The following is an 88,829-nucleotide window of genomic DNA, read 5'->3' as shown; positions in this document are numbered from 1 at the left end:
TCCCCAAATGGAGGAGAAGCATGGATAGCAGGAAGTCAACAACAAATACGATGGAATAGTTCTAACGTTACATATATTAAGATAGAATACACAACAGACAATGGTAAAACATGGATAACAATCATAAATAATTTTATAGCAAATACTGGTAAGTATGATTGGGTAGTTCCCTATGTAACATCAACTGAATGCAAGGTAAGAATAAGTGATACAAATGATTCTGCAGTTTTTGATATAAGTAACTACACTTTCTCTGTTTTTATCTATCCTATAATTAATCAAATAAATACCGTCATTAGTTTTTCAAATTCAAAAAGTGAAAAGGATTATAAAATATTTGGTATACCTGGGAATTCAAGTATATCATTGTCTTCACTTTTCAAAAATTTGAATTATGGCACCGATTGGAAAGCATTCTGGGACAATGGAGAAGATTTGGAGTATCCAAATTATTTGATTGAGTTTGACAACACATCTAAATTCTTACTTGAACCAGGCAAAGCCTTTTGGGTAGTATCCAAGTATAGTATACAATTAGATATTGAAACAAAACCTGTTAGTTTAGATAATACCCATTCTTACTCTATAAAATTACACCCCGGTTGGAATTTAATATCAAACCCATTCGAAAAAGTTATTTTATGGGATTCAGTAAAAAAAGCTAACAATATTACTCAGCCATTATGGGCTTATAATGGAAATTACTATCAATCAAATGAATTAGAACCTTTAACAGGGTATTATTACTTAAATAATACGGATTTAAGTTCTTTAAAAATACCCTATTTTTCAACAAATCAACACAACATAAGTAAAACAAACTATATGAATAGAAATTTAATATCAATCATTTATCTTCTTGATGATTTATCTTATAGAGATTCCTTGTTATTCTTTATAAATAATAATGCTCAACATAAAATGGATATTTTTGATGTTTATGCCCCCGGTATTAATATTGAAGAGGACATTGTTGTTATCGATTCAATCTCTTCCCCAAGATTAAAATATTTAAAAGAAATTCATGAACCTGAATTCAATAATAAGATATTTAACTTAAGAATTTTTAATAGTAACAAAAAGACACTATTTATTAAAGCAAAAAATCTATCTAATTTCAAATTATACCTTGTTAATGAAAATCAAGAATTACCTTATGAATTAGAAGGAAATTTTAAATTGCCATTAACATCCGGGATTTTAAATTACAAGATTTTATTTACAAGAGATATTAAATCTGCATTGAATAGTATAATTAGCAATTTTTCATTACAACAAAATTATCCTAATCCTTTTAATGCAATTACTATAATAAAATTCTCTGTACCTAAATCAAGTTTTGTTAATGTTACTGTTTATGACATACTTGGAAGAGAAGTATCTGTTCTAATCAACGAAGAAAAATCACCTGGAATTTACGAAGTTGAATTTAATGCTTCTAATTTACCAAGTGGTATTTACTTTTATAGAATGCAAGCAGGCAATTTCTCTGAAACGAAAAAGATGATTTTATTAAAATAGTTACAATTGACACTTCAGGAAATAGTAAGTTTTAAATGATTTTCAATAAAATATTAGATCGGAGGTAAAGATGAAAAAAATTAATTTTTTATTATTAGTGATAATTATACTAACTGGTTGTGCCGGGGCAGAATTTATTAATGTAAAAAGAGTAAGTAAAAGCGAAACACAAACTGTTAAAAAAGATATTACAAAAATATTACAGTTAACTAATCCAAGATTTCTCGATAAAGTATTATCCACTATGACATTACCGGATAATCTCTTTAATAATATTACGCCTGACGATAAGATTATTATTCAAAGTGTTGATCGAAACTATGTATCTGATGAAGATTTACAATTAGTTGTATATCGTGCACTCATTGATAAGCTTTTAAAAAAACATATTACAATTTTAGATCGGGATGAAAATATCTTATCTGCGTCATTTGCCGAGTCAGATAATCATTTCGAAAAAAGCTGGCTTGTATATAAACAAAAGTATGCAGATTCTCTGGTTTCTTTTAGTAATGAAAAGTTTTTAAAAGCTACAAAAATATTAGGCTATAGAATACTTGAATTTGGCCAAACATTTGTCCCTATTGATACAGTCATTCTTCAAAGAATAGGAATTGTTGAATTAGAAATCCGTCTCGTAGATGCAAATACTACTCAAATTTTATATTTGGATCGAATATATAACACTTATCACGATCACATACCACTGAAAGACTATCAAATAATAGCAGATTTACATTTCGGTTTTATTTCAGATGCACTACCTCTTGTGAAAAATGTACAAACCAAAAATATACTTAATTTACCAGTAGAAGAAAAAGTAACTACACTACCTGATGTAATTGAAATAACTTTTCTTAGAGGAACCCGTGAAAGCGATGTAGAAATTATACATCGTCAACTCAATAAAATAATTGCAAGATTTCAAGTTCCAAGGAAAGAGTTTAATAATATAGAGTATGTTTACTCACTAAATTTAGTTGATGATAAAAATATTCCACTACCTCCTGGTGATTATAGCATATTTATAGATAATATTTTAGTTCATACATTCACTTACAAAGAACAATAGTTAAAAATGGTCTAAAAAGAATTGATTATTTAACCTCAAAAGTAACTTTTTTGTATAGAATATTTGCTTAAAAGAAATTTTAATAAAGAGTATTTTGGATGTTATATGGAAACCTATAATCACAGCATATAATATTTTATTAATTATCATAGAGCAAACATTATATACGATTGATTGGAAAATATTTTTCAATTATTATTAACTTTATCGAAGAAAATAGATACGAATATAAAATATAAATTTAATACTGTGAATGGCTATATGACTGTTGATTATTTTATTATTGCTTAAGGACAAATTATTTAGTGCTTTTTTAGCACGATAAAATATCCATACAATTAGTAAACTAATTGAATTTATTAATTAATAATCACATTAATCTGGGAAAAAATAACTTATTAAAACTGATAAATAATTTCTCGAATTGTGTATATTAAATAATTTTTTCTATTATATTCTTCTTCAGCAACTCTTCGAACGATATGTTTATAAATTTAGTATCTCTGGATATTGATTTGTAGCTTAATTCGAGTGATTCTTTCTTTTTGGGATTTATGGCTATTACTTCCGTTCCATTCTGAATGTGCTTTTTGAATAATGCAATTATATGTAAATCTGCATCGGACATTGAATATCCAATAAAAATAATTCTTTTTGTAGAACGAATTTCTCGTGATGCTTCAACCAATAATTGTGATATTACTGGATGATGCAAAGTTTTTAAATATGATGGCGGCATAATTAAGGTTTCAAAATCAGTTCCATCTATTGGGCATCGAAATTCATACTCTTCTTTATCGGGATATGTGTAACCAAGAAACTTTCCTTTATTTAAATCTATTTTTCGATCCCATGGTGTAAGTAAAGTCAAATTACAGCAGTTACAATATTTCCAGTTCAAACTACCATGAAGTTTAATAATTTTTATTGGAATAGGATTAACATTTTCATTCACAAGTACTGGCTCACGTGGATTGATCCAGAAATTAAAACTCTTTAATTGTGGAATTCTTTCATAATTCATTAATTGAATACAATAATCAAGATAATAATTTTGTTTAAATAAAAACTCAAATGATTGCTCAAGAAGTGTATCATAATTCAATGTTATAATCGATGAATTCGGAACATGCTCTGATAATAATTTCCAGAATAAGTGATAATAATGACTATTTTTATCTGTATTCAAATTAACAATGTAATGAACAAGTTTTATTAAATATTCTTTAATCTCTCTTATGCGAGAATTTGTGTATTTAGAATTAAGACTTTCATTATGCTGAATAAAATAATCAAGAAAACCAAATACTGCTTCGAGTCGAGGATATAAATTTAATTTTTTATTGAAATCAAAATTATCTGTAATAAATTCAAGTACAATTTTTCCTATTTCAGAATTTTTTATTTCTTCATTTTCATCAGATAATATTTGTGGAAGTATATCTCTCTGAAGTGGAACACCATCTGGATGAGATGCACCTGCACCAAGAACAAAAACTACATCTCGTTGCTGAGGATATTTAATAAATTTTTCAATCTTCATTATTAACTATTATTAAAAACAAAATAAAACTTTTGTTTTGTTATCTAAATAATCACATCTAATCGGTATTATACGGAATCAACCTTAATTTAATTGTGAAGTAACAATTTGAATTTTTTCGAACAAGTAATTTTATTTGGTTGATATGTATAAACAAATATTGATGTATCAATTCAAATAAATAAAATTACTTTAATAAACTAATTAACAATTTATTTATTAATCTCAAAGAGGATTAATTTTTTTCCTTTTTCGTTGCGAGTGTTAGTTGGTTTGTAGGCAAGTTCAAATATTGTTGATTTCTTTATGTAAGCTTTGTATTTAAGTTCTGCAGCATTAAATTCATCATTTAAATCGCCCCCCTTTATAGAAGCTATAAACGATTTTTCTTTCAATAAAGGAAGTGCATAACTAAAAAGAATAATAAGTGGAACTGTTGCACGACTTATTACAAGATCAAAAGCCTGTGAATATTTTTGTCTGAACTCTTCACTTTCTACTCTACAATTTTCTGTTGTTACATTATTCAATTTAAGTTTTGAAATAAACTCTTTTACAGCATCAATTTTTTTTGCAGTAGAATCAACAAGAACACCTTTTAAATGTGGACGAGTTATTGCAAGAGGAATTCCAGGGAATCCACCACCTGTTCCAACATCTAAAAAGTTATTTATTTTTTGAGGAATAAATTCAGAAACAAAAGAGGAAATGAAAACGTGGTTCTCGATAATTTTTGAGATATCTTTGCGAGAGATTAAATTAACTTTAGAGTTTTTTTGTGTTACAAGAACAGCAAAATTAGCTAATCTTTCAAGTTGATACTCATCTGGGTTAATATTGTTTTCCCAGAAGAGCATTTTTAGTTCACGTAAATACTGCTCATAGGAATTCAAAGAAAAACCTCAAAATTAGCTTTTCAAATATACTAATAAAACTGAAATATCTGAAGGAGTAACACCAGAGATTCTTGAAGCCTGACCAATTGACCTTGGTCTTACTTTACTTAATTTTTCTCTCCCTTCCGCAGAAATAGCTTTCAAATTAGAATAGTCAAAATTTAATGGAATTAGAACATTTTCTAATTTTTCCATTTTTTCAATTAATTCCATCTGCCTTTGAATATATCCATCATACTTAAATTCAATTTCAATCTGTTCAATAGCTTTTTTATCATTTAATAAATCTACGATTTCGCCATTTTTGTTTTTAATAAATTCCAATAAATCTATCAAATTAATTTCTGGTCTTTTAACAAGTTTATCTACTGTTTCAGCATTATCAATTGGAGTTGTATTCTTTTGTATTAAAAATGGATTAATATCAGTAGGCAGAATTTTTGTTTTACTTAATAATTCTTTTGATTTTGTAATTAATACTTCTCTTTCTTTAAGTTCATCATAAAGTTCTTTAGGAATTAAGCCAAATTCATAGCCATATTTCAAAAGTCGCCTATCAGCATTATCCTGCCTTAGAATCAATCTATGTTCAGCTCTTGAAGTAAACATACGATAAGGTTCATCAGTTGATTTTCCAACCAGATCATCAATTAAAACACCAATATATGCTTCACTTCTTTTTAGAACAAATTCTGGTCTTTTTTGAATTTTCAATGCAGCATTTATACCTGCAACAATTCCCTGTGCCGCTGCTTCTTCGTAGCCAGAAGTACCATTAATTTGACCGGCGAAATAAAGTCCTTCTATTAGTTTTGTTTCTAACGTTAAATCAACTTGATGAGGTGGGAAAAAATCATATTCTACTGCATAGCCTGGACGAACCATTTCAACATTTTCGAGACCTTTAATTTTTCTTAGTGCTTCATATTGTACTTCTTCTGGAAGTGAGCTTGAAAATCCATTAATATAAATCAAATCGGAATCCAATCCTTCTGGTTCAAGAAAAAGTTGGTGACGTTCTTTATCTGAAAAACGATAAATTTTATCTTCAATAGATGGACAATATCTTGGTCCTCTCCCTTTAATTTTTCCAGTAAACAAAGGAGATCTATCAAAACCTGTTTCTAAAATTTGATGGACAGTTTTATTTGTATAAGTAATATAACAGCTAAGTTGAGGAAGATAAGGGAATTCATTTTTAGGTGTTCGAAGTGAAAATGGTTGAGGTGGATCATCCCCTTTTTGTTCTTCGAGAACATCCCAATTTATTGAATCTTTTTTAAGTCTTGGTGGAGTTCCAGTTTTAAGTCTACCAGCTTCAAAACCTAATTTAATTAAAGATTCAGTTAATCCAACGGCTGGGGGTTCACCAAAACGTCCCCCACGAAAGATTTTTTCTCCGGTATACATTAAACCATTAAGAAAAGTCCCGGTCGATACAATTAACGCTTTACATTTAATTTCCTGGCCTTTTTGAGTTTTTACACCATAAATTTTTTTATCTTCGACTAATACTTCAATTACAGAGTCTTCAATTATATCAAGATTCTGAACAGAAAGAACTGCTTTCAAAGCTTCAATTGAATATAATTTTCGGTCATTCTGGCTTCTTCCTGCCCAGACAGCAGGACCTTTGGATTTATTCAATGTTCTAAATTGAATTCCAGATCTATCTGCGATTAATCCTATCATACCACCGAGAGCATCAATTTCGTGCACAAGATGGCCTTTAGCACTTCCACCAACTGCTGGATTGCAGGACATTCTCCCCATTGCATTTTTATCCATTGTAATCATAGCAACAGAACATCCCATCCTGGCAGGAGCTGTTGCTGCTTCGATGCCTGCGTGTCCACCACCAACAACTATTACATCATATTCTTTCATAATTCCCTTTCCGTTTCACGTGAAACTTTTTCGATTTTAATTTTATCTTATTCTTAAAATTTGCTTATATCTTTCAACTACAAACTCTTCCTGGTTTCACGTGAAACTTATTTACCTATACAGAATTTTGAAAATATATTATTTAAAATATCATCTGTTGTAATTTTACCTATTATTTCGCTCAAAGAATTTTCTGCATTTCTTAAATCAACGGCTATGAATTCACCTGTTAATTTTTCTTTAATAGAATTCTTTGCATTTATTAAATGCTCTTTTGCCTTTTTAAGTGCATTATAGTGACGAATATTTGAAACTATGGCTGTTTTTTCAGTATATATGTTTGAACCAATAGCTTTATCTTTTAACTTATTGAATAATTTATCGATACCTTCACCAGTTTTAGCAGAAATTCCTACATCAAAACGGGAATCGTTATTTGCTTTAATATCAATTTTATTTACTACTTTTAAAACTCTTTCTTCTGAACTTAGTTCAAGAATTTCATTATATAAATCTTCATCAAAACCTTTTTCTACATCATTTAAGAACAATACAATATCTGCTTCTTCAATTACTTTTCTGCTTCTTAATACTCCTTCTTTTTCAATAATGTTCTCAGTCGTTCTTATTCCTGCTGTATCATAGAGTTTAAAAAGTATTCCATCAATAAATAATTCTTCTCTTATAATATCTCTCGTTGTTCCCGGGATATCACTAACAATTGCTCTGGCTTCTTTCAATAAATAATTTAATAATGAAGATTTTCCGACATTTGGTTTCCCTACAAGAGCTACATTAACACCATCTCTAATTACTTTACCAAATGAAAAAGTTTTTAATAATTTTTCAATTTCTTCTTCTATTTCTGATATATTTTTTAAAATTTGTTCGACAGGTAAAAGTTCAATATCTTCTTCTGCAAAATCAAGTTCAAGTTCAATTAATGAAGAAGTATTTATCAACTTTTCTCTTAACAAATCAACTTTTTTAGAAAGAATTCCATCAAGTTGATTTCTGGCTCCTTTTAAGGAAGCTTCTGTTCTTGCATTTATTAAATCGGCAACAGCTTCTGCCTGTGCAAGATCAAGTTTTCCATTTAAAAAAGCTCTTTTAGTAAATTCACCTGGTTCAGCAAGTCGAATTCCCTGTTCAACAAGAAGAGAAATTATTTTTTCTGTAATTAACTGACTTCCATGAGTACTTATTTCAACTGAATCTTCACCAGTATAAGAATGTGGTGCTCTAAAGATTGAAATGAGAACATCATCTATAATTTCATTATTCTTATCAATTATTTTACCATAATGAATTGTGTGAGTCTCGCATTCAGAAATTTTCTTTTTACCAGAAAAAATTAAATCGACTTTTTTAAAAGTTTCAGGACCACTAACTCTTACAACAGAAATTGCACCAATACCGGGTGGAGTAGCAAGTGCAACAATTGTATCTTCGTTTTGTGATAAAACATGTGACATAAAAATTCTTTCAAGTTGAGTTACAAAATTAAAATAAATGGCAAGCAGTAACAAGGCAAAGAGTATTATTATATAATAATAAATAAAATATTACGAGTTAGTATTATTATGATTAGTATTTTTTTATTTAATATGAAACTTTATTAAATTAATTTTGTATTAGCAGAAAAAAATAGGTGACGATATGGCTTTTAACTTCAATAAATTCACAGTTAAAGCTCAAGAAACTGTTCAGGAAGCTGTAGAAATAGCACAAAATTATAATAATCAAATTGTTGAACCGGAACATATACTTGCTGCATTACTTCAGGATTCAACTGGAGTTGCAGTCTCTACCATTCAGAAAGCTGGTGGTAATATTAATCATATGAAAATAAAAGTAGGAGAATTACTTGAAAGATTACCAAAAGTAATAGGAGCTGGAATTGGCAGCCAACAACTTTCGATGAATACTGCTCGTTTGTTTGATCAATCTGCTGAAGAAGCAAAAGCATTAAAAGATGAATACATTTCTACAGAACATATACTTTTAGCATTGAGTGAAGATGGTGGTGCTGCTGGAAAGTTATTAAGAGATAATGGAATAAATAAAAATGTAATTTTAGCTGCATTAAAAGATATTCGTGGAACACAAAGAGTTACATCTCAAAATCCAGAAGATACTTATCAAGCTCTTAAAAAATATGGACGTGATTTGAATGAACTTGCTCGTTCTAATAAACTCGATCCAGTAATTGGTAGAGACGAAGAAATAAGAAGAGTTCTTCAAGTACTTTCCAGAAGAACAAAAAATAATCCTGTTTTAATAGGTGAACCTGGAGTAGGTAAAACCGCAATCGCAGAAGGTATTGCACATCGTATAGTTTCGGGTGATGTTCCGGAAACTCTTAAGACAAAAAGAATTGTTGCTCTCGACATGGGTGCATTAGTTGCAGGAACTCAATATCGAGGACAGTTTGAAGAAAGAGTAAAAGCAGTGGTTAAAGAAGTTCAGGAGTCAGATGGTGAAATAATTTTATTTATTGACGAACTTCATTTACTCGTTGGAGCGGGTCGTGCAGAAGGTTCAATGGATGCAGCTAACATTTTAAAACCAGCATTAGCTCGAGGCGAACTTCATGCAATTGGTGCAACTACTCTAGATGAATATCGTAAATACATTGAAAAAGATGCTGCACTCGAAAGAAGATTTCAACCGGTTTATGTAGCAGAACCAAGTGAAGAAGATTCAATTTCAATTTTACGAGGATTAAAAGAAAGATATGAAGTTCATCATGGAGTTCGAATTACTGATGGAGCTATTGTAGCTGCTGTTCAACTTTCGAATCGATATATAACAGATAGATTTTTGCCAGATAAAGCAATTGATCTTATTGACGAAGCAGCTTCAAAATTGAGAATTGAAATTGATTCGATGCCTGAAGAACTGGATGCTATCGAAAGAAAAGTTAAACAGCTCGAAATTGAACGTGAGGCTTTGAAAAGAGAACAGGATTCTGATTCTGCTTCCAGACTCGAAGAACTTCAAAAAGAATTAAGTCAACTCGAAGAAGAAAGAAATAGATTGAGAAGCCACTGGCTACTGGAAAAAGAAAAGATTCAGAAAATCCGATCGATGAAAAGTGAAATTGAAAAAGCAAAAGCTGATGCAGATAGATACGAACGTGAAGGTAATCTTGGTAAAGTTGCAGAATTGCGTTATGGTGTAATCAATGAACTTGAAAGAAAACTTAAGAAAGAAACAGAAGAATTAGCAGAAATTCAAAAACACAATAAAATGCTTAAAGAAGAAGTTGATGCCGAAGATGTTGCTGAAGTTGTTGCAAAATGGACTGGCATTCCAGTAAGTAGAATGCTTGAGAGTGAAAGAACAAAATTGTTAAGACTCGAAGAAGAACTTCATAAACGAGTAGTTGGTCAGGACGATGCAGTAGCAGCTGTTGCAAATGCAATTAGAAGATCTCGTGCTGGTCTACAGGATGCAAATCGTCCAATTGGTTCTTTTATTTTCATTGGAACAACTGGTGTTGGTAAAACAGAACTTGCCCGTGCACTTGCTGAGTTTTTATTTAATGACGAGCATGCAATGGTTAGAATTGATATGAGTGAATATATGGAAAAATTCTCTGTATCTCGTTTGATTGGTGCACCTCCAGGATATGTTGGCTATGAAGAAGGTGGACAACTTACCGAAGCTGTTCGTCGTAGACCTTATTCTGTAGTTTTATTAGATGAAATCGAAAAAGCTCATCCAGATGTTTTTAATATTTTACTTCAAGTACTTGATGATGGACGATTAACAGATAATCAGGGAAGGACAGTCGATTTCAAAAATACAATAATTATTATGACTTCCAATCTTGGCTCTCACTTAATACAGGAAAAATTAAGTTCGATTGATGAAAATAACTTTGAATATGTAATGGGCGAATTACGAATTGCTTTAACAGAATTATTACGTCAAACAATTAGACCTGAGTTTCTAAACAGAATTGATGAAATCGTTTTATTCAAACCACTTCTTAAAAATGAAATTAAAAAGATTATCGATATACAATTGCAAAGAGTTGGAAGTATGCTTGCAGAAAAAGGTTTATCACTCGAAGTTGAAGAAGATGTTAAAGATTTCCTTATGCAACATGGATACGATGTAACTTATGGTGCTCGTCCCCTTAAACGAACAATTCAAAAATATTTGATTAATCCTTTATCTACAGAACTATTAATGAATAAATATGAAAGTGGTGATACAATTGTAGTTCGTTATCCTGGTGCTGGAAGACTCGTATTTGAAAAGAAGTAATTAATAAACCAAACTTATATGATATAAATACTGGCTTTAGCTCTTTCTAATTGACTAAAGCCAGTACAATTTATCAAAAAGTTAATTGATGTAAATTAAACTCATCAAATTTCTTCAATATCATCATCTTCTATTTCAACATTTGGAATTTGTGTAAATGCAATTCTCATTGGTGCTGAATTAACTGCGAAGTGTGAACCAGCAAAATATGCAGCTCCATATCCAAACTTTTTGTTTAATAAATCGATAGCATTGTTTAAGGATTTGAATTTATTATCATCTTCAAACAACGAAAGTGTATTATAATTTTCGAGCATAAGATTATAGAGAGTAACAGCAACAGCAATTGGTTTTTCTTTAATTGGAGGATAATCTTTCCACATTTCCTCGAAAGCTTTTATTAATGCAATTGTATTTTGAGTATGATTAAATGAAATTTCATTTCTCCATTTTTTCCCGCTTAAAAATTTTACTTTTATAGACATTGTACCGCATACAAATCCCATATATCTCAATCTCATTGCAGCTTTTTGTAATAGTCTATGCAAAACTGAATAAGCACCTTCTTTCGAACGGAGATCTGGCGGCATAACATGAGAATGACCTATTGTTGTTCGATGTGTGGGAGGACGTTTAACAATTTCTCCTCGTAATTGCATGTACATTCTTTCACCTTCAATTCCTCCCCACACTTTTCTTAACATAGATTTACTGGCATTACAGAGTTTTTCAACTGTATCAATTCCAAATTTTCGAAGACGTGGTTCCATTCTTCTTCCAATACCAACAAGATCACTCAATTTTAGAGAATACAAAATATGCGGTAAATCTTTTTCTTCAATTACAACAAGTCCATCAGGTTTTTGCATATCTGTTGCTGTTTTAGCAAGGTATTGATTTGGAGCAATTCCTATTGAACATTTTAAACATTCACCAACCTGTTTGTAAATTGTTTCTTTAATTTTTTTTGCAAGAGCTATTGCATTCTCTCTTTCCTGTTGTTTGCCAATCAATGTACACGACATTTCATCTATCGAATAAACTGCATCGACTGGAATACATGTTTCAATTGCCTGTATAAGTTTATGATGATATTCTATATAAACTCTATGTCTTGCCTGAACTATGTGTAATTCAGGACAAACTTTTTTTGCGTCTGCTACAAGTGTACCTGTTTTAATTCCATATTTTTTTGCCTCATAACTGGCTGCTATACAACATGTCGTATCAGCTTTAACTGGAACAACAGCTACTGGTTTCCCTCTTAGATGAGGAAATTGTTGCTGTTCACACGAGGCAAAAAATGAATTAAAATCAATAAATAAATTTCTTAGAGGCATTTTAAAAATTATTTTACTACTGAAATTATAACTATAATTTCTGAATTATAAAATGTAAAATGGAATTCAATCAATCTAGAGCTAAAATATTTATTCTTATTTGTGACTTGTAATAAACCATATTAGTCATATCCCGCAAAGCTATATATATCAAAATAGTTCTGAAAAAGAGATTATTCACTTCGTTCAGAATGACATAATAATATTCTGTGGCAATTAAAAGTAATTTTTAAAAAGCATCTTATTATTACTTTTCTTTTGAATTAACAACTTTAATTTTATACGAATTATGAATTCTCTTCTTTAAATCGAGAAAAAAATGGTAGATGGAAATTTATCATCAAATACTCAAAACAAATTATTAAGAACTAAACTTTAATATTAATTCTAACATCAACAACATAATAATTATCTTCTTTATCAATAATTAATGGATTTATATCAAATTCCAGTATTTCTGGATTTTCAATCATCATAAGTGCACAATTTTTTATAATATTTTTTAAATCATCAATGTTAACAGCTTTTTCTCCTCTTACGCCTTTAAGTATTTTTCCTATCTTTGTTGATACTATCATTTCATCAATATCTTCGCCTTTTAGATAGCATGATTTAATTACTATGTCATCATACACTTCTACATATTTACCTCCAAGACCAAACATAATTATAGGACCGAAAGAGTTATCTCTATATCCTCCAATTAATATTTCATATTTTGGATTTACATATTGTTGAATTAAAAATGCTTCCACTTCATATCCTTTGTGTCTAAAGTTAACTTTAATTTCTTCCGATGCTTTTAAAAGTTCATCTTCATTTTTGATATTCAGCATTACTGCATTCACTTCTGTTTTATGAATTACATTCTTATTTATCCCTTTTAATACAAGAGGGAAAAAATCCTTTTCAATATTTTTGATTTCTTCTGGCAGAAGCAACTTGCTTTTAACAAGGGGAATGTTATAATGTTTACAAAGTTTTTCAATTTCGTTATGGTCTAATATTCCACTTTTTGATGTTATACGATAACCACCAACCTTATGTCGATTCAAAAACTCAGACTTTCTAATAACTTTATTTTTATTTGAATACAGAAGCATATTTGAAATAATTTCTGCAGGATCTTCTGGATTTCTAAAAACTGGCTTTTTGTATTTTGAATTTAATTTATAGTATTGCCAGAATTCTGGAAGTGGCATTGCTACCTGAAAAATTGGCTTATTGCTTTCAATCGAATTTATCGATTCAATCACATCAAATGCTGAAACCATTACTGGTTCAACAAAAATTGAAATTATGGCATCAACATTTTCATCTTTAACTAATGTTTTTATTACATTAGTAAATGTTTGAGCATCACCATTAGGCAATAGATCAACTGGATTTTCTGCACTTCCTTCTGGATGAATTAATTTTTTTACTGTCTCTTTTGTTTCATTTGATAATGTCGATAAAATTAATCCTTCTTTTTCTAATTTATCCACACAGAGAATAGCAGGACCACCAGCATTGGTTACAACTGCAACTTTATTTCCTTTCGGTAATGGAAAATTTTCAAACCCCTTAGCTGTATTAAAAAGTTCATTCAAATTTTCTGCTCGAATAATTCCAAATTGCTTAAGTATTGAATCTACAACTCTATCCTGTGTACTCATTGCACCTGTATGAGAAATTGCTGCTTTCATTCCACTTAGAGTTCTTCCAGCTTTTAATATTATTATAGGTTTATGAAATTTCCCATCTAAAATATTTTTTATAAATCTCTCACCATCAGAAAAACTTTCGAGATATAATACAATGGTTCTAATATTATCATCATTCTGCCAGAACTCAACAATATCATTTTCGTTTACATCTGCTTTATTACCTACACTTATAAAATGTGCAAACTTAATATCTGTTTCTCTAAGTGAATTTAATACTGCAGCCCCGAGTGCACCACTTTGTGATAAAAATCCTGTTGAACCTTTTTCTGGTTTTTCAGCTACAAATGTTGCATTAAGTCGTACATCATCGAGAGCATTTATAACACCCATACAATTTGGACCTACTAATTTAGCCCCAGCATTTTTAGTAATTTCAAGAATTCTTCTTTCGAGTTCTTCACCTTCTTTACCCACTTCCTTAAATCCAGCTGTAACAAGAATTACCGATTTTACATTTTTCTTCATCAATGAGATTATTGAATCTTCTACTATTTGTTTTGGAACAACCACAATTCCCAGATCAATCTTCTCAGGAATTTCTTCAATTGAATGAAAGCACTTATACGATAAGATTTCATCTGCACGAGGATTTACAGGAAATATTTTCCCTTTATATCCATACTCTTTAATGTTCTTTAAAATTTCATATCCTATACTTTTTTCTTTACTTGATGCCCCAACGATGCATATTGATTCTGGATAGAAAAAGTTTTTTATAGAATCCATTTTATTTCTCACAAAATAAAAGAATACAAGAGCTATTATTTACAAATTGTTTACTAAATTAAAACATTTTATTCTTACTTAGTATTTAAAAATGATGTTTAACAGTGTTTGAGTTTTTTATTTTTTACTATTAACTTGTTTTATGTATAAAATTAAATAGAGATTTATGGAAATTAAAAAAGAAAACAAAAGTCAAAAGGTTAATTTGACTGAAGCTGATAAAGAAGAATATTCTACAAAAGTTAATTGTCCCAATTGTAATTCAAATAACACAATAATTATAGATCACAAAAAAATTACCAGTAAAAACCAGGAATGGATTTGTTTAACATGTGGATTTATATTTAACCAGAAAAATGCAATTTGAGTTATCACTATTACTTAATTCATAAATTAACATTTATTTTTCTAACAATAATAGAATAATTCAAAATTTTATTTGCTAAGAAATTTTCTACAACTATAAATAAATGGATTATGATAAGTAAAATAACAAACCAACTTTTTAATATTCAGATACTCTTGCTTCTGTTCTTATTTATAAACTCAAAATCTTTAATCAGCCAGACAAAAAAATGGGTTGGCACATGGGCTACTGCACCCCAACTTGTTGAACCCAATAATATGCCACCATCTCCAGGTTTAACAAATAATTCACTAAGACAGGTTGTAAGAGTTTCGATTGGAGGAGACACAATAAGACTTAAATTCTCAAATGAATTTAGCAACGAAGCTGTTACAATGAAATCAGTTCAAATTGCTGTATCAACTGGAGGAAGTTCAATTGACATAAGTACAAATAAAGAACTTACTTTTAATGGTAAACCAGAAATAACAATGAATCCAGGTACTGCTGTTGTATCCGATCCAATTGCATTTAATTTAAAACCAAGAATGGATGTTGCAATAACAATATATTATGGTCAAACATCATCAACAGTTACAGGACATCCTGGTTCTCGCACCACTTCATATTTATTGCCAGGAAATGATCCTTCGGTAAAAGATTTTAGTAATGCAATCAAAACAGATCACTGGTATAACATAAATGCAATTGAAGTTCTTGTCCCATCAAATTATGCAAGTGTAGCAATACTTGGTAATTCAATTACAGATGGAAGAGGTTCAACAACAAATATGCAAAATAGATGGACTGACATATTTTCAGAAAAACTTCTCAAAGATCCAAGAACACAACACATTGGTGTTTTAAATTTAGGAATTGGGGGGAATTGCGTTTTATCTGGTGGATTAGGTCCAACTGCAATTAGTCGTTTTGATAGAGACATCCTTTCTCAATCTTCCGTTCGATGGATTATTGTTTTCATTGGTGTGAATGATATTGGAAAAGTAACAACCGAAGAATCTGCTAAAACAACAGCTAATAATTTAATTGATGCATACAAACAGATGATAGCAAAAGCACATGCAAAAAATATTAGAATTTACGGTGCAACAATTACACCTTTCAAAGGGAATCAATATTATAATCAGTATAGTGAAATGTGTAGAAGTGTTGTTAATCAATGGATTCGTACAAAAGGAAATTTTGATGCCTGCATTGATTTCGATAAAATAATGCGAGATCCAGCCGATACATTAAAACTAATCTCTTCTTTTCAGAACGATGGATTACATCCAGATGCGGATGGATATAAAAAAATGGGGGAATCAATTGATCTGAATTTATTTACTGGAGAAGATACAGTATTTCAACAGGGCAAACTTGAGTATTTCTGGTTTGAAGCAGAAAAATTTGTTAAAAGCGGAAGTAATTTTAATGTAATATCAGATATTGCTGCATCGAATGGGAAATATATTACAGTAAAACCTGGTGTACAATCACTTAACTCTCCACCATCAAAAGAAGATCTGATTGAAATTCCTGTTTCAATTCTTTATGATACAACTTATAACATATTTGGTCGTATTAATTGTCCATCATACAATGATGATTCATTCTGGATAACAGTTGACAATGAACTATTTTATAATGCAAATGGATTAAAAACAAATGGATGGGAATGGTTTAAACTCAATAGTTATTCTTTAAAAAAAGGAAATCACATTCTAAAAATTGGTTACAGAGAAGATGGTGCTTGTCTTGATAAAATTTGCATTACCAATGATTTATTTGCTCCTGTTGGTATGGGCGGAATAGATTCAACATTATCTACTGTAAAATTAGAAACATTGCCAAAAGGATTTTTGCTTGAACAAAATTTTCCAAATCCTTTCAATCCAAATACAAATATCAGTTTCACAATTCCAGTAGATACATTTGTATCACTCAAAATATATGATACTTTAGGGAAAGAAATAACTTCTCTTGTATCCGAAAAACTTTTAGCAGGTAAATATTCAAAACAATGGAATGCCGAAGGTCTATCAAGTGGAGTATATTTTTATAGAATTAATGCTGGTAATTTTACTCAAACAAAAAAACTTGTTTTATTAAGATAAATCATAAAATAATTTATTCTACTAAAATTTTTTCATAACAAATTGAAACTTATCTCGTCTCAATAGATGAATTATGATAATTCTTTATTAAAAATAAAGAGTAAAAAATGAAAAGTTATCTCAACGAATTTAAAATGAATGAAATGATTGATGTACTGGATGAATTACCATTCTGGTCAGCTCCATTTGGTTTTAAGCTACTGGATTTTATCAATTACAAAAAAAATATAACTGCTTTAGATATTGGCTCTGGCACAGGTTTTCCTTTAATTGAAATAGCAATGCGATTAGGAAATAGTTCTAAAGTTTATGGAATTGATCCATGGAAAGAAGTTTTAGAACGCATTAGAAAAAAAATTAATTATTATGAAATCAACAATGTTACACTAATTGAAAGCTCTGCAGAAGTAATTCCACTTGATGATGAATCTATTGATCTTATTACAAGCAATAATGGAATCAATAATGTTACTGATATAGACAAAGTAATTTCTGAGTGCTCAAGAATCATGAAAAAGGATGGTCAATTTGTTTTTACAATGAATACAGAATTAACGATGATTGAATTTTATACACAATTAGAAAGTATTTTAAATGAGATGAAAATGGAATCAGAAGTAAAATTAATGCATCAACATATTTTAAATAAACGTCCACCAATAAAAAATATATTATCATTACTCAATAAATATGGATTTCAAATAAAAGATTTAGAACAGGCTCAATTTAACTACAGATTTGCAGATGGCACTTCAATGTTCAATCATTATTTTATTCGTCTTGCATTTATAAGTTCTTGGATAAAGTTATTACCAGAAGATAAAGTTGAAGAGATTTTTGATAAAATTGAAACTCGCTTTAATGAACAATCAATAAAATATGGAGAGATTAAACTCAGTGTTCCTTATGCTGTATTTAATACAATAAAAATGTAATCAATACAGGATGTTTTAAAGAAAGGATTTAATATGAATAAATCATCATTAATAAAAACATTAAAGAATTTAATGTTGTTTTTTATATCACTTACAATAATTTCATGTACCGAAAATGAGGAACCGACACCGCCCGATATTCCAATAAACCAATTACTTTCAGCACCCGATACAATAAGTATTGATTCAAGAAAAATATATTTATCAACTTATATGTGGCGTGATTTTCAACCAATCAGTCCACCCGATGGTAAACCTTTAACAGCATTAATTTATATTACAGCAAAAGACACGCTTAATATAAAAAACTTAATAACAGCAGATGCTTTGTGGATAGTTTACAATAATCAGGTATGGAAAACATGGTTATCAGATGAGATTGTTCCAGAAAATGAATTGATGCCAAATCGTATTGTGAAAATAGCACGCAATGGACCAAAGTGGGGACCAAATGTTACCGTCGATGTTATAGTACGAATCTTCAATAACAAAGGAAATTCATATTTATTAAAAGCATCTAATCAAAGAATTAATCGTACGGATTAGTACAACTAATTCCCAAATAAAATTACTTCTAATAATATCAACAGATTTAAATTAATCATAGCTCAATATCATAAACAATGGGAATTATTTATGCAAATAATCTATAAATATGATATTATTCCTGAAGTTGAACAAATAATCGAAGTTTTTAATAGTTCTGGTATAAAAAGACCAACAAATGATAAAGAAAGAATAAATAAAATGTTTTTTTATTCAAATCTTGTAGTTACTGCATGGGATGGAGAAAATCTTATTGGTATTGCTCGAGCTTTAACAGATTATTGTTATTGTTGTTATTTATCAGACCTTGCAGTAAAAAAAGAATATCAAAATAAAGGAATTGGTAAAAAGTTAATTGAACTTATTAGAGAAAAAATTGGAGAACAAAGCATGCTTCTTTTACTTTCGGCTCCAAATGCTATGGAATATTATCCAAAAATTGGATTTGAAAAAGCTGAGAATGCTTTTATAATCAAAAGAACCAAGTAAAGTGTTAATATATAATTATAAAATTTATTAACAACATAATAAAAAATTCTAAATCTGTTTTTTAATTTTAATTAATAATTCTTGGTAAAATCTAAAAATCTTTTATTATAAAACTTGTATTCTTCATAAATAATAAATCAAATCTTCAACTCATTAATTATACCCTAAAATTCTATGTTATGCATGTTCAGATTATTTCAAAAGTAGTTTTATTGATACAACAAATAATATTTTTAAGCGACTCACCATATTAGCAAGTCGCTTATTATATAACTTTAATAATTTTCTAATATGAAAATATTTTTATGATACAATTTCGATTAGCTGAATATTAAAATTCAAATCCTCACCTGCCAATTCATGATTTGCGTCAATCATTACACCATCAGGAAGAACTTCCACAACTTTTAATGCAATTATTTGATGATCTGCTGTTTCCATGTGAAGTTTCATTCCAACTTCAGGATTTAAATCTGGTGGAAGATTAGCATTGCTAATCTTAATTATCAGATCATCTCTTCTTGGACCATAAGCTTCATCTGATGGTATTGTAATATTAATTGATTCACCTGGTTGTAGTCCAATTACTGCCTCTTCAAATTTTTCAAGAATTGTTCCGTCGCCAATTGTAAATTCTAAAGGTTCACCTCCTAATGACGAGTCAAATTGTTGACCATTATTTAGTGTCCCGGTATAATGAACCCTTACAGTATCTCCGCTTTTTGCTATTGCCATATTTAATTACCTCCAACGACTATAGTCGTTTTTTAATTTGATTTGTTATTTTTTTTATTTAATTGGTTTCCTATTGTTAACAGATTTGTCAACTAGCAGGTTGCAACAAGAAGGAACAATGAGTGAAAGAGAAGCAACCACTCCAAATATAAACAATTATATATTTATCCAAAAATTAGAAGTCCATTAAATATATTTTTAAAGCAAAAAACTAATAGTTCTTATTTAAGTAGAAAAAAATTATTAACTATTTTTGCCAAAAACATTTTTAATAAAATGCCAAGAAGAAAACACATAAAAATTGCTGAAGTTAGAACATTTGAGAATGTGTTCGATTATAAACAGGAAAATGTAGAACAACATATTATAAATTATCTTGGTTCTGATAAACCTGTAACATTAGAACTTGGATGTGGTCAAGCCGATTATTCTATTAACCTTGCAAAACTTTATCCTCATAGAAATTTTATTGGTGTTGATCGTAAAGCAGCACGTTTATGGAATGCATCAAAAAATGCAAATAGCGAAAAATTAAAAAATGTAGCTTTCTTAATTGCTTATATTGAAAAACTAAATGAAATTTTTCAACGAATAAAAGCTGAAGAAATCTGGATTACATTTCCAGATCCATACCCAAGAAGAAGTAGCATCAAGAAACGTCTTGTACATCCAAGATTTCTTGAAGTTTATAAAAACATTTTACTACCAGAAGGGAAAATTTTTCTTAAGACTGACGATGATACTCTTTATGCTTATACACTAAAAGTAATTGAAGAAGAAAAACTCATTTTACATAAATCAACAGATGATCTTTATAAATCAGATTTACTTTCAGAAGAAGAAAAAATTCAAACGAAATATGAAAAGCAACATTTAGCCGAAGGAAAGAAAATTAAACTTGTTTGTTTTTCTTTTAATGATATTGCATAGCTTTTATAATCAGTTCTACTTTGTAATCTGTCTTTATAATTTCCTTCCCGAATTCGGGATAGGGCATTAAAGAATTCAATTTTATAAAATAATTATAAACAATCACCGATTTCGGTTCTAAGTATGTATGAAGATATTCATGAGTAACATCATTATCTTTTTTAAATTTGAGTTTAACTTCTCCATCTCCAGCCCAAATACACATTACATTAATTGGACAGCGGGAATCTGAAACAACATCCTCAAAATAAATTTCTAACTTGTTATCGATCAAAACTTTTTGATTATAATTTAGAACAACTATTATTGAATCAACTTGATTGAGTGAATAATTAATAATTTCAGGAGTTATAATTCCCTCTTGTTCAAAACAAGAATTAAATATTAAAGTCATAATAACCAATAATGCAAGAGCACCTTTTTTCATCCCAACCCTCCTTACAATTACAAAATAAAAATAAGAAATTTATTTAAATAACTGTATCTCCTTTGTGGTCAAAAATCTAAATTTTCCTTTAGGAAGATTTCCTAATTTAATTTCTCCAATCGATATTCTTATCAACCTCAAAACATCAACACCAAAAAATGAAAGCATTCTTCTTATGTGCCTATTTTTTCCTTCATCAAGAATTATTTCGAGCCAGCTATTCTTTTTGCCTGCTCTTATAACTTTAGCATCTTTTACTTTTAAGAACTCATTATCAATCAAACATCCTTTAATTAAATTATTAATCAAATCTTCATCAGCAATTTTATTTATCTGAACATGATATTTTTTTTCAATGTGAGATTCAGGTGAAATTATTTTATTTGCCCACTCAGTATCATTTGTGAATAACAACAATCCTTCACTTGCTTTATCAAGTCTACCAACAGGAAAAATATATGGTAAATCATAATTCTCAAAACACTTAAAAACTGTGTCTCTATTTTTTTCGTCTGACAATGTTGTTACTAAACCTCGCGGTTTATTTAAAGCGATATAAATCCCGATAGTCTGATTAATTGTTTTATCTTCCACCTGAATTTTGTCGCTGTCAATATCTACTCTCTTTTTAATATCCTTAACTACTTTTCCATTAACCAGAACTTTTCCTTCGATTATCAAACTTTCAGCTTTTTTTCTCGAACAAAAGCCAAGTTTAGATAGTGCACGTGGTAGACTTACAATTTTCATAAATTCTAACAAATTGAAATATATTTTCCTAACAAAACCATTAAAAAATATTTTTAATTCTTCGATTATAGAACGTGTATATTAAATTACGAGTATTGCTTGAAAAACTTAATACTAAAAATATTCAGAAAAAAACATCATCAAAAAATAAATTTATGCGAAGAAAAATATAACCATATTTTAAAAAGCCTTAATGCTATTTCCTACCAGATCAACATTCAAAATCCAAATTTTATTTATATGGAAGGTTGTGTTGAAGAATTGACAGGATACAAACCAGAAGATTTCATAACAGGGAAACAATTCTGGTTTCATATAATCCATGAAGACGATTTAAAAAATGTAATTAAAGAATCAAATAAATTAATTACAAATAATAATTACATAGCTGATAATGAATACAGAATAATTAATAAAAATGGTGAAATAAAATGGGTTAGAGACATCGCAAATTCTAAAGTTGTGAATGGGAAAAAATTTATTATGGGTTTACTTTATGACATTACAAAGCAAAAAGAAAAAGATGAAGAGTTATTATTTATAAAACAATCAATAGAAAATGCAAGACTTCCTATTTTCTGGATTAATGCCAAAGGTGAAATACTATACGTAAATAAATCAGCCTGTGAAAAATTAGAATACAAGAAAGACGAACTCCTTAAGATGACGGTTTTTGATATTGATAAAAGCATTAAAAAAGATAAATGGGAAACTCACTGGCAAAAAACTCTCGATAAAAATTCTTATACATTTCAAACTATTCATACAACAAAATCGGGAAAAGAAATTCCTGTAGAAGTTTTTGTAGACACATATAAATTTAAAGACAAATTTATTCATACAGATTTTGTTCTCGATATATCTGAAAGAATTGCACATGAAAAAGAATTGCTGGATGCAAAAGAAAAAGCTGAAATTTCTGATAGATTAAAATCTGCATTCCTTTCACAAATGTCTCACGAAATCCGAACGCCACTTCAAAAAATCTTAGGTTTTGTTTCACTTATAAGAGATTATCTTGAATCATCATTAAATTATGTTGATAAAGAAATAGAAGATTATTTTACTTCGATTAATCTCTCAAGCAAAAGACTGATAAGAACAATTGATACAATTTTAAATATGTCCGAAATGCAATTAAATTCTTATACACCAGTCTTTATTGAAAGAGATTTGTATCCCCTGATACTCGATTTATATAATGATTTCAAACACGAAGCAGAATTAAAAAAACTAAAATTTGATCTCGTTGCTCTAACTGAATTTACAAAAGTTAAAATTGATGAGTACAGTACCATTCAGATTTTTGAAAACCTGATTGACAATGCAATCAAATATACAGATGCTGGTGAAGTCAAAATTATAGTTGGTCGAAATAACAATAATACTCTTTTTGTAGAAATAAGTGACACTGGCATTGGGATGAGTGAAAAATATATAGAAAGATTATTTCAACCTTTCAATCAAGAAGAGATAGGATACACAAGAAGATACGAAGGACTTGGTTTAGGTCTTGCACTCGTAAAAAAATATTGTGATTTAAATAATGCAACAATTGATGTTAGCAGTAAGAAGGGAGAAGGTACAAGCATAAGAATTATATTTCCTTCCTCTATCCCTGGTATTAATTACTCAAACGATTCTTTGCGTCGAGTTGAACTAAATAGATTTTAGTATCGGTGTTTTTAATAACATTTTTTTCTATCAAATATTCTGTGGCTTCTGTAACAATAAATTGATAAGTCCACATTAACCATTCTTTAAACGAAGTTTCTTCTTTATAATGAGAGTTTAAATAATATTTAACAAGAAGTGGCTTTTGTTTATTAAGATTTTCAATTAAATCTTTTGTTATTATTGATGCCATTTCTTCAAATAGTTTTTCGTTCCAATCATTATTTAAAAGCATATAATTTTGCTCTGAAGTAATTCCAGCAAGAGCTTTATTGTTCTTGAACTTAAAATCTCGAGTGTAAGTAAATATAATCTGATTTTTTTCTTTATAAATTCTGTTTAAGAAGATATTATCCAGATTATTATTTATTTGAAATAGTGCTGCAAAATAATTCTTATCTCCCCGCTGTGGAATATTCGCTCTTATAAATTTTTCCTGAATATTTTTTAATTGCCAGTTATTCAACATTACATTACTTAATATGAACAACGAAGCATCATCGAAAGAAGATTTATTTAATGCTGCTTTTTTTCTATTCGTAAAAAATTCTGAATAAGCTTCCTTGACTAATGGGAGTCTATCAATTACAATTTCTGCTGCCATTTTACCAATTGGTTTTGCAATTTTTTTCAATTCTTTTTGACCTTCAGAATCAATAATCATACAGGCAGGAACAAATTTACCATTATCTTTTTTCTTGATTAAACCATTACCAAAAAGTTGATTTATTTTTTCATCGTATTGAATATCAGTCAAGTTTAGATGTTCTTTAATTTCATCTTCTGAAAAATTATTATGAAGTAAAACTAATATCTTTATTAATTGATCCTGATTAAATTCATTTTCTATTGAATCGATCTGGGGAATAGTTAAAAATGTAAATTTACTTTTCAATATCTCTTCGGCATTTTTTTCTGGCTTACACGAAGAAATAATTACTAATAAACTTAAAAATAAAATTCTCTTCATAGTTTTAATCTTTATAACCAATTAATAAAGAAAAGCCAAAGCCAGTATCTTTTCTTTCCATTTTTTTAATTCCAGCATCATTCAACCATTCTCTCATTTCAGTTTCTGTATAAGTATCACCATTCTTTGTTCCAACGAGCATATTAATAGCAAATATAGCACCACCTTCGGGTTTAATTCTATCTTCGTCCATTATCCAATCTTTAATAACAATCTGTCCATTTTCATTGAGTGAATCATAACATTTTTTTATCAACAATTTATTCTCTTCATAACTATTGATATGAACAATTGCAGAAAGAAAAATTAAGTCATATTGATTACCAAAATTATCTATGAGATAATTCCCTTCAATAAATGAAATATTTTCTTTCAAAGAAAAATTTTCCACATATAATTTTGTTAAAGGAATCACTTCGGGTAAATCAAAAATTACAGCTTTAATTTCAGGATTTGCTTCTATAAATTTCATTGAAAAAGCTCCTGAGCCACCACCAACATCGAGCATTTTTTTTACTCTTTTAAGATCAATCATATATGAAACAACCGTTGCTTCTTTTAAAGCACGGTAATGCATTGCAGCAATAAAAGATTTAGTCCATTTCGAATTCTCAAGATCTCTTTTATAAACTGAATGACCTTTTCTAACTGCTTCTGTTAAAGTACTCCACGATTTCCATAGTTCGTTGGTATGAAACAATCCTCCCATAAAATCTGGTTTATTTTCTACAAGGAATTGAGAAGCACTTTCAGTATTATAAAATTTGCCATTAATTTTTTTTAATAATCCCATAGCACATAAAGCATTCATTAGTCGATCTGTTGCTCGCCAATCTGTATTTATTTTTTCTGCAACTTCTTTTGACGTGAGCAAATGTTTATCAAGGACAGTAAAAATTTTCAGTTCAACTGCAGTTAATAAAATTCTACTTTGTTGAAATGAACTGGCTAATGCCCTTAAATCTTCTGATGTAAAAAATTCTTTTTCCATAAAAATGTTTTATATTAAATTCTTCTTCTAAATCCCTCTCCAAGTACTTCGTGAACATTATAAATAATCACAAAAGCTGAAGGGTCAATAGCCTTTACAACATCAACCAGTTTAGATACTTCTCTTAAAGGAACAACAGTGAGTAGCATTTCTCGTTCAATATTTCTGAATGTTCCACGTGTTTTAACTGCAGTGCAACCTCGTCCCATCTCTTTTAAGATTGATTCAATTAATTCCTCATATTTATCAGAAATTATATATGCTGCTCTTGCATAATCGAATCCATCAAGAATCATATCAATTAATCGAGATGATACAAAAAGTAAAAATATAGCATAAAAGGTAAGAGTTAATGCTGGTCTTTCTGGCGATAGATTTTTTGCATCAATAATAAAACCTGCGAGAGCTATAACAAAGAAATCAATCAGCATTATTGCCTGTCCTGGTTTTATTCCAAAACGTTTATGAAGTATCGAAGCAACAATATCAGAACCAGCAGTTGTACCTTTGAATTTGAAAATTATTCCTAATCCAATTCCAAGCAATACAGAACCAATAATAATCATAAACAAAAAATCATTTTTATAGAGATCTAAAACAGCTTGAGATTTATGCAATTGAATTGAATGCAATCCAGGAATATCACCTCTAAATAAATCAATAAAAAATGAATTAAGAGAAAATCCAACAAAAGTTCGCATCCCAAATTTTTTGCCTAATTCTTTCAAGCCCCAGATAAATAAAGGAATATTAAGAATCCAGACAAGAGTACCAACAGAAATTTTATTGCCAGATAGATAATAAATTGCCATTGCAAGTCCACTTACTCCACCAGGAACTACTCTTGCATCAACAAGAAAGACTCCAATTCCCAGAGACATAATTGCAGCACCAATTACAATAGCAGTATAATCTATGATTGGATATTTTTTGATTATCTTTTTCAACATATTAAAATCATTTATTGAATTACGAAAAAATAGTAAGACATTAATTGGAAAAAAAATTACAACTCGCCTTTTTTGTACATTAATTGAGTTTTTATTCTTAAAAGTTGTCGTTCAATTATTAAATCTGCTAACTTTTCTGGAATATTAGTTTTATCTTTTGAATGTAATATTTTATGCACCTTATTTTCATCCACATCAATTCTATATAGATTAATTATAAAACGATCAAAGTTTTGCGACATCATTTCTTTAATTTTTTCAATCAAATATTTTCTGATATGCTCTTGCTCGGCATTTACGGGAAGAGATTCCTCTGGCAAGGATAAATCTTTACTTAATTTCTGAATTAATAACGAATTAATCTCTTTATCTGCCATAATAAATTTTATTTAATTAATTTACTTTATATAAACCATTACTCTTGTTTCCGAAAAATTCTCTGCTACTAATTTATAAAAATAAATACCAGATGATAGAGAGAACTTTTCCGCATTAAATTTTATTTGATAATTGCCAGCTGATTTATAATCATCAACCAGAGTTGTTATTTCGTTGCCGAGCAGATCATAGACTTTTAATTTTATAAATGAAGGATATGATATAGAATATGAAATTGTTGTTTCGCTATTAAATGGATTTGGATAGTTCTGATTAAGATGAAAAGTAAATCGATTATTAAGCTCATCAATATTTGTTGTACCAGTAAATTTGAATATTGCATAAACAGGTAAATGATCCGAAGCAGAAATTAAAGAATCTGCCAGCACTCTTTGATAAGGATTGAGACCATAATTAATTGATTTACCAAAATGCTTTCCATCATTTCCAACAACTGTATATGAGTTTTCTACATATTCAATTCCGCCAGGATCTTTCACAGCCTGAGAAATAAGTATCATATCAAATCTTACTGTTAAATTTTCTGCATACATTGTGTGAGTAAAAGCATAATCTGGATTATCTCCCCATTCACCAATAGCATCAAGTGGATCGAGCACGTATCCTTTATAACTTTTATCTATTAATTTTTGAATTGCAGGTTCAGAACCTAAGAGTGTATTAAAATCTCCAAGTATAATAAAATTCTTATTCGAAGGAAGTTGTGAAGTCCTTTTACGTATTGAATCTGCTGCAACGCCTCTTCTCCGAATATTCTCGGAATTATCACTTGTTATACTATTTGCTTTAAGGTGAACAGAAAAAATAATTAATGTATCATTTGTAGTTCTATGAACAACAGGAAATTCATTAAATGGGCGTGTTTCTGCTGGATGAATAAAATTTCCAAGAGAAATAAATTTATCCTCTTTATAAAAAAGAACACTATTCATATTTTCTGATTCAACGAAATCTGCAACTGCATAATTATTATCCAGAACATAATTCATAAGTTGATTAACAGATGCTAAATCTCTTACTTCCTGACAAACAAGTATATCAGGTTTAACATAATTAATTACATACTTTAATGCTGGATTATCCCAATCCAATCTTGTTGGATTGTCGGGAGTAGGATTATATGGTGTATAATCATGAATATTATAAGTCATTATCTTAATATACTGTTGAGAATAAAAGTACTGATTTAATAGCAATAAAATTAGAATAAGAATTTTCTTCATAAATAAACCTGTTTAATAAAATTATGTTACCTATTTAAACTCTCTAAAAGAAAAATAAAAAATAAAGTGATTATCTAAAATGAAACTACATTAAATAATATTAAAAAGTATAAGTGAAATCTTATTGTTCCTAACCAATTATAAAAAGAAAGTATTCTGGTATTGAAATTTTAGTAAAGAAATTTGTATTAATAAATCAAAATACAAGAAGATTGAATTCACTGCATAATACAAATATAAAATACCTGTTTAAATTACATTTTCATTAATTGAATGAATTTTTATCCTGCAAAACAAATAACATGAGACCAATTCAGAAAAGATTACATAAAGAAAAAACAATTATGCAGAACTTATAACTAAGTTTTTAATCCGATACATGATTACCAAAATGTATCAATGAATTTTGCAGAACTTAATTTATCCAATTAAGAATTTATAATCAGTATTAAATCAACCATTGATTAAGAAAGCTAATATAATTCCAGGTGATTCAACTACTTCAGATAAACATAAAAAATTTTTTATATTCATATTATAGAATTCAGTTATTTGATAAAATTGTAGATTTACAATATTAAAGACAGTAAAAAGAAGAAATTGCAAGTAACATAAATCATTTATAGAATCAATTAAATAAACAAATGAGTTCATTTTCCTGTCAATTTTTAGATACAGAAAAGAGTTACTGCATACGACTTAAAAAAGACTGCATACCTGGTCGTAATGGATGTGTATTAAAAGGAAGATATGTCTTTGCAATACCTGCTGAGAAAAGGATTAATAACGAAACAACGAAAAAGCAGAGTGATACAAAAAAGAAATAGAATAAAGGGGCTGTAGCTCAGCTGGGAGAGCAGCACGTTCGCAACGTGCACGTCGAGGGTTCGAATCCCTTCAGCTCCACAAGTTAATAAACTACTGGTGATTTTATACATACATCAGTAAACAAATATATATAGATATTTTTCTACCTCCATTTTGAAAATTAAACTTACTTAAAAAGTCTTTGCATTATCAAAATAATTTAATATTATAATTTATTGAAAAGAATTATTTTAATACTGAAATGTTTAGAAAATAGTAAAAATCCCCTAATGTTTCTGTTAATGATTTATTATAATAAAATTAACATTAAGAGTACGATTGAAAATTTATAAGCCTTATTGTTAAATATGAAGGCTTGATTAAAATAAATTGACATCAATTATTAAATATGATATTAGTCATTAATTTTACAATCGAGATATTAAGACTCCAATGTGGATTCCTGAATTTAAACAACAATTTATGCCGAGCAGTTATAAAAAGTGTAAAATTTATAAACAGAGATTCTTACAGGAATTGAATAATTTAGAAACAAAGAAGTAGTAAACACAAGTATTGAATTGATATTTAACTTAATCATATTAGGAGATAATCCAAATTTAGTTGTAAATATAAATGACAACAACAAGCTTTAGTTTGTAGAAAAAATTTTGAAGCTGTAGTAAATCGATTTAAATAAAAAATGGAATTAATTAACAACACATAACATACAACACAGAAAATGGGGGCTTAAGTGGATTCTGATTTTGTATTCTACACTCAAACTTTTTATTATCGTAGAAAGGGACTCTGCACGAATACACTTACTTTTCTTATAACTGATCTATTGCAGAAAAAATTTTACAAAAAGTTATAGATATAAAGTTATTCAACAAGAAATGATGTATAAAAAAAGATATTGATAAAAGAGTAATATAAAATTTTTGGAATTACATTTAGTTATAAAGAAAACTAATATTGAGGCTATCTTTATGAATCCATACGGAGACGAATAACATGGCTGATAATAATAAAAAATATGTAGAACTCCTATGGCACCAGAAATATGATAAGATAGAATTAGGAAAAAAGATGCCGATTGAAAAGCCAAATTTACCCTTCCAGGTTGTTGAAACAATAAATAAACCAAGAATGAAAGACCTTGAAGAAGGATTTTTTGACTCATCACAATATTATCCTGAAAATGAATATCCGGAGAATTATCCAAAAGACTGGAAAAATCTTTTAATCTGGGGCGATAATAAACTCGTTATGTCATCACTTATAAAGCAAGGCTGGGCTGGAAAGATAAATCTCATTTACATTGACCCGCCTTTTTTCACAGGTGCAGATTTTACTGTCAGAACGAAGATAGTATCGAGTAATGAAGAGCAAGGGGAAAGGGAAGAAATACAGATAGAAAAAGAACCTTCTATCATAGAAGAACGTGCTTATAAAGATACATGGAGTGGTGGAATTGCTTCTTATTTAAAATATATGTATGAACGATTGGTTTTAATGAGAGAGTTGCTGGCAGAAAACGGCTCAATTTATGTGCATCTTGACTGGCACGTTGGACATTATGTAAAAGTGATGATGGATGAAATTTTTGGGTATGAGAATTTTAGGAATGAAATAGTAGTTAAAAGAATTAAAAAAAATGTTAATGAGTACGAATTAGTTAGGTCTCTTAATACCGATCAAGATATAATTTTGTTCTATTCAAAATCTTCAGAGACAAAGCTATTACCCCCAACAAGAAAACATGGTAAGGAACCAAGATGGCACTCATTTGAAGCATCAGGTTATAGAAGTGGAATGGATTATGAATTATTTGGTTTCAAACCAAATCCTGGAAACCATTGGAGATGGAGTAAAGAGAGAGCTAAAGAAGCTATTAAGCAAGGGATAATTAGGCAAAATCCCAGAACAGGAAAACCTGAATATTTGGTAATAAAAGAAGAGGAAGTCATTGGCACAATATGGAACGATATTCCTGCATACTCATTTAACTATCAATTTAATACTGAAAAGAATGAACTACTCTTAAAACGGATTCTCGAAATGTCTTCCAACTCTGGCGACATAGTTGCAGATTTTTTTTGTGGTTCTGGTACAACCCTTGCTGTTGCAGAAAAACTTGGTAGACGTTGGATAGGTTCGGATTTATCTAAATTTGCTATTCAGATCACAAGAAAAAGATTACTTGACATTCATAATTCAAAAGATTTAAGGGGTGAGGAAAATTGAAAATAGAGAATAAAATAAAAGATAGTATTGAAAATATTCTCTGTCAAAATGGATATACTCTGGATAGCATCTTTCTTTTCGGCTCAAGAGCAAGAGGAGATTTTGAAAAAGAGAGCGACTATGATATTCTGATTATTATAAAGGATAATATAGATATAAAACAAAAAAGAGAGATCTGGCTAAAAGTATTTCATCAACTCCACGAAAATTTCCCATTAACTCCTTTTGATGTGATTATTAAAACTGTTACGGATTTTGAGTACGAGAAAGATATTGTAAATACAATTTCAAATGAGGTATATCTGGAAGGTATTAAATTATGAAAACACTACCATCTGAAAAGAAAAGAGAAATAATCTTAAGATGGTTCAAAAAAGCAGAAAGTGATTTAAAGGTAGTTCAACATCTTATAAGCACTGACGAACCACCCACAGATGCTTTATGTTTTCATTGTCAGCAAGCAATTGAAAAATATTTGAAAGCATTTCTCACTTTTCATGATATAAGAGTGCAAAAAACACATGACATGAAATCTCTCATCAATTTATGTGTTAATCAAGATAAGGACTTTGAAAATCTGAATGAGGAAAAAATATCTCATCTTAGTTTTTTTTCAGTTGAAATTAGATACCCCGAAGAGTTTTATATTCCTGCACTTGATGAAACTAAAGAATATTTTGCACTTGCTTTGAAGGTTAAGGAGTTTGTAGCTAAGAAATTAAAAATAAAAGAAGAGGAATTAAAATAATGCCAGATAAAAAATACAATAAGCCAGCAAGACCTTTTGAACTCTGGAATATTGGAAACTACGAAACAGTTTACTGGCAGGAAAAACAAGATGAATACCTTGCATTTATGTTAAAACTTTATCAGGCACAACCTTTAACTGGCTTTAGATATTTACATGGCAGAAAGAGTGAAAGAGCCGTTCATATTGGACCTCTGAATGCACCTGTAACAATGGAAGAAGTAGAAAAAGTAGTAATAGAATGCAGAGCCAACAATTTCAATAAAGCAGATGTTCTTGGCTGGGAGTGGAGTTACGAAGTTAATGAACTCGCTAAACAACTTGCAAAGAAAAACGGAGTGGATTTAAGACTTGTACAGATACCATCGGTCAACGAAATTAAATCATCACTTGTAGGATTTGATTTACAGTTATTAAAAGTACCTGACCAGGTAGTAGAAAAAGAATTAACAAAATATATAAAATTCCCTGAGGTAGCTTATCTTGAAATAGAAATAAAAACGAATAGAAACGAAGTTATACTAAAAATTACTGATTTTCAGCTTGCACCAACAGCCGAACTTGCAGAGATTGCCAGCAAAGTTAAGGACTCAAGAGAACTCATAGATTACTGGGCGGTTGATTGGGATTATAAAGGCGATACTTTTCATAACCAGTGGCAGAGTTTTAGAACAAAGAAAAATCCAAGGGTAGATTATGAAGCAGAGCACAAATACGAAGTAGGCGGGGAATATCAGATAATGGTCAAGGTGGTAGACGTGTTTGGTAATGATACTAATAAGGTTCTGAAGGTGGAGGTGAAATGAGTGTAAATTCCAATGAAAAACCATTTATTGCTGAACTACACGATATAGGGAAACTTGTAGATAGAGATTCCCTCAAACGTTCAGGCATTAAAATCAGAGGTCATACTTTCCATGATTTTGATTTCTCGCAAATTGGCATTTCACAACCTTCATCTCCAAGTTGGTATGCTCAATTAACTGATGAGGTTAGATCACTTAGTTCAACAAAAGTACCTAAAGATAATCTGCCGGATGTTTTGTTAACAAGAATTGCGGATGAACTGGCATCAGCAATATCAAGAACATGGGGGGGTTCAGAGGACTTTCAAAATAGAAAGAAAAGGGGAGAATTCACAGTAGAGGGAATTTATGTTGTATGGAATCCAAACTATTATCAAAGGGAGAAAGTGAAAGCTAAAAAATGGGCTGCTTTTGACACACCTTCCAGTCTTAAAAATATGTTTGAATTTATTGAGAACTGTGGAAACTCCAATGAAATTTTTGAACGATTTGGAAATAATCTAAAACTCACTCCTGAAGATAAATCTGTTCCTTTTAATATTGTGAGCCTTTATACCCATTTGGAATTAACAGGGAAAATTTATCGTATCCTTAAAAGACATAGCCGAATAGTAGAAAAGAATGGCAATTTATATTTAGAATATTTAGGTGACCAAATCCAAACAATAATTGAAGCTACTGGGGGAAAGATAGATGAGCCTAGGCAGAGGGGTAAATGGATATACCGACTTGTATTTTTTTATATTAGCTTTCCTCAGTCTCTTTCTCGCCTTCAGGATCTTAACATTTTCAAAAAAAGAAGTGATTTGATCAAAGCCTTTTCAGAAGATGAGAACAAGAAAGATTATGTTTTATTCTTCACAGATGATTTTATGTGTCTTCTTATGCCAAAAGAAGATGTAGTACAAATACAAGAATTATTGAAGCCATTCCTTGAAGCGGGATTTACTATTGCTTACAGAGAAATGGAAGCTGAATTAAATCTTCTAACCTCATCTATGGAAAGGGCGTATGAAAAATTTCCTCGTGGATCCTCGAATAGGTATCTAAAACTCTATGAAAAAAGCGTAACTCCAGATTCCCCGACACAAATCCAACCTCCGCTATGTGATTCCTGCCAAATGAGACAAGGCAAAGAAAGAGTTAAGGATAATATCCATGAATATTTATGTGATACCTGTTACGATATTCGTGAGATGGGGGAACCTGCTTATGAATATGCAAACTGGGAAGAAGAAGGATTACGAGCAGCATGGATGAAGATTACACTCAATCAAGAACATTTGTTAAATGCAATTCAAAAACTGTATGAAGATTATGTTGACACCCACCCGGCACTGCAAAGTATAAGCAGCAAAGATAAAATGGCATTAAAAGAGTCATTTAGGCCGCTCGCCGTTCAGATGGATTTTATAAAAGATTATAAATTATTATTGAGTGCGTTTAATGAACAGATATACCGAATTAAAGATACTGAGGGAAAACCACTTTTCACAAAGGAAAGCTTTCTAACACCAATTGATGATTATTATGAATTTGGGATATTCAAAGTTTATTCTGGTAAAGAAATCTTAGCAGTCATTGACCTGTTTTATAGTCTTATGGAGAGTTATTTCCCTAATTGCTTGCAAGATTCTCCTATTAAATTATCGCTAAGTATTGCACAAGTAAAATATCCTTATCAGGAACACTGGAGGTTCTTATCTAAACCAGAGAACTCCATTAATCTCCGTAGCCCCGGAAGTGCAAAACTTAGTTTAGACTTGGTTAGATATAAATTACTAAGAGAGACTATTGGTGGAGAAGATTCTAAATTGAGCCATTTCTTACACCGTCTGGCAGATATTGAAAGGGAGACAAGAAGCCACATTACTGTAGAGTTAGAACTACTAAATAATCGCAAAAAATTTCCTGCCATATGGGAGTTGACTCAGAAGGGTATATCTGTTCAACAAATCCTTAATTTTTACAAATTAATTAAAAAGGAGGCACCCTATGAACGACCTAAATGAAATCACATTCATTCATTTAGAATTGACCACTCCGGCCATTGCAATTGGGGAGCGTATTAAAGGGGGTACGTTTCGACCTTGCATAGAAACCATCCCTACTTCGACTTTGAAAGGCTCTTTTAGGAGTTATTTTGGTTTAACAGATGCTTTAGGGATAGGTTTTTTCAGGAAAGAAACATACGAGAGAGATATTTTTACCTATGCGCCTTTTGATGCATTTTTAGGAACTGCAAAACTGCCAATCTCATTAGAATATCTCAGATCCGCAAGTAGCAAAGAAGCTGTGGAAGCGGATATCTTTATAGTGAAAAATGATGCCACAGAACAACTTATTAGAAGTTTACCAACTGAAATTTCTCTTGGCGCCTTAAAGAGCAGAGGGTTTGGCAGATGTAAATTGAGATACATAGGTGAAGTTAAATCAAAGAATAAAGTTGGGTATTTGAAAGGGCGTTTGCTTGAGGAAGAATTTAGGGATTTTGGAATAACCAAGATCATTAAAAGACGTCAGGGATATCTCTTTTATCCAATATCAGAAGTGAGTGGTGTGTATAAAAAAGCATTATTTGAAGGAAGCATTATTGAAGGCCCTGAGATTCTTATCAAGGAGGAATATAGATATGACCACTAAGACTCTGGATGATGTGATGAGACGGGTGATGAATGATTCTGATGTGTTCTACATCAGTTATACCATTTTTGATGAGCGAGAGTGGAAGAATCTTGGGAAAGAATATGCAGAGAATAAATTAGATAAGGTAACTCAGAGGATTGAGCAGAAGGTAGCGGAGCTAAGAAGTTATTACGACTCGAAAAAGGATGACACACAAAAGAAAAATCTCCAGTATTCAATAGAATTAACCAACGCATTAAAGAGCGCTATTAACAATAAACCACACTTTCTTAAGCAGATGTTTTTAACTTTAGATAAATTCGGTATTGTAAGATGCAATCTCCCCAACATGGAAGACTATGGAAAGGTCATAGAAAATCACAGCTTCCCCATTGTGGAACAGTTCTTCCTATACAAAATAGAAAAAGCAAAAAAATTTGAGAAGAAGGCACTTGGAAAAACACTAGAATATCTAAAGGAGTTATATGCAATGAATCTTGATATACTTGAGATTGCATTCTTTATCAGAAAACTAAATTCACTAACAGAATTTATGGAGGTGATAAAAGATGAATAACATAGAAAAAATGGAAAGTCTGCCGAAAAAGAGTACGCAAGGAGTTCTGTCAGTGCTTCAGATACCACTGAAGATAACCGTTCAGGAAGGTTCCTTCCTCCATATTGGAGGCAGTCCTTCGCCACTTACGGAAAAGAAGGCTCCAGTCTTTTCTGTGGACGGAAAGCCAGCGATACCTGCATCTAGCTTTAAAGGAGCTTTTAGATATCAAGTAGAGCAGTTACTGCTCAAACAAAAGAACTCTCTCAAAGAAAAATTCAAAATATCTGACGACAATTTACTCAAGCCTTGCATACCTGCACCACGCCCCTCACATGCGGAAAAGAAGCTCTTCAAATCTGGATATCGCAGCCATTGTGAGATAAAGGTTGATGAGGATAGAATTGAGATACCAAAAGAAAAAGAAAATGACACGCCAATTGGAGTTTGCCCTGTTTGCTATTTCTTTGGTGCCACAGGTTTAATGGGTTTCCTTCGGATACCTAATTTCTGGCCTGAAGAAGGGGAGTTCAGAATAGACCAAACAAGTATCAGGATAGACCGAGAGAGCGGCACAGCAGCAACTGGAGCAATTGTTACTGCTGAGCAGGTTAAGCCTGGAACCATATTTAAGGGCGCTATGGAGATAATTTTGCAACAAAATACCCTTCAGTTTGGTAAGGCAAGAGAGATTGGAGAAACAAAAGTCGACCTCTGGTTGGATGGAATCGCCTCAAAACCTTTAGAAGAATCTCAACTCTTGTTAATCAATGAGATTTTGATTCCTGCTTTAAACAATGTAACTATTCTCGGTGGCCAAAAGAGTAAAGGTGCAGGGAAAATATTGATAGAATTAGACACTCAAAAAGGGTAGGTGATTAAAAGTGAGACCGATTGAACTTTTACATCCTGAGCAAAGACAACCAAGCAAAGCATATCTGGTTAATGAACTTCGCAAAGCAGTTTATACCTGGCGAGAACAAGGTTATCCTAACACGACTGACACGACAAAGCGGTTACTTCAATATTGGTTCAATGAAGATCATATTGTAAATGGGGAGCCATTCCAGTTCTGGTTCTGTCAGAGAGAAGGAATTGAAACCCTAATTTATGTCTATGAAGTAATGAAAAAACGAAATTTCATAGACATGGCAAGGGATTTTGGTGCTGGACCAATTCAAGGCTACGATCCTTCTTATGATCAGTATCCACTTTATGCTTTTAAAATGGCGACAGGTTCAGGCAAAACCTATGTTATGGCGTTGAGTATTGTATGGCAGTATTTTAATCATAAGAAAGAGAACAAGAATGATTACACTTCAAAATTTCTGCTTATTGCAGGAGAAAAAAACGTAATTTATGACAGACTAACAAGGGATTTCAAGGATGGCAAAATATTCCGTGTATTGACGCTTATTCCTCCAGAGTGGCAGGAAGAATTTGATCTGAAAGTGATTCTTAAAGAAGACCCGATTCACATAATTCCAGAAGCTGTGTTGTTTTTGACCAATATTCAGCAGTTAGAAGAAAAGCAAAGCAGGAAAAAAGAAGTTGAGGAGTATGTAGATAAAGTAATGGAATTACCTGCTGTTTATAATGTTTCCAATATCTATCAAGAAAACAGAATAAAAGAAGTTCTTACTTCCTGCTCTAATATAATGATCTTGAAGGATGAAGCTCACCACATTTACAGTTTTGAAAAAGCTTGGAAAAAAATTCTTTTAGAACTTAATAAAAATTTGACATCCCGGCATGGAAAAGGTATCAACATGGAACTTGACTTTACCGCCACACCAAAAACCGAAACCGGTGCTTTATTTCCATGGATCATTGTTGACTTTTCATTAAAAGAAGCCATCGAAATGAACATCGTGAAATTACCACTAAAAGGATTTGTAAAGGGTGCTGAGGAAATTGCATCTAAGAAGACAGTCGAAAGATACAGAGCCTGGATTGATGCGGGAATAAGAAGATGGCGTGAATATAAAGAAAAACTTAAACCCTTGAATAAAAAACCCGTATTATTTCTTCAATGTCCAGAAAATGAAGAGGCAGACGAGATATTTAATTATGTTAATTCCGTGCCCGACCTCAAGAATAAAGTATTATTAATCCATACAGACAGCACAGGTGAAATTAAAAAAGCAGATTTACCTAAAGCAAGAGAATTTGCAAAAACCATTGACGACCCCGCTCCAGAGAAAAATCCTTACGAAGCAATAGTTAGTACTCTGATGCTAAACGAGGGCTGGGATGTCAGAAACGTTAATGTAATTGTGGGATTACGTTCTTATACATCAAAAAGAAAAGTGCTTCCAGAACAAGTTATTGGTAGAGGTTTAAGAAAAATGTTTCCTGAAGAAGATGCAAATGTTGATAAATCAATAAATACACTTGAAGTTATTGGACCACCTGGCTTGATTGATATTCTTGAAGAATTAGAAGCGCAAGAGGGCATCAAGTTTACTGAATTTGATACTGAAAAATCACTCAATTTAACAACGATATTTGTTGATGAAAACAAGCTGGACAAGAATATTGAGATTCCCATTCTCTCTCCAAGAATTTTTATAAGGGAATTTCACTTAGAAGAAGTTGAAGTTTATAAACTTCCATCTCTTTCACTACCGTTAGAAAACAAAATATTAGAAATGGAATATGTGGCAGTTGATGTGCTCAAAGGAATGGAAGTTATTAAAAGAAAATGGGATTTACCCGTTCCTCAGGATCCAAAAAGTGTTATTGCCTATTATACTGACCAGATCCTTAAACAATTGAAAATCGGGGGAGCCTTCGCTATTTTCTATCCTCTTGTGAAGAAATATGTTGTAGAAAAATTATTCAATGAGAATGTTGATATTGATGATCCAAGAGTCCTTTATAAGCTGAGTTCTCCAGAGGTTCAGGAGAGTTTAATAAAATTATTTGTAGAAACATTCAAAGACCTTACTTTCATAGAAAGAGAACCAGAAAAAGGTGATGTTATTAAACTTTCAGATATAAGACCTTTTATTTGGTCAAAAATGGTTTACCCTGCAAATCGATGCATCTTCAACTATGTTCCCTGCGAAAATGATTTTGAAGTAGATTTTGCCAGATTTTTAGATAAAGCCGAAGATGTTGTGTCCTTTTCCAAAATCGTTCCAAAGATAGGATTCTTTGTCGAATACAGGGATTCAGAAGGAAATCTCAGACACTACTATCCTGACTTCGTAGTAGTATTAAACAATGGTAATCATTGGATCCTCGAAACAAAAGGCAGGGAAGATGTAGACGTTGAGTACAAAGACAAACGGACAAAATTGTGGTGTGAAGATGCAATGAAATTAACCAAGAATAAATGGGCTTTTAAACGAATAGACCAAAAAAATTTCGAGAAATATAGATTTAAAAGTATTGAGGAATTAATTTCAACAATGAAAGAAGATTAGTAATTCCCATTTAAAACCGTTGTAACATTCTACATTATTTTGTCAAACAACTCTAAAGGAACCATCGGTCACACCACTTTTCCTTCATTAAGTTAACAACCAGCATTTAAGCAGTTCCTGCTTCATAAAAAACTTATTTTAGAATTATTGTATAAAGTTTTTCATAACATAATTAGTAATAAGAAAGACAGAGACAACAGGTATTATACAAGAATTTAATAACATGGCAAATGCAAATAAAGGATGCAATAGAAATTAAAAAAATTATCCATGCCTAAGGAGTCTTTTGATTTTAAAAGAAGTATTTAACTGTTATTAAAAGATAATTTAAACTCAAAGACACACATATTAAAAGCATAAATGAAAAATAGGAAAGTTGTTCTAACAAAGATATTCTCATACTTACTTGTGAATTACTAAACAAATCCTAAAAAAATATATTGCAGGCATGATTGTTTATAAACTATCCTCATTTAATAGCATTCAAATATAATGTTTAAGCTATTACTCTCAACAATAGAATAACACTAAAAAGCAATTCAAATAATAAAGGGTAAAAAATGAAATCAATTAATCCGTACTTGAATTTTCCGGGTAACACAGAAGAAGCATTTAACTTTTATAAAAAAGTTTTTGGCGGAGATTTTATAGGTGGAGTAATTAGATTCAAAGATGCATCCGGCTCTGAAGATCTAAATGAAAAAGATAAAAACAAAGTTATGCACGTAGCATTACCAATGGGTAAAGGAAATATGCTCATGGCAACCAATGCACTTGAATCGATGGGATTTAATATAAACTCTGGCAACAATTTTTATGTTACAATAAATATTGAAAGCAAAAAATAAGCTAATAAAATATTCAACAGTCTTTTGGGAGATGGAAAAATTACTGTGCCGATGAAAGATGAATTCTGGGGAGATTATTTCGGAATGATCACTGATAAGTTCGGTGTACAGTGGATGATAAATTACACTTATCCAAAACAATAATCATTTTTTGAGGGAATTGAAAAAAGAGTCTTAAACTTATTGATGCAAAATCAGTTAAGAATGGAATTGTTCTGTTTCATTATTATATTTCAAAAATCATAAGTGTTTAATTATCTGAAAGGAATATCATCATGCAAAAAATAACTTCGTGTTTATGGTTCGACAGCAATGCTGAAGACGCTTTTAAATTTTATACATCTATTTTTAAGAATTCAAAGATTGGTAAAGTTTTCAGATATGATGAAGCATCTTCACAAGCTTCAGGTCAGCCGGAAGGAAGTGTGCTTACAATTGAATTTGAAATAGCTGGAATTAAATTTCTGGCACTTAACGGTGGACCTGCATTCAAGATCAATCCTTCAATTTCTTTTTTTATTCTTGTAAAAGATGAATCTGAAATAGACCGCCTGTGGAAAAAATTTTCTGATGGCGGAAAAGTTTTAATGGAATTAAATAAATATGACTGGAGTAAAAAATACGGTTGGGTTGAAGACAAATTTGGATTATCCTGGCAGATAATTTTAGCAGAGGGTGATATAAAACAGGAAATTTTTCCATCTCTCCTTTTTGTTAATAGTGCTTTTGGTAAAGCAGAGGAAGCAATCAAATATTATACATCTGTTTTCAATAATTCGAAGATAGAAAGTATCTATAAATTTCCCGACAATGAAAATGCTGTTATGTACAGTGATTTTATTCTGGATGGAAATTTATTTGCTGCAATGGATGGACCCGGTGAACATAATTTCCAATTTAATGAAGCAATTTCGTTCATTATTGATTGCAATGACCAGACAGAAGTTGATTACTACTGGAATAAATTTACAGCTGATGGCGGAGAAGAAAGTATGTGCGGCTGGCTGAAAGATAAATTTGGTGTATCCTGGCAGATTACTCCCAAAATTTTAGTTGATATGCTGAATGATAAAGATGCAAACAAAGCAAAAAGAGTTATGCAGGCAATGCTCCAGATAAAAAAAATCAATATAGCAGAGATAGAAAGAGCATATAAAGGAAAATAATTATTAAATGTAACAATCATTTGATAGAAATGATTCATAAGTTCATTTGTTAATTAATTTAATAAGGATAAATATTATGTCAACAATAACGCTTCATAGAGTTTTTAAAGCATCACCTAAAAAAATTTACAAAGCTTTTCTTGATGCTGATGCACAGGCAAAATGGCTTCCACCAAATGGATTTACCTGCAAAGTGCATCATCTGGTTGCTAAAGTTGGTGGAACTTATAAAATGTCATTTACAAATTTCTCGTCGGGAAAAAGTCATTCATTTGGAGGAAAATACCTTGAACTGATACCAGATGAACTTATTCGTTATTCAGATCAATTTGATGATCCGAATTTGCCTGGTGAAATGATTACTACGGTTACTATCAAACAGGTTTCCTGCGGCTCGGATGTGACAATCGTTCAGGAAGGTGTACCGGATGCTATTCCACAGGAACTCTGCTATCTCGGATGGCAGGATTCACTTGATCAATTAACAAAACTGGTAGAGCCGGTAATTCCGGATTAAAAAGTTCTTTGTTATATGCCGGTTGGAGAAAATTTATTAATAAATAATTCTAAAGGAAAAATTATGAACAAAGTTCTCTGGACAATTCAGTTACTGCTTGCTGCTCAATTTTTATGGCACGGATGGATTATGATTTTCCCACCTGCAGAATATGTTGAGATAATGAATGCATCTCTGGGAATCGGATTCCGTTACTTCATCGGTATAGCTGAATTACTTGCTGCCCTTGGTTTAATCTTACCAGGACTGTTGCGAATTTATATCTGGCTGCTTCTTTTAGCTTTAGCAGGATTGATGATTGTCTCGGTGAGTGCTACTGTTTATCACTTAATGAGAAGTGAAACCAGCAGTGCAATCTATACAGCAGTTCTTTTTATAATCATTACCTTCGTTTGGTATATGCGCTGGAAAGTAAAGCCAATTTTACCAGGATAAACAGTTCTGCTATCAAGTATGTAAGAAATCAAATTAAATTCTTAATTAAACATTTAAAGTAAACCATGAGAAAACTTGTGGAACCTCATTACACTTGATGGATACTTTGGTAATAAAAACTGGGATTTATCTTTTCATAAAGTAATTTAGGAAAAAAACTTGAACAACTAAGCATTGAACAATTACAATTGGCAGACTTTCTTGTTTTTGGACGTGTAACTTATGAAGGCATGGTTGCTTACTGGACCAAAGAAGATGTAATTACTAACCTGATGAATAAAATTCCTAAACTCGTTTTTTCAAAAACATTGAAATCAGTAGAGCGGAATAATTCCACTCTGATCAAAGGAAATGCTTCAACTGAAATCAAAAAATAAAAGAACAAGGCGATAGATATATGATGTATTTGGAAGCGCCAATCTTTCTGAAACTTTTATCAACAATAATCTTTTTGACGAATATCGTATTATAATTGCACCAATTATTTTATGAAGACCTCTTTTCAGACAGGGAATAAATTTAAGAAATTGCTCTCTTGTTTCTACTCAGCAACTTTCGAATGGTGGTGTAGTTTTAAAATATTCAAAATAGCCGGAGATGAAATCAAAAATCAATATAATGAAAAATCTATAAAACACATTACAATGTGTTATTTAAATTGCTTTAAAAAATTTTAAGAAGTGGAATGAAAAACTACGTGAAGTTTCTAAAAAGATTGGATTCAAAAATGTGTAAGTAGTTATTTCAAAAGAAAATATTTTATTCGTATCATCATTAAAAGATTTTAAAGCACTTGACACAAAAATTTAAAGAGTATTTCCCGGATATCCTGAATAATAATCTTCAGAAGTTATGGCGATTCAGAAGTATTTCATCATCAAGTTGATGGAAGTACTGCACTTGATATAACAACATTTGTCCACATTATAACGAATGGCTGTTAGCGATTCTTTGTTCTTTTACCATCTGATATCTCTGTATATTTTATTTGTTTAATCGTTTGTTTTACTGCAATTGCATTCGAAGTAGGAGTGAACTTAAAGTAGTTTTTAAATTTCGTGCTATCAAAGTAATAATCTCTATCATACTGATAATTCATTTCTGCTATTTCTTTCATAACAGGCACAAATAATCCAATTCCCTTTATTAACCAATTGGGAACCACAGTATATTCACTAACTTTTTTTAATTCTGTTGCAAAAAGATTTATCCATTCTTCACCTGTAATTTTTTGCGGATCGGTTGGTAAATTCCAGATCTGATTGAAAGCCTGTGGAGTATTTCCAAGTAAAGCTGTTCCTTTAGTAAGGTCTGGAACATATCCCATTGAATGAATAACTTTAGCATTACAGAGCCATTGTGCTTTTTTATTTTTTATAAGATTATTATACACAAGATTTATAATAACACTGTTTTCTCTTGAAGTCCCACCAAAAAAATCTGGTGCACGTGCTATAATTGCTTGCAAGTTATTTTTGTCAATATTTTCCAGAATAAGTCTATCAACTTCTGCACGGATTTCACCTTTTCTACTTGTTGGGCTTATTGGTGAATTTTCTGTTATGTGATTTACATTATCACCTCCAATAGCATATACATTATCGAAGAATACAAGCCTTGAATCATACTTCAAACAAGCTTCGATTACATTTTTAATGAAAGGAACCCAATATTCTTTCCATACTTTTGTATTATATGGAAAACCAATTGTTACATAAGTAACTTGCGAACCTTTAATAGCTTCAAATACATTATTTTTTATAGTTAGGTCTGCAGGAAATAAGCTATCTGTTGAACTTACCTTTACCGGGTTTCTATTTACCAGTCTTATATCTGATGTGTATTCCTTCAGAGCTTTTGCTAGTTCAATACCTATTGAACCGCCTGCTCCTAAAATTGTTTGTTTCATATTTTTCCTTTTTTATGAGAATTCTCTTTATTCTTATCTATCTGTTAATTGTGTTTTTCAAAAATTAATAAATCAATATATGATATATAACTATTAATCCTGGATTAATAGAACAAAAACATTTTAAGTGATTAAATTTTCTGAAAAGAAAGAAAACGATTATAACATTCTTTTGTAATTAATAAATTGCTGGTTCTACAACTTTTGTTGTTTTCTTAAATAAATTTATCTAACTTGAAATTATTATATGGCTTCATTTTAACAAAAATCTGTTGTTTACTTATCAACCAGTTCAATCAGATATAGAAAGGCACAAAAGTTTAGTTGAATTATAATTAAAATAATATCAAAGCAATAATGTACTTACCATACAGTAAACTTAGCTTTAATGTTATAACCAATTTGTTTATCAATTATGCTTAATAATATTTTTTGTTCATCTTAAAAATAAGATAAATATTTTATGAAGCTTACAAAATTATTTACAGAATTCTTTGAGAGTGAAAAGGCAGGTGGAATTCTTCTGGTTATTATGACAGCTCTTTCACTTATTGTTGCTAACTCTCCACTACAAACAATCTACATTAATTTCTGGAATTATGATATTGCCAATCACTCATTATCTCACTGGATTAATGATGGATTGATGGCAATATTTTTCCTTTTAATTGGTCTTGAATTAGAAAGAGAAATTTATAAAGGTGAATTGTCCGATATTAAAAATGCACTTCTACCAATTTTTGCTGCTGGTGGTGGAATGATTGTTCCTGCTTCAATTTATACACTATTTAATTTTGGAACCGATACTCAATCCGGTGCAGGTATCCCAATGGCTACAGATATTGCATTTGCCATTGGAATATTATCGTTACTTGGTAAACGAGTACCTTCTTCATTAAAAATATTTTTAACAGCTCTTGCAGTTATTGATGATCTCGGTGCAATCTTAGTTATAGCTATTTTTTACACTTCAGATCTTTCTTTTATAAATTTATTTACTGCACTGGGCATTTTTGCTATTCTTTTATTATTAAATAGACTTAAAGTTTATAGCCTTTTACCATATATTATTGGTGGAATAATAATGTGGTACTTCATGTTAAATTCTGGAGTTCATGCAACTATAACAGGTGTATTGCTTGCATTTGCAATTCCTTTTAATAAAAAAGATGAAGAATCACCATCATATCATCTACAACATTTTTTACATAAACCTGTTGCATTTTTAATATTGCCAATTTTTGCACTCGCAAATACATGTATAGCTATAGAATCAGACTGGTACAACAACTTATTAAATAATTATGGTATTGGAATAATTTCAGGTTTGCTCTTAGGTAAACCACTTGGGATTATACTTTTTTCATTTTTAGGTGTTTTGCTGGGTCTATGTAAATTGCCATCTGATTTAAAGTGGATTAATATTTCAGGTGCTGGATTTATTGCTGGAATTGGTTTTACAATGTCAATTTTTATAACTTTACTTGCTTTCGATAATCCAAGAATTATAGATTATTCTAAGATTTCAATTCTAATAGCATCACTCATCGCAGGTATGATTGGATATATTATTCTTAGATTCACATTAAAACCTGTAGATAATCAAGAATAATTTAGAATTGTAAATTTTATTGTAATAATTCTCATGTAGAAAGTTTTATTGAAATTACACTTGCATCGTCTTCAAGTTCTCCATCTGTAAATTTCATGATTTCAGATTTCAGAGCTTCAACTGTGTTGTCATTTAAAGATAATGAACTAATAAATTTCAATAACCGATCCTGTCCATACTGTTCACCATTTTTATTTCTTGATTCAGTTATACCATCTGTAAGTAAAATTATTTCATCTCCTTCCGTCAATTTTATTTCATTATCTTCATATTGACCTGAAAGACTAAAACCAAGTAATAAACCACTTGATTGAATCAATTTGGTCTGGTCTGATGATTTATAAATTATAGGTAAATCTCCTGCTCCAGAATATTTTGCAATTTTATTTTTTGTGTCAATAACAACAATTGAAAGTGTAATAAAAACTTCTGATATTCTTTCATCGTTATACACGGCTTCGTTAACTTTCTGAAGTATTTCACTTGGTTTATATTCTTGAGTTGATTGAAGTACAAAACGAACTGCACTTCTTACATATCCCGCATAAGCAACAGCAAAATACCATGCACCCCATCTTTTGCCCATAACATCACCAAGAATTGCAACAAAATTATTCTCGTCAATACTGAAATAATCGATAAAATCTCCGCCAGGTACATTTTTGAAAGGTTGATACCACTGATTTATTTTTAGACCTTCAAATTTTGGTGGAGCATCAGGCACAACAGTTGCAACCATTGTATCGGCAGCTTTTTGTACTTCGTCCACAACTTTTGATCTTTCTTTCTCAAGACTTTTTAGAATAGCAGAAACTTTAGCAATAATAACTTTTGGACTGGATGTTTTAATAATATAATCTTCTATATCTAAATCATAACCTTTAAGAATATCTTCTTCTGCTCCTTTTGCTGTAAGAAATACAAAAGGAATTTTTTTTAGCTCCTGATCTTTTAATAATTCTCTTCTAAATTCAAAACCATCCATTTCTGGCATCATAATATCACTTATAATTAAATCTGGTTTAATCTCGTGAGCTAATTTCAATCCTTCTATTCCATTATTTGCGTGTTCACACTCAAAACCAGCTTTACTTAAATTGTGTATTAAAAGTTTTGCAATATTAAATTCATCTTCCACGAGTAGAATTTTTCCAGAAAATTTATTTTCGACCATAGTAGATTACTTTATAACTCCATATTATTTCTGAAAACTTTTTAATGCTGATTGTAATTCAGGATAAGATTCAAAAACTCTAAATAAGCGTGTTAATTCAAACATAGAACGAACAGCTGGTTTAAATCCTACAAGTTTTAAATCACCACCAAGACTTACAACTTTCTTAAGTCCATTAACAATTACTCCAAGAAAAGTTGAATCTATGAATTCAGCATTACTTAAGTCAATTATAATTTTCTTATAACCTTTTTCAACTTTATCATATATCAGCTTTTTTAAGTTTTCTGATTCGATTAATGTAGCTCTATTAGAATTTATTGTTTCAATAACAATATCGCCAATTATTTCTTCTGATATACTCATAAAAGCTCCATATTTAATTTCTGTTTAATTTATATTTATCTATTAAACGATATAATGTTGCTCTACCAATTTTAAGTTTTCTTGCTGCTTCAACAATATTTCCATTTGTTACTTTAAGAGCATGACGTATAGCCTGCTCTTTTAGTTTTTCAATTGGAATAATGGGGGAATCGTCTGCAAACAAAGCAGTTTTATTATCAATTGAAACAGATTGAGCTGTAATTGAATCTGGCAATACATCAACATCAATGTAATCTCCATCTGTAAGAATCATACATCGTTCGAGTGTGTTTTCAAGTTCTCTTACATTGCCAGGCCAATTGTAATCGTACATAAGTTTTAGTGCATTTTTGGTAACTCCTTTAATATTCTTCCCGAGTTTTTCATTAAGTTGTTTAATGAAATGATCAATCAATACAACAATGTCACCCTTTCTTTCTCTAAGTGGTGGAATATAAATAGGAAATGAACTCAATCGATAGTATAGATCTTCACGGAAAAGTTTTTTATCCACACATTCTTTCAAATCTCTATTTGTAGCAGAAATTATTCTTACATCTGTTTTAATAACTTCGTTACCACCAACTCTTTCAAATTCTTTTTGTTGAATTACACGGAGAATTTTTGCCTGAAGAGACATTTCCATTTCACCAATTTCATCAAGAAAAATTGTTCCTCCATTTGCAAGTTCAAACTTTCCAATTTTTCTTTGATGTGCACCTGTAAATGCACCTTTTTCGTGACCAAATAATTCACTCTCTAAAAGTTCACGTGGAATCGAAGCACAATTTACAACAACAAATGGAGCATTTTTTCTTTTCCCGTTGTAATGAATTGCTCTTGCAATTAATTCTTTTCCAGTACCACTTTCTCCCTGAATTAAAACAGTTATATCATTATCCAGAACTCTCGAAACCATTCGAAAAGCTTCCTGCATTTTTTTATCTGCAGATACAATATTATCGAAACTATATTCTTTTTGAATATTCTCTTTCAGCTTTTTTAATTCTCTTTCGAGATCATAATTTTTAATTGCATTCCTGATTGCAGATTCGAGTCTATTTTTATCGAGTGGTTTTGGAAAGTAATCAAATGCTCCAAGACGAATTGATTCTAACGCTACTTCAATACTTCCCTGAGCAGAAAGCATAATTACTGGAAGTTGTGGATTAGATTGTTTTATTTTAATTAATAAGTCATTACCATTTATATCAGGCAACATTATGTCAAGCAAAATTAAATCTGGTTCTTCATTAAGTGCATTTAAAACTTCTGAACCTGTAGTAAATGTTTTTACTTTGTAGCCCCATTGGTTTTTACACCAATGTGTTAACATTTTCAATATCGATTCTTCATCGTCAACTATAAAAATTAATTTTTCCAATTCTTCCCTCGTAATTTATTTTGGTAATCTTATAATAAATGTTGTCCCTTTATTTTCTTCGCTCTTAACCCTTATAACACCTTTATGCAAATCAATAATTTGTTTAACAACTGCCAGTCCCATTCCCGCTCCTGATACTGGTGCATTTGGTCTATAAATTTTACTAAACTTTTGAAATAATTTGGGAAGTTCTTTTTCTGGTATTCCAATTCCAGTATCGCTTACTGTAATTTCAATTTCTTTTTCAAAATCGTTGACCATTAAATTAATTCTTCCACCTTTAGGTGTATACTTGATTGCATTTGAAACAAGATTATCGAGTGCCTGTTTTAATCTTTTTCTATCTGCATAAATTTTAACTTCCTTTTGTGGATATTCTTTCGATAAAACTAATTCTTTTTGATTTATTTCGTTTTTAAAATCTGATTCTACTTCATCAATAAGTTTTTGAATTTCGAATTCTTCTTTTTTTAATTCTTCTTGACCTGTTTCCAATCTTGAAAAATCCAAAACATCATTTATTATTTTTGCAAGTCTTCTGCCTTCGCTTAAAATTATTTCGCTGAATTCTTTGATGGTTTCTTTTGGGAGATCAGAATCGGTAGCAATGGTCTCAGCAAAACCTACTACCGATGCAAGTGGTGTTCTTAATTCGTGTGAAATATTCGAAACGAATTCGCTTTTCAGTTTATTTAGTTCTTCGAGCAAGGTGATTTTCTGTCGTGCTCTTTCTCGCTCAATGGAAATAATTCTATTTGCTTCAATTAATTTTGCATTCAGTTCTTTTATTTTCTGTTCATAAAGTTTTCTATTTGTAATATTTCTTCCTATGCTTATCATCCCAGCTACTTCGCCATCAATAATCATTGGTTTTGCGTGGATTTCGAATGTAATACTCTTTTCGAATCGATCGATAAAGGAAACTTCAAAAATAACTTTTTCTTGAGTTGTTAAGATTTTTGAAAATGCTTCTGCAATTTTTGATTCATCTTCTTTATCAACAAAGTCTAAAAAATGTTTTCCTATCATTTCTTCTGGTCTATATCCAAGAGCATTAGCACCATTTTTATTAACCATATTGAAATAACCAAAGCCATTCAATATAAAAATTAAATCGTCTGCAGTATCAATTAGCATTCTAAATTTTTCTTCTGAGTTTTCAAGACGAAGTCTTGTAATTTTTTCTTCTGTAATATCCAGAATAATTCCCACCACACGAATAACTTTTTCGTTTCTAATAATTGGAATTCCTGTATGTCTTACCCAGTGTTCTTTTCCAAAGCGATCTTTCATCTTATATTCAACTACCGAAGCTTCACCTGTCCTTAACTTATCAATAAACTCTCTAAAATTTTTGAAGTGTTCTTTTTCGATTGTTCTCAGTATTAAAAATTTATTGTTATAAATTTCTTCTGGAGTAAATCCAAAAAGTTGTCGTACAGCATCACTTATAAAATAATATTCACTTCCATCTGCATTAGTAGAATATAAAACTGCCTGTATGCTACCAAGCGATTCTTTAAGTATTTGTTCAATACCAATTTCTTTTGTTACATCACTAAATAAGGATATAACAAAAGACTCTTCGCTTTTATCCTGAATAAATATTGAGTTAACAATTAAATATTTTTCAGAAGAATTTTTATCCAGGTATTTTAATCTAAAAAAAGGAATACTTCTTTTTTCTTTTGCGGCTTTAATGAAAGGTAATTCTTCGAGAGTCAATAAATTATTTTGTACATCATAAAATTTTATTGTATTCCAGAAATCATTATTAGGATCGTATGATATTTCAAATAAGTTTTTAAGCTTATCGTTGGCAATTTGATGTTTATCTATAAAATTTATAAGTACTGGAGTATCTATATTATTTAGACTTTCAATTATATTTATGTTCTTATTAGGCATTAAAATAGATTATTAACTTTGTTCTAAAATAATAAAATCATTCAAGTAAACATACTACGAATTTTGTTTTCCATACCATCTAAAAAAGGCAAACAAGAGAAAGCAAAGAATTGCCGAAAACAACCAGAAACCAAATTGCTTGTTTATATCAACCAGTAATGCACCAATAAATGGTCCTGCAATTGTTCCTATTCCATACATCATTATATAATAACCATTTGCTTGTGCTATAAATTGTTTTTCGACCTTCTCTATTGTATAACTTAATCCAACAGTATAAATTGCTGGAATCATTCCACCGATTAGAAAGAAAGTTATAATCAAAAAAATAAAATTATTATAAATAGATGGTAGAATAAGCAGGTTACTCAAAAGGAAGAAAATAAAGAGTAGTAATTTTTGTCTATTGATGATATCACTAATAAAACCTATAAAGTAAAGTAACACTATTCCACCTGTAACAAAAGATGCAATAAAATAAGAAACCTGATTTACATTAAACAGATTTCTTAAACCATACATCGGTATAACCACAATAATTGATGATTCAAAAAATCCATAAACTGCTGGTGCAATAATACTCAACAAAGGTAAACTGGTAAATGAGATTTTTGCTATTCTGCTATTATTGTGATTAACATTTATATCTTCAAAAAATATTACTTGAAATAAAAAAACAGACAACATAACAAGTGCACCTATAACAAAAGGCAACCACGTAGCTATTTTAATTGTCCAGATTAAAATTGAACCGAGTGCAATTCCTATCGATAAAATTACAGCATAAAGATTAACATTTTTTCCTCTATTATTTTCATCACTATAATAATTTATTATAACTTCTGTTGAAACAAAAATTAATGTTCCCCCTATTCCCATCAAAAATTTTATTAAATAAAGTAATGGAATTATGTACCAGAATATATGTGCTAATGCTCCTATTGACCATAAAAACAATCCAGTACCAAGAACTTTTTTAAGATTATATTTATTAATTAACAATCCTGCTACAGGAGAAAAAATGACCACGCTTAAATAGCCGACCATTGTAATGCTTCCCGTAATAATTGCTGGAGCTTTATTTTGTTCAAGCAGTAGAACTGTAACAGGTGTAATTAATCCAAAACCAATTCCGCCTATTCCTATTCCAAGTAGAGCAAGGTAAAAATTTTTATGCATAAACAACCTTAAGCAGATTTATTATTAAATAGATAGATTTACATAGTAAACTTTAAATACTTTAGAACATCATGGGAATAAAATATAAAAATAAACCTGAACTTTTAGCTCCTGCTGGCGACTGGAGTATGCTCAATGCAGCAATAAAAGCTGGTGCAGATGCTATTTATTTTGGTGTTGAAAGTCTCAATATGCGAGCAATGGCAAAAAATTTTGAACTGAAAGATTTGAAAGAGATTTCTAATATTTGTAAAAAAAATAATATAAAAGCACACCTTACATTAAATTCAATAATATTTGAAGATGAGCTACAGGAACTCGATAGAATCATATCTGCTGCAAAAGATGCTGGAATAGATATGATTATTGGCTGGGATTTATCTGTTCTTCAAAAATGTAAAGAATATGAAATGCCATTTTGCATTAGTACGCAGGCTTCAATTTCAAATTCTGAAGCGGCAAAGTTTTATAAAAATCTTGGTGCAAAAAGAATTGTTCTTGCAAGAGAATGTACTTTAGATAAAATAATAGAAATAAAAAATAAAGTTGATATTGAAATAGAAACTTTTGTGCATGGAGCTATGTGTGTTGCAATTAGCGGTAGATGTTTTATGAGTCACGAAGTATTTAATAAAAGTGCAAACAGAGGAGAATGCTTACAACCTTGCAGAAGAGAATATGAGATTGTTGATAAAGATGAAAAATTCAGTTTAATAATTGGAGATGGATATGTTTTATCTCCCAAGGATTTATGTACTGTTGATTTTATTGACAGACTGATTGAAGCAAAAATAGATGCCTTTAAGATAGAAGGAAGAAAAAGAAGTCCAGAGTATATTTATAAAGTTGTATCTGTTTATCGAAATGCAATTGACTTATATTATGAAAATAAACTTACATCTGAAATTAAATCTAAATTTTTCGAAGAGTTATCAAAAGTTTATAATAGAGGCTTTTCACCTGGATTTTATTTTGGTACTCCTGGAGAGGAAGGTTTTACAGATGCTTATGGTAGCAAAGCAACAACAAGAAAAGTATACGTTGGCAAAGTATTGAATTACTATAAAAAAAATAAAATTGCATATGTAAAAATAGAAGCAGGGGAATTAAACGTAGGTGATTCTATTTATATAATCGGGAATACAACAGGAGTTGTAGAATTAACAATTGAAGAAATGATGCAGGAAAACGACAAATTACAAAAAGCCGAAAGAGGCAACGAAATTACTTTCCCCTGTAAAGAACTTGTTAGAGAAAACGACAAAGTCTATAAAATTATTTCCACTCAAGCTTAGGTTTTTGTGGAGTTATTCCAAAGCTAATTAATGCTTCGTCGAGTGTAGAAAAAATCTTAAATACTTTATCCATTCTTGTAATCATAAACATTAAAGAGGGAGCTTCTTTATTATAAACTAACCTTATATCGCCGCCTAAAGCATTTACTTTTTTCAATAAAGAAACAAGAGCTCCTAAAAATGTTGAATCGATATATTCACAAAGAGTTAGGTCTATTATAATTTTATTAATCCCTTCATTAATTATATCTGTTGCAAACTCTTTAAATTTTACAGCTTTTGCTAATGTAGCTCTGGTTAGATATACATGAATGATTGAGACATCCTTTTGTTTTTCTGCTTTAAATTCCATTTCCCAAAATTTTTTTATTAAATATATAAATATTCATTTAGACTTGAAAATTTATTGTTAATTATATGAAATAAAAAAGGCGAAGGTGATTTGAAACTTGTTTTACCTTCGCCTCTTAAGGACGGAGCTTGTTTGTGTGTGTTATGTCATTGTGCAATTAAAATGCCAGAACAAAAAATTAATCTTTTTCGTTTTTTTAATAACATTCAGTTAGTCTATAAAATTTTTATTGCGAATTTTTTTCGCACACAACGAAATTTATTCATTATAAAATTGGTGTTGAAGCCTGTTTAAAATGGAATTTTTAAGCTAAGATTTATCTCATTAATTTTAATCGATGAATTAAATTCTGCATTAATGTCTTCGCTCATAAATATGTCATTACTATTAAAGAAAAGTAAATCGAGTTGACTATAAATCCAGATAACGATATATGAAGCAAATAAAATATTTCTTGTTTTATAAGACTTATTATATATATCATATTTATGTTGAATAAGCTGGGGATCTAACTCATTTAAATAATCTTTTTCTTTTTTGTTTGTATCGTTTATAAAATAACCAATTCCTGCAAGATTAATAATAGATAATGCAGTAAGAATAGATCCTTTTGTTTTTATGCCACTAAAAAATTGTCCAGTACCAGGAAGAATTATATTTCTTATTAAAGAATTTCTAAAAAGTGAGTAATCAAATGATTTCTTTATCGAATAATTTTGTAGACTATCGGTTAAAGCGGTTTCTGGTTTTAGTGATTCATGAAATTCCAGTTTCACCTTATTAAAAAGTGAAATAAGTTTGGGAGAAATTTTAGAAGGATCGGCTTCGTAGTTGTTATTGATTTTTAATATACCTTTAAAATTTTCTTTTGTTGAATCTTCGTTTCCCAAAGAATAAAAAGAGACTGCACGCATTAAATATACTTCAATTAGTAAAGAATCTGGAAGAGATTTATCACTTATTAATGGACTCGAAAATTTAATTACATTTTCATAGTCAAAAGAATTATAGAGACTTTTAACTTTTTCAAATTCGGAATGCTGTGCAAAAATTAAAAATGAATTTAGAAAAAAAAGAAGGAAAAGTAATTTTTTAATCATTTGAGAAGAACCATTTTTCTTGTTTGAATGAGTCTATCAGTTTTTAATTGCACAAAGTAAACTCCTGCAGGAACGATGTTTCCAAATTTATCTTTACCATTCCAATCAACCTCATATCTGCCTGCGTTGAAGTAACCTTTTTTTAATGTTAAGACATGTTCACCTAATAACGAAAAAATATCAAGCGAAACATTTGAATTCCGTGATAATTCAAATATTATCTTTGTACTTAAATTAAAAGGATTCGGATAATTTTGTAATAAATTATCATTAATTGGTATTTCATTTAAATCACTCATGCCAGTTGGAGTTACAAGTTTTTCGAGATAAGGGACTATATTACCATTTTCATCTCTACCACCAAATACAACAATTGTATTTCCATAATTAATAGCCATAGGATTTCTGCGAGCATATTTAAGCGAAGCAAATGGATAAATTAGTACTTTCCCATCACTTAAAAAATCGATTGCTTCAACAGAGTTTAGAGCTTTGTCGGTTTCGTTAAAGCCTCCAATAATAAATCCTCTTTTTAATATCGGATTATAAATCGCCACACCACCTGCTCTTGGAGTAAGAAGTTTTTGTGATAAAACTTCAAATACATTTTTACTTATATCAAATTTACTTATCGAAGAGAGAGCTCCATTTAGTATACCACCAAAAATATAAATATTATTATTAAGCAGAATTGACATTTGTTGTTTAGGTTGATTTTGACTTGTTGTACCATAAGTAAAACTAATTGATTTGTTATTTAAATCATATCCTACAATATATGGAAGTTCACTTGGACCACTTGGAATTGGTTCACCACCAATTATATAAAGCAAATTATTCTTTATATATCCTGTAGAAAATGCTCTTGCAAAATTATCTTGAGTATCAAAAACAACTGGTTCAGATGGAATTGTTTTCAAGTTCCATGTTTCCATAACATTTTTATTTTCTGAGAGCTCACTTACACCACCAAAATAAAGTATTTGAGATTTCCACATATTTGCTACGAACAAGTATCTTGGTTGCATCATTTTTCCAACTATTTTCCACTTGCCATCAAGTATATTATATTCTTGAATCCAATCAACAACTTCTTTAGATGCATCTTCACCACCCAGAACATAAAATTTACTACTTGTTGAATCATATACAACCTGTCCACCTGATACTGGATATTCCATATCCCATCCTACAAGAACCTGCCATTCATAGTTCTGAGCAATTAATGGCATGGTTAATAAAAACATTATTATTAATATATTATTCTTCATATCATTCACCTTTTCAATTGTTTAGCACAAGTTTTATACCACTATCTATTTTTCAATAAAAACTTTAGCAAAATTGTATCTCCCGGTTGAACATAAAGACTTGTATCAATTTCTTTATAATTGGGATTTTTTATTGTCAATCTTACAAAACCCGGGAAAACTTTAATTAAATCTTTTAATGGTGTTTGTCCTTTATAATCACCATTTACATAGACATCACCCCATGGATTAACCTTACAATTTATGTAACCCATCAACGATTCAAGCGAAACTCTTAAATTTGTAACCTGCGAATGATTAATTCTAATTAACTTCGTATAAACTGGATAATCGGGATGAACCAATTTTATTGTATGTTCTCCTTCAACAAGCATTAATGGTTTATTCATTGGTGTTGTTTCAAGTTTTTCGCCATCCACATAAACATCTGCCCAGGGATAGCACTCTACAAACAAACCACCATATTTAATTGCAGGTAAAGGAGAATTTTCAGATTCTTTATTTGTTGTTTGATCTGATTTTAAATCCAGCTTATCGACGCCTGAACCCGATTCTATCTTCTCGGTTTGAATGCCAGAAGATTCCATTTTCTCTTTATTTAATTTATCTGTTAATTGATTCAATTGTTTTTTCTCGGGCGAAATTTTATCTGGTTGAAGTTTGTTAATAAAAAGTAATAAACCAATAAATATTACTACCAATACTGATGCTGATAAAACCAGTAAATTCTTTTTACTTTCTTTTTTCGATTCTGAAATTATTGAAACTGTTAATTGTTCTGCTTGAACATTCAATTCATTTAATACTTCGAGAGCTGAGTTATATCTTTGAGCTGGTTTTTTCTTTAGCAATCGAGTTATGATATTTTTTATTTCATCAGGTACATTTGAAATTTCTTCAACAATAGCATTTTCATTATACGACATTATTTCATTTAATGTGAGAGTAACATTCTCTTTAAGAAAAGGATTTTTTCCTGTGAACATTTCATATACTACAACTCCAGCAGAAAACAAATCGCTCTGATTATTTAATTTTGCACCTGCAACTTGTTCGGGCGACATATAACTTGGTGTTCCAACAATTGAATATGGACTGGTAACAAAATTATCTTCGGCTGAGAGTGCAAGTCCAAAATCACCAAGTTTGAGATTCATATTTTTATCAACAAAAATATTTTCGGGCTTTATGTCTCTATGAATTATTTGATTTGAATGAGCAAAGTGAAGAGCTTTAAAAAGTTGAATGGTTAACGATTTCTTTTCTTCGTATGTGAGTTCTTTATGCTTCAGTAAATTTCTTAAACTTTCTCCTTCAATGTATTCAAATGATATATAAAAAAATTCTTTACTCGTTCCAAAATCGAGTACTTTAATAATATTTGGATGATCAAGTTTTGCAAGTAATTTTGCTTCTCTCTTAAATCTTTCGATTAATGCCTGATCAGAAATTTTTTCTGTGTTTAATACTTTTAAAATTATTTTTTTACTCAGATAAATATGATTTGCAAGATATACTGCAGCATGGTCATCTTTCTTAAGGACATCAATAATTTCAAACTTTTCAAACAATATTTCTGTTGAGCCTACCATTATTATTGTTCGCCCATTTCTTTAAGTTTTAGCTGAATCCATCTTACAGAAACATCAAGTGATTTTGCTGTGAGAGTTCTATTACCATTAAATTCTTCGAGACGTTTTTTAAGTAGCAGCATTTCAAATTCTTTTAATGTTCCCTTAAAATTCATTAGATCCTGATTATCTTCAAGAATAATATGCTCGGCAGAAATTTTATCTGAATCACAAAGAATTAGTGCTCGTTGAACCACATTAATTAATTGACGAATATTGCCAGGCCAGTAATAACTTTCTAATTTTTTAATTGCTGATGAATCAATTGAAATATCTTTCTTAGCAATTTTCTTAACAAAATAACTTGCAAGTAAAGGAATATCTTCTCGTCTTTCTCGCAATGGTGGCATTTTAATAGGGAAGACATTTAATCTATAAAAAAGATCTTCTCTAAATTGTCCTTCCTTTGTAAGTGCATGTAAATCTTTATTAGTTGCTGCGATAATTCTAACATCAACTTTTTTAACCTTTGTATCACCAAGTCGAATTATTTCTCTATTCTCAAGAACTCTTAAAAGTTTTGCCTGAAGAGCACTTGAAATATCGGCAATCTCATCAAGAAAAAATGTTCCACCATCAGCTGCTTCGAGCAAGCCCTGTTTATCTGAAGTAGCTCCTGTAAACGCTCCTTTTTTATAACCAAACAATTCACTTTCAAGAAGACTATCTGGTATCGAACCACAAAATTGAGCAAGAAATGGTTTATCTCTTCTTTTACTCAATTGATGAATTGCACGAGCGGCTACTTCTTTACCAGTTCCACTTTCTCCCATTATTAAAACTGTAGCATCTGTTTGTGCAACTTTGTGAATTAGTTTTGTAAGATTTTGAACAGCAACACTGTTGCCTATCATCTCTGGAATTGGTTCGGTAGCCTGAAGTTTATTTATAAGAATTCTATTCTCTTTTTCCAGTTCTTCGAGTTTAATTATTCTATCTAAAGTAAGTGAAACAAGATTTGAGAAGAAATTCAAAAAGATCAGATTTTCTTCTGTGAATTCACGTCGATCCATTGTACTATCTGCAATTATTACTCCCCATACTTTATCATCTCTAATAATTGGAACTCCAATTACAGATTTTATTCTATGAATCTGAACACTCTGAAATTGTGATAAATTTGGATCTCCCATAACATCGTGATACAAAAGTGGCTTTTTTTCTTTAATAACTTTTTGAAGTATTCCAGATGAAAATTGATTTAAGTCTGTTATGCTTTCATTCGATATCTTTCTTGCACTAATTATTGAAAAGCTATCTGTTGATTCATCATACTTTACAAATAGACCACGCTCTGCATTAACAATCTTTATTACAATATCCATTACATCTTCAATGAATGATTCCTGATAGTTTGACGAATTCAGCATCTGGCTGAATTCAAGTAATGCTTCGAATTCTTCCTTCGATAGATTTTTTATGTAATTAATATTTTCTGGAATAAATTTCATAGCTCTTCTTTTATTTTACTGTAAAAGTACCTGGTTTAGAAATAGAACTATTTTCAAAATCATCTGTGCATATTACAACCCAGTAATAATCTCCTGGTGAAAGAGCTACATCGCAAGTTGTTTCAACTGCATCTTTAGATATATTTTTTTTCTCCCAAACTAAAATTGGGGCTACTTCATCTGTATAAACCTGAACAGTATATTTGAAATTGAATCCTGGAGTAAACTTTTTCCATACAAAAGTTGGTGTGCTACTAACTATTGCTCTGTTGACTGGTGATTCAATTATAATTTCCTTTGTAATCAATCTTTTAATACCACCAGAGCCAATTGTAAAAGTTTTGCCAGACTTCTCTTTTGCAATTATAATAAAGTCAGTTCCAATAGCATCTTCGAGTGAATTAACTTTTAAATCTACGGTTCTAAAATTATTTTCATATTTATTTGTCTCTGGATTAAATACTAATCTTTTGTAGAAATTAAAAGAATTATTTTTTACAAAAACAGAATCAACATCTTTTTCGTCGTCAGTAATTTCAGCATTAATATAAAGTCGTTGCACCTGTATATCTGGATATCGATTCTGAACTGTAGTGTAAATTGATAAGCTTGATAATTTCGGATTTGAATTTAAAAATCTATCTTCAATTTGTTTTGTTGGTAAATTATTAAATTGCACAAAGACAGAATCTTTACTGTAACCTTCTTTTTCAAAATAAAGCCAGCCATTATTTTGAATCACATTTTCAAATTGATAGAATCCAGAAGCATCTGTTTGTGTAATCATTGATTGATTTTTCCAGTATACTTTTACACCTGGAATAGTTCTGCGTGGAAGTGCAACTGTTTTAACATAGCCATAAATTGTAGCCGTGGTATAACTTAAAATTCTATCGCTAACTCTCACATAATTTTGAGATCCCCAGCTTACATAAACAGAATCTTTCTTAAAACCTGTTTTTTCAAAAATAAGCCAGCCATCTTTCAAAGAAACATTTTCAAATTTATAATAGCCACTTGAATTTGTTTCTTCAAACAATTTCTGATTCTTCCAGTAAATTTTAACATCTTTAATTGGTCTAAAAGAAATATCGTAAACAAATCCATCAAGAGTACCAATTGTTGGATAAAGAATAACTTCGTTAGCTCGTATAACTTTTTGATTATTCCAGGTTATATAAATCGAGTCTTTTGCAAATCCATTTTTTTCAAAATACAACCATCCATTCTTCATAGAAATGTTTTCAAATTTATAATATCCATCAGAATTTGTTTCGATAAGTATATTTTGATTCTTCCACAATACTTTTACATTTGATAATGCTGAATGTGGAACTGCATAAACGTATCCATCAAGTGTTCCAATTGTTGGATATAAAATTATATCAGGAATTTGTTTTACTTCTTCGTTTCCCCATTCAACATAAAATGAATCTTTAGACAATCCTTCTTTCTCGAAGTAAATCCAGCCATTGTTCATCGATACATTTTCCATCTCATAATATCCTTCTGAGTTTGTTTCGGTAAATAAATTCTGAACTTTCCATAACACTCTCACACCAGAAACAGCTACACGTGGAATAGTATAAACATAACCTGAAAACTTTCCTTTAATATAACTGAGAATAATTTCTTGCAGATGTTTAACTTTTTGATTATTCCATTCAACATAAATAGAATCTTTTGCCAATCCTTCTTTTTCAAAAATCAGCATTCCATTTTTCATTTGTATATTTTCAATTTTGAAGTATCCCTGTGCATCGGTGGAAGTAAAAATATTTTGATTCTTCCAGATAATTTTTACTCCACTTAAAGGATTACGAGAAGACGAGAGAATATAGCCATCAATCTGACCTAATTTATTATTTGGATTTTGCCAATCCAGTGGATTTAATCTTGGAGCATCACAAGATATAATTCCACAAATCGATATTATTACCAATAATAATATTTTTTTCATTATTTTAGATTAAAATTCAATAATAAAATTTATTTGTGTAAAATTTTCGCACTGCGAAAAATTTTTCGTGTAAATATGCTTATATTTTTTTTAATAAAGTAGAGTTTGATTAAGTAAAATCTATTATTATTTAATTGTGATTTCTATAGATAAATATTCCCTGTCATATATAAAGCTGCCCTTCCAGATATTTTAATTCGTTCCCCCATATTTTCACAAATAAGTTCTCCCCCTCTTTTTGATACTTGATGAGCAATAAGTTTTTTCTTATTTAATTTTTCTGACCAGTATGGTGTAAGTACTGTATGAGCAGAGCCTGTTACAGGATCTTCGTCAACTCCTTCGTTTGGAACAAAGACTCTTGAAACAAAATCAACAGTACTACTTTTTGCAGTAATGATTACTGCATGTTTATGTAATTTGCGAATTAAATTAAAATCTGGAGAATAATTTTTAATAAAATTCTCGTCATCGAAAACTAAAAGTAGAAAGAATCCGTTCTCGAGAATCTCAACAGGTTGAACACTAAAACATTTATTTAAATCTTCTGGTGGTATTGTTCTATGAGGTTTATTTGAAGGGAAATCAAGAGTAATAAAATCTTCATTTCGTTCAACAAATAATTTTCCACTTTTGGAATTAAAAACAATTTGTTTTTTATCTTTCTCAATAAAATTAAAAAGAACATAACCAGAAGCAAGTGTAGCATGACCACATAGAGGAACTTCTGATTGTGGTGTCATCCATCTAATTTGATATTCTTCGCCATCTTTAACAAAATATGCTGTTTCAGATAAATTATTCTCCATAGCAATATTTTGAAGTGTTTTGTCATCAAGCCATTTTTCTAATGGCACTACTGCAGCTGGATTTCCTGAAAATATTTTACTTGCAAAAGCATCAACTTGATAAATTGGTAATATCATATTTACCTCATTTATTTATAAAACATTTCTGAATGCAGAAATGGTATAATTGCTACTTTTAGACCTTCAACATATAATTCTTTCCTATTCATTACGCCATTTGTAAAAAATCCTATTGCACCATTTTTTTGTTTGGAATTTTTTTGATTGGTTAATTCATCCATCACATCACCAAGTTCTTTACCATTTAATAATTTTTCTACAACAATTTCAGGTAACTCGAAATGTGGAGAAGTTCCAAATGAAATCTTTCCTTCTTTATTAATAATGCACATACAGCCAAAAGCAAACCATCTATTAAATAATTTTATAATTCCACCTTCAATGCCCACAAAAAAATCTGAATTAAGATTTTCCTTTTCACTCAAGTACTTAAGATTGACAGCACGATTTTGAGCACCTAAAAAAGTTTCTTCGTTGATTGGTTGAGCAGAAACTCCAGATTTAATATCTTTTCCTTCAACTTCGATGTTTTCAAAGTAACAGGAAAAAGCTTCTCTGACAGATTCGATTTTAACTGGATTAGTAGAACCAACAAGAATTTTCATTTTATTTTATTAAGTAATTGATAGCATTCTTTCAATTGGCAATCTTGCTTTTTCAGCAATTTCATTTTCTACTTTCACTTCAAATTTTTCATAAAGAAGGGATTCATATAGTTTTTCCAGAGTAATCATTTTCATGTATTCACACACTGCATTTTCACTCAAAGGATAAAATTTTGCATCTGGTTTAATCTTTTTTAATCTATGAAGTATTCCTATTTCTGTTGCAATTACAAATTCTTTCGCATTTGAATTCATCACATGTTTTATCATTCCTTCTGTTGAATAAATATGAATATTTTTGCAATCAAAATAAAGTTGAGATTTAAGCATACATGATGACGAACAACCACATTCTGGATGAATAAGAAATTCTGCATCGGGATGAATTTTTCTTACTTCTTCAAAACTTACATCACCAATCTTTTCATGAACATGACATGAACCATTCCAGATTTCCATTTTTCTACCTGTAATTGTACTTACATACATTCCTAAAAATTTATCTGGTAGAAATAAAATTTTTTTATCCGAAGGAATTGCTTTTATAACATTTACAGCATTTGACGATGTAACACAATAATCACTTTCAGCTTTGACTTCTGCAGTTGTATTTACATAAGAAACCACAATATAGTCGGGATGTTCTTCTTTCCATTTTTTAAGTTGTTCAGCATCAATTGTTGAAGCAAGTGAACATCCTGCCTGTAAATCTGGAATTAAAACTTTTTTATCAGGTGAAATTATCGAAGCTGTTTCTGCCATAAAATGAACACCACAAAATACAATTATTTCAGCTTCTGTTTTTGCAGCCTGTTGAGATAATCCAAGTGAATCTCCAACAAAATCTGCTAAATCCTGAATTTCTGGTATTTGATAATTGTGTGCAAGAATTACTGCATTTTTTTCTTTTTTAAGTCTATTTATTTCATTTATTAAATCATTCATAGATTTTTCCTGATAAATTAAACATTTTCTATTTTCATACTTATATCAAGAGCTTTAACAGAATGAGTGAGAGCTCCAACTGAAATAAAATCAACTCCTGTTAATGCTATTTCCCTTATGTTTTCTAATGTAATATTTCCAGATGCTTCAGTTTTTACTTTACCATTTATTAATTTAATAGCTTCTTTCATTGTATCAATTGACATATTATCGAGCATAATAATATCAACTTTATTTGCAAGAGCTTCTTTTACTTCTTCAAGATTCGTTGTTTCAACTTCAATTTTAATTTTATTTTTTAGTTTACTTTTAACCAAAGTTATTGCTTTTGTAATACTTCCTGCAGCTTTAATATGATTATCTTTAATTAACACCATATCGTAAAGTCCAAAGCGATGATTTGTTCCACCACCAATTTTAACTGAATATTTATCAAGCATTCTTAAACCTGGCACAGTTTTGCGAGTATCAAGAAGTCTGGTATTTGTTCCTTCAAGTTGCTTTACAAATTTTGATGTAATTGTTGCAATACCACTCATTCGTTGTAAAAAATTCAAAGCCACTCGTTCACCAGTTAGCAATGATTTTAAATTTCCTTTTATCTCTGCTAACTTCTCACCACAAGATATTTTATTACCATCTTCAGTTAATGCTTTAAAGATAATTTTATCATCAAGAGTTTTGAATACAAGACGAGCTACAAATAAACCAGCAACAATGCCATCTTCTTTAGCATAAATTGTTGCAAATCCCTTTTGATTGTTGGATACAATTAAATTTGTGGTGATATCTCCACTTCCAATATCTTCTTGTAGAGCAATTTTTACAATTTTTAAAATCTCTTTTTTATTCATCTTTCATTATAATTTTTGTTTTAATAATCATAATAAAGGAACAAACTCTGGTTCTTTATTTTTTTGTAAAATAATTACTTGTTTAAATCTATCATTTGTGCTGGGATAATCAATTCTTTTATGACATCCCCTACTTTCTTCTCGTAAAAGTGCACTCAAAGTAATCATTCTGGCAACATTAATTAAACTTATTATTCTACTGCTATAATATTCAGAATCGTCGTGTAAAAAATTATTTGATATGTTATCAATTTCGTTTAATGCAATCATTAAATCATTTTTATTTCTTAAAATACCTACGTTATTCCATAGTAGTTTTGCAATTTTGTTTCTTACTTCAATAAAATATTCTTTCATATTATTATCAATTCTAAATTCAGGATGAGTCTGTTGAAAGAATCTATCGGCATTTTTCTTAATTACATTTAATGAATGATCAATTGCTCGTTTAGAAAAGACAAGGCATTCAAGCAATGAATTGCTTGCCAATCTATTAGCACCATGAACTCCAGTAGAAGCAACTTCGCCAACTGCATAAAGACGAAAAATATTTGTTTCTGCATTAACACCTGTTTTAATTCCACCAACCATATAATGTGCTGCTGGTGTAACTGGCACAAGATCTTTTGTAATATCGATTCCGTATTTTAATGCTTCTTGATAAATGTAAGAAAATCTATTTTTTATTTTATTTTTATCAAGATGGTCAAGTTTTAAGTAGACTTTCGATTCTCCAGTTTTTTTAAGTTCTTCAAAAATTGCTTCTGAGACTATATCTCTTGTATCTAATTCTGTTAGATTTTTTTCCAGCAAAAATCTCTCACCATTACTATTAACAAGAATAGCACCTTCACCTCGAAGAGCCTCGCTAATCAAGAAAGTTTCGTCTGTACCTGTATAAAAAGTTGTAGGATGAAATTGAATAAATTCCATACTTTCGATTATTGCTCCAGCATCATAGGCTAAATATAAACCTTCTCCAATAGATGTATGTGGATTAGTTGTATTTGAATAAATAGCCGAAGCACCTCCAGTTGCCAAAATTGTAACATTACCTGTTACTATAAAACTTTTATTATCAATGTGATTGTATGCATAAACACCAGAGCATTCATTATTTTTAATTATGAGTTTATAGATTAAAGTATTTTCAAAAATTTTAATTCTATTATTATCATAAATGAATTTAAGAATAAAATTAACTACTTCTCTTCCTGTAGCATCGCCAGATGCATGAAGAACTCTTTTTCTGCTATGTCCACCTTCTAAGCCAAAAGAAATTTCATTGTTATCCTTGTCGAATTGCATTCCCAAATTGATAAGTTCTTTAACTCTTTCTCTGCCTTCAACTACAAGAATATTTACAGCCTCTTTGTTGCATAAACCTGCACCTGCCTTAATAGTATCTTCGAAATGAAGTTCAGGAGAATCATCTTCTCCAAGTGCAGCAGCAATACCACCCTGAGCAAGGTATGAATTACTTATTTCAATTGTGGTTTTAGTAATTAATGCAACAGTACCATATTTCGATGCAAGATAAGCAGAATATAAACCAGAAAGTCCAGCACCAATAATTACATAATCAAAATGAAAATTATCCATTAGAATTTTTTATTTATTATTTAATAAATATAGAAAAAGTCTTATAAAATCTTGGAATCGTTTTTAATTATTCTACATCTCATTCAAGAAAAATTTCAATTATTAATTAAGGATAAACTTATGCTCAAAACAAACTTAAATCATATTTTATCAGAAGAACAATACAATAAAATCCTCAGTGAAAATGAATATGTAATGATATGCTGTGGTAGAATGGGACCAATGTGTATTCCTGTATATCAAGCTATGCAAGAATTAGAAAATGAATATAAGCATGTAAAATTTTTTGATATGGAATTTGACATTCCAGATGCTAAAGTTATTAGAAATTTACCTGAATGCAAAGGATTTGCAGGTTTACCATTTACAGTATATTATAAAAATGGCAAAGTTGTAAAAGCTACCAGCAGCATTCAAACAAAAGAACAAATTAAAGAAATACTCGATAACTATTTTGAAAAATAATTCATTTGAGGTTATCTCTTGTTAGTAATTAAATCAATACAGAGATAACCTCAAAAATTATCAATTTATTTAACTTCGATTTGTGATAATCGTTTTGGTCCAGCATTTTTTACTTCTTGCGAGCAACCATTTTCAAACAATTTAAAATTCTCTATAAAACGTGCAGCAAGAGCATCATATTTTTTCCAGTATTCATTTTTATCTCCCCATGACCTTTCTGGATAAAGAACTTCTTCTGGTACATCTGGACAGCTCATAGGAATTTCGTAACCAAACAATTTATCTTTACGATATTTAACATTATCTAATTTTCCTTCAAGGGCAGCATTCAATAAATTTCTGGTATGACGTATACTAATTCTTTTTCCAACACCAAATCGACCACCAACCCAGCCTGTATTTACAAGCCATACATTTGCTTTGTGTTTCAAGATTCTTTGTTTCAACATTTCTGCATATTCAAAAGGATGACGAACCATAAAAGGAGCACCGAAGCAAGCAGAAAAAGTAATTTGTGGTTCAATACCCAAACCAACTTCGGTACCAGCAATTTTAGATGTATAACCACTAATAAAATGGTATTGAGCCTGTTCAGGAGTTAATCTTGCGATAGGGGGCATAACGCCTGTAGCATCGCATGTTAAAAAGATTATATTTTTTGGATGACTTCTAACATAACCTTCTTCAATTACATTGGGAATAAATTCAATTGGATAAGAAGCACGAGTATTTTCTGTTATTGTATCGTCATCAAGATCAACTTTTCTTGAGACAGGATCAAAAACAACATTTTCTAAAATTGTCCCAAATTTATGAGTGGTTTCATAGATTTGTGGTTCATGTTCAGCAGAAAGTCGAATTACTTTTGCATAACATCCTCCTTCAAAATTAAAGACACCCTGCGAACTCCAGCCATGTTCGTCGTCTCCTATTAATCTTCGTTTAGGATCGGCAGAAAGTGTTGTTTTCCCAGTACCACTTAAACCAAAGAACAAAGCCACATCACCTTTTTCTCCAACATTTGCAGAGCAATGCATTGGAAGAACATCTTCATAAGTAAGTAAATAGTTTAATACAGTAAAAACAGATTTTTTAATTTCACCTGCATAAAGTGTATTAGCAATAATTGCTGTTCGTTGAAGAAAATTAATAATAATTGCTGTATCGGTTCTTGTACCATCGGTAATTGGATCAACTTTAAATCCAGGAACAGCTATTACTGTAAAATCGGGAACAAAATTTTTAAGTTCATCTCTATCATTAGTTGTAATAAACATATTTCTTGCAAAAAGAGAATGCCATGCTTTTTCTGTAATAATTCTAACAGGCATTCGATAATCGGGATCTGCACCAGCATAAACATCCTGAACAAAAAATTCTTCTCCTTGTGCCCAGGCTTGAAGACGTGCTACAAGTTGAGACCATTTTTCATGGCTATATGGTCGATTATAAATTCCCCACCAGATATCTTTTTCGGTGGATTCTTCTCTAACAACAAATTTATCTGCTGCTGCTCTTGCCGTGTGTTTTCCAGTATTTACGAGTAATGCACCACCCTTTACAATTTTACCTTCGTTTCTAAAAATTGCTTCTTCGTACAAAGCTTCTTCTGGCAAATTCCAGTAAACTCTGTCGAGATAAGTTAGACCCTGATTTTTTAATCTAAAGTCCGATGCAAGCTCCATTGCCTGTTTGCTTGCAGGTGTATTAAATTCAAGATATTTACTCATGACCAATCCCTCACTAATTTTCTATCGCCAATGTAAAGTTCGTTTGGAGAATTTGGATCTAATGCCCATTTCATTCTTTCAATACCTTCGGTGATATCTTTAATAGTTCCACAAAAACTAATTCTAAGATGCCCATCCAATCCAAATTCTTTTCCTGGAACAGTAAGAACCATAACTTTATCTATTAAAAAGTTTGAGAGTTTCTGTGAATCTTTTTCATAAGCAGAAAAATCTGCAAAGCAATAAAAAGTTCCATCTGGCACATGAACTTTTACTCCAGAGAAAGAACGTAATTGATCGATAAGAACATTGCGATTATTTTCCAATGTAACTCTTAAACTTTCTACACTCGATTGAATTCCATTTAGAGCACCAACTGCTGCTTTCTGTAAAAGTACCGATGGACCCGAAGTTTGATGTCCCTGAATATTTGCCATTGCTTCAATTAATTTTTTATTTCCAACAGCCCATCCAATTCTAAAACCTGTCATAGCATATTGTTTAGATACTCCATTAATTATAATAAGCTTTGATTCTTCAATAGATTTTTTTGTATAGTCGTAAGCACTATATGTTTTTTTGCCATCAAATAAAAGGCGATGATAAATATCATCCATTATTAAATAAATTCCTCTCCGTTCACAAAAATCGACTATATCAGCAATAAACTCTTCTGAATAATATGCACCTGTTGGATTATTTGGGCTATTTATTATAATCACTTTAGTATATGAACTGACTCTTTGCTCAATATCTTTAAGACGTGGATAAAATGTTCCATCTTCTGGCAAAACAGGGACAGGTATTGCACCACACAATTTAACCATATCTGGATAACTAACCCAATAAGGTGCTGGAAAGATTACTTCTTCCTGTGGATTTAATAAAGCTTGAAGTGCAACCATAATTGCTTGTTTAGCACCACCAGAAGCAATTACATTTTCTGGATAAACCTTGCGATGATAAAATTCTTCGGTATAACGAATAATTGCTTTTTTTAAATCTGGAATTCCATCTGCAGGAGCATAACGAACTTCGCCTGAATTTAATGCATTAACTGCAGCTAAAATTGCATCCATTGGAGCTCTGCTTTTAGGCTCTCCTCCACCCAGATGAATTACTGGCTCCCCTTTTTCCCTTAAAATTGCTGCTTTTTCATTGAGAGCTAAAGTGGGGGAGGGTTTAATAGATCTCGCTATTTGACTTAGGCTCATACATTTACCTGTGTTTTATTTTAAAGAGATAAATATCGCAAAATATATTTATAATTATACATATTATTGTATAATTATACAATAAATAATTTATTCTTTCCATATAAAATCAAATAAAAGATACGAAGCTGTTATCATAATAACATCATAACAAACAAGCACTAATATTTCAATCAGAGATGATGAAACTGTATTTCCATCCATCGAAAACTTCGTAAGTTCAAGTAGTATTAAAATCAAAGGAAGTAAAATTGGAAATGACAACACTGGATAGAGGGTTCCTTTCGTTGATGCCTTTGAAATTATGGCTGCTATAATTGTTGAAGAAATTGCAATCCCTATATTACCCAATAAGAATGCAATAAAAAAAAGTAAGAAATTGCGAATTATAAAAGAATCAAAAAAAATCAGGAAAAGAATGGTAATGGCAAAATTCATCAAAAAAACAAGAACTAAATTAAAAATTAATTTTCCGGTAAATATTGTTGCTGGCGATGCTATAAGATGAAGAGTCATTGTAGTTCCACGTTCTTCTTCAGAAACAAAAACTCTTGATAATCCAGACATTGCAGAAAAAAATATAACAACCCAGAGTAAGCCACCATTTAAATATTCTGAAATCTTCTCTTCACCAATTGAAAACATTATTATACTTATTGTAACCAGTATAAACATTGCGAGTGCATTTATAGCATATCGAGTTCTTAATTCCGATTCCCAGTCTTTCTTAAATAAATAATATGATTTCATAAATATTCTACTACTTAATTTCTTCTCCAAAAATAACTATAAAAAATATAATACTTCTAAATATATTCTTATGTTTGTACGATTTAATGAAAACAAAAGTATATTAGTAAATCTTTATAATACTAAATTGTTTTTATATTTTTTAGAAACAAATTGAAGGAGATCAATATGGAATACGTACATCTCGGTAGAACAGGCTTAAAAGTCAGTCGTCTTTGTCTCGGCACAATGAATTTTGGACCTTATACAAGTGAGGAAGAAAGTTTCAGAATAATGAGCCGGGCCTTAGAATTAGGAATAAATTTTTTTGACACTGCAAATGTATATGGTTGGGAAAAAGGGGCAGGAGTTACCGAACAAATTATTGGCAAATGGCTAACAGAAGATAAAAGTCGTAGAGATAAAATTGTGCTTGCAACTAAAGTATATGGAAAAATGGGAGAAGGTCCAAACGATTCAAAACTTTCTGCATATCATATTAGAAAAGCCTGTGAAGATAGTTTAAGAAGGCTTCAAACAGATCATATCGATTTATATCAAATGCATCATATCGATCGCAACACACCATGGGAAGAAATTTATCAAGCAATGGAACAACTCGTAAGAGAAGGAAAAATCATTTATGTAGGTAGTTCAAATTTTGCTGCATGGAATTTAACAGAAGCAATTTATAAAGCTAGAGAAAGAAATTTTCTGGGAATTGTTTCAGAGCAAAGTATTTACAACCTGAGAAATAGACACATTGAACTCGAAGTTATTCCTGCATGTAAAGCATTTGGTATTGGATTAATTCCATGGAGTCCACTGGGTGGTGGAATCCTATGCGGTGTTTTAGAAGGAGTTAAAGAAGGAAGAAGAACAAGAGAACCATTACAAAAATCAATTGAAAAATTACGTCCACAACTCGAAGCTTATGAAAAACTATGCAAAGAGATTAATCAAAAGCCAGCTGATGTTGCTTTAGCCTGGGTATTAAGTAATCCTGTTGTAACTTCTCCTATTATTGGACCAAGAACTTTAGAACAACTTGAAGAAAATGTTAAAGCACTCGATTTAAAATTATCTGATGATATTTTGAAAAAACTTGATGAAATCTGGCCTGGACCCGGTAATCAGGCACCAGAAGCATATGCCTGGTAATTTGAATTAACATTTTATAATAAATAATTCGGCATTAAAATGAAAACAAAATTCTTACTCTCAATTTTATTCTTATCTTTTTTATACAATAACTTATTACCACAACAAAAAACTCTAACTTTTAAGCAAGTATATAATTTTGCCGAACCAAGATTAATTAATCCTCTTCCTCAAATAAAAGGCTGGCTCGATAATTCTCATTACCTCGAACTTAAAACTGATTCTTCTAAAATGATATTTAAACCAGTTTTAATGAAAGTTAATGCAATAGATGGCACATCAGAAATATTCATTGACTATAGAAAAATAAATGAATCATTGCCAAATGGATTTAGTGTAGAAAATGCTATTGCTTCTTCTAATTACAGGTATTTTCTATTTAATCAACAAAACGATCTTTACGTTTATTCTACCGAAAAAAATCAATTCATTCAATTAACCAGAGATACTCTTGAAGAAAAAAATCCAAAATTCTCACCTGATGAAAAAAAGATAGCTTACACAAAAAACAATAATCTCTATGTTTTCGATTTAGAAAATCAGAAAGAAACACAACTTACTTTTGATGGAAGTAATTTGATTTATAATGGATGGGCATCGTGGGTCTATTATGAAGAAATTCTTGGAAGAGCAAGTCAATATGCTGCATTCTGGTGGTCACCAAATAGCGATAAGATTTGTTTCCTGAGATTTGATGACTCACCAGTACCTGAATTTCCTCTCTACCGTGCCGATGGACAACATGGTAAATTAGAATTACAACGTTATCCTAAAGCAGGCGATCCAAATCCTAAAGTAAAATTTGGTATCGTTAATCTAAACAACTTACAAACCATCTGGGCAGATTTTGATGAAAATAAAGATCAATATATTGCTTGGCCTTTCTGGACAAAAGATGGAAAAGATCTTACTGTTCAATGGATGAATAGAGAACAAAATAATATCATAATTTATTTTGTTGATACTTCAACAGGAAAACTAAAAGAACTTTATAACGAAAAACAAAATACCTGGGTTGAATGGTTCGAAGACTTATATTTCTTAAATAATGGATTTCTATTAAGAACTTCTGTTGATGGCTGGTATCATCTATATTATTATGACATGAATGGTGTGCTCAAGAAAAAATTAACAGAAGGGAATCTGACAGTCCTTGATATTGCTTTTGTAGATGAAAAAAAAGAAAAAGTTTATTTTCATGGCTGGAAAGATAATTCAACTGAAAAACATTTATTTGTTGTTAATCTAAATGGCAAAGGTCTCAAACAAATAACTACAATTGAAGGTACTCATACTTGTACTATTTCTCCAGATGGAAAATATTTTTATGATAGATTTAGCAATATAACAACACCAGCTAAAATTGATTTATATTCAATTGATGGAAAAAAAATTAGAACTATTGGAGATTCAAAAAATCCAATAATGAATGAATATAAACTTGCAAAAGTAGAATTATTCAGAATTCCCACAGAAGATGGATATCAACTACCAGCTATCTGGTATTTACCATCTGATTTTGATGAAACCAAAAAATATCCTGTAATAATTTCGATTTATGGTGGACCTGGAAGTCCCACCGTTCGCAATGCATTCCCATATTGGCTTGAGCCTTATTATTTATCACAATATGGAATAATTTATATCTCAGTTGATCATCGTGGTTCGGGTCACTTTGGTAAGAAAGGAATTGATTTAATGCATCGCAACCTGGGAAAATGGGAAATGCATGATTACATCGAAGCTGTCAAGTGGCTTAAGAAAAAAACTTTCATCGATACAAATAAAATTGCAATTACCGGAGGAAGCTATGGTGGGTATGTTACAGCTCTGGCTTTAACTTACGGAGCTGATTATTTTAAATATGGAATAGCAGAATTTGGCGTTATGGATTGGAAACTTTATGACAATGTTTACACAGAAAGATATATGGATAAACCAGATGAAAATGAAGAAGGATATAAAAATTCATCTGTGCTCAATTATGTAAAAAATTATAAAGGCAAATTATTAATTACTCATGGAACTATGGACGATAATGTCCACATGCAAAACTCAATTCAATTAATTTATGAATTACAAAAACTAAATAAAGACTTTGAATTAATGATTTATCCAAATGCAAGACACGGAATAACAATGCCACTAAGAAATCATTCTTTGAAATTGAAAACTCAATTCTGGTTTAAATATTTACTTGGAAAAGAATTTCACATAGATAAAGATTAAAAATCGAAGGAACAAAAATGGAATACAACATTAATCCAAAAGAATATTATCCACCAATGCATTCTGCTGAACATCTATTAAATGGAACAATGGATAAAATGTTTGGTTGTGGTCGTGCTTTCAGTGCACATATTGAAAAGAAAAAATCAAAATGTGATTATCATTTTAATAGAAATCTAACTGATGATGAAATAAAAGCAATAGAAGAAAAAATTAATTCGCTTATCCAGCAGAATTTACCAATTACAGAAGAATTTATGAATCGAGACGAAGCAGCAAAGTATTTTAATCTTGCTCGTCTTCCAGAAGAAGCCGGTGATATTTTACGCATAATTAAAATTGGAGATTACGACAAATGCTTATGTAGTGGACCTCATGTAAAATCTACCAGAGAGATTGGTGCTTTCAAAATTGTATCGACAAGTTATGAAAATGGAGTATTGAGAGTTAGATTTAAGATCAATGAAAACAAGAACGAAAATTCTTAACCATCAAACAAAAACAAATGAATAATACTATTCGTCTTGAAGAAATTTACGAATATCTCAAATCACACAAATTTGTGCTTACATATTTCAGCACAGATAATTGTAATGTTTGTAAAGTTCTAAAGCCAAAAGTAAAAGATTTAATTGAGAATGAATTTCCGAAAGTAATTTTTCTTTACGTAAATATAAATGAATCGAAAGAACTGGCAGCACAATTAAGCATATTTGCTGTTCCAACAATAATCTTATTTATTGATGGGAAAGAACATATCAGAAAATCCAGATTTATAAATTTAGAAGAATTAAAAAGTGAAATTGACAGAATTTATAAATTTTATTATTAACCCGATTTTTGAGCAAAGCAAAATATCTGATTTTATAAAGTTTTTCATACCCAGACATAAAGAATTTGAGTGATTGAATAATCTACTTTTCAATTAAATTTCCCAAAATGTAAATACGAAATGCTTTTCTTATATTTGCATTTAATATTTGAATAATTCTGAGAAATCGATGCGACCCAAAAATCTTTCTGATATTCCAAAAGCTTATAACCCAAAAGATGTTGAAGATAAATGGTATAAATACTGGTACGATCATAATCTTTATCATTCAGAAGTAGATGAAACAAAAACTCCTTACACAATAGTAATTCCTCCACCAAACATAACTGGAATTCTACATATTGGTCATATTCTTAACAATACGCTTCAGGATATTTACATTCGGTACAAAAGAATGAAAGGCTTTAATGCCTGCTGGGTTCCGGGAATTGATCATGCTTCTATTGCTACCGAAGCAAAAGTAGTGGCAATGCTTAAAGAAAAAAATATCACTAAAGATCAACTATCAAGAGAAGAATTTCTTAAATACTGTTATGAATGGAAAGAAAAATATGGTGGAATAATATTTCAACAATTAAAGAAACTTGGAGTAAGTTGCGACTGGCAGCGAGAACGATTCACAATGGACGATCATTACTATCGAAAAGTTATTGAAGCATTCGTAAAGCTTTATAAAGAAGGTTACATTTATCGTGGTTATAGAATGGTTAACTGGGATCCAGCTTCAAGATCTGCAATATCTGATGAAGAAGTTTTTTACAAAGAAGTTAAAGGAAAACTCTGGTACTTAAAATATCCAGTAAAAGATTCTAACGAATTTATTATAGTTGCAACAACACGTCCCGAAACAATGCTCGGCGATACTGCAGTGGCTGTTAACCCAAAAGATGAACGTTATAAACATCTAATTGGAAAAAGAGTAATTCTTCCAATTGTTGGAAGAGAAATTCCAATAATAGGAGATGAATATGTTGACATGACATTTGGAACAGGTGCAGTAAAAGTTACTCCAGCTCATGATGTAAATGATTATGATATGGGTTTAAGACACAATCTTGAAATAATTAATATCTTTAACGAAGATGCAACTACCAATGGAAATGTTCCCAAAGAGTTTCAAGGACTCGATAGATACGAAGCAAGAAAAAAAGTTATTGATCGATTCATAGAACTTGGATTGTTATTTAAAGAAGAAGATTATGTTACAAAAATTGGTTATTCACAACGTGGTAATGTTCCCATTGAACCATATCTTTCTGAACAATGGTTCATGAGAATGAAAGAATTAGCTGAACCAGCTTTAAAAGTAGTTCTTGAAGGAAAAATAAAATTTCATCCAGAACACTGGGTTAAAACTTATGAACACTGGATGACAAATATTAAAGATTGGTGTATATCACGTCAGTTATGGTGGGGACATCGAATCCCTGTCTGGTATCACAAAGAAACAGGTGAAATTTATTGCGAAGTTGATCCACCAAAAGATATTGAAAACTGGCGACAGGATGACGATGTACTCGACACATGGGCTTCGAGCTGGTTATGGGCTCAGGATGTCTTTACTAACGAACGCGATCAAAAATATTATTATCCTACCGACCTTCTTGTTACTGCTCCAGATATAATTTTCTTCTGGGTAGCTCGTATGATTATCGCTGGTATGCACTTTATGAAAGAAATACCATTTAAAGATGTTTATTTCACAAGTACAGTTCGTGATATTCAGGGAAGAAAAATGAGTAAATCACTCGGCAATTCACCAGATCCACTCGATTTAATCAATGAATTTGGTGCCGATGCTCTTAGATTTACAATGACTTACATCTCGCCACTTGGACAGGATGTTCACTTCAGTAACGAAATGGTCGAAATTGGTAGAAACTTTGCAAATAAAATCTGGAATGCTGGAAGATTCTTATTAATGAATGCTCAAAATATAAAAATCGATCTTTCACTCAAAGATAAACATATTGATTTTACAGATAAATGGATTTACTCAAGATTCCACAAGACAATTAAAGAATTCACAAATGCAATTGATAATTTTGAAGTAAATGCAGCTTCAAAAATTATTTATTCTTATGTATGGAATGACTTCTGTGATTGGTATGTTGAACTTTCCAAATACAGACTTTATCATGGCGATGAAGAAGTAAAATCTGCTGTTCTTACAAGAGCAATCTTATTATATGAAGAGATGCTAAAACTTGTTCATCCATTTATGCCATTTATAACAGAAGAAATATGGCAAATGCTCGACGAAAGGAAAGATGGCGAAAGTATTTCAATTTCGGCTTACCCCGAATTTAATGAAAACATGATAAACGAAGAAGCAGAAAAAGAAATTGAATTTGTTCAAAATATTGTTACTGCCTTAAGAAATATTCGCGGCGAAATGAATATTCCTCCTTCAAAACAAATTAATGTTTATCTTAAGACAGATAAAATTACAGAAGAACAGAGTAATTACATAAAATCACTCGTAAAAATTGACCAGTTAATTGTTAGTCCAGATATTCAAAAACCAAAAGCAAGTGCTTCTGCTGTAGTAAAAGGATGTGATATATTTGTGCCATTAGAAGGTTTAATTGATTTAAATATCGAAAGACAAAGAATACAAAAAGAAATTGCAAGACTTACATCATCTCTCGAAGCAGTAAAGAAAAAATTATCGAATGAAAATTTTGTTGCCAAAGCACCTGCTGATGTAATTGAAAGAGAAAAAAATAAAATGAACGACTGGCAAAATGCTCTCGAAAAACTTCAAAGTATTTTATCTGATTTGAATTGATACTGAGTTGCTTGCCGTTAAATGGCGATAAACAATTTTTAATAAAATGTTTTTAAAAAAAGAACCATCGAAGCAGGATATTATTGAAGCTCATGAAAGAATAAAAAATTATATTCATCGAACACCCATATTAACATCTTCATCAATCAATTCATTATTTGGTTGCAATTTATTTTTCAAGTGCGAAAATTTTCAAAAAGTTGGTGCCTTTAAAATCAGGGGTGCAAGTAATTCAGTTTTTTCTTTAAGTGAAGATGAAATACAAAACGGAGTTGCAACACATTCTTCGGGAAATCATGCTGCTGCTCTTGCTCTTTCGGCAAAAATTAGAAATATACCAGCATATATTGTAATGCCAAAAACTGCAACACGAACAAAAATATCAGCAGTTGAAAGTTATGGCGGAAAAATTATTTATTGTGAACCCAATCTAAAATCTCGCGAAGAAACATTAAAAAATATTATTAATGAAACAAATGCTGTTTTTGTACATTCATATGATAATTATTCAGTAATTGCTGGTCAGGCAACATGTGCAAAAGAAATTTATGAAGAATTGAATAATAAAGTGAAATTAGATTTTATAATCGCACCAGTTGGTGGAGGTGGTCTATTGAGTGGAACATGTTTGAGTACAATTTATTTTTCACCTAATACAAAAGTGATTGGGGCAGAACCATCCGGTGCAGATGATGCATTTCGTTCTCTAAGAGATAATTTTATACATCCTTCAATTAATCCCAGTACAATTTGCGATGGACTTTTAACACAACTTTCCGATAAAACTTTTTCAATAATCAAAAAAAATGTTTATAAAATTTTAAGAGCCAGAGATGATTCAATTATTTACTGCATGAAGTTAATCTGGGAAAGAATGAAAATAATTGTAGAACCATCAAGTGCTATTACACTGGCTGTAATTTTTGAGAACAAAGAAGAATTTGTTAATAAAAATATAGCACTTATTCTTACAGGTGGAAATGTTGATCTGGAAAAACTTCCCTGGAAAAATTAAATAAAAAAGCCTGCATGAAGTTTATTGAAAAACTTCAGCAGGCATAAATGATTACGAATAAAAATTATACATCAAAATATTGCTCAAATTCAAATGGATGTGGACGTAATGCCATTGGTTTTATTTCTTTTTCAATTTTATAATTTATCCATGCATTGATTACATCTTCTGTAAATACATCACCTTTAAGTAAATATTCATGATCATCTGCAAGCGCTTTTAATGCTGCAGCCAGAGATTCTGGAGTAGATGGTACACCTTTTAATTCTTCTGGCGACATATCATAAATATCTTTATCAAGTGGTTCACCAGGATCAATTCTATTAATTATACCATCAAGACCAGCCATTAAGATTGCAGAGAAAGCTAAATAAGGATTGGCTGATGGATCTGGACAGCGAAATTCAATTCTTTTTGCTTTTGGTGAAGTCGAATACATTGGAATTCTTATTGAAGCACTTCTATTTCTCTGAGAATAAGCTAAATTTACAGGTGCTTCAAAACCAGGTACGAGTCGTTTATAAGAATTTGTTGTTGGATTTGTAAATGCTAAAAGAGAAGGAGCATGTTTTAATAATCCACCAATAAAATATAATGCAGTTTCACTCAATCCAGCATATCCACCACCAGCAAACAATGGTTTATCTTTAAGCCATAAACTTACATGCACGTGCATTCCACTACCATTATCTCCAAAGATTGGTTTTGGCATGTATGTTACAGTTTTGTTATGCATTCTTGCAGTATTCTTTACTATATATTTAAACATCAGCAACTGATCAGCAGCACGCAATAATGGTTTAAATCTCATATCGATTTCACACTGACCACCACTTGCAACTTCATGATGTTGTGCTTCAACTTCGATCCCGACTTTAATTAAATTCTGAACCATTTCATTTCTCAAATCCATCAATTTATCTGTGGGCGGTACAGGAAAATATCCTTCTTTATATCTTGGTTTATAACCAAGATTTGGATTTTCTTCTTTACCAGAATTCCATTTGCCTTCGATGGAATCAAGATGATAGAATGCAAAATTTGGTCCCGAATCAAATCTTACATCATCAAATACGAAAAATTCTGCTTCCGGTCCAAAGTATGAAGTATCTGCTATACCGGTAGATTTCAGATATGCCTCTGCTTTTTGTGCAATATTTCTAGGACATCTGGCATATTTTTCTTTTGTTAATGGTTCATAAACATCACAAATTAGTGAAACTGTAGGTGCAGTTATAAACGGATCAACAAACATTGTAGTTGGATCAGGGATAATTAACATATCACTTTCATTAATGGATTTCCAGCCGCGAATTGATGAACCATCAAATCCAAAACCACTTTCGAAAGAAGATTCATCTAATTCTGAAGCTGGAACAGTAAAATGCTGCCACTGTCCCGGAAAGTCCATGAATTTAAAATCGATAAATTCGATTTTATTTTCTTTAATAAAAGAAAGTACATCTTTGACTGTTATGTCAGTTTTTCCCATAGTTTACTCCTTAGATATTTATTTTAGTTGTTTCCTTTATAGTTGATAATACAAAATTTGTAACCGTTCTTGTAACTCCCTGCCATGATTGAATTTTACTTAGCAATTGCTCTAATGACTTTGTGTCCTTCACAATAGCTTTAAGAATATGTGAACCTTCACCTAAAATTGCATGGCATTCCAGAATTTCTGGGGTTTTTTTTACATGCTCAATTAATTTTTCATAATTCTTAGATGAATCCATAAAAACAACTATAAAAACCATAATATCATAACCAAATACATGACGATTGAGCTTTGCATAGTAACCTTCAATTACGTTATTGTCTTCTAACTTTTTCAATCTTTCGCTAAGCGAAGGTAGAGATAAACCTATTAGATCTGCTAATTCGCTCCTTTTAGTTCTTCCATTTTCCTGGAGCTTTTTAAGTATGGAAATATCTAATTCGTCTAACATATTTACTCTTATTTTTTTAGGTAATTCATAATTTATGGTTTAAAATATAAGGCAAATTCAACAAATGTGCAAATATTTTTTAATAATCTGAACAAAAAAATAAAAGGCTGGCTTAATTGGTATTAAATTTGAAGTCTAAGAACCTTTAAAATTTCCTTCAGTTTATCGTCTTCCTTGCTCAATCTAATTGTGTAATTATTAAACTCTCTGCGAATCCTATAATATTTTCTCAGGCTATCAAAATATTTAATCAACTCATTTGTATTAAAATTGACTGCTTTCTTTAAAAGTTTGCTATCTTCATTTATATCATATATATAAGAACAAATTTTATCAATTAATTTTTCTAATGATTCGTTGTTATCAACAGTTATAATATTATTTTCTACATTATTTACAACTGGATGCCATGCAGGTTCAATATTCATAAATTCACAAAACTTATTATATATAAAAAGTGTACTATTTATTTTTCCTTCATAAGAATAGCCTGCAATGTGTGGCGTTGAAATATTTACCAAACCAAGAAGTTGAGTATCTATCTGTGGTTCATTTTCCCAAACATCAAGTACTGTTAAAAGATCATTTTTTTCTATTAATCTTTTCTTTAAAGCCAAGTTATCCACTACTGGTCCACGCGAAGTATTAATTAATATTGCTTCACTCTTTATTAAGTTTAGCTTTTCTTCATCAAGCAAATGAAATGTTTTATCGATTCCATCTAAATTAAGTGGAACATGAAATGTAATCACATCAGCAGATAAAGCTTCTTCTAATGAACAGAAGTTTTCTGGAAATCCTTCTCTTTGAAGTGGTGGATCGTTTATCAATACATTAAAACCCAATGTACGGGCAAAAGCTGCAACTTTTTTACCAATGTTACCATATCCAATTATTCCAATTTTCGAATTATTAAACTTTTTGTTATATATATTAAATAATCTGGCGATAGCACAAATTACATACTCAGCAACTGAATATGCATTACACCCTGCGGCATCTGCAAAAACTATATTTCTTTCTTTTAAATATTCTTTATCAATATGATCAGTACCAATAGTTGCTGTTGCAACAAATTTTATTTTAGTATTTTCCAGTAATTCTTTATTTACTTTTGTAACTGAACGAACAAGGAGAACATCAGCATCAAGTAAATCTTTATTGGTAATTGATCTCCCTGCAAATAATTTTACTTCTCCAAAAGAACTGAAAGCATCTTTTACTTGTGGAATGTTTTCATCAGCAATAATTAACATGATATTTTTATAATGTTTATTAAACAAAATATTTTAATTAACAAATATAGGTAATGTTACATTCAAACAATCTCAAAAATTTGTAATACCTTCAATTATTCTTTATTTTTGCTAAAATTTTTTTGATTTCCCAGTATAAATTTAAGGAGTAGTCTATAAAATGAAATTCAAGAAAAGAACACATACATGCGGTGAATTAAGAGAATCAAACATTGGACAGGAAGTTGTTCTTAACGGCTGGGTTGCCACAAGACGCGATTTAGGTGGTGTAATTTTTATTGAGTTACGAGATCGTTATGGAATAACTCAGGTTGTCTTTGAACCAAGCTACAATGCCGAAGCTCACGAACTGGCAAAAAAATTAAGAAGTGAATACGTTATTTCTGTAGAAGGTAAAGTAAGAAGAAGACCAGAAGGTACAGAAAATCCTTCTATTGAAACTGGAAACATAGATGTAATGGCAGATAAACTCATAATTCTCAATCAATCAGAAACTCCTCCTTTTCAAATTGAAGACAATATTGATGTAAGTGAAGATATTCGATTAAAGTATCGATACCTCGATCTAAGAAGAAGTGAGATGCAAAAAAATTTACTGCTTCGACATAAAATGTATCAACTTACAAGAAAATATTTTGACTCAAATGGATTTATTGAAATAGAAACTCCAGTTTTAATGAAAAGTACACCAGAAGGGGCAAGAGATTTCCTTGTACCAAGCAGACTTCATAAAGGGAAATTTTATGCTCTCCCTCAATCTCCACAAACTTATAAACAAATTTTAATGGTCGCTGGATTCGATAGATATTTCCAAATAGTAAAATGTTTTCGTGATGAAGATTTAAGAGCAGATCGACAATATGAATTTACACAGATTGATGTAGAAATGTCTTTTGTTGATGTAGACGATGTTCTTGAAATGGCAGAAGGTTTAATGAAAATTTTCTTTAAAGAGATCTGGAATATCGATTTAGAGACTCCCCTCCCGCGTTTAAGTTTTGATGAAGCAATGGAAAAATATGGAAGCGATAAACCAGATTTGAGATTTGGTCTTGAATTAATAACACTTAATGATGTATTTAAAAATTCAGAATTTCGTGTCTTCAAAGAATCCATATCAAAAAATGGCATAATTACAGGATTAGTAGCACAGGGCTGCGGTGATTATACAAGAAATCAATTAGATGGTTTAACAGATTATGCAAAAAAATTAGGAGCTGGTGGTTTAATCTGGATGCGTGTTAAAGAAAATGATTTAGAAGCTCCTATTGCTAAATTTCTAAGCGAAGAAGAAAAGAAAAATTTAATTCTAAGAACTAACGCTCAACCCGGTGATTTATTGTTATTACTAACTGGCGAAAAATTAAAAACTCTTTCCATTATGGGAACTCTTCGTTTAGAAATGGCAAAAAGAATGAACTTAATAAAACCTGATGCTAAACCATCTTTATTATGGGTAACAGACTTTCCATTGTTTGAATGGGATGACGAAACCAAACGATATTATGCAATGCATCATCCATTTACCTCACCAAGAATTGAAGATATTCCATTAATGGAAACCGATCCCCTCAAAGTAAAAGCTCGTGCATACGATCTTGTTTTGAATGGAAATGAAATAGCCGGTGGTAGTATAAGAATTCATAATGCAGATTTACAGGCAAAGATGTTTAAAGTACTCGGAATAAGCGAAGCAGAAGCACAGGAAAAATTTGGTTTCTTGATGAATGCATTTAAATATGGTGCTCCACCTCATGGTGGTATAGCATTTGGATTCGATCGACTTGTAATGCTCTTTGCTGGTAAATCATCTATTCGCGATGTAATAGCATTTCCTAAAACATCAAGTGGTATCTCTTTAATGGACGATTCACCTTCGTATGTTGACGAAGCACAATTGGCAGAGTTACACATAAAAATTAGATGATTCATTATTCAAGTATTTGAGTTTATTGAATATTAAGTCTTAATTCGTAACTTAATAGATTCCGGATTAAACTTTAAAAAGAATTTTCCGATAATTAAGTAAGAATTATCCTGCTTTATTTATCCTGAATAAGTAAAAGCATAAAATATGAAATCATTTAAAAAATCTATTCAATCTATTCCTTTCATTAAAAAAATAGAGGGAAGTTCCTCTTGCCGATGTTTTGCCCTCAACATCGGTTCCTCTACTTCCCTCTATCCCCAAAGTTTTAAACACACAGCCTAATTTGTAATTAATATTAGAAACAATATCTTTATCTTAAGAAAAAAATAATTATATGAAAAGTAAACATAAACAAAACTTTGGTCTACTATATAGAGATGATAACACCAAAAAAATTTTGAACTATTACAGGTTCATCTTTTCGGTTTTAATATTTGGATGGACATTAATAATACTTTTCTTTTTAATATGGAAATTAAATGATTTACAAAAAGAAAAAACTACCTTTGCGTTAACAGAATCAAAATCCTTTGTTCTAAGAGATATAAATAACAAAACCTGGGATTTATTTCATCGATTATTAGCCCACACAGAAAAAGAAAGCACAAAAAAAGATCTTTCAGGTATTGTTGATACAGCAATTTTTTTACATAAAAAACAACCAATCATTATTTCAAGCGATAAAAATATAATTACACGAATTGTAAGCTTAAATCCTATTAAAGAAACAAATTTGCCAGATAAATTTGAAAATAAAGCTTATAATGAATTCAAAGCCGGGAAAATTGATTTCTTTTCTTATGATACATTAAATAATCATGAATATTTTCGTTATGCACGTCCATTAATAATTAAAAAGGAATGTTTAACCTGTCATTCTAACGAAAATAAAGAAGGAGATATTAAAGGCATTTATAGTGTTGCCATATCTTCTTTGGATTATAACAATTATTATCGTAGACAGGCAAAAAATAACATTATTGTACATACCTTTATCTGGATTTCCGGTTTACTAATAATTCTTTTTTCATTCAGAAAAATCTATTTACACACAAAAGAATTGAAACTAAGTAGAGAACAATTTTATGAATTTCTCGATAATGCACCAATGAGTACTTTTATTAAAGATGCCGAGGGAAACTTAATATACATGAATAAAATTGCCGAGCAATACTTACCTTTAAATTTCAGGAATGGTGAATGGAAAGGATTGAAAGACTCTGATATATGGGATAAAGAAATTGTAGAGAAATTAAGAATAAATGATCTCGAAATTTTAAGTAGCATGAAATCAAAAGTTTTTGAAGAAACAATTGAAACTGAAGGGAAAAAGTATGTCTGGCTTACTCACAAATTTCCCATCAAAGATAATTCAAATGGGAAGACTTACATTGTTGGGATTGAAATAGATATAACTGATAGAAAGCAAAAAGAAGAAGAAATAAAAAAATACACCAAACAACTTGAAGATTTAAATAAAAGCAAAGATAAATTCATTTCCATTTTAGCTCACGATCTTCGGGGTCCATTTACTCCAATCCTTGGATATACAGAATTACTGGCAACAAGTGCCGAATATCTTACTTATCAAGAAATAAAAGAATATGCCCATAGTCTTGATGTAATAGTCAAAAATCAATTTCAACTTCTGGAAAACATTCTTGATTGGTCTCGATTGGAAAGCGGAAGAATAAAAATAGAACCAAAAGAATTGAATTTATTTGATGAAGTAAAAAAAGTTATAAATCTTTATCAGCCCATTATAAACGATAAAGAGATTAAGATAATAGAAAAAGTTGATCCTTCTTTTGAAATAATTACAGATCAACATTCATTAAATACAATTTTGAGAAACTTAATATCAAATGCAATAAAGTATACACCCCGCAAAGGAATCATTCAAATAATTGCAACAAAAGAAAACGATGGATATAAAATTCAAGTAATCGATAATGGCATAGGAATACCAGAAGAAAATTTACCTAAAATATTTGGTGGTGAAAAAGGATTTACTACACGTGGAACTGCAAATGAAAAAGGAACCGGTCTCGGTTTATCAATATGCAAGGAATTGATTGAAAAACTTGGTGGAAAAATCTGGGTCGAAAGTGAACCGGGAAAAGGAAGCACATTTAGTTTTACTCTCCATAATATTAAAACCAATTAATAGTTCAAAACATAATTTTAAAACTCAAGTGACATTTTTAAATATGCATAACTCGAAAATCTATTTTTACTTTTTGTAATACTTTTTTCTATAGTATAGTTATAATTCAAATCGAAAAACACTTCTCTAAACGGTTCATATCTTATATTAATTGCAAATATATCTTGATTAATTCTTTCTCCATCTAAAAATTTAATATACTGGGGATCAATTTCATAACGATACGCTTCAAATGGATTTCCTCCAGCATTAAAAACTAAATTACCAGAAGCATCATAAATATTTTTGCCTTTGCGTATATGTTGATATTGAAAATTTGTTCTAAGTCTTTCATTTAAGTTATATGATAAACTCAAATAAATTTCATCTGCATTTGGACCAATTCTGTGTCCAAGTAATTCACCATGTGCTGTATAAGAGTTTTTCAAATTAGTGTGTGAATAAACATACGGTCGAATTTTAGTGTATTCCAGTATTAATGATAGATCGTTAATTGATAAAGGTGAGTACCAGAACGCTCCTATTTGATAAGCAGTTTTGTTCGAAAATAATTCTAAATCTTGAAGATGCGAAAGAATATTTTCATCTAAAAAGAAAGTAGCCTGAAATTCTATATCTTTAAGAAAGTCTGATTGAAAATCTAAAAATAAAACTCCATTATCTCTATCCTGTAGGGACATCTCCTCGAATTTATAAAAAGCAAATGGATTTAGATAAGCTAAATCAATTCCTCTTCCAGTATAAATAACTGCTTCACCAATCCCTGCTTCGAACAAATTCTTAAACATAAATTTCATTTTGTTGTATGCATAAAACTTTGTGTAATTGAGCGAACGATCTTCATGAAATTCGCCCACAGTTGTTGCATGCAAGGAAGAAAAACTAATTATGCCATAATTAAAATCCATTCTAATAAAATCGAGATAAGGATGATCACCAGATAAAACTAATTTACTACCATATCCATAACCTAATTTTATTTTTTCTCTTCCTATTTGAAAAGATAAATCCATATTTTCAACTGGTTGTGTGTAATATCTTAAATAACCTTCTGTAAAATCATAATTACTAACATTTTCTATATTCTCATAGAACTTGAAATTATATTTCAAACGTGGATCGAATACTGTTGCATAATTTGTAGAACCAGCAACTGCACCTTTTTGAACTGTTAAGTTATATCCCAATCTATCGAACAAAGTTCCTCGCAATCTAAATCCAATATCAAATAATTCAGAATTATTCACTTCTTCTTTAATATTTTGACCATACATGGCTCTGCCAATCATTTCCAGATATAAATTTGCTTTTTCTTCTCTATAAGCATAAATATATTTTATTTTTTGACTGAACATATCAAAAATGTCTTTTGAAAACTTTTCTGTTTTACCTAAAAACTGCATTGTATTGGTTGAATCAGCTTTATCATCATAAAATTCATCTTGAAATTTCTTCAATAACTTTTTTTCAGTTTGACTTAACAAATCTTTTTTTGATTCAATTACTTCGAGATACTTTCTAACTTCTGAGCGAGACATTTTAGGATTATCATCATGAATAAAGGATATAATCTTTTTTACTTTCATTTCTTTCAGAAAAACATAAACATTATGATCGATTGGTACATTTTCCTGCTGGGCTAATAAAATATTAAATGATAGAATTATTAATGCAATTGGATATAAATACTTCATTTTATTTCTGATTATCTTTTAATAGAATAACAAAATTTATGAAATAATATTGATATTAATAGAACTCCAACACAAAAAAATAAAAGTCAATTAGAAAACATAACCTCACTTTTTATTAAAATAAAAAACACATTGATTTATTTTTAGCACACAAATAATTTCTTTATACATCAAGATTCTTGGGTGCAAAAAATTTATTATAAAGTAACAAACCTATTATTGTTAATAATCCAATTGAACTAAAGATAATCCAGAGAATTGTTGGATTTTTTAAGTTATCAACAAAATGAACATAAAGATTTGCACCCAGAACACCACCTATTCCACTTCCTATCACGCCATATAAAAATGCATACCCAAGATAAAGTGCTTTTTTATCTTCGGGTGCTATCAAACCAACATAACTAATAAATTTTGGATGTGCAGTCATTTCTCCAATCGAAAAAATAATTATTCCAAGTATAAATACATATGGATGAGTTGATATTGCAAGAATTGCCATTCCAATTGTACCGAGACTTATACCAGCAATCATTGTTGGTAAAGCTTTAAAGTTTTTAACAAAATTTGAAATGAAAATTTGCAAAAGAATAATTGTTCCAGCATTTATTACAGTTACATGTTCAACATCAAATTTCCAGTCGGGATTAGAAATAAAAATTGATAGAAAAGAATTTACAATATTATTTACTGGTGTGGCATCAACATAATCTTTTACATACCATAACACAGTATCAAATTGTTGAAAGTACAAAATCCAGAAACCAGAATAGATGACAATCATAAATACAAATCTAAAATCGCCAAGAACTTTAATCATATCAAACAAAACAGTTTTTAATGCTTTTGTGTTTTCTGGTTTATCTGGTTCTTTATAAACAAAAATATTTAAAAATAAAAGCCAGCCTGTTCCAACAGAAGCCATTATGAAAATATATGACCAGGAAATTTGTTTTAAGATTGGAACAAGAATAAGTGGAAATAAAAAAGCCCCAAGATTTATTGACCAGTAATAAATTCCAAATGCTAAAGTAGAATTAGATTTATCAGTAGTTCTTGCTATTGTGCCTGAAATTATTGGTTTGAAAAATCCAGCTCCAATTGCCATTAAGATTAAACTTGCAAACACTAATGGATATGAAGAAAACAATGATGTGAAAAAATAACCAGCACTCATCATTATAAAAGCAAACATCAGCGTTTTTCGATAACCAAATCTATCTGCAATTGCTCCAGAAAGAATAGGCAAAAAATAAAGAAGTGGTGTTATTGTGCTTTTAATAATACCAACACTTTCTTTAGAAAAACCCAATCCACCTTCGTTACTACTTAATATTAAGTAAACTGAAAGTACAGACATTACACCATAGTAAGAACCTCTTTCGAAGAATTCCATAAGAATAACTATCCAGAAATTTTTGGAAAAAGAAAATATAGCAGGTTTTTCTTTTATGGAATTATGCATAATTCACCATTTATAATATTATGAAAAATGTAGATGCAATATAAATTTATAAGGCGAGATAGAGAACAATAAATAGTTTTAATTAAGAAATT

At 30.3% G+C, this 88,829-nt stretch carries 75 protein-coding genes and 1 tRNA gene; 37 read left to right on the top strand and 39 right to left on the bottom strand.

Annotated elements, in window-relative coordinates:
- Positions 1-1,521, top strand: a 1,521-nt coding sequence (locus VJY38_RS06795) for a T9SS type A sorting domain-containing protein (protein ID WP_353679925.1), incomplete at its 5' end; no start/stop codon positions are given.
- 70 nt (positions 1,522-1,591) lie between these two features.
- Positions 1,592-2,593 (top strand): hypothetical protein, encoded by a 1,002-nt coding sequence (locus tag VJY38_RS06790; RefSeq protein WP_353679924.1) that lies wholly within the window; start codon positions 1,592-1,594, stop codon positions 2,591-2,593.
- A gap of 433 nt (positions 2,594-3,026) precedes the next feature.
- Here the strand turns inward: VJY38_RS06790 and VJY38_RS06785 are convergent, their stop codons facing one another.
- From VJY38_RS06785 to mnmE, 4 genes are all read right to left on the bottom strand, one after another.
- Positions 3,027-4,136 (bottom strand): SIR2 family protein, encoded by a 1,110-nt coding sequence (locus VJY38_RS06785; RefSeq protein ID WP_353679923.1) that lies wholly within the window; start codon positions 4,134-4,136, stop codon positions 3,027-3,029.
- A 212-nt stretch (positions 4,137-4,348) separates the two neighbouring features.
- A complete protein-coding gene (rsmG, locus tag VJY38_RS06780) occupies positions 4,349-5,029 on the bottom strand; it encodes a 16S rRNA (guanine(527)-N(7))-methyltransferase RsmG (protein WP_353679922.1) in 681 nt (226 codons plus the stop codon).
- A gap of 15 nt (positions 5,030-5,044) precedes the next feature.
- Positions 5,045-6,919, bottom strand: a complete 1,875-nt coding sequence (mnmG, locus tag VJY38_RS06775; protein WP_353679921.1) for a tRNA uridine-5-carboxymethylaminomethyl(34) synthesis enzyme MnmG — start codon at positions 6,917-6,919, stop codon at positions 5,045-5,047.
- A gap of 107 nt (positions 6,920-7,026) precedes the next feature.
- A complete protein-coding gene (mnmE, locus tag VJY38_RS06770) occupies positions 7,027-8,394 on the bottom strand; it encodes a tRNA uridine-5-carboxymethylaminomethyl(34) synthesis GTPase MnmE (RefSeq protein WP_353679920.1) in 1,368 nt (455 codons plus the stop codon).
- A 184-nt stretch (positions 8,395-8,578) separates the two neighbouring features.
- Between mnmE and clpB the strand changes: the two genes are divergently transcribed.
- Complete coding sequence (gene clpB, locus VJY38_RS06765; RefSeq protein ID WP_353679919.1) at positions 8,579-11,197, top strand: ATP-dependent chaperone ClpB; 2,619 nt, start codon at positions 8,579-8,581, stop codon at positions 11,195-11,197.
- A 104-nt stretch (positions 11,198-11,301) separates the two neighbouring features.
- Here clpB and VJY38_RS06760 read toward each other — a convergent pair whose 3' ends face one another.
- Together VJY38_RS06760 and VJY38_RS06755 are read right to left on the bottom strand one after the other, a co-directional pair.
- Entirely contained in the window at positions 11,302-12,537 is a 1,236-nt protein-coding gene (locus VJY38_RS06760) for a DNA polymerase Y family protein (protein WP_353679918.1), read from the bottom strand.
- 368 nt (positions 12,538-12,905) lie between these two features.
- Positions 12,906-14,972: an acetate--CoA ligase family protein gene (locus VJY38_RS06755; RefSeq protein WP_353679917.1), complete on the bottom strand. Its 2,067-nt coding sequence runs from the start codon at positions 14,970-14,972 to the stop codon at positions 12,906-12,908.
- A gap of 166 nt (positions 14,973-15,138) precedes the next feature.
- Here VJY38_RS06755 and VJY38_RS06750 point away from each other — a divergent pair, with 166 nt between their 5' ends.
- The 5 genes from VJY38_RS06750 (at position 15,139) to VJY38_RS06730 (ending at position 19,405) form a co-directional block, all read left to right on the top strand.
- Positions 15,139-15,339 carry a hypothetical protein gene (locus VJY38_RS06750; protein WP_353679916.1) on the top strand — a complete coding sequence of 67 codons (201 nt, stop codon included), beginning with the start codon at positions 15,139-15,141 and terminating at the stop codon, positions 15,337-15,339.
- Between the two features lie 110 nt (positions 15,340-15,449).
- Positions 15,450-17,435: a GDSL-type esterase/lipase family protein gene (locus VJY38_RS06745; RefSeq protein WP_353679915.1), complete on the top strand. Its 1,986-nt coding sequence runs from the start codon at positions 15,450-15,452 to the stop codon at positions 17,433-17,435.
- Positions 17,436-17,542: 107 nt separating this feature from the next.
- Entirely contained in the window at positions 17,543-18,370 is an 828-nt protein-coding gene (locus tag VJY38_RS06740) for a class I SAM-dependent methyltransferase (RefSeq protein ID WP_353679914.1), read from the top strand.
- Positions 18,371-18,403: 33 nt separating this feature from the next.
- Positions 18,404-18,916: a hypothetical protein gene (locus tag VJY38_RS06735; RefSeq protein WP_353679913.1), complete on the top strand. Its 513-nt coding sequence runs from the start codon at positions 18,404-18,406 to the stop codon at positions 18,914-18,916.
- Positions 18,917-19,006: 90 nt separating this feature from the next.
- Positions 19,007-19,405: a GNAT family N-acetyltransferase gene (locus tag VJY38_RS06730; protein WP_353679912.1), complete on the top strand. Its 399-nt coding sequence runs from the start codon at positions 19,007-19,009 to the stop codon at positions 19,403-19,405.
- A 303-nt stretch (positions 19,406-19,708) separates the two neighbouring features.
- Here VJY38_RS06730 and VJY38_RS06725 read toward each other — a convergent pair whose 3' ends face one another.
- Positions 19,709-20,140: an FKBP-type peptidyl-prolyl cis-trans isomerase gene (locus VJY38_RS06725; RefSeq protein WP_353679911.1), complete on the bottom strand. Its 432-nt coding sequence runs from the start codon at positions 20,138-20,140 to the stop codon at positions 19,709-19,711.
- Positions 20,141-20,416: 276 nt separating this feature from the next.
- Here VJY38_RS06725 and trmB point away from each other — a divergent pair, with 276 nt between their 5' ends.
- Positions 20,417-21,070, top strand: a complete 654-nt coding sequence (trmB, locus tag VJY38_RS06720; protein ID WP_353679910.1) for a tRNA (guanosine(46)-N7)-methyltransferase TrmB — start codon at positions 20,417-20,419, stop codon at positions 21,068-21,070.
- On the opposite strand, the gene VJY38_RS06715 is transcribed toward trmB, so the two are convergent.
- The gene (locus VJY38_RS06715) at positions 21,054-21,497 is read right to left on the bottom strand and encodes a hypothetical protein (RefSeq protein ID WP_353679909.1); all 444 of its coding nucleotides are present in this window, start codon (positions 21,495-21,497) and stop codon (positions 21,054-21,056) included. The two genes, trmB and VJY38_RS06715, sit on opposite strands and share 17 nt — an antisense overlap.
- 39 nt (positions 21,498-21,536) lie before the next feature.
- On the bottom strand, positions 21,537-22,247 hold the full coding sequence (locus tag VJY38_RS06710) for a pseudouridine synthase (RefSeq protein ID WP_353679908.1): 711 nt from the start codon (positions 22,245-22,247) through the stop codon (positions 21,537-21,539).
- Positions 22,248-22,346: 99 nt separating this feature from the next.
- Between VJY38_RS06710 and VJY38_RS06705 the strand changes: the two genes are divergently transcribed.
- On the top strand, positions 22,347-23,921 hold the full coding sequence (locus VJY38_RS06705; RefSeq protein WP_353679907.1) for a sensor histidine kinase: 1,575 nt from the start codon (positions 22,347-22,349) through the stop codon (positions 23,919-23,921).
- Here the strand turns inward: VJY38_RS06705 and VJY38_RS06700 are convergent.
- From VJY38_RS06700 to VJY38_RS06680, 5 genes are read right to left on the bottom strand one after another with little or no spacing between them, the layout of a single operon-like run.
- Positions 23,872-24,891 (bottom strand): hypothetical protein, encoded by a 1,020-nt coding sequence (locus VJY38_RS06700; protein ID WP_353679906.1) that lies wholly within the window; start codon positions 24,889-24,891, stop codon positions 23,872-23,874. The two genes, VJY38_RS06705 and VJY38_RS06700, sit on opposite strands and share 50 nt — an antisense overlap.
- 4 nt (positions 24,892-24,895) lie before the next feature.
- The gene (locus VJY38_RS06695; protein ID WP_353679905.1) at positions 24,896-25,882 is read right to left on the bottom strand and encodes a methyltransferase; all 987 of its coding nucleotides are present in this window, start codon (positions 25,880-25,882) and stop codon (positions 24,896-24,898) included.
- Between the two features lie 14 nt (positions 25,883-25,896).
- Positions 25,897-26,832, bottom strand: coding sequence for a YitT family protein (locus VJY38_RS06690; RefSeq protein ID WP_353679904.1), 936 nt, complete (start codon positions 26,830-26,832; stop codon positions 25,897-25,899).
- Positions 26,833-26,888: 56 nt separating this feature from the next.
- Entirely contained in the window at positions 26,889-27,209 is a 321-nt protein-coding gene (locus VJY38_RS06685; RefSeq protein WP_353679903.1) for a hypothetical protein, read from the bottom strand.
- Between the two features lie 21 nt (positions 27,210-27,230).
- Positions 27,231-28,454, bottom strand: coding sequence for a T9SS type A sorting domain-containing protein (locus VJY38_RS06680; protein WP_353679902.1), 1,224 nt, complete (start codon positions 28,452-28,454; stop codon positions 27,231-27,233).
- Between the two features lie 644 nt (positions 28,455-29,098).
- Here VJY38_RS06680 and VJY38_RS06675 point away from each other — a divergent pair.
- From VJY38_RS06675 to VJY38_RS06600, 16 genes are all read left to right on the top strand, one after another.
- Entirely contained in the window at positions 29,099-29,281 is a 183-nt protein-coding gene (locus VJY38_RS06675; RefSeq protein WP_353679901.1) for a hypothetical protein, read from the top strand.
- A gap of 6 nt (positions 29,282-29,287) precedes the next feature.
- A tRNA-Ala gene (locus VJY38_RS06670) sits at positions 29,288-29,360 on the top strand.
- 918 nt (positions 29,361-30,278) lie between these two features.
- Complete coding sequence (locus tag VJY38_RS06665) at positions 30,279-31,511, top strand: site-specific DNA-methyltransferase (protein WP_353679900.1); 1,233 nt, start codon at positions 30,279-30,281, stop codon at positions 31,509-31,511.
- On the top strand, positions 31,508-31,834 hold the full coding sequence (locus VJY38_RS06660) for a nucleotidyltransferase domain-containing protein (RefSeq protein WP_353679899.1): 327 nt from the start codon (positions 31,508-31,510) through the stop codon (positions 31,832-31,834). Before VJY38_RS06665 ends, VJY38_RS06660 begins: the two co-directional genes overlap by 4 nt.
- Positions 31,831-32,259 (top strand): HEPN domain-containing protein, encoded by a 429-nt coding sequence (locus VJY38_RS06655; protein WP_353679898.1) that lies wholly within the window; start codon positions 31,831-31,833, stop codon positions 32,257-32,259. The genes VJY38_RS06660 and VJY38_RS06655 overlap by 4 nt, the downstream gene beginning before the upstream one ends.
- Positions 32,259-33,065 carry a hypothetical protein gene (locus tag VJY38_RS06650; protein ID WP_353679897.1) on the top strand — a complete coding sequence of 269 codons (807 nt, stop codon included), beginning with the start codon at positions 32,259-32,261 and terminating at the stop codon, positions 33,063-33,065. The genes VJY38_RS06655 and VJY38_RS06650 overlap by 1 nt, the downstream gene beginning before the upstream one ends.
- Positions 33,062-35,077 (top strand): HD domain-containing protein, encoded by a 2,016-nt coding sequence (locus tag VJY38_RS06645; RefSeq protein WP_353679896.1) that lies wholly within the window; start codon positions 33,062-33,064, stop codon positions 35,075-35,077. The genes VJY38_RS06650 and VJY38_RS06645 overlap by 4 nt, the downstream gene beginning before the upstream one ends.
- Positions 35,061-35,708 (top strand): hypothetical protein, encoded by a 648-nt coding sequence (locus VJY38_RS06640; RefSeq protein ID WP_353679895.1) that lies wholly within the window; start codon positions 35,061-35,063, stop codon positions 35,706-35,708. Before VJY38_RS06645 ends, VJY38_RS06640 begins: the two co-directional genes overlap by 17 nt.
- Positions 35,698-36,267, top strand: coding sequence for a hypothetical protein (locus tag VJY38_RS06635; RefSeq protein ID WP_353679894.1), 570 nt, complete (start codon positions 35,698-35,700; stop codon positions 36,265-36,267). The genes VJY38_RS06640 and VJY38_RS06635 overlap by 11 nt, the downstream gene beginning before the upstream one ends.
- Positions 36,260-37,120 (top strand): RAMP superfamily CRISPR-associated protein, encoded by an 861-nt coding sequence (locus VJY38_RS06630; protein ID WP_353679893.1) that lies wholly within the window; start codon positions 36,260-36,262, stop codon positions 37,118-37,120. Before VJY38_RS06635 ends, VJY38_RS06630 begins: the two co-directional genes overlap by 8 nt.
- Positions 37,121-37,130: 10 nt before the next feature.
- On the top strand, positions 37,131-39,677 hold the full coding sequence (locus VJY38_RS06625; protein ID WP_353679892.1) for a DEAD/DEAH box helicase: 2,547 nt from the start codon (positions 37,131-37,133) through the stop codon (positions 39,675-39,677).
- A 560-nt stretch (positions 39,678-40,237) separates the two neighbouring features.
- The gene (locus VJY38_RS06620) at positions 40,238-40,525 is read left to right on the top strand and encodes a VOC family protein (RefSeq protein WP_353679891.1); all 288 of its coding nucleotides are present in this window, start codon (positions 40,238-40,240) and stop codon (positions 40,523-40,525) included.
- 275 nt (positions 40,526-40,800) lie between these two features.
- Entirely contained in the window at positions 40,801-41,691 is an 891-nt protein-coding gene (locus VJY38_RS06615; protein WP_353679890.1) for a VOC family protein, read from the top strand.
- Positions 41,692-41,767: 76 nt separating this feature from the next.
- Positions 41,768-42,208 (top strand): SRPBCC family protein, encoded by a 441-nt coding sequence (locus VJY38_RS06610; RefSeq protein ID WP_353679889.1) that lies wholly within the window; start codon positions 41,768-41,770, stop codon positions 42,206-42,208.
- Between the two features lie 63 nt (positions 42,209-42,271).
- Positions 42,272-42,643 carry a DoxX family protein gene (locus VJY38_RS06605; protein WP_353679888.1) on the top strand — a complete coding sequence of 124 codons (372 nt, stop codon included), beginning with the start codon at positions 42,272-42,274 and terminating at the stop codon, positions 42,641-42,643.
- Positions 42,644-43,036: 393 nt separating this feature from the next.
- Positions 43,037-43,135 (top strand): dihydrofolate reductase family protein, encoded by a 99-nt coding sequence (locus VJY38_RS06600; RefSeq protein WP_353679939.1) that lies wholly within the window; start codon positions 43,037-43,039, stop codon positions 43,133-43,135.
- 448 nt (positions 43,136-43,583) lie between these two features.
- On the opposite strand, the gene VJY38_RS06595 is transcribed toward VJY38_RS06600, so the two are convergent.
- Entirely contained in the window at positions 43,584-44,552 is a 969-nt protein-coding gene (locus VJY38_RS06595) for an NAD-dependent epimerase/dehydratase family protein (RefSeq protein ID WP_353679887.1), read from the bottom strand.
- A gap of 463 nt (positions 44,553-45,015) precedes the next feature.
- Between VJY38_RS06595 and nhaA the strand changes: the two genes are divergently transcribed.
- Complete coding sequence (gene nhaA / locus VJY38_RS06590; protein ID WP_353679886.1) at positions 45,016-46,164, top strand: Na+/H+ antiporter NhaA; 1,149 nt, start codon at positions 45,016-45,018, stop codon at positions 46,162-46,164.
- 31 nt (positions 46,165-46,195) lie between these two features.
- Here the strand turns inward: nhaA and VJY38_RS06585 are convergent, their stop codons facing one another.
- From VJY38_RS06585 to VJY38_RS06565, 5 genes are read right to left on the bottom strand one after another with little or no spacing between them, the layout of a single operon-like run.
- Positions 46,196-47,338: a SpoIIE family protein phosphatase gene (locus tag VJY38_RS06585; RefSeq protein WP_353679885.1), complete on the bottom strand. Its 1,143-nt coding sequence runs from the start codon at positions 47,336-47,338 to the stop codon at positions 46,196-46,198.
- Between the two features lie 24 nt (positions 47,339-47,362).
- On the bottom strand, positions 47,363-47,704 hold the full coding sequence (locus VJY38_RS06580; RefSeq protein ID WP_353679884.1) for an STAS domain-containing protein: 342 nt from the start codon (positions 47,702-47,704) through the stop codon (positions 47,363-47,365).
- A 13-nt stretch (positions 47,705-47,717) separates the two neighbouring features.
- Positions 47,718-49,088, bottom strand: coding sequence for a sigma-54-dependent transcriptional regulator (locus VJY38_RS06575; RefSeq protein ID WP_353679883.1), 1,371 nt, complete (start codon positions 49,086-49,088; stop codon positions 47,718-47,720).
- 15 nt (positions 49,089-49,103) lie between these two features.
- The gene (locus tag VJY38_RS06570; RefSeq protein WP_353679882.1) at positions 49,104-50,996 is read right to left on the bottom strand and encodes a PAS domain-containing sensor histidine kinase; all 1,893 of its coding nucleotides are present in this window, start codon (positions 50,994-50,996) and stop codon (positions 49,104-49,106) included.
- A gap of 54 nt (positions 50,997-51,050) precedes the next feature.
- Positions 51,051-52,175, bottom strand: coding sequence for an MFS transporter (locus VJY38_RS06565; protein WP_353679881.1), 1,125 nt, complete (start codon positions 52,173-52,175; stop codon positions 51,051-51,053).
- Positions 52,176-52,246: 71 nt separating this feature from the next.
- Here VJY38_RS06565 and VJY38_RS06560 point away from each other — a divergent pair, with 71 nt between their 5' ends.
- Positions 52,247-53,470 (top strand): U32 family peptidase, encoded by a 1,224-nt coding sequence (locus VJY38_RS06560; RefSeq protein WP_353679880.1) that lies wholly within the window; start codon positions 52,247-52,249, stop codon positions 53,468-53,470.
- On the opposite strand, the gene VJY38_RS06555 is transcribed toward VJY38_RS06560, so the two are convergent.
- From VJY38_RS06555 to nadB, 11 genes are all read right to left on the bottom strand, one after another.
- Positions 53,451-53,822: an STAS domain-containing protein gene (locus VJY38_RS06555; protein ID WP_353679879.1), complete on the bottom strand. Its 372-nt coding sequence runs from the start codon at positions 53,820-53,822 to the stop codon at positions 53,451-53,453. The two genes, VJY38_RS06560 and VJY38_RS06555, sit on opposite strands and share 20 nt — an antisense overlap.
- 290 nt (positions 53,823-54,112) lie before the next feature.
- Positions 54,113-54,922, bottom strand: coding sequence for a hypothetical protein (locus tag VJY38_RS06550; protein WP_353679878.1), 810 nt, complete (start codon positions 54,920-54,922; stop codon positions 54,113-54,115).
- Positions 54,919-56,193, bottom strand: a complete 1,275-nt coding sequence (locus VJY38_RS06545; protein ID WP_353679877.1) for a T9SS type A sorting domain-containing protein — start codon at positions 56,191-56,193, stop codon at positions 54,919-54,921. Before VJY38_RS06545 ends, VJY38_RS06550 begins: the two co-directional genes overlap by 4 nt.
- Before the next feature lie 41 nt (positions 56,194-56,234).
- A complete protein-coding gene (locus VJY38_RS06540) occupies positions 56,235-57,785 on the bottom strand; it encodes a serine/threonine-protein kinase (RefSeq protein ID WP_353679876.1) in 1,551 nt (516 codons plus the stop codon).
- Positions 57,786-57,787: 2 nt separating this feature from the next.
- Positions 57,788-59,275, bottom strand: coding sequence for a sigma-54 interaction domain-containing protein (locus tag VJY38_RS06535; protein WP_353679875.1), 1,488 nt, complete (start codon positions 59,273-59,275; stop codon positions 57,788-57,790).
- A 10-nt stretch (positions 59,276-59,285) separates the two neighbouring features.
- Complete coding sequence (locus tag VJY38_RS06530; protein WP_353679874.1) at positions 59,286-61,235, bottom strand: carboxypeptidase-like regulatory domain-containing protein; 1,950 nt, start codon at positions 61,233-61,235, stop codon at positions 59,286-59,288.
- A gap of 143 nt (positions 61,236-61,378) precedes the next feature.
- Complete coding sequence (locus VJY38_RS06525; RefSeq protein ID WP_353679873.1) at positions 61,379-62,161, bottom strand: PhzF family phenazine biosynthesis protein; 783 nt, start codon at positions 62,159-62,161, stop codon at positions 61,379-61,381.
- Positions 62,162-62,172: 11 nt separating this feature from the next.
- A complete protein-coding gene (gene yjjX, locus VJY38_RS06520) occupies positions 62,173-62,709 on the bottom strand; it encodes an inosine/xanthosine triphosphatase (protein ID WP_353679872.1) in 537 nt (178 codons plus the stop codon).
- A gap of 9 nt (positions 62,710-62,718) precedes the next feature.
- Positions 62,719-63,654 carry a quinolinate synthase NadA gene (nadA, locus tag VJY38_RS06515; protein WP_353679871.1) on the bottom strand — a complete coding sequence of 312 codons (936 nt, stop codon included), beginning with the start codon at positions 63,652-63,654 and terminating at the stop codon, positions 62,719-62,721.
- Between the two features lie 17 nt (positions 63,655-63,671).
- The gene (gene nadC / locus VJY38_RS06510) at positions 63,672-64,508 is read right to left on the bottom strand and encodes a carboxylating nicotinate-nucleotide diphosphorylase (RefSeq protein ID WP_353679870.1); all 837 of its coding nucleotides are present in this window, start codon (positions 64,506-64,508) and stop codon (positions 63,672-63,674) included.
- A 27-nt stretch (positions 64,509-64,535) separates the two neighbouring features.
- A complete protein-coding gene (gene nadB, locus VJY38_RS06505) occupies positions 64,536-66,110 on the bottom strand; it encodes an L-aspartate oxidase (protein WP_353679869.1) in 1,575 nt (524 codons plus the stop codon).
- A gap of 120 nt (positions 66,111-66,230) precedes the next feature.
- On the opposite strand from nadB, the gene VJY38_RS06500 reads away from it, so the two are divergent.
- Positions 66,231-66,575 carry a thioredoxin family protein gene (locus VJY38_RS06500; RefSeq protein WP_353679868.1) on the top strand — a complete coding sequence of 115 codons (345 nt, stop codon included), beginning with the start codon at positions 66,231-66,233 and terminating at the stop codon, positions 66,573-66,575.
- 65 nt (positions 66,576-66,640) lie between these two features.
- Here VJY38_RS06500 and pckA read toward each other — a convergent pair whose 3' ends face one another.
- From pckA to VJY38_RS06485, 3 genes are all read right to left on the bottom strand, one after another.
- Positions 66,641-68,305, bottom strand: coding sequence for a phosphoenolpyruvate carboxykinase (ATP) (gene pckA, locus VJY38_RS06495; protein WP_353679867.1), 1,665 nt, complete (start codon positions 68,303-68,305; stop codon positions 66,641-66,643).
- Entirely contained in the window at positions 68,302-69,519 is a 1,218-nt protein-coding gene (locus VJY38_RS06490; protein WP_353679866.1) for a pyridoxal phosphate-dependent aminotransferase, read from the bottom strand. Before VJY38_RS06490 ends, pckA begins: the two co-directional genes overlap by 4 nt.
- Before the next feature lie 90 nt (positions 69,520-69,609).
- A complete protein-coding gene (locus VJY38_RS06485) occupies positions 69,610-70,269 on the bottom strand; it encodes a heme exporter protein CcmB (protein ID WP_353679865.1) in 660 nt (219 codons plus the stop codon).
- A 168-nt stretch (positions 70,270-70,437) separates the two neighbouring features.
- Here VJY38_RS06485 and VJY38_RS06480 point away from each other — a divergent pair, with 168 nt between their 5' ends.
- The 6 genes from VJY38_RS06480 to VJY38_RS06455 all read left to right on the top strand — a co-directional run bounded on the left by VJY38_RS06480 (position 70,438) and on the right by VJY38_RS06455 (position 78,276).
- Positions 70,438-71,409 (top strand): aldo/keto reductase, encoded by a 972-nt coding sequence (locus tag VJY38_RS06480; protein WP_353679864.1) that lies wholly within the window; start codon positions 70,438-70,440, stop codon positions 71,407-71,409.
- Positions 71,410-71,448: 39 nt separating this feature from the next.
- Positions 71,449-73,638 (top strand): S9 family peptidase, encoded by a 2,190-nt coding sequence (locus VJY38_RS06475; RefSeq protein ID WP_353679863.1) that lies wholly within the window; start codon positions 71,449-71,451, stop codon positions 73,636-73,638.
- A gap of 17 nt (positions 73,639-73,655) precedes the next feature.
- Positions 73,656-74,126, top strand: coding sequence for an alanyl-tRNA editing protein (locus VJY38_RS06470; RefSeq protein ID WP_353679862.1), 471 nt, complete (start codon positions 73,656-73,658; stop codon positions 74,124-74,126).
- Positions 74,127-74,143: 17 nt separating this feature from the next.
- Positions 74,144-74,470, top strand: a complete 327-nt coding sequence (locus tag VJY38_RS06465; RefSeq protein WP_353679861.1) for a thioredoxin family protein — start codon at positions 74,144-74,146, stop codon at positions 74,468-74,470.
- A gap of 169 nt (positions 74,471-74,639) precedes the next feature.
- Positions 74,640-77,261: a valine--tRNA ligase gene (locus VJY38_RS06460; protein WP_353679860.1), complete on the top strand. Its 2,622-nt coding sequence runs from the start codon at positions 74,640-74,642 to the stop codon at positions 77,259-77,261.
- A gap of 46 nt (positions 77,262-77,307) precedes the next feature.
- Positions 77,308-78,276 (top strand): pyridoxal-phosphate dependent enzyme, encoded by a 969-nt coding sequence (locus VJY38_RS06455; protein ID WP_353679859.1) that lies wholly within the window; start codon positions 77,308-77,310, stop codon positions 78,274-78,276.
- 64 nt (positions 78,277-78,340) lie between these two features.
- Here VJY38_RS06455 and glnA read toward each other — a convergent pair whose 3' ends face one another.
- From glnA to VJY38_RS06440, 3 genes are all read right to left on the bottom strand, one after another.
- Positions 78,341-79,768 (bottom strand): type I glutamate--ammonia ligase, encoded by a 1,428-nt coding sequence (gene glnA / locus VJY38_RS06450; RefSeq protein ID WP_353679858.1) that lies wholly within the window; start codon positions 79,766-79,768, stop codon positions 78,341-78,343.
- Positions 79,769-79,778: 10 nt separating this feature from the next.
- Complete coding sequence (locus VJY38_RS06445; RefSeq protein ID WP_353679857.1) at positions 79,779-80,225, bottom strand: Lrp/AsnC family transcriptional regulator; 447 nt, start codon at positions 80,223-80,225, stop codon at positions 79,779-79,781.
- A gap of 122 nt (positions 80,226-80,347) precedes the next feature.
- Positions 80,348-81,481 (bottom strand): 4-phosphoerythronate dehydrogenase, encoded by a 1,134-nt coding sequence (locus tag VJY38_RS06440; RefSeq protein ID WP_353679856.1) that lies wholly within the window; start codon positions 81,479-81,481, stop codon positions 80,348-80,350.
- A 160-nt stretch (positions 81,482-81,641) separates the two neighbouring features.
- Here VJY38_RS06440 and aspS point away from each other — a divergent pair, with 160 nt between their 5' ends.
- Together aspS and VJY38_RS06430 are read left to right on the top strand one after the other, a co-directional pair.
- Positions 81,642-83,408, top strand: a complete 1,767-nt coding sequence (gene aspS / locus VJY38_RS06435; RefSeq protein WP_353679855.1) for an aspartate--tRNA ligase — start codon at positions 81,642-81,644, stop codon at positions 83,406-83,408.
- Positions 83,409-83,745: 337 nt separating this feature from the next.
- Positions 83,746-85,578, top strand: coding sequence for an ATP-binding protein (locus VJY38_RS06430; protein WP_353679854.1), 1,833 nt, complete (start codon positions 83,746-83,748; stop codon positions 85,576-85,578).
- A gap of 17 nt (positions 85,579-85,595) precedes the next feature.
- Here VJY38_RS06430 and VJY38_RS06425 read toward each other — a convergent pair whose 3' ends face one another.
- Together VJY38_RS06425 and VJY38_RS06420 are read right to left on the bottom strand one after the other, a co-directional pair.
- Positions 85,596-87,272 carry a capsule assembly Wzi family protein gene (locus tag VJY38_RS06425; protein ID WP_353679853.1) on the bottom strand — a complete coding sequence of 559 codons (1,677 nt, stop codon included), beginning with the start codon at positions 87,270-87,272 and terminating at the stop codon, positions 85,596-85,598.
- Positions 87,273-87,435: 163 nt separating this feature from the next.
- Entirely contained in the window at positions 87,436-88,737 is a 1,302-nt protein-coding gene (locus VJY38_RS06420; RefSeq protein WP_353679852.1) for an MFS transporter, read from the bottom strand.
- Positions 88,738-88,829 lie beyond the last annotated feature (92 nt).

Origin of the sequence: Rosettibacter firmus, from assembly GCF_036860695.1 — a bacterium.
In the GTDB taxonomy this organism is placed as follows: domain Bacteria; phylum Bacteroidota; class Ignavibacteria; order Ignavibacteriales; family Melioribacteraceae; genus Rosettibacter; species Rosettibacter firmus.
The sequence above is the reverse complement of the archived record's forward strand: the minus strand, read 5'-3'. Positions and strand labels throughout refer to the sequence as shown.

Coding starts and splice junctions, on each gene's coding strand:
- VJY38_RS06790 (WP_353679924.1), top strand. CDS start 1,592: ATGAAAAAAATTAATTTTTTATTATTAGTGATAATTATACTAACTGGT.
- VJY38_RS06785 (WP_353679923.1), bottom strand. CDS start 4,136: ATGAAGATTGAAAAATTTATTAAATATCCTCAGCAACGAGATGTAGTT.
- mnmG (WP_353679921.1), bottom strand. CDS start 6,919: ATGAAAGAATATGATGTAATAGTTGTTGGTGGTGGACACGCAGGCATC.
- mnmE (WP_353679920.1), bottom strand. CDS start 8,394: ATGTCACATGTTTTATCACAAAACGAAGATACAATTGTTGCACTTGCT.
- clpB (WP_353679919.1), top strand. CDS start 8,579: ATGGCTTTTAACTTCAATAAATTCACAGTTAAAGCTCAAGAAACTGTT.
- VJY38_RS06760 (WP_353679918.1), bottom strand. CDS start 12,537: ATGCCTCTAAGAAATTTATTTATTGATTTTAATTCATTTTTTGCCTCG.
- VJY38_RS06755 (WP_353679917.1), bottom strand. CDS start 14,972: ATGGATTCTATAAAAAACTTTTTCTATCCAGAATCAATATGCATCGTT.
- VJY38_RS06750 (WP_353679916.1), top strand. CDS start 15,139: ATGGAAATTAAAAAAGAAAACAAAAGTCAAAAGGTTAATTTGACTGAA.
- VJY38_RS06745 (WP_353679915.1), top strand. CDS start 15,450: ATGATAAGTAAAATAACAAACCAACTTTTTAATATTCAGATACTCTTG.
- VJY38_RS06740 (WP_353679914.1), top strand. CDS start 17,543: ATGAAAAGTTATCTCAACGAATTTAAAATGAATGAAATGATTGATGTA.
- VJY38_RS06735 (WP_353679913.1), top strand. CDS start 18,404: ATGAATAAATCATCATTAATAAAAACATTAAAGAATTTAATGTTGTTT.
- VJY38_RS06730 (WP_353679912.1), top strand. CDS start 19,007: ATGCAAATAATCTATAAATATGATATTATTCCTGAAGTTGAACAAATA.
- VJY38_RS06725 (WP_353679911.1), bottom strand. CDS start 20,140: ATGGCAATAGCAAAAAGCGGAGATACTGTAAGGGTTCATTATACCGGG.
- trmB (WP_353679910.1), top strand. CDS start 20,417: ATGCCAAGAAGAAAACACATAAAAATTGCTGAAGTTAGAACATTTGAG.
- VJY38_RS06715 (WP_353679909.1), bottom strand. CDS start 21,497: ATGAAAAAAGGTGCTCTTGCATTATTGGTTATTATGACTTTAATATTT.
- VJY38_RS06710 (WP_353679908.1), bottom strand. CDS start 22,247: ATGAAAATTGTAAGTCTACCACGTGCACTATCTAAACTTGGCTTTTGT.
- VJY38_RS06700 (WP_353679906.1), bottom strand. CDS start 24,891: ATGAAGAGAATTTTATTTTTAAGTTTATTAGTAATTATTTCTTCGTGT.
- VJY38_RS06695 (WP_353679905.1), bottom strand. CDS start 25,882: ATGGAAAAAGAATTTTTTACATCAGAAGATTTAAGGGCATTAGCCAGT.
- VJY38_RS06690 (WP_353679904.1), bottom strand. CDS start 26,832: ATGTTGAAAAAGATAATCAAAAAATATCCAATCATAGATTATACTGCT.
- VJY38_RS06685 (WP_353679903.1), bottom strand. CDS start 27,209: ATGGCAGATAAAGAGATTAATTCGTTATTAATTCAGAAATTAAGTAAA.
- VJY38_RS06680 (WP_353679902.1), bottom strand. CDS start 28,454: ATGAAGAAAATTCTTATTCTAATTTTATTGCTATTAAATCAGTACTTT.
- VJY38_RS06675 (WP_353679901.1), top strand. CDS start 29,099: ATGAGTTCATTTTCCTGTCAATTTTTAGATACAGAAAAGAGTTACTGC.
- VJY38_RS06665 (WP_353679900.1), top strand. CDS start 30,279: ATGGCTGATAATAATAAAAAATATGTAGAACTCCTATGGCACCAGAAA.
- VJY38_RS06655 (WP_353679898.1), top strand. CDS start 31,831: ATGAAAACACTACCATCTGAAAAGAAAAGAGAAATAATCTTAAGATGG.
- VJY38_RS06650 (WP_353679897.1), top strand. CDS start 32,259: ATGCCAGATAAAAAATACAATAAGCCAGCAAGACCTTTTGAACTCTGG.
- VJY38_RS06645 (WP_353679896.1), top strand. CDS start 33,062: ATGAGTGTAAATTCCAATGAAAAACCATTTATTGCTGAACTACACGAT.
- VJY38_RS06640 (WP_353679895.1), top strand. CDS start 35,061: ATGAACGACCTAAATGAAATCACATTCATTCATTTAGAATTGACCACT.
- VJY38_RS06635 (WP_353679894.1), top strand. CDS start 35,698: ATGACCACTAAGACTCTGGATGATGTGATGAGACGGGTGATGAATGAT.
- VJY38_RS06630 (WP_353679893.1), top strand. CDS start 36,260: ATGAATAACATAGAAAAAATGGAAAGTCTGCCGAAAAAGAGTACGCAA.
- VJY38_RS06620 (WP_353679891.1), top strand. CDS start 40,238: ATGAAATCAATTAATCCGTACTTGAATTTTCCGGGTAACACAGAAGAA.
- VJY38_RS06615 (WP_353679890.1), top strand. CDS start 40,801: ATGCAAAAAATAACTTCGTGTTTATGGTTCGACAGCAATGCTGAAGAC.
- VJY38_RS06610 (WP_353679889.1), top strand. CDS start 41,768: ATGTCAACAATAACGCTTCATAGAGTTTTTAAAGCATCACCTAAAAAA.
- VJY38_RS06605 (WP_353679888.1), top strand. CDS start 42,272: ATGAACAAAGTTCTCTGGACAATTCAGTTACTGCTTGCTGCTCAATTT.
- VJY38_RS06595 (WP_353679887.1), bottom strand. CDS start 44,552: ATGAAACAAACAATTTTAGGAGCAGGCGGTTCAATAGGTATTGAACTA.
- nhaA (WP_353679886.1), top strand. CDS start 45,016: ATGAAGCTTACAAAATTATTTACAGAATTCTTTGAGAGTGAAAAGGCA.
- VJY38_RS06585 (WP_353679885.1), bottom strand. CDS start 47,338: ATGGTCGAAAATAAATTTTCTGGAAAAATTCTACTCGTGGAAGATGAA.
- VJY38_RS06580 (WP_353679884.1), bottom strand. CDS start 47,704: ATGAGTATATCAGAAGAAATAATTGGCGATATTGTTATTGAAACAATA.
- VJY38_RS06570 (WP_353679882.1), bottom strand. CDS start 50,996: ATGCCTAATAAGAACATAAATATAATTGAAAGTCTAAATAATATAGAT.
- VJY38_RS06565 (WP_353679881.1), bottom strand. CDS start 52,175: ATGCATAAAAATTTTTACCTTGCTCTACTTGGAATAGGAATAGGCGGA.
- VJY38_RS06560 (WP_353679880.1), top strand. CDS start 52,247: ATGGGAATAAAATATAAAAATAAACCTGAACTTTTAGCTCCTGCTGGC.
- VJY38_RS06555 (WP_353679879.1), bottom strand. CDS start 53,822: ATGGAATTTAAAGCAGAAAAACAAAAGGATGTCTCAATCATTCATGTA.
- VJY38_RS06550 (WP_353679878.1), bottom strand. CDS start 54,922: ATGATTAAAAAATTACTTTTCCTTCTTTTTTTTCTAAATTCATTTTTA.
- VJY38_RS06545 (WP_353679877.1), bottom strand. CDS start 56,193: ATGAAGAATAATATATTAATAATAATGTTTTTATTAACCATGCCATTA.
- VJY38_RS06540 (WP_353679876.1), bottom strand. CDS start 57,785: ATGGTAGGCTCAACAGAAATATTGTTTGAAAAGTTTGAAATTATTGAT.
- VJY38_RS06535 (WP_353679875.1), bottom strand. CDS start 59,275: ATGAAATTTATTCCAGAAAATATTAATTACATAAAAAATCTATCGAAG.
- VJY38_RS06530 (WP_353679874.1), bottom strand. CDS start 61,235: ATGAAAAAAATATTATTATTGGTAATAATATCGATTTGTGGAATTATA.
- VJY38_RS06525 (WP_353679873.1), bottom strand. CDS start 62,161: ATGATATTACCAATTTATCAAGTTGATGCTTTTGCAAGTAAAATATTT.
- yjjX (WP_353679872.1), bottom strand. CDS start 62,709: ATGAAAATTCTTGTTGGTTCTACTAATCCAGTTAAAATCGAATCTGTC.
- nadA (WP_353679871.1), bottom strand. CDS start 63,654: ATGAATGATTTAATAAATGAAATAAATAGACTTAAAAAAGAAAAAAAT.
- nadC (WP_353679870.1), bottom strand. CDS start 64,508: ATGAATAAAAAAGAGATTTTAAAAATTGTAAAAATTGCTCTACAAGAA.
- nadB (WP_353679869.1), bottom strand. CDS start 66,110: ATGGATAATTTTCATTTTGATTATGTAATTATTGGTGCTGGACTTTCT.
- VJY38_RS06500 (WP_353679868.1), top strand. CDS start 66,231: ATGCTCAAAACAAACTTAAATCATATTTTATCAGAAGAACAATACAAT.
- pckA (WP_353679867.1), bottom strand. CDS start 68,305: ATGAGTAAATATCTTGAATTTAATACACCTGCAAGCAAACAGGCAATG.
- VJY38_RS06490 (WP_353679866.1), bottom strand. CDS start 69,519: ATGAGCCTAAGTCAAATAGCGAGATCTATTAAACCCTCCCCCACTTTA.
- VJY38_RS06485 (WP_353679865.1), bottom strand. CDS start 70,269: ATGAAATCATATTATTTATTTAAGAAAGACTGGGAATCGGAATTAAGA.
- VJY38_RS06480 (WP_353679864.1), top strand. CDS start 70,438: ATGGAATACGTACATCTCGGTAGAACAGGCTTAAAAGTCAGTCGTCTT.
- VJY38_RS06475 (WP_353679863.1), top strand. CDS start 71,449: ATGAAAACAAAATTCTTACTCTCAATTTTATTCTTATCTTTTTTATAC.
- VJY38_RS06470 (WP_353679862.1), top strand. CDS start 73,656: ATGGAATACAACATTAATCCAAAAGAATATTATCCACCAATGCATTCT.
- VJY38_RS06465 (WP_353679861.1), top strand. CDS start 74,144: ATGAATAATACTATTCGTCTTGAAGAAATTTACGAATATCTCAAATCA.
- VJY38_RS06460 (WP_353679860.1), top strand. CDS start 74,640: ATGCGACCCAAAAATCTTTCTGATATTCCAAAAGCTTATAACCCAAAA.
- VJY38_RS06455 (WP_353679859.1), top strand. CDS start 77,308: ATGTTTTTAAAAAAAGAACCATCGAAGCAGGATATTATTGAAGCTCAT.
- glnA (WP_353679858.1), bottom strand. CDS start 79,768: ATGGGAAAAACTGACATAACAGTCAAAGATGTACTTTCTTTTATTAAA.
- VJY38_RS06445 (WP_353679857.1), bottom strand. CDS start 80,225: ATGTTAGACGAATTAGATATTTCCATACTTAAAAAGCTCCAGGAAAAT.
- VJY38_RS06440 (WP_353679856.1), bottom strand. CDS start 81,481: ATGTTAATTATTGCTGATGAAAACATTCCACAAGTAAAAGATGCTTTC.
- aspS (WP_353679855.1), top strand. CDS start 81,642: ATGAAATTCAAGAAAAGAACACATACATGCGGTGAATTAAGAGAATCA.
- VJY38_RS06430 (WP_353679854.1), top strand. CDS start 83,746: ATGAAAAGTAAACATAAACAAAACTTTGGTCTACTATATAGAGATGAT.
- VJY38_RS06425 (WP_353679853.1), bottom strand. CDS start 87,272: ATGAAGTATTTATATCCAATTGCATTAATAATTCTATCATTTAATATT.
- VJY38_RS06420 (WP_353679852.1), bottom strand. CDS start 88,737: ATGCATAATTCCATAAAAGAAAAACCTGCTATATTTTCTTTTTCCAAA.